102 protein-coding genes and 5 pseudogenes (2 of these 107 only partly in view) are annotated in these 114310 nt (G+C 63.5%); 56 read left to right on the top strand and 51 right to left on the bottom strand.

Translation table 11 applies throughout. The features are described from left to right. Positions 1-401: the 5' portion of a Fe2+-dependent dioxygenase gene (locus QFZ91_RS38425; protein WP_429570474.1), read on the bottom strand. Its footprint begins 283 nt before the window's first position; the window shows 401 of its 684 coding nt (coding positions 1-401); its start codon is at positions 399-401; its stop codon lies off the left edge, out of view. A gap of 79 nt (positions 402-480) precedes the next feature. Next, complete coding sequence (locus QFZ91_RS38420; RefSeq protein ID WP_429570473.1) at positions 481-2685, bottom strand: TonB-dependent receptor; 2205 nt, start codon at positions 2683-2685, stop codon at positions 481-483. Between the two features lie 478 nt (positions 2686-3163). Here QFZ91_RS38420 and QFZ91_RS38415 point away from each other — a divergent pair, with 478 nt between their 5' ends. Further along, the gene (locus tag QFZ91_RS38415; RefSeq protein WP_429570472.1) at positions 3164-4159 is read left to right on the top strand and encodes an aldo/keto reductase; all 996 of its coding nucleotides are present in this window, start codon (positions 3164-3166) and stop codon (positions 4157-4159) included. A 47-nt stretch (positions 4160-4206) separates the two neighbouring features. Here the strand turns inward: QFZ91_RS38415 and QFZ91_RS38410 are convergent, their stop codons facing one another. The 5 genes from QFZ91_RS38410 to QFZ91_RS38390 all read right to left on the bottom strand — a co-directional run bounded on the left by QFZ91_RS38410 (position 4207) and on the right by QFZ91_RS38390 (position 12274). Beyond that, the gene (locus tag QFZ91_RS38410) at positions 4207-4773 is read right to left on the bottom strand and encodes a YbhB/YbcL family Raf kinase inhibitor-like protein (RefSeq protein WP_429570471.1); all 567 of its coding nucleotides are present in this window, start codon (positions 4771-4773) and stop codon (positions 4207-4209) included. Positions 4774-4861: 88 nt separating this feature from the next. Continuing rightward, on the bottom strand, positions 4862-5686 hold the full coding sequence (locus QFZ91_RS38405; RefSeq protein ID WP_429570470.1) for an ROK family protein: 825 nt from the start codon (positions 5684-5686) through the stop codon (positions 4862-4864). A 63-nt stretch (positions 5687-5749) separates the two neighbouring features. Continuing rightward, on the bottom strand, positions 5750-7369 hold the full coding sequence (zwf, locus tag QFZ91_RS38400) for a glucose-6-phosphate dehydrogenase (protein ID WP_368715567.1): 1620 nt from the start codon (positions 7367-7369) through the stop codon (positions 5750-5752). Positions 7370-7479: 110 nt separating this feature from the next. Further along, on the bottom strand, positions 7480-10251 hold the full coding sequence (locus QFZ91_RS38395) for an MGH1-like glycoside hydrolase domain-containing protein (RefSeq protein ID WP_429570469.1): 2772 nt from the start codon (positions 10249-10251) through the stop codon (positions 7480-7482). Between the two features lie 52 nt (positions 10252-10303). Next, entirely contained in the window at positions 10304-12274 is a 1971-nt protein-coding gene (locus tag QFZ91_RS38390; protein WP_429570468.1) for an amylo-alpha-1,6-glucosidase, read from the bottom strand. 210 nt (positions 12275-12484) lie between these two features. On the opposite strand from QFZ91_RS38390, the gene QFZ91_RS38385 reads away from it, so the two are divergent. Then, on the top strand, positions 12485-14626 hold the full coding sequence (locus tag QFZ91_RS38385; RefSeq protein WP_368715564.1) for a phosphocholine-specific phospholipase C: 2142 nt from the start codon (positions 12485-12487) through the stop codon (positions 14624-14626). A gap of 70 nt (positions 14627-14696) precedes the next feature. Here QFZ91_RS38385 and QFZ91_RS38380 read toward each other — a convergent pair whose 3' ends face one another. From QFZ91_RS38380 to QFZ91_RS38370, 3 genes are all read right to left on the bottom strand, one after another. Continuing rightward, the gene (locus tag QFZ91_RS38380) at positions 14697-15614 is read right to left on the bottom strand and encodes a dihydrodipicolinate synthase family protein (RefSeq protein ID WP_429570467.1); all 918 of its coding nucleotides are present in this window, start codon (positions 15612-15614) and stop codon (positions 14697-14699) included. Positions 15615-15938: 324 nt separating this feature from the next. Beyond that, a complete protein-coding gene (locus tag QFZ91_RS38375) occupies positions 15939-17054 on the bottom strand; it encodes a succinylglutamate desuccinylase/aspartoacylase family protein (RefSeq protein WP_429570466.1) in 1116 nt (371 codons plus the stop codon). Positions 17055-17090: 36 nt separating this feature from the next. After that, on the bottom strand, positions 17091-17858 hold the full coding sequence (locus tag QFZ91_RS38370) for a transporter substrate-binding domain-containing protein (protein ID WP_368715561.1): 768 nt from the start codon (positions 17856-17858) through the stop codon (positions 17091-17093). Between the two features lie 113 nt (positions 17859-17971). Between QFZ91_RS38370 and QFZ91_RS38365 the strand changes: the two genes are divergently transcribed. Continuing rightward, positions 17972-18892 carry a LysR substrate-binding domain-containing protein gene (locus tag QFZ91_RS38365; RefSeq protein ID WP_429570465.1) on the top strand — a complete coding sequence of 307 codons (921 nt, stop codon included), beginning with the start codon at positions 17972-17974 and terminating at the stop codon, positions 18890-18892. Positions 18893-18902: 10 nt separating this feature from the next. Here the strand turns inward: QFZ91_RS38365 and lysA are convergent, their stop codons facing one another. Further along, entirely contained in the window at positions 18903-20159 is a 1257-nt protein-coding gene (gene lysA, locus QFZ91_RS38360) for a diaminopimelate decarboxylase (RefSeq protein ID WP_429570464.1), read from the bottom strand. Between the two features lie 119 nt (positions 20160-20278). Here lysA and QFZ91_RS38355 point away from each other — a divergent pair, with 119 nt between their 5' ends. Together QFZ91_RS38355 and QFZ91_RS38350 are read left to right on the top strand one after the other, a co-directional pair. Beyond that, entirely contained in the window at positions 20279-21217 is a 939-nt protein-coding gene (locus tag QFZ91_RS38355; protein ID WP_176378753.1) for a LysR family transcriptional regulator, read from the top strand. Positions 21218-21432: 215 nt separating this feature from the next. After that, on the top strand, positions 21433-22287 hold the full coding sequence (locus QFZ91_RS38350; RefSeq protein WP_429570463.1) for an oxidoreductase: 855 nt from the start codon (positions 21433-21435) through the stop codon (positions 22285-22287). 33 nt (positions 22288-22320) lie between these two features. On the opposite strand, the gene QFZ91_RS38345 is transcribed toward QFZ91_RS38350, so the two are convergent. The 6 genes from QFZ91_RS38345 to QFZ91_RS38320 all read right to left on the bottom strand — a co-directional run bounded on the left by QFZ91_RS38345 (position 22321) and on the right by QFZ91_RS38320 (position 27802). Beyond that, on the bottom strand, positions 22321-22755 hold the full coding sequence (locus tag QFZ91_RS38345; RefSeq protein WP_176378754.1) for a rubredoxin: 435 nt from the start codon (positions 22753-22755) through the stop codon (positions 22321-22323). Positions 22756-22826: 71 nt separating this feature from the next. Continuing rightward, positions 22827-22952 (bottom strand): hypothetical protein, encoded by a 126-nt coding sequence (locus QFZ91_RS38340; RefSeq protein ID WP_255208719.1) that lies wholly within the window; start codon positions 22950-22952, stop codon positions 22827-22829. Between the two features lie 222 nt (positions 22953-23174). Continuing rightward, positions 23175-24365 carry an aromatic ring-hydroxylating oxygenase subunit alpha gene (locus tag QFZ91_RS38335; RefSeq protein ID WP_176378755.1) on the bottom strand — a complete coding sequence of 397 codons (1191 nt, stop codon included), beginning with the start codon at positions 24363-24365 and terminating at the stop codon, positions 23175-23177. 224 nt (positions 24366-24589) lie between these two features. After that, positions 24590-26041, bottom strand: a complete 1452-nt coding sequence (locus QFZ91_RS38330) for a glycosyltransferase family 2 protein (RefSeq protein ID WP_429570462.1) — start codon at positions 26039-26041, stop codon at positions 24590-24592. Positions 26042-26104: 63 nt separating this feature from the next. Then, a complete protein-coding gene (locus QFZ91_RS38325) occupies positions 26105-26704 on the bottom strand; it encodes a cytochrome b (protein ID WP_429570461.1) in 600 nt (199 codons plus the stop codon). A 120-nt stretch (positions 26705-26824) separates the two neighbouring features. Then, positions 26825-27802, bottom strand: a complete 978-nt coding sequence (locus QFZ91_RS38320) for a LysR family transcriptional regulator (RefSeq protein ID WP_429570959.1) — start codon at positions 27800-27802, stop codon at positions 26825-26827. Between the two features lie 180 nt (positions 27803-27982). Here QFZ91_RS38320 and QFZ91_RS38315 point away from each other — a divergent pair, with 180 nt between their 5' ends. After that, entirely contained in the window at positions 27983-28966 is a 984-nt protein-coding gene (locus QFZ91_RS38315) for an aldo/keto reductase (protein WP_176378758.1), read from the top strand. Here the strand turns inward: QFZ91_RS38315 and QFZ91_RS38310 are convergent. Then, the gene (locus tag QFZ91_RS38310; protein ID WP_429570460.1) at positions 28956-29690 is read right to left on the bottom strand and encodes a TetR/AcrR family transcriptional regulator; all 735 of its coding nucleotides are present in this window, start codon (positions 29688-29690) and stop codon (positions 28956-28958) included. The genes QFZ91_RS38315 and QFZ91_RS38310 overlap by 11 nt on opposite strands. On the opposite strand from QFZ91_RS38310, the gene QFZ91_RS38305 reads away from it, so the two are divergent. Continuing rightward, on the top strand, positions 29685-30410 hold the full coding sequence (locus QFZ91_RS38305) for a glutathione S-transferase C-terminal domain-containing protein (RefSeq protein WP_429570459.1): 726 nt from the start codon (positions 29685-29687) through the stop codon (positions 30408-30410). The two genes, QFZ91_RS38310 and QFZ91_RS38305, sit on opposite strands and share 6 nt — an antisense overlap. Positions 30411-30419: 9 nt before the next feature. Here QFZ91_RS38305 and QFZ91_RS38300 read toward each other — a convergent pair. After that, positions 30420-30860 (bottom strand): annotated as a pseudogene (locus QFZ91_RS38300) (LysR family transcriptional regulator substrate-binding protein); the annotation flags it as partial. Positions 30861-31087: 227 nt separating this feature from the next. Between QFZ91_RS38300 and QFZ91_RS38295 the strand changes: the two are divergent. Together QFZ91_RS38295 and QFZ91_RS38290 are read left to right on the top strand one after the other, a co-directional pair. Further along, positions 31088-32350, top strand: a complete 1263-nt coding sequence (locus QFZ91_RS38295) for a multidrug effflux MFS transporter (RefSeq protein ID WP_429570458.1) — start codon at positions 31088-31090, stop codon at positions 32348-32350. A gap of 55 nt (positions 32351-32405) precedes the next feature. Continuing rightward, entirely contained in the window at positions 32406-33806 is a 1401-nt protein-coding gene (locus QFZ91_RS38290; RefSeq protein ID WP_429570457.1) for a DHA2 family efflux MFS transporter permease subunit, read from the top strand. A gap of 32 nt (positions 33807-33838) precedes the next feature. On the opposite strand, the gene QFZ91_RS38285 is transcribed toward QFZ91_RS38290, so the two are convergent. Continuing rightward, on the bottom strand, positions 33839-34558 hold the full coding sequence (locus tag QFZ91_RS38285; protein ID WP_176107030.1) for an SDR family oxidoreductase: 720 nt from the start codon (positions 34556-34558) through the stop codon (positions 33839-33841). 82 nt (positions 34559-34640) lie between these two features. On the opposite strand from QFZ91_RS38285, the gene QFZ91_RS38280 reads away from it, so the two are divergent. Together QFZ91_RS38280 and QFZ91_RS38275 are read left to right on the top strand one after the other, a co-directional pair. Continuing rightward, complete coding sequence (locus QFZ91_RS38280) at positions 34641-35591, top strand: LysR family transcriptional regulator (RefSeq protein ID WP_429570456.1); 951 nt, start codon at positions 34641-34643, stop codon at positions 35589-35591. Between the two features lie 64 nt (positions 35592-35655). Further along, positions 35656-36060, top strand: a complete 405-nt coding sequence (locus QFZ91_RS38275; protein ID WP_429570455.1) for a DUF3224 domain-containing protein — start codon at positions 35656-35658, stop codon at positions 36058-36060. A gap of 105 nt (positions 36061-36165) precedes the next feature. Here the strand turns inward: QFZ91_RS38275 and QFZ91_RS38270 are convergent, their stop codons facing one another. Further along, positions 36166-38433: a beta-glucosidase gene (locus QFZ91_RS38270; RefSeq protein WP_429570454.1), complete on the bottom strand. Its 2268-nt coding sequence runs from the start codon at positions 38431-38433 to the stop codon at positions 36166-36168. A 199-nt stretch (positions 38434-38632) separates the two neighbouring features. Here QFZ91_RS38270 and QFZ91_RS38265 point away from each other — a divergent pair, with 199 nt between their 5' ends. Further along, on the top strand, positions 38633-39652 hold the full coding sequence (locus QFZ91_RS38265; protein ID WP_429570453.1) for a helix-turn-helix domain-containing protein: 1020 nt from the start codon (positions 38633-38635) through the stop codon (positions 39650-39652). Between the two features lie 7 nt (positions 39653-39659). Continuing rightward, complete coding sequence (locus tag QFZ91_RS38260) at positions 39660-40271, top strand: hypothetical protein (protein ID WP_368715550.1); 612 nt, start codon at positions 39660-39662, stop codon at positions 40269-40271. Positions 40272-40282: 11 nt separating this feature from the next. On the opposite strand, the gene QFZ91_RS38255 is transcribed toward QFZ91_RS38260, so the two are convergent. Beyond that, positions 40283-41206 (bottom strand): LysR family transcriptional regulator, encoded by a 924-nt coding sequence (locus tag QFZ91_RS38255; protein WP_176120901.1) that lies wholly within the window; start codon positions 41204-41206, stop codon positions 40283-40285. A 369-nt stretch (positions 41207-41575) separates the two neighbouring features. Here QFZ91_RS38255 and QFZ91_RS38250 point away from each other — a divergent pair, with 369 nt between their 5' ends. Next, entirely contained in the window at positions 41576-41911 is a 336-nt protein-coding gene (locus QFZ91_RS38250; protein ID WP_429570452.1) for a DUF4148 domain-containing protein, read from the top strand. A 289-nt stretch (positions 41912-42200) separates the two neighbouring features. Here QFZ91_RS38250 and QFZ91_RS38245 read toward each other — a convergent pair whose 3' ends face one another. Next, entirely contained in the window at positions 42201-42500 is a 300-nt protein-coding gene (locus tag QFZ91_RS38245; RefSeq protein ID WP_429570451.1) for a hypothetical protein, read from the bottom strand. Between the two features lie 451 nt (positions 42501-42951). Here QFZ91_RS38245 and QFZ91_RS38240 point away from each other — a divergent pair, with 451 nt between their 5' ends. Continuing rightward, positions 42952-43563, top strand: a complete 612-nt coding sequence (locus QFZ91_RS38240) for a hypothetical protein (RefSeq protein ID WP_176378770.1) — start codon at positions 42952-42954, stop codon at positions 43561-43563. A gap of 82 nt (positions 43564-43645) precedes the next feature. Here QFZ91_RS38240 and QFZ91_RS38235 read toward each other — a convergent pair. Next, positions 43646-44957, bottom strand: a pseudogene (locus tag QFZ91_RS38235) (MFS transporter). A gap of 178 nt (positions 44958-45135) precedes the next feature. Beyond that, complete coding sequence (locus QFZ91_RS38230) at positions 45136-46230, bottom strand: tartrate dehydrogenase (RefSeq protein ID WP_429570450.1); 1095 nt, start codon at positions 46228-46230, stop codon at positions 45136-45138. Between the two features lie 124 nt (positions 46231-46354). Here QFZ91_RS38230 and QFZ91_RS38225 point away from each other — a divergent pair, with 124 nt between their 5' ends. The 19 genes from QFZ91_RS38225 (at position 46355) to QFZ91_RS38135 (ending at position 62886) form a co-directional block, all read left to right on the top strand. Further along, on the top strand, positions 46355-47281 hold the full coding sequence (locus QFZ91_RS38225; protein ID WP_429570449.1) for a LysR family transcriptional regulator: 927 nt from the start codon (positions 46355-46357) through the stop codon (positions 47279-47281). A gap of 365 nt (positions 47282-47646) precedes the next feature. Further along, positions 47647-48003 carry an STY0301 family protein gene (locus QFZ91_RS38220; protein WP_429570448.1) on the top strand — a complete coding sequence of 119 codons (357 nt, stop codon included), beginning with the start codon at positions 47647-47649 and terminating at the stop codon, positions 48001-48003. Positions 48004-48521: 518 nt separating this feature from the next. Continuing rightward, on the top strand, positions 48522-48953 hold the full coding sequence (locus QFZ91_RS38215) for a hypothetical protein (protein WP_429570447.1): 432 nt from the start codon (positions 48522-48524) through the stop codon (positions 48951-48953). 350 nt (positions 48954-49303) lie between these two features. Beyond that, positions 49304-50602 carry a TAXI family TRAP transporter solute-binding subunit gene (locus QFZ91_RS38210; protein WP_429570446.1) on the top strand — a complete coding sequence of 433 codons (1299 nt, stop codon included), beginning with the start codon at positions 49304-49306 and terminating at the stop codon, positions 50600-50602. 236 nt (positions 50603-50838) lie between these two features. Next, complete coding sequence (locus QFZ91_RS38205) at positions 50839-51042, top strand: DUF3562 domain-containing protein (RefSeq protein ID WP_176107043.1); 204 nt, start codon at positions 50839-50841, stop codon at positions 51040-51042. A 142-nt stretch (positions 51043-51184) separates the two neighbouring features. Further along, positions 51185-51646: an N-acetyltransferase family protein gene (locus QFZ91_RS38200; protein WP_429570445.1), complete on the top strand. Its 462-nt coding sequence runs from the start codon at positions 51185-51187 to the stop codon at positions 51644-51646. Between the two features lie 192 nt (positions 51647-51838). Continuing rightward, positions 51839-52135: a hypothetical protein gene (locus QFZ91_RS38195; protein ID WP_429570444.1), complete on the top strand. Its 297-nt coding sequence runs from the start codon at positions 51839-51841 to the stop codon at positions 52133-52135. 101 nt (positions 52136-52236) lie between these two features. Then, entirely contained in the window at positions 52237-53949 is a 1713-nt protein-coding gene (locus tag QFZ91_RS38190; protein ID WP_429570443.1) for an acid phosphatase, read from the top strand. A gap of 217 nt (positions 53950-54166) precedes the next feature. Continuing rightward, positions 54167-54526 (top strand): DUF3564 domain-containing protein, encoded by a 360-nt coding sequence (locus QFZ91_RS38185; protein ID WP_013092796.1) that lies wholly within the window; start codon positions 54167-54169, stop codon positions 54524-54526. Between the two features lie 319 nt (positions 54527-54845). After that, entirely contained in the window at positions 54846-55595 is a 750-nt protein-coding gene (locus tag QFZ91_RS38180) for a DNA/RNA non-specific endonuclease (protein ID WP_429570442.1), read from the top strand. Next, a complete protein-coding gene (locus QFZ91_RS38175; RefSeq protein WP_176107048.1) occupies positions 55588-55848 on the top strand; it encodes a hypothetical protein in 261 nt (86 codons plus the stop codon). Before QFZ91_RS38180 ends, QFZ91_RS38175 begins: the two co-directional genes overlap by 8 nt. A 310-nt stretch (positions 55849-56158) precedes the next feature. Further along, a complete protein-coding gene (locus tag QFZ91_RS38170) occupies positions 56159-57274 on the top strand; it encodes a SpoIIE family protein phosphatase (protein ID WP_429570441.1) in 1116 nt (371 codons plus the stop codon). A gap of 12 nt (positions 57275-57286) precedes the next feature. Then, complete coding sequence (locus QFZ91_RS38165) at positions 57287-57850, top strand: SiaB family protein kinase (protein WP_176107050.1); 564 nt, start codon at positions 57287-57289, stop codon at positions 57848-57850. Between the two features lie 19 nt (positions 57851-57869). Then, positions 57870-58265: a DUF1987 domain-containing protein gene (locus tag QFZ91_RS38160; RefSeq protein WP_176107051.1), complete on the top strand. Its 396-nt coding sequence runs from the start codon at positions 57870-57872 to the stop codon at positions 58263-58265. 1 nt (position 58266) lies between these two features. Further along, positions 58267-58992 (top strand): GGDEF domain-containing protein, encoded by a 726-nt coding sequence (locus QFZ91_RS38155; protein ID WP_368595638.1) that lies wholly within the window; start codon positions 58267-58269, stop codon positions 58990-58992. A 136-nt stretch (positions 58993-59128) separates the two neighbouring features. Beyond that, positions 59129-61123 carry a putative bifunctional diguanylate cyclase/phosphodiesterase gene (locus QFZ91_RS38150; protein WP_429570440.1) on the top strand — a complete coding sequence of 665 codons (1995 nt, stop codon included), beginning with the start codon at positions 59129-59131 and terminating at the stop codon, positions 61121-61123. A gap of 148 nt (positions 61124-61271) precedes the next feature. Next, positions 61272-61658, top strand: coding sequence for a hypothetical protein (locus tag QFZ91_RS38145; RefSeq protein ID WP_429570439.1), 387 nt, complete (start codon positions 61272-61274; stop codon positions 61656-61658). A 241-nt stretch (positions 61659-61899) separates the two neighbouring features. Beyond that, complete coding sequence (locus QFZ91_RS38140) at positions 61900-62217, top strand: hypothetical protein (RefSeq protein WP_429570438.1); 318 nt, start codon at positions 61900-61902, stop codon at positions 62215-62217. A gap of 129 nt (positions 62218-62346) precedes the next feature. After that, complete coding sequence (locus QFZ91_RS38135; protein ID WP_429570437.1) at positions 62347-62886, top strand: DUF962 domain-containing protein; 540 nt, start codon at positions 62347-62349, stop codon at positions 62884-62886. Between the two features lie 20 nt (positions 62887-62906). Here the strand turns inward: QFZ91_RS38135 and rarD are convergent, their stop codons facing one another. Beyond that, positions 62907-63797 (bottom strand): EamA family transporter RarD, encoded by an 891-nt coding sequence (gene rarD / locus QFZ91_RS38130; RefSeq protein WP_429570436.1) that lies wholly within the window; start codon positions 63795-63797, stop codon positions 62907-62909. A 557-nt stretch (positions 63798-64354) separates the two neighbouring features. Between rarD and egtD the strand changes: the two genes are divergently transcribed. Continuing rightward, positions 64355-65338, top strand: a complete 984-nt coding sequence (gene egtD, locus QFZ91_RS38125; protein ID WP_429570435.1) for an L-histidine N(alpha)-methyltransferase — start codon at positions 64355-64357, stop codon at positions 65336-65338. Positions 65339-65441: 103 nt separating this feature from the next. On the opposite strand, the gene QFZ91_RS38120 is transcribed toward egtD, so the two are convergent. Beyond that, entirely contained in the window at positions 65442-65735 is a 294-nt protein-coding gene (locus QFZ91_RS38120) for an acylphosphatase (RefSeq protein ID WP_013092809.1), read from the bottom strand. Between the two features lie 137 nt (positions 65736-65872). On the opposite strand from QFZ91_RS38120, the gene hpnA reads away from it, so the two are divergent. Further along, a complete protein-coding gene (gene hpnA / locus QFZ91_RS38115; protein ID WP_176107060.1) occupies positions 65873-66883 on the top strand; it encodes a hopanoid-associated sugar epimerase in 1011 nt (336 codons plus the stop codon). Positions 66884-66982: 99 nt separating this feature from the next. Continuing rightward, a complete protein-coding gene (locus QFZ91_RS38110; protein WP_429570434.1) occupies positions 66983-67522 on the top strand; it encodes a hypothetical protein in 540 nt (179 codons plus the stop codon). A 92-nt stretch (positions 67523-67614) separates the two neighbouring features. Here the strand turns inward: QFZ91_RS38110 and QFZ91_RS38105 are convergent, their stop codons facing one another. Next, positions 67615-68787 (bottom strand): glycosyltransferase, encoded by a 1173-nt coding sequence (locus QFZ91_RS38105; RefSeq protein WP_429570433.1) that lies wholly within the window; start codon positions 68785-68787, stop codon positions 67615-67617. Then, the gene (hpnC, locus tag QFZ91_RS38100) at positions 68787-69653 is read right to left on the bottom strand and encodes a squalene synthase HpnC (RefSeq protein ID WP_429570432.1); all 867 of its coding nucleotides are present in this window, start codon (positions 69651-69653) and stop codon (positions 68787-68789) included. The genes QFZ91_RS38105 and hpnC overlap by 1 nt, the downstream gene beginning before the upstream one ends. 377 nt (positions 69654-70030) lie before the next feature. Here hpnC and ispH point away from each other — a divergent pair, with 377 nt between their 5' ends. Continuing rightward, on the top strand, positions 70031-70975 hold the full coding sequence (gene ispH, locus QFZ91_RS38095) for a 4-hydroxy-3-methylbut-2-enyl diphosphate reductase (protein WP_429570431.1): 945 nt from the start codon (positions 70031-70033) through the stop codon (positions 70973-70975). A gap of 10 nt (positions 70976-70985) precedes the next feature. Next, positions 70986-72140, top strand: a complete 1155-nt coding sequence (gene hpnH / locus QFZ91_RS38090) for an adenosyl-hopene transferase HpnH (protein WP_429570430.1) — start codon at positions 70986-70988, stop codon at positions 72138-72140. A 115-nt stretch (positions 72141-72255) separates the two neighbouring features. Here hpnH and QFZ91_RS38085 read toward each other — a convergent pair whose 3' ends face one another. Next, on the bottom strand, positions 72256-72858 hold the full coding sequence (locus QFZ91_RS38085; protein WP_429570429.1) for an MlaC/ttg2D family ABC transporter substrate-binding protein: 603 nt from the start codon (positions 72856-72858) through the stop codon (positions 72256-72258). A 211-nt stretch (positions 72859-73069) separates the two neighbouring features. On the opposite strand from QFZ91_RS38085, the gene QFZ91_RS38080 reads away from it, so the two are divergent. Together QFZ91_RS38080 and QFZ91_RS38075 are read left to right on the top strand one after the other, a co-directional pair. Further along, positions 73070-75685 carry an MMPL family transporter gene (locus QFZ91_RS38080; RefSeq protein WP_429570428.1) on the top strand — a complete coding sequence of 872 codons (2616 nt, stop codon included), beginning with the start codon at positions 73070-73072 and terminating at the stop codon, positions 75683-75685. A 2-nt stretch (positions 75686-75687) separates the two neighbouring features. Then, a complete protein-coding gene (locus QFZ91_RS38075) occupies positions 75688-76707 on the top strand; it encodes an MlaA family lipoprotein (RefSeq protein WP_429570427.1) in 1020 nt (339 codons plus the stop codon). An 87-nt stretch (positions 76708-76794) separates the two neighbouring features. On the opposite strand, the gene QFZ91_RS38070 is transcribed toward QFZ91_RS38075, so the two are convergent. The 8 genes from QFZ91_RS38070 to QFZ91_RS38035 all read right to left on the bottom strand — a co-directional run bounded on the left by QFZ91_RS38070 (position 76795) and on the right by QFZ91_RS38035 (position 85261). Continuing rightward, complete coding sequence (locus QFZ91_RS38070) at positions 76795-77271, bottom strand: DUF3828 domain-containing protein (RefSeq protein ID WP_429570426.1); 477 nt, start codon at positions 77269-77271, stop codon at positions 76795-76797. 863 nt (positions 77272-78134) lie between these two features. Continuing rightward, the gene (locus QFZ91_RS38065; RefSeq protein ID WP_429570425.1) at positions 78135-78893 is read right to left on the bottom strand and encodes a phosphorylase; all 759 of its coding nucleotides are present in this window, start codon (positions 78891-78893) and stop codon (positions 78135-78137) included. Between the two features lie 3 nt (positions 78894-78896). Beyond that, positions 78897-80981, bottom strand: a complete 2085-nt coding sequence (shc, locus tag QFZ91_RS38060) for a squalene--hopene cyclase (protein WP_429570424.1) — start codon at positions 80979-80981, stop codon at positions 78897-78899. Beyond that, positions 80978-82246 carry a hydroxysqualene dehydroxylase HpnE gene (gene hpnE / locus QFZ91_RS38055; RefSeq protein ID WP_429570423.1) on the bottom strand — a complete coding sequence of 423 codons (1269 nt, stop codon included), beginning with the start codon at positions 82244-82246 and terminating at the stop codon, positions 80978-80980. The genes shc and hpnE overlap by 4 nt, the downstream gene beginning before the upstream one ends. Before the next feature lie 4 nt (positions 82247-82250). Beyond that, a complete protein-coding gene (hpnD, locus tag QFZ91_RS38050) occupies positions 82251-83099 on the bottom strand; it encodes a presqualene diphosphate synthase HpnD (protein ID WP_176366417.1) in 849 nt (282 codons plus the stop codon). Between the two features lie 233 nt (positions 83100-83332). Next, the gene (locus QFZ91_RS38045) at positions 83333-84283 is read right to left on the bottom strand and encodes a sensor domain-containing diguanylate cyclase (protein WP_429570422.1); all 951 of its coding nucleotides are present in this window, start codon (positions 84281-84283) and stop codon (positions 83333-83335) included. Next, a complete protein-coding gene (locus QFZ91_RS38040; RefSeq protein WP_176107078.1) occupies positions 84280-84903 on the bottom strand; it encodes a chemotaxis protein CheC in 624 nt (207 codons plus the stop codon). The genes QFZ91_RS38045 and QFZ91_RS38040 overlap by 4 nt, the downstream gene beginning before the upstream one ends. Then, a complete protein-coding gene (locus QFZ91_RS38035; RefSeq protein WP_176120865.1) occupies positions 84896-85261 on the bottom strand; it encodes a response regulator in 366 nt (121 codons plus the stop codon). The genes QFZ91_RS38040 and QFZ91_RS38035 overlap by 8 nt, the downstream gene beginning before the upstream one ends. 600 nt (positions 85262-85861) lie before the next feature. On the opposite strand from QFZ91_RS38035, the pseudogene QFZ91_RS38030 reads away from it, so the two are divergent. Together QFZ91_RS38030 and QFZ91_RS38025 are read left to right on the top strand one after the other, a co-directional pair. Beyond that, a pseudogene (locus QFZ91_RS38030) lies at positions 85862-88157 on the top strand (response regulator). Positions 88158-88393: 236 nt separating this feature from the next. After that, positions 88394-89578 (top strand): hypothetical protein, encoded by a 1185-nt coding sequence (locus QFZ91_RS38025; RefSeq protein ID WP_429570421.1) that lies wholly within the window; start codon positions 88394-88396, stop codon positions 89576-89578. A 104-nt stretch (positions 89579-89682) separates the two neighbouring features. Here QFZ91_RS38025 and QFZ91_RS38020 read toward each other — a convergent pair whose 3' ends face one another. Next, the gene (locus tag QFZ91_RS38020) at positions 89683-90240 is read right to left on the bottom strand and encodes an NADPH-dependent FMN reductase (RefSeq protein ID WP_176107083.1); all 558 of its coding nucleotides are present in this window, start codon (positions 90238-90240) and stop codon (positions 89683-89685) included. Positions 90241-90529: 289 nt separating this feature from the next. On the opposite strand from QFZ91_RS38020, the gene QFZ91_RS38015 reads away from it, so the two are divergent. Beyond that, on the top strand, positions 90530-90745 hold the full coding sequence (locus tag QFZ91_RS38015) for a hypothetical protein (RefSeq protein ID WP_176107084.1): 216 nt from the start codon (positions 90530-90532) through the stop codon (positions 90743-90745). 81 nt (positions 90746-90826) lie between these two features. Here QFZ91_RS38015 and QFZ91_RS38010 read toward each other — a convergent pair whose 3' ends face one another. Next, positions 90827-90961 carry a hypothetical protein gene (locus tag QFZ91_RS38010; protein WP_260331982.1) on the bottom strand — a complete coding sequence of 45 codons (135 nt, stop codon included), beginning with the start codon at positions 90959-90961 and terminating at the stop codon, positions 90827-90829. 453 nt (positions 90962-91414) lie between these two features. Here QFZ91_RS38010 and QFZ91_RS38005 point away from each other — a divergent pair, with 453 nt between their 5' ends. Both QFZ91_RS38005 and QFZ91_RS38000 read left to right on the top strand, forming a co-directional pair. Beyond that, positions 91415-92023: an RNA polymerase factor sigma-70 gene (locus tag QFZ91_RS38005; RefSeq protein ID WP_429495191.1), complete on the top strand. Its 609-nt coding sequence runs from the start codon at positions 91415-91417 to the stop codon at positions 92021-92023. Next, positions 92010-92216, top strand: coding sequence for a zf-HC2 domain-containing protein (locus QFZ91_RS38000; RefSeq protein ID WP_176120862.1), 207 nt, complete (start codon positions 92010-92012; stop codon positions 92214-92216). Before QFZ91_RS38005 ends, QFZ91_RS38000 begins: the two co-directional genes overlap by 14 nt. 27 nt (positions 92217-92243) lie before the next feature. Here QFZ91_RS38000 and QFZ91_RS37995 read toward each other — a convergent pair. Beyond that, a pseudogene (locus QFZ91_RS37995) lies at positions 92244-92528 on the bottom strand (DUF1272 domain-containing protein); the annotation flags it as partial. Between the two features lie 179 nt (positions 92529-92707). Here QFZ91_RS37995 and QFZ91_RS37990 point away from each other — a divergent pair. Continuing rightward, positions 92708-93691 (top strand): sulfonate ABC transporter substrate-binding protein, encoded by a 984-nt coding sequence (locus tag QFZ91_RS37990; protein WP_429570420.1) that lies wholly within the window; start codon positions 92708-92710, stop codon positions 93689-93691. A gap of 53 nt (positions 93692-93744) precedes the next feature. Here QFZ91_RS37990 and arsC read toward each other — a convergent pair whose 3' ends face one another. Next, complete coding sequence (gene arsC, locus QFZ91_RS37985) at positions 93745-94104, bottom strand: arsenate reductase (glutaredoxin) (RefSeq protein ID WP_429570419.1); 360 nt, start codon at positions 94102-94104, stop codon at positions 93745-93747. A gap of 724 nt (positions 94105-94828) precedes the next feature. On the opposite strand from arsC, the gene parA reads away from it, so the two are divergent. Further along, on the top strand, positions 94829-95491 hold the full coding sequence (gene parA, locus QFZ91_RS37980; RefSeq protein WP_013092840.1) for a ParA family partition ATPase: 663 nt from the start codon (positions 94829-94831) through the stop codon (positions 95489-95491). A 24-nt stretch (positions 95492-95515) separates the two neighbouring features. Beyond that, the gene (locus QFZ91_RS37975) at positions 95516-96571 is read left to right on the top strand and encodes a ParB/RepB/Spo0J family partition protein (RefSeq protein ID WP_429570418.1); all 1056 of its coding nucleotides are present in this window, start codon (positions 95516-95518) and stop codon (positions 96569-96571) included. A gap of 60 nt (positions 96572-96631) precedes the next feature. On the opposite strand, the gene QFZ91_RS37970 is transcribed toward QFZ91_RS37975, so the two are convergent. Further along, on the bottom strand, positions 96632-97981 hold the full coding sequence (locus QFZ91_RS37970) for a replication initiation protein (RefSeq protein ID WP_176107091.1): 1350 nt from the start codon (positions 97979-97981) through the stop codon (positions 96632-96634). 1965 nt (positions 97982-99946) lie between these two features. On the opposite strand from QFZ91_RS37970, the gene QFZ91_RS37965 reads away from it, so the two are divergent. Continuing rightward, positions 99947-101176, top strand: a complete 1230-nt coding sequence (locus QFZ91_RS37965; protein ID WP_429559047.1) for a DNA-binding protein — start codon at positions 99947-99949, stop codon at positions 101174-101176. A 70-nt stretch (positions 101177-101246) separates the two neighbouring features. Here the strand turns inward: QFZ91_RS37965 and QFZ91_RS37960 are convergent, their stop codons facing one another. The 3 genes from QFZ91_RS37960 to QFZ91_RS37950 all read right to left on the bottom strand — a co-directional run bounded on the left by QFZ91_RS37960 (position 101247) and on the right by QFZ91_RS37950 (position 103557). Further along, a complete protein-coding gene (locus tag QFZ91_RS37960; RefSeq protein ID WP_429570417.1) occupies positions 101247-102329 on the bottom strand; it encodes a tyrosine-type recombinase/integrase in 1083 nt (360 codons plus the stop codon). 114 nt (positions 102330-102443) lie between these two features. Further along, positions 102444-102842, bottom strand: coding sequence for a DUF2471 family protein (locus QFZ91_RS37955; protein WP_429570416.1), 399 nt, complete (start codon positions 102840-102842; stop codon positions 102444-102446). A 67-nt stretch (positions 102843-102909) separates the two neighbouring features. Then, positions 102910-103557, bottom strand: a complete 648-nt coding sequence (locus QFZ91_RS37950; RefSeq protein ID WP_429570415.1) for a helix-turn-helix domain-containing protein — start codon at positions 103555-103557, stop codon at positions 102910-102912. Positions 103558-103694: 137 nt separating this feature from the next. On the opposite strand from QFZ91_RS37950, the gene QFZ91_RS37945 reads away from it, so the two are divergent. Next, positions 103695-104900 carry a glycine C-acetyltransferase gene (locus tag QFZ91_RS37945; protein WP_429570414.1) on the top strand — a complete coding sequence of 402 codons (1206 nt, stop codon included), beginning with the start codon at positions 103695-103697 and terminating at the stop codon, positions 104898-104900. 28 nt (positions 104901-104928) lie between these two features. After that, entirely contained in the window at positions 104929-105960 is a 1032-nt protein-coding gene (gene tdh, locus QFZ91_RS37940) for an L-threonine 3-dehydrogenase (protein ID WP_429570413.1), read from the top strand. A 38-nt stretch (positions 105961-105998) separates the two neighbouring features. Here the strand turns inward: tdh and QFZ91_RS37935 are convergent, their stop codons facing one another. Then, positions 105999-106649: a YceI family protein gene (locus tag QFZ91_RS37935; protein WP_429570412.1), complete on the bottom strand. Its 651-nt coding sequence runs from the start codon at positions 106647-106649 to the stop codon at positions 105999-106001. Positions 106650-106772: 123 nt separating this feature from the next. Between QFZ91_RS37935 and QFZ91_RS37930 the strand changes: the two genes are divergently transcribed. The 4 genes and pseudogenes from QFZ91_RS37930 to QFZ91_RS37915 form a co-directional block, all read left to right on the top strand. Further along, a complete protein-coding gene (locus QFZ91_RS37930) occupies positions 106773-107444 on the top strand; it encodes a TetR/AcrR family transcriptional regulator (protein WP_429570411.1) in 672 nt (223 codons plus the stop codon). 9 nt (positions 107445-107453) lie between these two features. After that, positions 107454-107933, top strand: coding sequence for a DUF1348 family protein (locus QFZ91_RS37925; protein ID WP_176378817.1), 480 nt, complete (start codon positions 107454-107456; stop codon positions 107931-107933). A 249-nt stretch (positions 107934-108182) separates the two neighbouring features. Further along, entirely contained in the window at positions 108183-108698 is a 516-nt protein-coding gene (locus QFZ91_RS37920) for a hypothetical protein (protein WP_176107101.1), read from the top strand. Positions 108699-109724: 1026 nt separating this feature from the next. Beyond that, positions 109725-109982, top strand: a pseudogene (locus QFZ91_RS37915) (flavin reductase); the annotation flags it as partial. Positions 109983-110110: 128 nt separating this feature from the next. On the opposite strand, the gene QFZ91_RS37910 reads toward QFZ91_RS37915, so the two are convergent. From QFZ91_RS37910 to QFZ91_RS37895, 4 genes are all read right to left on the bottom strand, one after another. Continuing rightward, on the bottom strand, positions 110111-111760 hold the full coding sequence (locus QFZ91_RS37910; protein WP_429570410.1) for an NRAMP family divalent metal transporter: 1650 nt from the start codon (positions 111758-111760) through the stop codon (positions 110111-110113). Between the two features lie 46 nt (positions 111761-111806). Beyond that, positions 111807-111947: a hypothetical protein gene (locus tag QFZ91_RS37905; protein WP_176107116.1), complete on the bottom strand. Its 141-nt coding sequence runs from the start codon at positions 111945-111947 to the stop codon at positions 111807-111809. Between the two features lie 724 nt (positions 111948-112671). Beyond that, entirely contained in the window at positions 112672-113052 is a 381-nt protein-coding gene (locus QFZ91_RS37900; RefSeq protein ID WP_176120825.1) for a BON domain-containing protein, read from the bottom strand. 870 nt (positions 113053-113922) lie between these two features. Next, positions 113923-114310, bottom strand: partial view of an SDR family oxidoreductase gene (locus QFZ91_RS37895; RefSeq protein WP_429570409.1) — the 3' portion only. 371 nt of this gene lie beyond the right edge of the window; 388 of the gene's 759 nt are visible here — the last part of the coding sequence; its start codon lies off the right edge, out of view; its stop codon occupies positions 113923-113925.

The following is a 114310-nucleotide window of genomic DNA, read 5'->3' as shown; positions in this document are numbered from 1 at the left end:
ACGAGTTCGCCACCGTCGTATTCGTCGGGCGCGCTGAGAAACAGCGTCACCGACACGTCGGTGCGCAGCTTCACGCCGTTCGGCAGCACGCGCACCGCGCCGTCGACGTGGCTGCCGAACTGCATGCCGCCCTCGTAGCGGTTGAACAGCGGCGGATACACCTGGTTCGGCAGCACCGCGCTGATGAACAGCGGATTGCGCTCGATCGCCGCGACAATCACGTCGCCGAGTTCGCGCGCGATCGCAGAGTGCTCGGCGATCTGCTGATTGCGCTTGACCGGCGCGCCCTGATAGCCCGCGGTCTCGCGGCCATCGACCCACGCGTCGCCGGCTCGATCGAGCCGCTCGCGCACGAAGCGCAATTGCCCGGCGTCCAGTACCTTCGGAATGTGCAGCAGCATAGTGTGTCCTTCGAGTCGGCTTGCCATTTGCAAAGCGGCAAGCCTAACGGATGCGCTCAGTGCGTCGCAAAAGCGGCCATCAGAAGCGGTAATCGAACGTCGCGAGCAACGTGCGGCCGATGCCCGGCACCGAACGGCCGCCGTCCGACGGAATCAACGCGTCGTAGTAGTACTTGTTGGTCAGGTTCAGCAGGTTCAGGCGCACGTCGTACTTCTTCGCGTGATAGGCCGCGGTCGCGTCCCAACGCGTGTAGCCCGGCACCTTCACGAAGTTCGTATTCGATGCGTAACGCGACGACATATAGATCGGACCGCCGCCGATTTCCCAGTGCGGCGTGATCGCGTATGTGGTCCAGAACGTCAGCGTGTTGCGCGGCGTGTTCGCCGGCGTGTGGCCCTGCGTGCCGTCGGCCGCTTTCAGGATCTTCGCGTCCATGTACGTGTAGCCGCCGAAAATCTGCCACTTGTCGGTGATGTGCCCGGTCACGCTCGCCTGGAAGCCGTCGACGCGAATGTCGCCGGCCAGCTCGTATTCGGTCGGCGAGACCTGGGTGCGCGCGTTGTCCTTCTCTTCGCGGAACAATGCCGAGGTCAGCGAGATGTTGCCGCCGAACAGATCCCACTTGCCGCCGACTTCATACGACTTCGTCGATTCCGGTGCGAGGTTCTGCGTGAGGTTCGTGACCGTCAGGTTTTCGAGCGACGGGTTGAACGACGTGCCGTACGACACGTAGTACGACTGCCAGTCGGTCGGCTGATAGATGAGGCCCGTGCGCACGCTCGTGAAGTAGTTGGTCTGGCTCGCGAAAGCCGGCGCGCTGACGGTGTTGTGGATCTCGGCCGAGAAGCGATCCCAGCGCACACCGCCAATCAGCTTCCAGTGCGGCGTCAGCGTGATCGTGTCGTTCAGGTAGGCGGCGATTTCGTTCGCGCTCGAATCGGCGTAGTTGCCGACCGTCGTCGTCACGTTCGACGGCGTGCCGATGATCGGCGGATTGAGCATCGGCACGATCGGCAGGTTGTTGCGCGTATATGCCTGGTTCGTATAGCTGTCGTGGCCCACTTCGACACCGGCAATCACGTCGTGCCTGACCGGCCCGGTGTCGAATTTGTATTCGACCATCGTGTCGTTGTAGATCGCGTGATTCTGGATCACGCGGTCATGGCTCTGCAGCTTGATGAACAGGGCCGACGGCGGCAGCGTCGTGAAGTTGCCGTTGCTCAGCGCAGTGCTCGACGACAGCGGTCCGGTCAGCACCGCTTGCGGCGCGGTTTCGCGCGCGTCGGTCATCGAGTGCGAGATCTGCGTCTGGTTCGTCAGCGTCAGGTCGTCGGAGAACTTATGCTTGATCGCCCCGGTGAAGATCTGCACGTTCTGGATCGTGCGGTCGCTGGTCAAACCGTAGAACGTGTTTTTCGGCACCGGCGACGGGCGGCCGTTCAGCGCCTGGATGCCGTAGTCGGGCATGTCGTTGTTGCGCTGGATCAGCGCCGACAGCGTGATCTCGGTAGGCGTGCCGATACCGAAGCGCAGCTCCGGCGCGACGCCGAAGTCCCTGTTCTTCATTACGTCGCGCGTCGAGCCAAGGCTCTGGCCGAACGCGTTCAGGCGGATCGCCGAGGTGTCGGTGAACTTGTGGTTCACGTCGACGGTGGAGCGGTAGCGGTCGTTGGTGCCGATCATGCCGGAGACTTCCGCCGAGTCCGTCAGGTTCGCCTTCTTGCTGACCTGATTGATCACGCCGCCCGTCGAGCCGCGGCCGAACAGCATCGACGACGGACCATATAGCACCTCTAGCGCTTCGAGGTCGAACGTGTCGCGGTAGTACTGGTTGCGGTCGCGAAAGCCGTCCAGATAGATGTCGTTCTGCGCGGTGAAGCCGCGCAGGTTGATGTTGTTGCCGATCTGGCCGCCCTCGGCCGCGCCGATGGTCACACCGGGTGCGTTGCGCAGCGCGTCCGTAAACGACGTCGCGCCCTGCGAAGCGAGCAGGTCGCGATTGATCACGGTGACGGTCTGCGGAATGTCGCGCAGCGCGGTCGGGGTCTTCGCACCGACGGTCGCGCGCTCGGCCTGGAAGTCCTGCTGAACGGTCTGAGCCTGCACGCCGATGGTCGGCAGCGTCTGCGCGGCGGCAGGTGCGTTGTTCTGTGCGTTGGTTTGTGCGTTCTGCGGCGCGCTGGAGGCGGCCGGTTGCGACGCGCTTTGCGCGAGCGCAGGCGTCGCATAGGGAACGGCAAAAGCGAGCGCCAGCGCTGTCGCCAGCGGCGTGTGATTGAGCATGGAAATCCCGTCAGAAATGCGCTTTGTCGAATTGGCATCAATGACGTCGAATTCATGACAAAAGCGCAAATGGCTGGCTGCCGCTCTCCGTTGTGTGAGAGGGAGATGACGGGATGGCTGGCTGGGTTAAATGAGAATCGCTATCATTTCATACGCACAAGAAGACATCAATCGTGGCGTGCATTACTTGCGCAATGGATTTATTTCTGTTTTTTCTTTTCGAAAGCAATACGTAACCGTAAGGGCTCTACGTACGCAGATTCATTACTATTTGTAATTCTATTCTTGCAAAAGGCTTAACAGTGACGCACTCGAGAGCCAATTCGACCTTACACGGGTTCTTTCATTTAAATAACATTCTATCGCGGCGGTCGCGCACATCAAATCGCGATTCCGTTTATCCTTTTTACAACACCGCATACAACAATAAAGTCCCACCCTTCCGGCAAACGCTTTCGTCCCCTCTGGAGTCCACTCTATGCAATATCGCCAATTCGGCCGCACCGGCCTGACCGTTTCGCGCCTGTGTCTCGGCACCATGACTTTCGGCCTGCAAACCGAAGAAGCCGCATCGCACCGCATTCTCGACACGGCCGCGGACGCCGGCGTCAATTTCATCGATACCGCGAACGTCTACCCGCTCGGCGCCGGCGAAGACCTGTCCGGACGCACCGAGGAAATCGTCGGACGCTGGCTGAAGGGCAAGCGCGAGCGCTTCATCGTCGCGACCAAGGCGGTCGGCAAGATGGGGCCCGCCGCGTGGGATCAGGGCGCGTCGCGCAAACACCTGCTCGATGCGATCGATGCGTCCTTGCAGCGCCTCGGCACCGACTACGTCGACCTGTACCAGCTCCATTCCGACGACGCGAAAACCCCGCTCGACGAGACGCTCGAAGCACTCGATACGATCGTGCGCTCGGGCAAGGCGCGCTATATCGGCGTATCGAACTTTCTTGCGTACCGGCTCGCGCGAGCTTTGGGACGCGCGGACGTGCTGCGCGTCGCGCGCTTCGTGTCGGTCCAGCCGCGCTACAACCTGCTGTTTCGCCAGATCGAGCGCGAGCTGCTGCCGCTGGCCGCCGAGGAGCAGCTAGCCGTGATGCCGTATAACTCGCTCGCGGGCGGACTGCTGACGGGCAAGCATCGGCTCGATGCGACGCCCACCGAGGGGCGCTTCACTGAAAGCGTCGGCAAGGCTGGCGCGATGTATCAACAGCGCTACTGGCACGAGCGCGAATTCGATACGATCGAAAGACTGAAGGCGATCGCCGCGCCGACCGGCGAGTCGTTGGCGAAGGTATCGCTTGCGTGGGTGCTCGCGAATCCGCTGATCACGTCGGCGATCATTGGTGCGAGTCGCGCCGAGCAGTTGAGCGATACGCTCTCGGCGGCCGAGTTCACGCTCGACGACGCAATCAAGACTCAGCTCGATGACGCGAGCGTGCAGTATCGATGGGGGGATGCGGCGCGCTAAGCGCCCTTCTGCAGATCACGCGCGGCCCGGCGTTCGGCCGCGCGACTTCATCGTCCGTAGCGCAGCACGGTGCTCGTCGCGGCGAGCACGTGATCCTTGATCGCGGCGAGGAACGCATCGCGCGTCAAGCCGGCCGGCAATGCGCCGGGCGGCAGATCGAGCGCATAGACCTGCGCGACGTAGTGATGCGGCACATCGCCGACTGCCGGACACGGGCCGTAATAGCCGGGGCCGCCGGTGCGATTCGTGCCGGCGACGCTGCCCGCCGGCGCGGCTTCGCCCTCGGCGAGTCCGGTGGTACCCGGTGCGATGCCGTACACGATCCAGTGCACGATGCCGAGGCCTTTCGCGCCGTCGGGATCGAAGATCGTCACCGCGAAACTCTTTGTGCCGGCCGGCGCGTTATGCCATTGCAATGCGGGCGACACGTTGCCGCCGCCGCAGTTGTTCGCGCTCGCCGCGTGGCTCGCGTTGAGCGTGCCGCCATCGGCCAGTCCCGGTGACGACACTGCGAAGGACGGTGCCGCGTAGGCATGTGCGCTCGCGTAAGCGAGCAGCGCACACGCGACAGCGGAGAGGAGGTGCCGCGCGATGTTCAGTTGAATGCGGGTCATTGAGAGTCTCTGGGTTCGGGAAGGTTACTGAGGGCCTTGGAAGGAGCGTGGCAGCGCTGAGAAGCCCATCAAGCAGCAACCGCCCCCCTCACTTCGGCTTAAACCGCCCCGTCTTCTCCGTGGCCTCCGGAAACTGCCGCGTCTCGCGCACCGACAGCGGATGCCACAATTTCGCGCCGCCCTCGATCCCCGCGTCGTTCGAAACGGTCGCCACGTTCGCCGGCAGCTTGAATTTGATGCGCGCCGCGTTGCCACCGCCGATCCAAAGCTTGTCGTAATTGACCAGTGACTCGAGAATGCCGATCACCTTCTCGACACGCCGGCTCCAACGCTTGTTCCCGACCTGCTCGCGCGCGCCCTCGCCGATGTATTCGTCGTACGCGACACCCTTCTTGCTGACCGGATGATGCGCGAGCTCCAGATGCGGCATCAGCTCGCCATCGCGAAACATCGCGGTGCCGGCGCCGGTGCCGAGCGTCAGCACAAATTCGAGGCCGCGGCCTTCGATTGCCGCGAAGCCCTGCATCTCTGCGTCGTTGATCATCCGCACCGGCAGATCGCCCAGGCGCCGCGCGAGCGAATCCGCGAGCGCGATGTCGTGCCATCCTTCGATGCCGAAATGCGGCGCGGTCAGAATGCGGTTATTACGCACGACACCCGGAAAGCCGATCGAGATACAAGCGGGCTGCACCTGCTCGATGAGCGGAGCGACGAGTTGCGCGAGCGCGTCAACCAGTTGATCCGGCGTGCACGGATGCGGCGTCGCAACGCGCACGCGCTCGGTTTTCATCTGCCCGTTGGCGTCGATGATCGCGGCCTTCAGGCCGGTGCCGCCGACGTCGATCGCGAGGATGTGCTCGCTGTCGCTTTTCGGCGCATTCCGTTTCACTGCGTTCTTGTTGCGTGTCGCCACGATGTCTCCCGGTTGTGGTGAAGCGGTTGTGATGCGTATCTGCGGGTTGGTTCAAAGGTGCCGCTACGACTTGCCACCGGGCGCTTTCTGCTGCAACGGCCGCCACGCGTGGCCATCGCGCGCGAGCAGCGCGTCGGCTTCGGCCGGCCCGTCGCTGCCTGCCGCATAACCGTGCACGGGCAGAGCGCCGCCGCTCTTCGGATGCAGCACGTCGTCGACCGCACACCAGGCCGTCTCGATGCCATCGGCGCGCTGGAACAACGTCGCGTCGCCTAGCATGCAGTCGTATAGCAGCGTCTCGTATCCGACGTTCGCGCGCTCGTCGAAGAAGTCGCCATAGTTGAATGACGACTGCACCGCACCGACCTGCATCACCGGCCCCGGCGCCTTCACGTTGAAATCGAAACTCGAGCCGTGCTCGGGATCGATGCGCAACGTCAGCACGTTCGGCGTCAATGCGTTGACCGGCGTGTCGCGGAACAGGCGGAACGGCACCGGCTTCAACTGCACCGAAATTTCGGTGCGGCGCACTGAGAGCCGCTTGCCGGTACGCAGATAGAATGGCACTCCGGCCCAGCGCCAGTTCTCGACGAACACGCGCGCCGCCGCGTAGGTTTCGGTCGTGCTGCCGGGCGCGACGTCGGGCTCCTCGCGATAGCCCACACCGGTGGACCCTTTTTCGTACTGGCCGAATACGACGTCGTCGGGCTTGAGCGGCTGGATTGCGTCGAACAGCTCGACCTTCTTGTCGCGGACGGCTTCGGCGTCGAACGAATTCGGCGGCTCCATAGCCACGATGCCGAGCAGCTGGAACAGATGGTTCGGCACCATGTCGCGAAACGCGCCGGTCTGCTCGTAGAACCTGCCGCGCCCTTCGACGCCGATCGTTTCCGCCGCCGTGATCTGCACGCAGTCGATGTACTCGCGCCGCCAGACCGGCTCGAACATCGCATTCGCGAAGCGCACCGCGAGAATGCTCTGCACGGTGTCCTTGCCGAGAAAATGATCGATGCGGTACACCTGCGACTCCCGCGCATACGACAGGATGTGCGCGTTCAGATCGCGCGCCGATGCGAGATCGGTGCCGAACGGCTTCTCGATCACGAGACGCCGAAAGCCGCCGTTCGCGCCGTCGCCTTCCTTCAGCAGGCCGGCTTTGCCGAGCCGCTCGGCGATCGGTTTGAAAAAACGCGCGCCGACCGCGAGGTAAAAAATCACGTTGCCGACTTCCGACTGATCGAGCTTCTGTTTCAGCTTCGCGAACGTGTCGTCGGATTCGAACTCGCCCGCCATGTATTCGAGGCGCTGCGCGACCCAGCTCCACGCGTTGTCGTCGAGCTTGCCGGCGTGGAAGGTGCTGGCTTTGTCGGCGGCGAATTTCTGCAGCGACGTATGCAGTTCGTCGCACCATTCGCGCGTTTCGCGCTCACCGTGATTGACGCCGATGATCTTCATGCTGTCATCGAGCAGGCCATCGAGCGAGAGGTTGTACAGCGCCGGCATCAACAGACGTTTGGTCAGATCGCCCCCCGCGCCGAAGATCACGAGCGTGCACGGCGGCGCGGGCTTCTTGCCGGCCGGCGACGACAGCGTGTCGTATCGGTTCGAAATGAGCTTGCAGCTCGAGGCGGGCGTTGCGTTGGGTTGATCGGAAGAGGCGGAAGAGTTCGGTGTAGTCGACATGAGATTCACCTGGAACTTGGAAAGCCGAGAGAACGAACGTGGCAATACATGAAAGACCACGCGCGCTGCCGCACAGTTCAATCGCCTTCGCGCGCGAGCGCGCGGCGTGCTTACTTCGTCGTCGCGGCCGCGAGCGACGATACCGGTTCTTTCACCGGAATCGGCGCGGGCGCCGGCGCCGGTTCCCCCGCCAGCGGCACGTTGCCCGATGCCGCCATCGCGCGTGGCTGCAACAGCAACGCGACGAGCCCGGTCCAGCCGGTCTGATGCGAAGCCCCGACGCCACGACCGTTGTCGCCATGAAAATACTCGTGGAACAGGATCAGATCCTGCGAACGCGGGTCCGCCTGCAACAGCGGATACGCACCCATCACCGGCCGCTCGCCATTCTTGTCCTTCAGGAACAGCGTGGTCGCGCGGCGCGCGAGTTCGTCGCCGATTTCGCTCAACGAGAACTTCTGGCCCGACCCGGTCGGATACTCGACGCGGAAATCATCGCCGTAGTAACGATGAAACTCGTACAGCGATTCGATCAACAGATAGTTGACCGGCATCCACACCGGCCCGCGCCAGTTCGAATTGCCGCCGAACACACGGGTATCGGATTCGGCCGGCAGATACTTCACACAGAAGCTGGTGCCGTTGTGCTCGAACACGAACGGATGCTCGCGATGGTAACGCGACAACGCCCGCACGCCGTGATCGGAAAGAAATTCGCTTTCGTCGAGCGCGCGCCGCAGCAGCGCCTTCATCCGATGCCCGCGCAGCAGCGACAGCAGCAGCGCGTTGCCCTTGCCGGGCTCGTTCCAGCGCGACACCAGCTTCGCGAGATCGGGCCGATGCTCGAGAAACCATACGAGGCGCTCGCGCAAGCCCGGCAAGCCGCCATGCAAACGCTCTTCGAGCACGTGCACGGCGAACAGCGGTATCAATCCGACGATCGAGCGAACGCGCATCGGCATGTTGCTGCCGTCGGGCAAGCGCAGCTTGTCGTAGAAGAATTCGTCCGCGCTGTCCCACAGGCCCGTGTCGCAGCCGTCGTCGCAACTGACCGCTTCCGCGATGTACAGGAAGTGCTCGAAGAACTTCACGCCGATATCGACGAACACGTGATTCGCGTAGGCGAGTTCGAGCGCGATACGCATCAGGTCGAGCGCATACGCGGCCATCCACGCGGTGCCGTCGGCCTGGTCGATGTGGCCGCCGGTCGGCAGCGGCGATGAGCGGTCGAAGATGCCGACGTTGTCGAGACCGAGAAAACCGCCCTGAAAAATATTGTGGCCGTCGGCGTCCTTGCGGTTCACCCACCACGAGAAATTCAGCAGCAGCTTGTGAAACACGAGTTCCAGAAAATCACGGTCCGCCTTGCCGGTCAGCGCGCGATCGATCTCGTACACGCGCCATGCGGCCCACGCATGCACGGGCGGGTTCGCGTCGCTCAGCGCCCATTCGTAAGCGGGCAACTGACCGTTCGGGTGTTGATAGCGGTCCTTCACGAGCAGCAGCAACTGCTTCTTCGCGAACGCCGGATCGATCAGCGCGAACGCGGCCGCATGAAACGCGAGGTCCCACGACGCGTACCACGGGTACTCCCACTTGTCCGGCATCGACACGATGTCCGCATTGCACAGATGTCGCCAGTCCCTGTTGCGGCCCTGCTTGCGCGCGGCGGGCGGGCTCGGCTGCAGCGGGTCGCCGTCGAGCCAGCGTTGCACGTCGTACTGGTAGTACTGCTTCGACCACAGCATGCCGGCGAGCGCCTGACGTTGCACGAGGCGCGCATCGGGGTCCGTGATCTCGTGCTGCAATGCGCCATAGAATTCGTCGGCCTCGGCGAGGCGGCGCGCGATCAACGCGTCGGCATCGAATGGCGCTTCATCGCTCGCCGCTTGCGGGTGCCAGCGCAGATACACGACCGCGCGTCCATGCGGCCCGAGTTCCAGCGGTGCATGTGCGGCGGCCTTGGTGCCCGCGTCGCGACGGATCGCGTTCGCGTCGCCGTGCACGAGGTAATCGTTGAAGCCGTCCTTGAACGGACCCGCGCCGTCCATGCCGAACAGCCGCTTCACGTTGGTGTCGTTCTCGCAGAACAGCCACGCGAGTTGCGGTGCGTCCTTCGACCAGGCGGTCACGACGATCGGCTCATGCACATGATGATGGCCAAGCAGACTCACCGCGCCGTCGTGGTCGGTGCCGGCGACGAGCTTCGGCTTGTCCTTGTTCTCCTTCCACGACCACGAGTTGCGCGCCCAGATCTGCGGCAGCACATCGAGCGACGCCGCCTCGTCCGCGCGATTTTCGATCGTCACGCGCATCACGATGTCGTCGGGCGTGTGCTTCGCGTATTCGACCTGCACGTCGAAATAGCGCAGATCGTCGAACACGCCGGTATCGAGTACTTCGTACTCCGGCATGTCGCCGCCGCGGCGCGCGTTTTCGTCGATCAGGTTCTGGTACGGATAAGCCGCATGCGGGTACTTGTACAGCATGCGCATGTAGGAGTGCGTGGGCGTGCCGTCCAGATAGAAGTACAGCTCCTTCACGTCCTCGCCGTGATTGCCCTGCGCGTTGGTCAGGCCGAACAGGCGCTCCTTGATGATCGGGTCCTTGCGGTTCCACAGCGCGAGCGATACGCACCAGCTGAGCCGGTCGTCGCCGAACCCGGCGATGCCGTCTTCGCCCCAACGGTAGGCGCGGCTGCGCGCATGGTCGTGCGGAAACGAGTCCCAGGCGGTGCCGTTCGCGCTGTAGTCCTCGCGCACCGTGCCCCACTGGCGCTCGCTCAGATACGGCCCCCAGCGCTGCCAGTGGCCGCATTCGGGCGAATGCAGCCGGGAACCTTCGATCGTGGCAAGCAGATTGGCAGCGCGCAGCGGTGGCATGAGAACGTCCTTGCAACAAGCCTGGCGGTAGGACCCAACATCGTAGCGCGGTTTACGCGCCGTCGCGCTCGAATCGGGCAAGCAGACTTTCGACGCGCAGCATTTCACCGAGCGACCAGGCCTGGAACGGCGTGCCGGCGGGCGCGTACGGCGCGTCGCCGTCGGCGATCTCGGACAGGTGGTCGAGGCCCGCATGATCGAGATGCGCGTACAGTGGGGCGAGAAAACGCCTCCTCGCCTGTGTGAGATTCGTGGCGCTTGCGCCATTCACTCGCAGCCACGCTTCGACGAACGGGCCGATCAGCCACAACCACACGGTGCCCTGATGATAAGCGCCGTCGCGTTCGAGCGGCGCGCCGCCGTAGTGGCCACGATAGGCCGGATCGGAAGGCGCGAGCGAGCGCAGGCCGAGCGGCGTCAGCAATTGCGCTTCGACCTGCGCCACCACCGCGCGCGCCGCCGCGCCTTCGAGCAGCGGAAACGGCAGGCCACCGATCGCGAAGATCTGGTTCGGCCGGATCGAGCGGTCGACCGTGCCCGGCACATGATCGACGTCGACGTTATCGAACAGCGTCTGCGTGGCCGGATCGACGAAGCGCCGGCGAAATGCGAGCGCCGCGCGCTCGCCAGCCTGCCGCCACTGTGGGTTCCATGCCGACGCGATTCGCAGTGCGTTGATCCATAGCGCCTGCACTTCGACCGGCTTGCCGATGCGCGGCGTGACGATCCAGTCGCCGACTTTCGCGTCCATCCACGTCAGTTGCACGCCGGGGATGCCGGCGCGCAGCAGACCGTCGTCGGGACAGCAGCCGATGTTAAAGCGCGTGCCGTTCGTGTAGCCGGTCAGGATCGTTTCGGCGGCTTGCTGCAGATGCGCGCGCGTCCGCGCGCTTGCATGGGGCGTAGCCAGATAGTCGTGAACGGCGACGATGAACCATAGCGACGCATCGACCGAGTTGTATTCGGGCGCGTCGCCGTAGTCGGGGAAGCGGTTCGGCAGCATGCCGTCGGACAGCGTGCCCGACCATTCGAGCAGGATCGCTTCGGCGTCGTCGAGACGGTTCGATGCGATCAGCAGGCCACGCATCGCGATGAAGGTGTCGCGGCCCCAGTCGGTGAACCACGGAAAGCCTGCGAGGATCGTGCGGCCTTCGTTGCGGGTGACGACATAGGCGTCGGCCGAGCGTTGCAGGCGCGAGCCGAGTGCGGCCCGGCGCCGTTGTTCGGTGTCGGCGAGTTGGGAGGCGCGGGCGGTGGTCCGGGGATTGTCGTTGGTGCTCTGGGTGGCGGCCGTGCTCGCGGCACTCAGAATCATCACCGCTTCGCCCTCGGCGAGATCGAAGCTGAACACGCCGGGCGCCGCGAGGTCTTCGCTGCAATCGAGACCGCGCTCCTGCTCGCGCACGTAGCAGAAGTTGCGATACCAATCGGGCGCATGCGTATAGGTGCCGTTCGTCGCCGTCCGCACGACCGGCAGTCCGCCATAAGGCTGCCAGCTCGCGCACGATTGATCGGCGCTGACCTGCGCGCCGAAGTCGAAGGCCGGATTCTCGTGATGCAGCGCGTGATAATCGCGGCCCGACAACAGCGGTCTGACCTTCAGCACGGGCGCAGCGAGTTCGCCGCCTTCGAGCCGCCAGCGCAATACCGTTTCGCACGTCGCTTTGCTGACGAACACGTCGGCGATCATCGCAGTATGCGTATCGAGTTGAACGCGCCAAGTCGGCCAAGGCGCGGTATCGAAACCGAGCAGGTTGCCGCGCAGATCCGGATAGATCAGGTCAGGCCCATAGCGTTGCATGGTCAACGGGAAACGCTCGCCGCCCGCCTCGACCCACGCCTCGATGCCGTTGACGAGCACCATGCGCCCGCCCGGCGCGCGCGTCGCGGCTAGCAGCAGCGCATGGTAGCGGCGCGTGCGCAACATACCGACCGTGCCCGACGCAAAGCCGCCGAAGCCGTCGGCTTCGAGCCATTCGTCTTCGAGTCGCGAGATGTCGATGGGTGAATTGATGCGAGTCATTGAATCGTGCTCATACGCGAATCGTAATGCAGCAAACATAGCGCAGATGGCAGCGCCATGAACATTGATCTTCCCAATACTTTCCATTTTCTTTCGATCAGCCGACGACTGGCCCGCAACCGATCGGCAAGAGCAACGCGTTACCGACGGCGAAACACCCCAACGGCGCGTTCACCGGCTATTCTTCCTTTACGCAGAAAGTGATATTCGATGACATCAACTAGCCGTCGCCGTTTCCTGCAAACCGTGGCTTCATCCGCAGGCGCCGCCGCCGCGATGACCGCATTGCCCGAGTCGATCCGCAACGCGCTGGCAGTGCCCGCTTTTTCGCGCACGGGCACGATTCGCGATGTCGAGCACATCGTCGTGTTCATGCAGGAGAATCGCTCGTTCGACCACTACTTCGGTCATTTGCGCGGCGTGCGCGGCTACAACGACCGCTTTCCGATTCCGCTGCCAAGCGGTCTGCCGGTGTGGAATCAGCCGTCGCAGGAAGACCCGGCGAGGTCGGTGCTGCCGTTCCATCTGAACACCGCGACGACGAGCGCGCAGTGCGTCGGCGAACTCGATCACACGTGGTACAAGACCCAATCCGCGATCGACGGCGGCCGCCACGACCAGTGGCCCGCCAACAAGACCGACATGACGATGGGCTACCACCTGCGTAGCGACATCCCGTTCCACTACGCGCTCGCCGACGCGTTCACGATCTGCGATGCGTACTTCTGCTCGCTGCCGGGACCGACGCACCCTAACCGCGCGTATCTGATGACCGGCATGGTCGACCCGAGCGGCACGCTGGGCGGCCCGCTACTCGACAACAACGATTGGGCGGACGGCGATCGTCCGCCGAACTATCAGTTGCTGTCATGGACCACGTATCCGGAGCGTCTGCAGGCAGCGGGCATTTCATGGCAGATCTATCAACAGGGCACGACGGGCTTCGATCCGCTGTACGGCAACTACGGCACCAACATCCTGCAAAACTTCACGAACTTCATCAACGCGCGGCCGGGTTCGCCGCTCCACGAGCGCGCGCAAACCGTGCGCACGATCGACGACCTGAAGGCCGACGTGCTCGCGAACCGGCTGCCGCAGGTCTCGTGGCTGTGCCCGCCGGCCGCGTATTCGGAGCATCCGCGCTACACGCCTGCGTACGGCGCCGAATATACGTCGCAGATTCTCGACGCGCTGACGTCGAACCCCGAGATGTGGAGCAAGACCGTGCTCTTCATCATGTACGACGAGAACGACGGTTTCTTCGATCACCTCGTGCCGCCGCAACCGCCGACGAAGTCCGCGCAGGGCAAATCGACGGTGACGACCGACGGCGAGATCCACGACGTCGTCAATCCGCTGCGCGGCGGCAGCTACAGCGCCGACGGCTGTCCGTACGGCCTCGGCCCACGCGTGCCGATGACGATCGTGTCGCCGTGGACCAAGGGCGGCTTCGTATGCTCGCAAGTGTTCGATCACACGTCGGTGATCCGCTTCATCGAAACGCGCTTCGGCGTGCATGAGCCGAACATCACGGCATGGCGTCGCGCGGTGTGCGGCGACCTGAGCAGCGCGTTCGACTTCCGCACGCCGGATTCGAAGATGCCGACGCTGCCGGATGCCAAAAACTACCTGGACAAGGCCGACAACCAGTGCAGGACGCAACCGAAGCCGACCGTGCCGACGACGCCAACGCTGGTCGAAGCGCAGGAAGCGGGCATCCGCTTCGCGCGCGCGTTGCCGTACGAACTGCATGCGAACGGCGCGGCGAATGTGGGCAAGAACACGTTCGAAATCACGATCGGCAATACCGGCGAGCAGGGCGCTCACTTCTACGTGTACGCGACGAATCGCACCGACGGTCCGTGGCGCTACACGGTCGAAGCGGGCAAGTCGCTCAGCGATACGTTCGACCTGAGCGCGACGAACGGCGTATATGCGTTCGACGTGTTCGGCCCGAACGGCTTCGTGCGCAAGTTCGCGGGCAACACGCGGGCGAGTGCACAGAACGGACACGGCAACGACAAGCCGGCTCAGCCTGAAGTGACCGCGCGATACGACGTCGCGAATGGCAACTTGTTCCTGAAGTTCACCAACAGCAGTGGTGGCATCGCGCATCTGACGGTGATCGACAACGCATACGGCGCGCGGCCGCGCACCGTGGTCGTGCCGGCCAATGCGCGTATCGAAGAAGGTTGGGTGCTTGCGTCGAGCCATCACTGGTACGACCTGTCGGTGACGAGCAGCGACGACGCACGCTTCTCGCGCCGCTTTGCCGGTCACGTCGAGAACGGCCGGCCGAGTATCAGCGATCCGGCTGCGGTTGCGCCGGTGCTGACGGCGAACTCAGGCTAGCGCTCGCAGTTGGGTTCGGCATCCAGTTTCCCCTACCAGGCGGACAGGATGCCGCGTCTTTCAGGCGTTCTTAACGACCAACGTCCGGCAGCGGCGGACGCGTAGCGAGCGCCTTTGCGACGATTTCTTTGACTTCGGCGAGCGTATCGCCTTGCAGCGCGAGGCGCGGCGGACGCGTGACGGCGCTGCCGCGCCCGAGCAGTTCCTCGCATAGCTTGATGCATTGCACGAGGTCGGGGCGCGCGTCGAGGTGCAACAGCGGCATGAACCAGCTATACAGCGCCAACGCTTCATCGAAACGCTTTTGGGTGGCGAGGCGAAACAGCGTCTCGCCTTCCTTCGGGAACGCGTTCGACATGCCCGACACCCAGCCTTCCGCACCCACCGCGATGCTTTCGACCACTACGTCGTCGAGGCCGGCGAACAGTACGAAGCGGTCGCCCACCGCGTTGCGCAGATCGATGAAGCGCCGCGTATCGCCCGACGAATCCTTGAAGCAGACGATGTTCTCGCAGTCCTGCAGCGCGATCAGGACGTCCGGCGTCACGTCGTTCTTGTAGATCGGCGGGTTGTTGTAGATCATCACCGGCAGGTCGGTGCTGGTCGCGACCGAGCGGAAATGCGCGGCGGTTTCGTGCGGCTTCGCGGAATAGACGAGCGCCGGCATCACCATCACGCCGTCGACGCCGACACGCGCGGCTTCACGCACCGTCTGCCGTGCGAACTCGGTCGTGAACTCGGCGACGCCCGCGACGACCGGCACCTTGCCGCCGGACGCGTCACGCGCGGCCTCGATCACCTGAAGCTTTTCCGACGTGCTCAGCGAAGTGTTTTCGCCGACCGTGCCGCAGACCACCAGACCCGACACGCCGTCCTTGACGAGATTGCTGACCACGCGGTGCGTCGCGTCGATGTCGAGCGAGAAATCCGGCTTGAACTGGGTGCTGACGGCGGGAAACACCCCGCTCCATTGGATAGCCTCGCTCACTTTATCCGTCTCCTTCAAAAAGCCGGCCGCGCCGACACACGTTGAGTATGACGACGAGTATCTGCCTTTGTCCGGAAGCGGGCTTGGGCTTTTTCGCGGCTGAAAGAGATTAAATCCGCACAGTCGGCGAGACGCGGAATGGCCGCGTCGGGTCGCGCAATCCAACTTCACGGCAACGCGGCTGCGGCGCATGTGAGCGCTGTCGCGCAAGGCGTCGACGCGGTCCTCGATGCCGAGTCCGGCATAGCGGCACGCGATGCGTCGTGACTCGTGCCGCCAGCGCGTAGGCGGTGCGACGAGGAGCGCGGGCGCTCTGTCAATCGATCAGGCGCCCAGCAATACGCCCGTTCTGATCGGCCGCGTGCCGCTCACGCGACCGAGCGGCGCACCGGCCGTCACGAAACGGATCGCGCGTCGCATGTACAGCACCCCTTCGGTCTGGCTCGCGATGGTGGTCGTCTCGTCGGTCAGCGGATCGACGATATCGAACAGCGGCTGGCCGACTCGGATCGTGTCGCCGATCTTCGCGCGGTGCACGAGAATCCCGCTTACCGGCGCATAGAACTGCTCGCTGCCCGCGAGCGGCGTCGCCGGCGACAGAAGCGGCGGCAACGGCTTGGCCTCACCGCGAATCGCACCGCGCCACACCAGATAGTCGACGAGCGCGTCGGCATCCTGCTGCGCGATTTCGTACGACACGTCGCGCTGGCCGCGGCATTCGACCGTCACCGCGATCGACCCGGTCGGCACCGGCTTGCTCGCCGGCAACTGCTGCTGCAACGTCCACCACAGCAAGCTGTGCGTTTCGTCGAACGCGCCGCCGCCCGAATCCGTCGCGAGCAACGAGGCCTCGGCGCCGAGGTAGCGCGACAGCGGCTCGAACTCGGCCCACGCAGCCTCGCTCGTGTACACATGCATCGCCGCTTCGAGCGAGCAATGCAGATCGATCACGACGTCCGCGTCGCATGACAGCTTCAGCAGCGCCAGTTGCAGCGACTCGAATTCGGTCAGCGGCTTCTGTCGCGCGAGTTCGGCCGTGAGCAGTGCGCGCACGATGCGGCGGTTCGCGTTCGCGTCGGCTCCCAGCGCCTCCTTTGCATCCTCGACGAGCTTCGTGAACTGCACGAAATGCCGGTTGAAGTTCTTGCCGCTGCCGAGATCGAAGCGGCCGACGAACTGACCGAGCACGTATTGACTGAGCCCGACCGGATTCGACACCGGCACGAGCACGATTTCCGCATTCAGCGCGCCGGCCTGTTCGAGGTCCAGCAATCTCCGCTTCAGCAGCACCGTGGTCAGCATCGACGGCGTTTCGTCGGCATGCAGCGACGCCTGGATGTAGATCTTCTGCCCGCTATTGGCCGGGCCGAAATGAAACGACACCAGCTCGCGGTGCGTGCCGATAGCCGGCGACAGAAGCGGAATCGATTGCCTGTTCATGAAGGGAAAGCCGTGAAGAAAAGTTGGAAACCTGGATCAATTGCCGTACGGATCGAAGTCGAAGTACTTCTTCGCAATCTGCGCATACGTGCCGTCCTGGCGCATCGACGCGATCGCCGCGTTGATCGATGCCTGCACTTCGGTTTCATCCTTGCGCAAGCCGATGCCGACGCCGCGATCGCCCATTGAAAGCGGCTCGCCGACAAACGCGAAGCCCTTGCCCGCCGGCGTACGCAGGAAGCCGTAATCGGCTTCGACGGTGCCGAGCAACGCGCCGTCGAGCCTCCCGTTGCGCAGATCGGCGAACACCTCGTCCTGGCTCTTGTAGGCGACCACGCTCGCGCCGAGCGGCGTCCAGTTCTTCAGCGCGTAGCCCTCGAACTGCGTGCCCGACTGCACGCCGATCTGCTTGCCGGCAAGTCCGCTCGCCGTAGGCGCGAGCGATGAGCCTTGCCGCGCGATCAGCCGCGACTTGAACTGGAACAGCTTCGACGAGAACAGAATCTGCTGCTCGCGCTTTTCGGTGATCGCCATCGACGACAGCACCGCGTCGATCTTGCGTGCCTGCAGCGCCGGAATCATGCCCGAAAACTCGAGTTCGACCCACTGACAATGCGCGTGGATGCGCCGGCAAATCTCGTTGCCGAGATCGACGTCGAAGCCCTTCAGACTGCCGTCGGGGGCCTTCGAGTCCATCGGCGGATAGGTCGGGTCGATGCCGAGGCGCAACGTGTTGGCGTCAGCGGCGAACGCGCCGCTGCTGAAAGCCAGCGCGGCGCAAAGAGTCATCAGCGAAGTTTTCATGGACGGCGACGGGAGCGGATCAGGACAGCGCGATCGTAAGCTGCCGCCGTGCCTCAAAGAAGTCCCGTTCGGACTATCATGATCACTTTTCCCGATCACCAGACCCTGACGCCATGCCATTGACGATTTCGCAGTTGCGCGCGTTCACGGCGGTCGCCGAGCATGGCAGCATCCGCGCGGCGTCGCGCGCGCTCGGCATTGCGCAAAGCGGCATCACGCAGCAGTTGCAAAACCTCGAATCGATGCTCGGCGCGACGTTGTTCACGCGCACCAATCGCGGCATTGCGCTGACCGCGCTGGGCCAGCGGCTGCTCCAGCGGGCCGGCGCGATCCTCGGTGAATGCGAGCGGGCCGAGGAGGACGTGCGTCAGTTGCGCGGCGACTACGTGGGCGAGGTCACGTTCGGCATGACGACCGAGCCGCTCGTCGACGCGTTCGCGCCGGTGCTGATGGAGTTTCGTGCGCGCTTCGAGCGCGTCGCCGTGCATCTGCGCACGGGCACGTCGCGCATGATGATTTCGTGGATCCGCGAAGGCACGTTGGATTTCGCGGTCGCGCTCGTCTCGAAGCAGACCGATACCGCCGATCTGTCGGTCACGCCACTCTATCCGTCCGACCCGGTGATCGTGTGCCGGCGCGGTCATCCGAAGGCGGGTGCGAAGTCTCTCGCCGAGCTCGTCGATTGCACGTGGGTGACGACGCGCTCGCCGAATCTGACCGAGGAGCCGCACGTCAACCGCTTGAGCCATCTGTTCGACAGCCACGGTTTGCCGCCGCCGAAGATCGTCGCGACCGTCGAGGGCTTATACGAGACGTTGCATCTGGTAGGCGCGACGGATTGCCTGTCGCTCGAATCGTCGGTCATCACGAAGCGGGGACCGTTCGCGGACATGCTGACGACGATCCCGGTGCGCGAGCGCGCGTTGCAGCAAAACGTCTGTCTGCTGCAACGCGCGGCGATTCCGCTAACGCCAGCCGCGCAGGAGTTCGCGACGATGATCGCGTCGTACACGCGCACGGTGCGGGCGCGTTGAGCCTTGAACTTCAACCCGCCGTTTCTTCGAGCGCGATCAATTCTTCGATGCGTTGCCTGCGCCGGATCAGCCGCGCATTGCCGCGCTCGATCAGCACCTCGGGAGCAAGCGGCCGGCTGTTGTAGTTCGAAGACATCGACGCGCCGTACGCGCCCGCATCATGAAACACGAGCAGGTCGCCCACTTGAGGCGCGGGCATCGAGCGGCTCGTCACGACACCGCCTTCCGCCTGCGTAAACACGTCGCCGGCCTCGCACAACGGCCCCGCTACGCTGAACCAGCCGACCGGTGCATCGCTCGGCGTGCCGTCGCGCCGAAGCACGCTGATCTCGTGATGACTGCCGTAGAACGACGGCCGCACGAGGTCGTTGAAGCCCGCGTCGAGCAGCGCGAATTGTCGCGACGGCCTCCGGTTCAGCGCATGCACTTCGGCGACCAGCACACCTGCCTGCGCGACCAGAAAGCGCCCCGGTTCGATTTCGAGCCGCACACGATGCCCGACGCGCGCTTCGATGCGCCGCCGCGCGTCGTCCCACAGCCGGAAATAATGCGCGGTATCGACGCTCGGCTCGCCATCGCGATACGGAACCGACAAACCACCACCCGCGGAAATCGCCTCGATATCCTGATCGAGCTGCGACACAGCATCGACCATCGCGTCGCAGACTTTCGCGAGATGCGCGTAGTCGACACCGGAGCCGATATGCATGTGCAGCCCGACGAGCTTCAGCCGATAGCGCCGCACCAATTCGAGCGCGCGTGGCAGGTCGTCGCGCCAGATGCCGTGCTTGCTGTGCTCGCCGCCGGTGTTGGTCTTGCTGCTGTGGCCGTGACCGAAGCCGGGATTGATCCGCAGCCACACGCGATGGCCTTCGCTCGCATGTCGTCCGAACCGTTCGAGCATGTCGAGCGAGCCGGCGTTGACCGTGATCCGCTCGTCGAGCACGGTGGCTAGCGTCGCGTGGTCGAGCACGTCGGCGGTAAATACCACGCCTTCGGGTGCGTCGTGCGACATAGGTTGAGTCGCAAACCCCGCCGCAAAACTGCGCGCCAGTTCGCCTGAAGAGACTGCATCGACCATCACGCCTTCGTCGCGCATCAGCTTCAGGATGTGCACGTTCGAACAGGCCTTCTGCGCGTAGCGGATCGTGTCGAAGCTGCGCAACTGCGCGATGCGCTGGCGGATCGCGTCGGCGTCGTACAACCATAGCGGCGTGCCGTGCTGGTGCGCGAGGTCCGCGAGTTGATGGGGGTTGAATCGCGTCATGGTCGGTTGCATGTCGAAGCTTTGCGAAAGCGTTAGCCGACATGATGAGCCGCGGCGATCATTCAGTAAAATACCAATCCATCGCTCGCCTATTCACTTCTGATATACCCCGAACCACTATGGCGCTCACGCACCGGCACATCGAAATCTTCCGCGCGCTGATGACAGCCGGCAGCGTCACCAAGGCAGCCGAGATGCTGTTCACGTCGCAGCCCACTGTGAGCCGCGAACTGGCGCGCATGGAACAGAGCATCGGCTTCGCATTGTTCGAGCGCGCGCAGGGCCGGCTGCGTCCAACGCAATCCGCGCTGACGCTGTTCGACGAGATTCAGCGCGCGTATGTCGGGCTCGAGCGCGTCGCGTCGACGGCGGCCGTGCTGCGCGAATTCAAGGGCGGCCAGCTGTCCGTGATCGCGCTGCCGGTGTTTTCGCATTCGATCCTGCCGGGCGCCGTCAAACGCTTTCACGATGCGCAGCCGGGTGTCAGCGTATCGATCGCGACGCAGGAGTCGCCGTTTCTCGAAGAATGGCTGACCGCGCAGCGCTACGACCTCGGCCTCACCGAGCACGACGCGCCGCCGCCCGGCACGCGGCTCACGCCGCTGATCGCCGTCGATGAAGTGTGCGTGCTGCCCGACGCTCACCCGCTGCTCGCGAAACGCGTGATCGCGTTGAAAGACTTCGCCGATCAGGCGTTCATCAGCCTGTCCGCCAACGATCCGTACCGGCTGCAGATCGACGAAGCGTTCGCGCGGGCTGGCATCGCGCGCCGCCTGCTGATCGAAACGCCGACCGCGGTGTCGGTGTGCAGCTTCGTGCGGCAACGGCTCGGCATCGCGATCGTCAATCCGCTGACCGCGCTCGATTTCGCGGGCCGCAATCTGCATATCCGGCCGCTCGCGTTATCGCTGCCTTTTCGCGTCAGCGTGATCCGTCCCGAGCACCGGCCCGCGCATCCGCTCGCGGACGCGTTCGTCGGCGCGCTGCAAAGCGAAGCCGCCGCGCTGCGACTACAATTGAAACGTCACACCAGCCCCACGCGGTCCTCGCAGTCATAGCAGTCACGGCGGCGCCCGTCGTCATCACCCGCGAATCCGCGCAGCAGCACGCGCGCTCGCGCGGGGCCACCGCCCGAACCGTCCGCCGCGCGAACCGGGCACGCTTCAAGCTGACATCACCCGCATACCGATTACCGACGCGCCGCGCGTTCGCGCCGCATCGGCGCGCCGTTTTCGAGTCCTCACGTCATAGACCCTCACCAGGAGTGTTCCACATGATGAATCGAGACAATCCCGTCTGGCTGATCACAGGCTGTTCCACCGGCTTCGGCCGCGAGCTCGCGAAGCTCGTGCTCGAACGCGGCTGGCGCGCGGTCGTCACCGCGCGCGATGCATCGAAAGTGAAGGACATCGCCCAGGGGCACGGCGAGCGCGCGCTGGTGCTGCCGCTCGACGTGACCAATCGCGCGCAGATCGAAACCGTGGTCGCGCAGGCGAAGCGCCATTTCGGCCGCATCGACGCGCTCGTCAACAACGCGGGCTACGGTTATCTGGCCGCGATCGAGGAAGGCGACGACAGCGAAGTCCGCGCGATGTTCGAGACCAACGTGTTCGGTCTCATCGACATCACGAAGGCCGTGCTGCCGAGCATGCGCGAGCAGCGCAGCGGTTTGATCGTCAACGTGTCGTCGATCGGCGGCATTACGAGTTTCGCGGCGACCGGCTTTTATCATGCGACCAAGTATGCGGTCGAGGGGCTGTCGGAATCGCTCGCGCTGGAAGTGAAGCCGCTCGGCATCGGCGTGCTGATCGTCGAGCCGGGGCCGTTCCGCACCAACTGGGCGGGGCCGTCGATCAAGCAGTCGGCGACGCTGATCGACGACTACGCGTCGACCGCCGGCGAGCGCCGCAAGCAGACCGAAGCGCGCAGCGGCAAGCAGGCCGGCGATCCGGTGCGCGCCGCGCAGGCGATCATCGATGCGGCGTTGTCGGACACGCCGCCGCTGCGTCTGCTGCTCGGCAAGGCCGCGCTCGATCTCGCGTACAAGAAGCTCGATTTCATGCGCGGCGATTTCGACACATGGCGAGCGACGACCGAGGGCGCGGACTATCCGGAACGGACGGCGTAGAGCAGGTTTATCAGTCGAGCCTCGGCGCGCCCCTTAAAACTCCACCAGCGCAAAATCGTCCTTGCCCACATCGCACAGCGGGCAGCGCCAGTCGGCCGGCACATCGGCCCAGCGCGTGCCCGGCGCGATGCCCTCTTCCGGCACGCCGGCGGCTTCGTCGTAGACCCAGCCGCAGATCACGCAGACCCATTGCTTGAACTCCTCGGCCGTGGCGGCGTTCGCGGCCGACGGCGCATCGGGCGTAGCGGGTGCGGCGGCATCCGCCGCAGTCGTGCGCGCCGTCGGATCGAGGCTCACGACGAGCGGCGCGACCGTGCCGCTACCGGTTCCCGCGAGCCGCGCCTGCAAGCTGTCGAGCAAGCGCTGCGCTTCGTCGTGGGTCAGATCGATCCAGTACGGATCGCCGGCGCCATCGTTGAGCCGCTCGGGGGAAAACTGGATTTCTACGGCTACGCCCTTTTTGTACATGGCAATCGGAATCTCGAGAAAGCCGGCGACGCGCGCCGGCGTAAGGCTGCCCGCGCGACGCGGGCGCTGCTTCAGTGCGTCTGTACCAGCAGGTTCAGCGCGTACGACGCGATCAGGCCCGCGGCGCCGATCAGGCCAAGCAGTTGCAGCAGAGTGAGGGATTTACGCGAGGCGGCGGGGGTTTGTTGCGTGGTCACGAGTGAGTCTTGAAGTTTGGAAAAGCGCAATGGTACACGGGTGCGGACGCGACGAATGTCGATTGGCGCAAACTCGCGAGCAATAACAGTACCGTGCGACATTATCGCCGCTTGCACGCCGCGCATTGTCTACCGTGCGGAGATGGATTAATTCCCAGCGGGGGAGAAAGCCGTGGCGGGACGGGTTGCGCGGCGCCGGTGAACACACCCGCCGCGCTGCGTTCAGGTCTTCGCGAGCGGATTGCCGTGACGCGAATCCCAGAAGCGGATCACCGAGGTATCGCCAGTGCCCGCGCCGACCACCCGGTCCGGCGCGCCGCACTCGCGCAGCAGCGCGCGCAGGTCGTTGATGACCGGGAACACCTCGTGATTCCAGTCGGCTCCCTGCGAATCGTGGGCGCGCTGCTCAGCCTCGACGATCTCGCGATCCTCCTTGAAAATGCGCTCGGTGAACCACACCAGCAGCGGCCATGCGAGATTCATCACGCCCGGAATGCCGGGCTTGCGGATCGACAGCAGCCCGAAGGTTCGGTTGGTGCGCTGCTCGCGATCGAGCGGCACATAGACGATCCACAGGTCCATCACCAGCGTCTTGTCGTCGTTGCGGATCTGCAGGGTCTGGTATGGGTATTCGGTGCGGATCGTCATCACGTCTTTATGGTTGAAGCCACCGGTCTTGCGCCTCTCGCCGAACACCATCGCCTCGCCAATCGGCTGCTGACCCGCCATCCGCGCGAACGTATAGTCGATCTCGACCCAGCCCTCACCGCGCCGCCGCCCGAGCGAACGCGCGCGCATCTGCCCCATCTGGCGCCGATGCAGGAACTGGTGATTCATGTCCATCAGGTTCTCGTGCATGAACGAATAATGACACTTGACCGGACGGCCGAAGCGGCGCGTCTTGTACTTCGGGTCCGACACCGAGCAAAAGCCCGGCAGCGGCCGTTCCTCGGCGAGCGCGGCATCGCCGGGAAACACGAAGATCAGTCCCTCCACTTCCTGACACGGATACGAGCGCACGCCGTTCGGCAGACGCTCGCGGCCGAGGTAGGGCACATCGATGCAGGTGCCCGAGCAGTCGTAGGTCCAGCCGTGATAGCCGCAGCGAATCGATTCGCCGTCGACCACGCCCTGATGCAGCGGCACCTGCCGATGCGCACAGCGATCTTCGAGCGCGAACACCTTGCCGCTCTCGGTGCGCGCGAGCACGATCGGATCGCCGGCGAAGGTCACGCCGAGCGTCTTGCCGCGCTTCACTTCATGCGACCACGCGAGCGGGTACCAGTAATCGGGATGAATGGCGACGCGGCGCAGATCACGCACCGGCGCGTCGTGAGTGGCTTGAGCAGGCGCGGCGGCAAGCGCGGCGCCGGCGATTTCCTGTTCCTGTTCTAGCGGGGGAACTGCATGCATAGGTCAAGCCTCCGTGCACGAGCGGATAGAAGGTTGCCGCGCTGCATGGCAGTGCGGCATCTTTACCAGTCTACTTGATGCAGCCGCAGCATGGCACTGTGGCGGGACGCGCGATGCGTCGCAGCACACATTGCGCATCGGCCGCATCGGCGTGAAGGATCTACCTTTACCACACCCGCCCTACAGAAACATTGACCTGGGTTATGAGCTGTCCATCGACGTGCTCAATCGTCGTCGCCAGCGACGAGCCCGGTGCGCCGTTGCACGCCCCATGCACGGCCGCCGCGCAAAAAGTGCAGCCAGCCAAGCGCGGCGCCTAGATGACGCGCGAGCTGGAACGTGAACGGTTCGGCGACGGCCGCGAGCATCGCCATGCCGAGGCTGTTGCCGCTGCGCTCGCCGGTCCAGCGCCGGTACAAATGGATGCTCCACAGGTAAAACGCCAGATCGATCGCCGTTTTCAGACCGATCACGCTGAAGATCGACACGACGATCGCGCCATGTCCGCCGAATAGAAAACCGAGTAGCAACGCGAATGCCGTGAGGCCGTAGATCGGCTGCATCGTGTCGACCGCCTTGATCGGCAGCATCAGCATGCCGAGCGTGCCGTAGCGCGGATTGCCGGTCATGTCGCGGTTCCAGTACTGCGTCTGCAGGAAGCCCGCGAACCAGCGGCGACGCTGGCGCAGAAAGCTTGCGAGGGTGTCGGGCGCATCGGTGCGCGCATGCGCTTCGCCGACCACGCGCACGTCCCAGCCGAGCCCGTGATCGACCGAATAGCGGCGCAGCCGGTGAATCAGCTCGTAGTCCTCGACCAGACACTGCGGATCGAAGCCGCCGACCGCGACAAGCGCATCGCGGCGGAACGACGCGAATGCGCCCGAGATCAGCAGCAGGCTGTCCGCACGCATCCACGCGAAACGCGCGATGAAGTTGCGCATGTACTCGTAGGTCTGGAACCACTGGAACACGCGGCCCGACAGCGACTTGCCGCAGACCGGCACGAGAATGCCCGCCGCCGCGACGAGCGACGGTTCGCTCGCGAACGCGGCGCGCATCGCGTAGGTGGCGTCGTCGTCGAGCAGCGTGTCGGCGTCGACGGTCATCACGGAGTCGGTCGTCATCACGGTGATCGCGGCGTTCAGCGCGCGCGCCTTGCCGCCGTGCGGCACGCGCAGCCAGAACAGATTCGGATGCAGCGAACTCGGCGCGCTCAGCACGCCTTCGGCGGCGGGCGTGAGGCCGAAGCGTTGCGTGAGCAGGTCGGCAGTGGCGTCGGTGGAGCCGTCGTCGGCGATCACGATCTGCGCCGGGCCGTGCGTTTGCCTCAGCAGCGCTGCGAGCGTCACCGGCAACACGGTGGCCTCGTTATGCGACGCGACGATGACACCCATGCCCGGCAGTTCGCGCCGTTCGTAGTCGGCTTCGAGCGGCGCCGCGCGGCGCGTGAGCGGCAACGATTTCCACGTGACGAACGCGAGCAGCAACGTGTCATAGACGACATATGCAATCCCGGTTGACCACGCAAGCGCACCGCGCAGAAAGAACGCGCGCGCAAACAGCAGCGCCCACAGCACGACGACGCTGGAATGGATCAGCGTGCTCCAAAGCGTCGCGCGACGCGGCAGGATGCGTGGTGACGCGGCCGCGAGTGCCTGTTCGAGAGTCTTCTTCAAAGCGAATATTTCAGGTTGGGGCTGGTGGCGGTTGGTTGATGAAACCGTGTTCGTGCCGCGGCTTTACGGCTTCATGCGCTTCAACACCGATTTGCGGTCGAGCCATTCATGCTTGAGCGCGCCGCCGATATGCATCACCAGCAACGCATAAAGCGTATAGCCGAGCCACGTATGAAGCGCGCCGAAGCGATCGTGCAATGTCTCCTTCAGCGTCGGGTCGAGGTGCATCACGTAGCCGATACGCGGCCATTGGAACAGGCCGAACCACTGCATCGGATGCGTGGCCGCGCCCTTCCACGCGGAATCGTGCAGCCAGCCGGACAGCGGCAACGCAATCATCAGCAAATACAGCGCGAAGTGCGCGAGATGCGCGGCCATCTTTTCCCACGACGCAAACTCGCGCGGCAACGGCGGCGGTTTGTGCGACACGCGCCACAGAATGCGCAGCAGCGCGAGCCCGAGCACCGTGATGCCGATCGATTTGTGCGTGTCGATCACAGGACGCACCCAGTCGTCGGGCAGGGAATCAGCGGACAGAGCGAGCACGACGTTGACGATCATCAGCAACGCGATCAGCCAGTGCAATGTCATCGCGGTGCGCGTGTAACGCGGCGGGTAAGTCGCATCGGTCGAATCGGCCAGGGAGTTCGCTTGGGTGTTCATAGGGGTTCCGTTCACGAAGGCGATGAAAGGTGCGAAAGATGTTTGAAAATCGACGCTGCCGGTATCAGGCAAACGCCCAAGTTTGCCGTCTTATTCCGTAAAACGCTTAACGTGCATGTTTCAGTTTGTTTCGGGCTTTTGATTTCGCGCACCGACTCGTTTCACGGGATGACGCGGGTCCTTGTTCCGCTCATCGCTCAACTGCCGCTCGCCCCAAGCGCGCACTGCTTCGGCGAACAAACGCAGCGCGGTCGGCGGATGACGGTTGGCCGGGTAGTACAGGCACAAGCCCGCGAAGGTCGGGCTCCACTCCGGCAGCAACTGCACGAGCCGGCCGCTCGCGACGTATTCGGCCACATGATCGAGCGGCACCCAGGCGATGCCGATGCCGGCCAGCGCCGCTTCGACCATCAGGTTCACATTGCCGAGCGTCATCGGTCCATCGACGTCGATACTCGCGCTCTTGCCGCGATGCGTGAGGTCCCAGCGATACAGCGTGCCGCTTTCAAAGCGAAAGCGAATGCAACGGTGCCGCATCAGATCGTGCGGCGCCTTGGGCGCGGGATGACGCGCGAGATACTCGGGCGACGCGGTCGCCACCAGACGCATGTCGCGCCCGAAGCGGACCGCGATCATGTCGCGCGGCACGTCCTCGAGCACGCGGATGCCCGCATCGAATCCTTCGGCGACGATATCGACGAGCCTCGAATCGACCACGAACTCGACGTGAATCTCCGGATAGCGCGCGAAGAAATCGGGCAGCACATGCCGCACGAGCTGTTTCGCGGACGCCTCTGAAGCGCTGATGCGGATCGTGCCCGACGGCCGGTTGCGCGCGGCCGTGACTTCCCCGACCGCGTCGTCGAGATCCGCCAGCGCCGGACGCACGCGCCGTAGCAATTGCTCGCCAGCTTCCGTCAACGCGACCGAACGCGTAGTGCGATTGAAGAGCCGCACGTCGAGACGCGACTCCATGTTGCGCATTGCGTGGCTCAACGCCGACGGCGACAGCCCGAGCACGCGCGCGGCGGCGCTGAAGCTGCGCTGCTCGGCGATCGTGATGAAGGCGGTCAGTTCGGCAAGGCCCGCGCGCGGCAGTCGGGAATTCGCCATTTGTGAATTCAATTCAATACGTCATGCAAGTATAGAGATATTGTTGAGCCGCACACAGCAACCTAAACTCGCTTCCAGTGCCACGACACGCGTGGCTCGTGTCGCATTCAAAGCGTCGTGGTCGCGGCAGCAGCCGGGGCCCGGGCGCATCAACTGGAGCATCGTATGCAAACACGTCAACTCGGTAAAAGCGGCCTCGAAGTATCCGCGCTCGGCCTCGGCTGCATGGGCCTGAGCTTCGGCTACGGCCCTGCCACCGAAAAAGCGGCCGGCATCGAACTGATCCGCGCGGCCTTCGAGCAAGGCGTCACGTTCTTCGATACCGCCGAGGTCTATGGTCCGTTTGTGAACGAAGAGCTGGTCGGCGAAGCGGTCGCGCCGTTTCGCGATCAGGTGGTGATCGCGACCAAGTTCGGCTTTCAGGACGGCGACACCAAAAAGCCGCTCAACAGCCGGCCCGAAAACATTCGCGCTGTCGCCGAGGCTGCGTTGAAGCGTCTCAAAACCGACCGCATCGATCTGTTCTATCAGCATCGCGTCGATCCGAACGTGCCGATCGAGGACGTCGCCGGTGCGGTGAAAGATCTGATCGCCGCAGGCAAGGTCGGGCACTTCGGCCTGTCCGAAGCGGGCGTGGAGTCGATCCGCCGCGCACACGCGGTGCAGCCGGTCGCGGCGTTGCAAAGCGAGTATTCGCTGTGGTGGCGCGAGCCCGAAGCCAGCGTGCTGCCGACGCTCGAAGAACTCGGTATCGGCTTCGTGCCGTTCAGCCCGCTCGGCAAAGGCTTTCTGACCGGCGCGATCGACGAACGCACGACCTTCGACAAGAGCGATTTCCGCAATATCGCGCCGCGCTTCTCGGAAGAGAACCGCAAGGCGAATGCCGCGCTCGTCGACGTGCTCGGCCGGATCGCAGATGGCAAAGGCACGACGCGCGCGCAAATCGCGTTAGCGTGGCTGCTCGCGCAGAAGCCATGGATCGTGCCGATTCCGGGCACGACGAAGCTGCCTCGCCTCGCGGAGAACGTCGGCGCCGCCAGTGTCGTGCTGACGCCGGCGGATCTCGCCGACATCGAAGCGGCGCTCGAGCAGATCAAGGTGGTGGGCGAGCGCTATCCGGCGCAGCTTCAGCGGTTCATCAACCGCTAGGCGGTGCGCGGTCGCGGCGCTTCAGGTTTTTGGACCTGTGCCGCGGTTTGGCTGGCTTTTTGCCCGGCGTTTTGCTCGATGGCTTGCCTGGCTTTTTGCCCGGCGCCCCGCAGATCAGCGCGACGCCGGCCTGCGCCGTCGCAAGCAGCGACTCGCGCGAGTCGCCCGCGCGCGAGCGCAGCGCGAGAGTATGCAGAATCGCCGATGCGACTTTGGCGAGCAGCGCGGGACTCGCGGCGGCATCGAGTTCGCCTTGCGCTTGCGCGCGTTCGAACCGTCGCTCGAACTCCGCATCGAACGTAGCAAGACCGTGCGCGAGCTTGTCACGTACTTGCGCATCCGCTCTCGACTCCACCGCCGCCGTGCCGATCAGAAAGCACCCGCGCGCCACCTCGCCCGGAGGAAAGTAGAGCGCGAGCGAACCTTCGTACACGGCCAGCAGCGCCTCGGCGAGCGGCCGGTCACCATGCAGCGCAGCTTGCATCGCATCGCGGCCAAACGCGATGTAGCGATCGAGCGTGTCGAGATACAGCGCGTGCTTGTCGCCGAAAGCGCCGTACAGGCTCGGCCGGTTCATGCCGGTCGCCTCGCTCAACGCGTCGAGCGACGTGCCCGAGTAGCCGCCATGCCAGAACGCGTCGCGCGCATCGTTCAGGGCCTGTTGCGAATCGTAGCTACGCGGTCGTCCGCGCGAGCGTTTTTCCGTTTTTGTACCGGTATGCATAAAATTCTCTGGCGTCATCCATTTTTGTTCACTATAGTACAAAAACACCTTCACAGACGACCGGAGACATCAGCATGGAGCTTTATTTTTCGCCGCTCGCGTGTTCGCTCGCCACGCGCATTTCGCTTTACGAGGCCGGCGCCGATGCGCGCTTTGTCGAAGTCGACACGAAATCGAAGCGGCTGCGAGATGGCTCCGATTTCTATCCGATCAATCCGCTCGGCCAGGTCCCCGTGCTTCGCACCAACGACGGTTGGCTGCTGCGCGACAAACACCGCGATCCTGCCCTATGTCGCCGATGCCTTTCCGGCGGCCGCGCTCGCGCCGCTTGCCGGCACGGCGGAACGCGCGAAATTGCAGGAGTGGCTTGGCTTCATCAGCACGGAACTGCATAAGGGAGTATTCGTGCCGCTGCTCGATCCGGACGCGGCCGCCGACGTTCTTAGCTATACACACAAGAAGGTGGCGTTGCGATTGAATCTGCTGGAGCAGCATTTGCATGGACGCGAGTTTTTGCTGGAGCGGTTTTCCGTCGCGGATGCTTATTTGGTCACTGTGTTGAACTGGGCGCGCTACAGCGGTGTCGAGCTCGCGCAGTGGCCATCGGTGCAGCAGTACTACGAACGCACCGCGCGTAGGCCATCCGTTGCAAAAGCGATGGCGGAGGAGTACGTGCTTTATCGCGAGGAACAGGACAGACGCAAAGCCGCGGCCGCGTAGTTTTGCTCACTAGCTCAACCGCAAACTCCGCAATACGTCGAGCACATACTGAGTCGGACGCTCCACCGTACCCGCGCGAAAGGCGAGGCCCAGCTGCCGCCATAACGCCGGGCGCAGCGGACGTGTGACGATGCGAGTGTCGGCCGTTGAGCGGCCTGCTTCCTGCGGCAGCAGCGCGGCGCCGTATCCCGCCGCCACGAGACTCTTGATCGCATCCGAGTAGTTGAGCTGGATGCGCGGCGTGGCATGCTGCCCCGCCGCGCTGAACCATTCCGTCGTCAAACGGGAAAGCCGCGTGGTGGCGTCGTTCAGGATCAGCGGCTTCGCGGCGATCCATTGCGGCGTGATGCGCGCCGGACACGGCCACCCGGCCGGCATGAATGCGACCACCGGATCGCGGCGCCATTTTTCGATCGATAGCCCGCGTATCGGCGCTTGCGGCAGCGCCACGGAGCGTTGCTGCGGTCGCTCGAAGATTGCGCGAGATGAGCGTCGTTGCGGCGAAATAACGCGCCGGTCGGCCGCGCCATCCCACACCCTCGCCAGGGAATATCCCACTTCCCGCGATACCACGGGCACAATACCCGGCGATAATGCCGGGGGCACCCGCGTCTTTTCCGTTCGATATCCGAACGCGCCGATTGCCCGCGCCGCCAGTGTTCCCTTTCGATGCACCCATGAGCCACGCTACCGCCGACCAACCCGCCTCCGCCGACTCCGCTCCGAACTCGCCGCGCTTCCTGTTGTTCCTGATCTGCCTGTTCGCATCCGCCGGACAGCTCGCCATCGACATCTACGTGCCCGCGCTGCCCGCGATGGCGCACTACTTCGGCACCTCGCCGCAAGCGATCCAGACCAGCGTCACCGGCTACATGGCCGCCTACGCGTTCGGCCAGCTGATCTTCGGTCCGATCGCCGACGCGTATGGCCGCAAGCGCGTGCTCGCGTTCGGCCTGACCGTCTACACGGTCGGCTGTCTGCTGTCGCTCGCTGCGCCGAATCTCGAGACGTTCATCCTCGCCCGTGCGTTGCAGGGCTTCGGCATCGCGAGCACGAACCTGCTCGCGAAGGCGATCATCACCGATTCGTTCGCGGGTCAGGCGTTGCTGCATGCGTTCACGTACATGTCGATCGCATGGGGGCTCGCACCGATCGTCGCGCCGGTGATCGGCGCGCATCTGCAGACGGCGTTTGGCTGGCGCGCGTGCCTCGTGTTCCTGCTGATCTATTCGCTGGTGATGTGGGCGCTCTTGTGGCGTTATCGCGAGACCTTGCCGAAGCCCGTGCATCTCGAACCGCGCACGCTGACCGCGAACGCGCGTAAGGTGCTCGCGAGCCCCGTGTTCCAAAGCTGTTTCCTCGCGCAGGGCCTGTGCTACAGCATCCTGCTCGTGTTCAACATCGTCGGGCCGTTCATGGTGCAGACCACGCTGCACAAGCCGCCGACCTTCTTCGGCTATCTCGCGCTCGGCATCGGCATGATGTACTTCCTTGGCGGTCTGTCGAATCGGCTGCACGGTCCGCGTCTGCCGAGCGCCGAGCAGCGGTTGCGCATCGGCGCGCGGCTGATGGCGGCCGCGTCGGTTGCGATGCTGCTGCTCGCGCTGACGGCCGGCCTGCGCGTGTGGACGCTCGCGACGCCCGTGCTGGTGATGGGCTTCTGCGCCGGCGCGATGTATCCGACGCTGATGGCGAAGGGTAACTCGCTGTTCCCTCACATCGCGGGCCTGACGAGCGCGATTCTCGGCTGCGCGCTGCTGCTGGTGTCCTCGGCGATGATGGGGCTGGCCGGCTTCGTGTCGGTGCAGGTGCTCACGCCGCTCGCGCTGTTCTTCGTGGTCCTCGCGTTCGTCGTGGTGATGATGGTGACGAAGCTGCTGCGCCATCTCGAGCAGGTACAGCCCGCGGCCGCGGCGACCGCGAGCGGCAACGCAGCGTGAGCCGGTACATGAGCCTGATCGAGCGCCAGACCTTCATCCGTACACGCGCGGACCGATGAGCGGCATGCGCGAGCACATCTCCGCGTCCCCTTCCGAGCGGATCGATCCCACCGTCTGGAAGGTCGCGGCGGTCGTGTCGATCGGTTCGTTCATGTCGCAAATGGATTCGACGCTCGTCAACGTGTCGCTGTCGACGATCGGCCATACGCTCGATGCGTCGATCGCCACCGCGCAGTGGATCGTCAGCGGCTATCTGCTCGCGATGGCGTTGATGTTGCCGCTCAACGGCTGGCTGGTCGACCGCATCGGCGCGAAGCGGCTGTACCTGTTCTGCTTTTCGACGTTCACGATAGCGTCGATGCTGTGTGGCGCGGCGCAGACGATCGGCGAGCTGATCGGCGCGCGCATCTTCCAGGGCCTCGTTGCCGGTGTGCTCGTACCGATGGCGCAGATGATGATCGGACGAGTGGCCGGCAGGAACCTCGAGCGCGTGATGGGCTTCACCGCGCTGCCCATTCTGCTCGGTCCCATTCTCGGCCCGGTGCTGGGCGGGCTCGTCCTCGCGCACGCGAGTTGGCCGTGGCTGTTCTTCATCAATGCGCCGGTGGGCGCTGTCGGCATCGCGATGGCGGTGTTGCTGCTGCCGCGCGATGCCCCTGCGTCGCAGAAGCGGCCGTTCGATTTCACCGGCTTTGCGCTGATCTCCCCTGGGCTGGTCGCACTCGTCTATGGACTTCAGAACGCGTTGCGCGCGGTGGGCCTCGCGTGGCTGCTCGCGGGCGTCGTGTTTCTCGTCGGGTTCGCGCTGTACGCGTTGCGCAAAGGCGATGCCGCGCTGATCGACGTGCGCATGTTTGCAAGGCGTACGTTCTCGGTCGCGGCACTCGCGCAGTTCTCCGCGAACGGGATCATGTATGGACGACAGCTTGCAGTGCCGCTGTTTCTGATCGCGGGCTGCGGTTTGTCGGCCGCGCACGCGGGCGGCCTGCTCGCGGCGACCGGCGTCGGCATGATGTGCTCGTTCCCGCCGATCGGCTGGTTGACCGAGCGGCTCGGTTGCCGCGCGCTCGCGGCGGGCGGCGCATTGCTGGCGTTTCTGAGCACGCTCGTGTTTCTGTGGATGAGCATCGCTTCGTTCTCGGCCGGATGGGCCGCTGTCAGTCTGTTCGTTGCGGGCGTCGGTCAGGGGACGATCAGCGTGCCATCGATCTCGGCCGCGTATTCGTCGATCGCGAGAGAACGGCTCGCGGTCGCGAATACGGCGTTGAACATCGCGCAGAGAGTGGGCGGTCCGTTCGCCACGACGCTGCTTTCGATGGCGATCGCGTTGACGCTGCATGGTGCTTCGGATGTCCAGCCCAGCCGATTTCTGCCGATGTTCGTGCTGCTGGCCGCGCTGCATTTGCTGTGCTTCGCAGCGACGATGTGTCTGCCAGTTCGGGTTCGGAGGGCGTAGGATGCCTCAGCGCATATTCCCGCGCCCGTGCTTCACAGTAGTCGCAAGCCGCCGTCACACTCGATCACCGCCCCCGTCATGAACGTGTTCTCCAGCAGAAACTGCAGCGCGTGCGCGACATCGTCGGCCTGGCCGACGCGCCGCACCGGTAGCGTTTCGCTTTGCTGGCGAAACAGCTCGCTTTTCACGCTCGCCGGAAATCTGTCCCACCACGGCGTATCGATCACCCCCGGTGACACCGCGTTCACGCGCAGCGGCGCCAGCTCGCGCGCCAGCGTGCCGATCATGCTTTCGAGTGCGCCGTTGATCGCGCCCAGACCCGCCGTACCCGGATTCGCGATGCGCGCCGAAATCGCGGTCAGAAACGTGATGCTGCCGTCGCGACGCAGCGCGGGCAGCGCGGTCTGCGCCGCTTCGAGCTGCGGCCAGAACTTGGCCTCGAAGCCGCGCCGCAGCGCGGCCAGATCCAGCTCCGCAAACGGCCCCGCGCCTTCGCCGCCCGACAGCGTCATCACCAGATGATCGATCCGGCCGAGGCCGCCGAAAAACCGTTCGAGCGCCGCGCGATCGGTGCAATCGAGCGCGTCGCCCGTCACCTGTGCGCCGATGCCGCTCAGCGCATCGTCCAGCTTGGCGCGGTCGCGCCCCACCGCGACGACGCTCGCACCAGCCGCCGCGAGCCGCTTCACCGTCGCGAGCCCAACACCCGACGAACCACCCAGCACCACGACCTTCTGATTTTGCCAGTCCATTTCATTGCTCCTGAGAGTGAACGGAAGACCCCGTGGCAGTAGAATGCGCGGTGCACGCCCATCATTCAAATCGTTTAATGTCATGGCCAACATCATTGAAAATGATTTTCGGCGCTTCGACCTGAACCTGTTGCTGACCTTGCGCGCGCTGCTGGAAGAGCGCAGCGTCACGCGTGCCGCGCAGCGGCTGTTTCTTGGCCAACCGGCCGTCAGCGGCGCACTGAAACGCTTGCGCGAGACCTTCGGCGACGAGCTGTTCGTGCGCACGCCGCAAGGGATGACGCCGACGCCGCGCGCGCTCGAACTCGCGCGGCAGATCGAGCCATTCCTGCAATCGCTGCATCAGGCGCTCACGCAGCCGTCCGTGTTCGATCCGGCCCGCGCGCAGCGGGTGTTCCGCATCGGCCTCAGCGATTCGCTCGAACTGCTGCTGATGCCGGAGATCATGGCGCGCCTCGCCGTCGCAGCGCCCGGCGTGAAGCTGATCGCACGCTCCACCGATTCGACGCGCGCCGCCGCGATGCTCGACGATGCCGCGATCGAACTCGCAGTCGGCGTGTTCCGCGAGTGCGTGCCGTGGCAGCGACTCATGCCGCTGTTTTCATGGCGCTTCGTGAGCGTCTACAACCCGCAACTCGTCAAGTCGCGTCGCAAGCATCTGTCGATGGACGAATTTCTGCGCCACCGCCACGTGCTGACTTCGTTCAGCGCCGAGCTGCGCGGCTTCATCGATGAACGACTGGAGCTGCAGGGACTGAAGCGCGAGGTCGTGTTTTCGAGTTCGAACTTCGCGACCAGTCCGTTCATCGTGCAACGCACGGCGGCGATCGCGACCGTGCCGGAGTTCATCGGCCGCGTCTGGCGCGATACGCTCGGTCTCGCGCTCAGCCCGTTGCCATTCGAAGTGCCGGGCTACGAGGTTTCGTTGATGTGGGCCGCGGCGCACGATCAGGACCCAGCGTTGGCGTGGTTGAAGCGCGAGTTCGCGGATGCGTTCGGCACGGCTGACAGCACGGCGCGTGCGGCTGATTGACAGCGACGTGTGCTACGTTTCGGAAACGTCACGTTTCGCCCGTTCAAGCCAGGAGGAAATCCCGATGACTCAGCACATCGCAAAAGGCACCTTCATCGTCTCCCTTCAACCGATGCCGTTCGAAAACGCGGAGGCCGAATCGAAGCTAGGCCGCATGTCGATCGACAAGCAGATCTCCGGCGATCTCGCTGCAACCACGCAAGGGCAAATGCTGAGCGCGATGACGAACGTCAAAGGGTCGGCCGGCTATGTCGCGCTCGAACTTGTCACGGGCACGCTGGCGGGCAAGCAGGGCACGTTCGTGCTGCAGCATATCGGCGTGATGAATCGCGGTGCTGCGTCGCTGGCGGTGACGGTCGTGCCCGATTCGGGCACGGGCGAGCTGAGCGGCATTGAAGGCGAGTTCAAGATCGACATCGTCGATGGCGCGCATTCGTACGAGTTCGCTTATCGGCTGCCCGGCGGTTGACGTGCCGAACCCGGAACGGCCACGACACGAGCAAGCCGGGCAGGCAGGACACGGAGTGAGACTCCGTACCCTGCTGCCCGGCTTTCTGGTTCAACACCTCGGCGCTCAATGCCCCGCGATCGTCAGCGATGCCGTCAACGCATTCGGATCGCGCGAAGAAGCCCCCGCGATCATTTGATAGACGCCGCCGTTCAGCTTCCACACGTGATTGGTCGCGTCCCACGTCGACAGCAGCTTCGGCGCAATCGTTACGCTGATCTGCTGCGACTGCCCCGCCTGCAACGCGACCTTTTGCCAGCCGACCAGGCGCTTCGGGGGTTCGCCCAGACCGCTCGGCAACGCGGCATAAACTTCGGCGATTTCCGCGCCCGCGCGCGAGCCCGTATTCTTGACGGCAAAGGTCACAGTCACATTGCCACTGGCATCCACTTGCGCGTTGAGGCCCGAGTAGCTGTAGCTGGTATAGGACAGCCCATAACCGAACGGGAACAGCGGCGCGATCTGCTTGCCGTCATACCAGCGGTACCCCATGAAGAGCCCTTCGCTGTAGTTGACGGTCGTGTCGGTGGCCGAGATCGTCGGCTGCGGCAGATCCGCGTCCTGCATCGGGAACGTGATCGGCAATTTGCCGGATGGATTCACGGCGCCGAACAGCAGATCGGCAATCGCCTGGCCGCCCTGCACGCCCGGATACCAGGCTTCGAGCACGCCATGCACGTTGCCGAGCCACGGCATCAGGACCGGGCTGCCGTTTTCGAGCACGACGATCACGCGCTTCGCTTGCGCCGCGACCGCGGTGATCAACGCGTTCTGATCGTAACTCTGGTTATAACTGTCGGTCGCATTGCTCGGCAGGCTCAAACTTGGCAGATCCGCGCCTTCGCTTTCCCATTGCGTCGCGAACACGATCGCCACGTCCGCCTTCGCGGCCGCGGTGGCCGCCGCCGCCGCGTTCGTGCCGTCGACGAAGGTCACGCTCGCGTTCGGCGCCTTCGCCTGAATCGCGGCTAGCGGTGCCGACTTGTACCACGTCGCGCAGGTGCTCAACAGCGGCGACGGCGACACGCAGCCGGATACCGCGTTGCCCGCGGCCGCCGGCACGGCGCCCGAGCCGCCGCCCGACAGCACGCCCGCATCCGCGTGACCGCCGATCACCACGATCGACGACAATCCCGCCGCATTCAGCGGCAGCACCGGCTGCGAATCACCGCTCGCCACCGCGTTTTTCAACAACACCGACGACTGCTGCGCGACCTGCAACGCAAGCGCGTTGCCCGCGGCTTGATCGACGCTGCCGCCGGTGGTCGGCGGCGAATCGAAGACGCCATAGCGGATCATCGTGCGAAGCTTGCGCTGAACCATGTCGTTGAGTCGCGACATGGGCACGCTGCCGGCATTGACCGCGCTCGTCAGCGCGGTGTTGAAATACGACGTCAGCGTGAAGCCTGGAATCGACGCTCCGCCGCCGAGATCGCCGGGCTCTTCTTCATCGAGGCCGGCCAGCGCCGACGCGACGGTACTGTGCGTGGCGGTCCAGTCCGATTGCACGACGCCCTTGAAGCCCCACTCGTTCTTCAGCACGGTGGTAAGCAGATACGGGTTTTCGCATGCATACACGCCGTTCACCAGGTTGTACGAACACATCACGTTGCCGGGCGTGCCCTGCGTGACGCCGAGTTCGAAGGCGAGCAGCTCGGTCTCGCGCATCGTGCGTTCGTCGACGACCGAGTTGCTCGTCATGCGGTTCGTTTCCTGATCGTTCATCGCGTAGTGCTTGATCGTCGCGATGACGTTCTGCGCCTGCGTGCCGATCGTGCGCGCGGCGCTCAGCGTGCCGGTCAGTACCGGGTCCTCGCCCATGTACTCGAAGGTGCGGCCATTGCGTGGTTCGCGCGCCAGATTGACGCCGCCGCCGAGACCTTCGCCATAACCGAGCACGCGCAGCTCCGTCGCGATACGCGCGCCGTACTCGTTCGCGAGCGCCGGGTCCCAGCTTGCCGCGAGCGCCACCGGCGCGGGCAGCGCCGTCGCATTCGACTTGACGACATTGACGCCGCCCGCCGAATCGGCCATTGCAAGGCCCGGAATGCCAAGCCGCGCGATGCCCGGAATGTAGCCTGCTCCGTTGACGCCGGCCGGATACGGACCGCCGAGTCCCGCGTTGGGGATGCCGACACCGTGCACGAGCTGGATCTTTTCGGCGGTCGTCATTTGCTGGACCAGCGCGGCGGCACGCGCATCGGCGCGTGCATCGGGATCGCTCGGCAACGGCGGGTCACTGAGGCTGCTGCCATTGCCGCAGGCGGCGAGTACCACCGCGACACCGCAGGCGATGGCGCTTGCGGCAAAAGGTATCGTCAGCTTGCTTCTCATCGTCTCGCTCCGGGTTGTCGTTGTCGGTCATGTGATTTGCATTGCATAACGTTGTCGTCCTGTTACGCTTAGCGCTCGCGGTAATGCGCCGAAAGAAATTCTAGGGATGCGCTCAAAGCGCGCTTGACCGATGGGTGCAGCACTTGACCGATGAAGAGTCAGGAAAACCCGCAGACAGGTTTCGACCGGAGGAGGCACAGTGGATTTGCGTCAGAAGTCCGTATCAGCGCGCATCTATCGAGGATTGCTCGACGCGGCGGAGCGTGAGGGTCTCGATCGCACCAAAGTGGCTCACGATATCGGCATCGCGGAGGCCGACCTCGCCGCGGCGGATGCGCGAGTCCCGGGCGACAAGCATGTCGCAATGCTCCAGCTCGCGGAACGCTGCCTGATGCGCGGCGCGCCCGAGGGCGACGTGCTCGATGGTCTGCTGTATTTCCCGGAGCTCGCGGGCGTGCTCTGCAATAGTCCGACGCTGCGCGATGCATTGCGTAATTACGTCGCGTACCGCGACCTTATCGGTAATGTCGACTGGCTCATCATGCAGGAGGATGGCGACGAAGTCGCATTCGAATACGTGACGGAAGGCGAAGGGCGCAACGCCTCGAGCGCGCTCGGCAACTTCACGCTGATCGCGCGCGTGGCCAGGCTCTACGACGCGCGCCTGCGCGTGCGCGACGCGGGCATCACCGATGCGCGGCTCGGTGCGCTCGGGGCGCTGTGCGGGACGTTGGGCGTGCGCGTTCAACTCGATCAGGCGTGCAATCGGATGGTGTTGCAGTCGTCGGCGCTGGATCGCGCGTTCGAGGTCTACAACGCGCCGCTTTCGAAAATTCATATGCATGCCGCGCATGGCATCTTGCAGCGGATTCGCGAGCAGGGCCGCTTTTCTCCGACGGTCGAGCGATGTCTGCGTGACGTGCTGCGCGAGCAGGCGGATGCGATCGATCCCAAGAGCCTGCAGACGATCGTCTGCGAGCGGCTGTCGCTGACGCGCTGGACCTTGCAACGCAAGCTCGCCGCGGAGCGCAAAACCTTCACCGAGGTGCTGACGCAAACGCGCATCGACGAAGCGCGTGCGCTGCTCGCGCATACGCCGATGCCGATCAGCGAGATCAGCGAGCGGGTCGGCTTTGCATCGACGACAGCGTTTACGCGGTTCTTTACGCGCGCATGTGGAGCACCGCCGGCACGATATCGAGGACAGTGCCGGGTGTGATCCTCCTATGATGCGCATCTTTCAGGACATGACCCGACTGTTCGGCGTCATGGGGGCGATCGTTTCGCTGATCGCGTTTCTGCCTTATGGATTTGCGATCTGGCGCGGCACCGTACGTCCGCATCTGTTCACGTGGCTGGTCTGGTCGGTCGTCACGGCGATTGCGGCGGTCGGGCAATTCGTCGCCGGTGCGGGCCCTTCGGCGTGGTCTACGGCGGCGATCGCGGCCACCTGCTTCTTTGTTCTCGTCGCGAGCGTCTTTCGGGGTGAGCGGCGGCGGACCGCTTTCGATTGGCTTTGCCTCGTCGCTGCGTTGTCGGCTATTCCGCTCTGGATACTCACCAATGATCCGACTTGGTCGATCTGTCTTGTCACGCTGATCGAACTCGTCGGCCTCGGGCCGACGGTGCGCAAGACCATTCTTGATCCGTGGAGTGAGAGTCTTTTGTACTTTGCGCTATGCGTTCTTAAATACGCGCTCGCGATTCTTGCGCTGCCGAAATGGAGTGTGGCCGTGGCGTTTTATCCGGTCGTGAATATCGTGGCGTCCATCGGGGTCTGTTCGTTGATGGTGGTGCGCAGGCGGCAGGTGGGGGCCTATTGCGCGCGGTCGCAGTGAATCAACCCGATTCATCTTTGCGCGCCGCCCCCAAACATCGTCATGCGCTGCAAGATCCACGCGAGCAGTTCGTGCGCGGCCGCGACGAGCGGCCGCCCGGATTTCACCAGCACGCGCGCCTTCGTGCCTAAAAACAGCGCGTGGTCGATCGGCACGGTCACCAGCTCGCCAGCCTGAATCTCGCGCGAGGCCGCGAACTCTCCGATCAGCGTCGCAAAGTTTTCATCGGCGACAAACCGCTTGAGTGCCGTTAGCGAATTGGTGGTGAGCGTCGCGCGGATCTCAACGTGTTCGACGAACGCGAGCATCGTTGCGAGGTGGCCGATGCCGAAGGTGCTCGGCATCAACGCCAGCGGCCACGCGAGCAGATCGTCGATCGTGGCGGGCTTGCCGCGCCGCGCGAGAGGATGGTCGCGGCGCACCAGCAACACCACGGGCTGCGCGGAACTCGCGCGATATTCGACGCGCGGATGCGGCGGCGGATTGAACGCGAGCCCGATATGGGCGCGGCTTTCCGCAACTGCGTCGAGCACGTCGTCGACCGGCAGCACGGTGAGGCCGATATCGACCTTCGGGTATTGCACACAGAACGGCGTGATGACCTCGGCAATCAGCGCATCCACGTAACCCTCGCTGACGGCCAGATCGACGCGGCCTTGCTGCAAGCCGCGCAACGCGTGCAGCTGATCCTCGAACTTCTCCTGCTGCGCGCGATAGCCGCGCCAGAACTCCAGCAGATGCGCGGCGGCTTCGGTGGGCCGGACGCCGCGCGCCTGGCGCTCGAACAGTTGCACGCCCAGTTCGTCTTCGAGCAGCTTGATCTGCCGCGTGATCACCGAGGGCGAGGTGTTGAGGCTGTCCGCGGCGCCGCGGATCGTGCCGTGCCCGAGCACCTCATGGAAATAGCGCAGCCGCTGCTGATTGATTTCGCGCATCACATCCTCGTTAGCCTTTGGCTCCGTTGCTCCGTGAGGAACGATATGTGAACTTTGTTGCTCCTGCTAGCAAGGATTGCCCTGGTCAGGATGGTCTTGAGCACGCGCTTCCTCGACCCGCCGAACTCGCGGCCAGTAACGGTGCGCGGTGATTTCGACGAGTTTCGTATCGTTATGTATCCACCGGGCTGACCGACAAACACCGTTGCAAAAGTCGGGGTTCGCGGAAACAGGCGGGATACATGAGGGGGTTCAAATACGTCCATGCCAGTCGGCGGTGCCGCAAAGCAAAGCGGACGTCGACGCGACTGGATGCACGGGCCACGCAACCGTGGTCTGAACCAACTCAATTGCTCTCAGGTGGATACCATGAAACTCGTCAAGTCGCTGATCGTTGCCGCTGCTGTCGCTGTCCCCCTCGTTTCGTTCGCGCAGTCCAACGCGCCGGTTACGCGTGCCCAGGTTCGCGCGGAACTGGTCCAACTCGAAAAGGCGGGTTACAACCCGGCTGCGGATTACAACACCTATCCGCAGGATATCCAGGCCGCCGAGGCACGCGTGAGCGCGCTGAACGGCGCGGCGGCGTCGGCATATGGCGGGACGGCGAACGGGTCGTCGGCGGCCGGAGCTGGCGCGGTTAAGGTCCCGGCTCTGTCGCAGCAACAGGACGTTGCCGGCCTCGCCTCGGTCTACGCGCATCATTGATGTTTGGCGAGCGCTGACCATGTGGGCAGCGGCAATGGAAGACGGCCCGCTTCGAGCGGGCCGTTGCGCATGCACCATCTAGTCGCTTCGACGATGTTCACCCCGCCGCAAACCTCTCTATCCTTTTCACCTGCCTCGGCAAAACGATATACATCCCCCACGCCACGACAAGAATCGCGCGCAGCGCATCCGCGGCATGCGTTTCGGCTTCTGGCGCGCGGTGTCGCTCGGGCTCACGACGTATCTCTGGTCGGTGCCTGCAAGCCTCGCGATTGCCGATGTCGGAATTTCATTGCCCGGTCAGCCCCTGACGCCACGCGCACGACCACCACACATACAGACGCCGCCCGAAACTGATCGCGCGCCCGACGCTGAGCATCGCGCCTCGATCCCTCAGCGCCGCAAAGCACACCAGCACGACGAACAGCACCGCAGCGAAAACCAGCGCATGAGGACTCCAGATGAACGCGCCCACACTGTGTTGCACCGAGGCCGCAGCTGAAGCCGACGACGACGTCGAAAAGTTCTGCAGGTGGTGGGCGATATAGTCCGCGGGATCGAGCGCCCGCGACGAATCGTGCGTTGCCATCTCGTCTCCGTATGTCGCGAATCACGGTGCAACTCATCACGTGCTTCATAGGCGGCACGCGGCGTCACCGCGATTCGCAGCGCGCGATCTGATTGTGCCTTCCTTTTGTCCGATATTCATCAGGTCGCCGCAAATAGCGTGGATTACACTGGTTTTCGCTATGCGACTTTGAAGCGTGGCCGACCCACGAAGTCACCATTGCGCGGCCTTTCGTGCATCCCTTCCGCACGTATCCGCCGACACCGGGCGAAACACGACTGCTTGGTGAAAGCCTTTCGCAATTCAACACCTTGGCCCACGCCTGGTCCTTCAAACGACAGCGACCAGGCATCGCTTCGGCCATTTCATATCGACTATTTTCGTTTGATTGATCCAGGCCCCGATCCCGGCAGCCGAAGGACTGTTGCACGCCGCGATTTCATGCGCCTGATTTGCTAACAAGGAGATGAAGATGAAGACCCAGCATATAAGCGTTTGGTCGGCGGTAGCCGTTGCAATTCTGTCGCTGAGCGGCACCGCGCAGGCCGGCGGCAGGGGTGATGGTGACGGTGATGGCGACGGTGGTGGTCGCGGGGGCCTTTGCTCCAAGGCAACGCTAAAGGGACCCTATGGGTTCATCGGTCACGGAGAGATTCTTGGATTGCTCGATTCGACGAACACGCTGCATCCGTTCACGAGCCCGTTGATTTACGATGACGTCGCGCTGGTGACGTTCGACGGCAGCGGTGGTTTCACACGCACTGACGTTGGGAACATCAACGGCGTGCCGAAAGCCGGCTCGACTACCTTCAATCCTCACCAGACCGGCACCTATACGGTGAACTCCGATTGCACCGGAACGATGTCGGTCCGCTACATTACCGGAGGACCTGTGGCGGCTGGCGTCGAGACTGACCTGAACATCGTGATCACTTCGGACGGGACGCAGATCGAATCCGTGGTCTATCGGGCGAGTGTCCCGACAGCCTCGTCGACTCCCGACTACAGCTGTCCGATGAATTGCGTGCAAGGTGTGCAGGAACACTTTGAAGGGAAGAAGGTTCTGGTCTACGGGTTCCGGTAGTCGAGCGCTAACGCATCGGATGGAGTTCACGTTCGCCGCCGGCCTTTCAGCCGGCGTCGCTCCCGTATCATCGATGTTTCGCTCAGTGACCTTGCCGCTCGCCCACCGCGACCGGCGCATGCCTGGTCTGGCGGCTCAGCATCAGCGTCACGACCGCCGACACCGCCAACGTCGCGCCGACCACATAAAGCCCCGCCGTATAGCCACCCGTCACGTTCTTGAGCCAGCCGATCGCAAACGGCCCGACGAAGCCGCCGAGGTTGCCGATCGAGTTGATCATCGCAATTCCCGCGGCCGCCCCGGCGCCCGACAGGAACATGCTCGGCATCGCCCACAGCGGCGCCTTCGCGGCGCTGATGCCGACGTTCACGACGACGAGCGCAAGCACGATCATCAACGCGGTACTCGCATTGCCGGCGAACACGAAGCCGACGCACGCAAGCGCGCACGGAATCACGACGTGCCATGTACGTTCGTCGGTACGATCCGAGTGCTTCGCCCATAGCACCATCGCGATCACCGCGAGCACGCTCGGCACACCGGCAAGCAGCCCGGTTTCGAACGTGCCGAAACCATATTGACGGATGATCAGCGGCGCCCACAAGCCGAGCGTATAAAGTCCCGCCGAGGTGCCGAAGTAGATCAGCGCGAGCGCGAGCACGCGCGGATCGCGCAACGCGCTGAGTGCGCCGGCCGTGTGGCCCGCATGCGCGTGCCGCGCGTCGGCTTCGAGCTTCAGCTTCGCGATCAGCCAGTCGCGCTCCTCGGGCTGCAGCCACTCGGCTTGCGCGGGCTTGTCAGTTAGATACTTGAGCACGCAGAAGCCGAGGATGATCGCCGGCAAGGCTTCGAGTATGTAGAGCATCTGCCAGTCGGCGAGTCCGGCGATCGGCGGCAGTTTCATGATGGCGCCGGAAATCGGCGAGCCGATCGCGGTCGAAATCGGCGCGGCGGCCATGAACCACGCCGCCGCGACCGCGCGTTGCCGGGTCGGAAACCACAGGCTCAGATACAGGATGATGCCGGGAAAGAAGCCCGCTTCCGCGACGCCGAGAATGAAGCGCAGCGCGTAGAAGCTGTTCGGCCCGACGACGAACGCGGACGCGAGCGACACGATCCCCCACGACACCATCACGCGAGCAATCCAGCGGCGCGCGCCGACCTTGTGCAGGATCAGGTTCGACGGCACTTCGAACAGAAAGTAGCCGATAAAGAAGAGCCCGCCGCCGAGGCCGAACGCGGTCGGCGAAAAGACCGATCGCCTTGTTCATCGACAACGCGGCGAAGCCCACATTCACGCGATCGAGAAAGCTCACGAAGTACAACAGCATGACGAATGGGATGATCCGCAGCATCAGCTTGCGGGACACCCGGCTTTCGAGTTCCGAAGTCATTGTCTCCTCCTCTTGCGCGCGGCAGTGGACCGCGCGCGAGCCTCGCGCCGGCCGACGTTGGGCCGAGCTAGTCGAGTCAAGGTTGGGTGCCGGCCACGTGGTGGCCGGGGCGTAGACCGTGCGCCTGGGTGGCGCGCGGTTCCCGCTTGGTGCCGCTCAATTCAAGCGAAGCCGGCGTTCAAGCCGCGTTCTCCGCGGGCGTCGCCGCCTGCTCGATGAACGCGCATACGGCCGCCGTCACCTGCGCGGTCGTGGCCGTGCCGCCGAGGTCGCGGGTATGCAGCGACTTGTTCGCGGTGACCGCTTCGACGGCCTGCATCACACGCCTGGCCGCGTCGAATTCGCCGAGGTGTTCGAGCAGCATCACGACCGACCAGAACGTGCCGACCGGATTCGCGAGCCCCTTGCCCATGATGTCGAACGCCGAGCCGTGGATCGGCTCGAACATCGACGGATAGCGGCGCTCCGGATCGATGTTGCCGGTCGGCGCGATGCCGAGGCTGCCCGCGAGCGCGGCTGCGAGGTCGCTGAGAATATCGGCGTGCAGATTGGTAGCGACGATCGTGTCGAGCGTGGCGGGACGGTTGACCATGCGCGCGGTCGCCGCGTCGACGAGTTCCTTGTCCCACGTGACGTCCGGAAACTCCCTGGAGATTTCGAGCGCGATTTCGTCCCACATCACCATCGCGTGACGCTGCGCGTTGCTCTTCGTGATCACGGTCAACAGCTTGCGCGGACGCGACTGCGCGAGCCGGAACGCGAAGCGCATGATGCGCTCGACGCCGGCGCGCGTCATGATCGACACGTCGGTCGCGGCTTCGATCGGATGGCCCTGATGCACGCGGCCACCAACACCCGAGTATTCCCCCTCCGAGTTTTCGCGAACGATGACCCAGTTCAGGTCCTCGGGCTTGCAGTACTTCAGCGGCGCGTCGATGCCGGGCAAGATGCGTGTCGGGCGCACGTTCGCGTATTGATCGAAGCCCTGGCAGATCTTCAGACGCAGACCCCACAGCGTGACGTGGTCGGGAATGTCCTTGTCGCCCGCCGAGCCGAACAGGATCGCATCCTTGTTGCGGATCGCATCTAGCCCGTTGGCCGGCATCATCAGGCCGTGCTGGCGATAGTAGTCGCCGCCCCAATCGAAGTTCTCGAACTCGAACGCGAAGGCGCGCGTGGTCTTCGCGAGCGCTTCGAGCACCTGCGCGCCGGCCGGCACGACCTCCTTGCCGATGCCGTCGCCGGGAATGGTTGCGATGCGATAGGTCTTCATGTCTGCGTCCTGTGCTTGGTGAATGGCGTGAGTGGACTCTAGCGCGATCGCCTGGATAAAAACCGGTGCTAAACTCAAAGCATCTTTAACTTGCATTCACAAATGCGAAGGCGTGGAAAAGACGATGCGCGACACCGTGCAGCCAGCGGATCTGAGCTTTTTCTCGACGCTCGCCGCGAACGGCAGTCTCAGCGCGGCCGCCCGCGAACTGGGGCTGACCGCGGCCGCCGTCAGCAAGCGCCTCACGCAGATGGAACAGCGCGCGGGCGTCGCGCTCGTGAACCGCACGACGCGCCGCATGATGCTGACGCCCGAAGGCGAGCTATACCTCGAACGCGCGCGGCGGATTCTCGACGAGATCGACGAGCTGGCCGAACTGCTCGGCTCGGCGAAGAAGACACCGAAGGGTTTGCTGCGCGTAAACGCGACGCTCGGCTTCGGGCGCAGCCATATCGGACCGGCGATTTCGCGCTTCGTCGCGCGGTATCCGCAGGTGTCGGTTCAACTGCAGTTGTCGGTCACGCCCCCGCCGCTCACCGACGACAGCTTCGACGTCTGCATCCGCTTCGGCGAGCCGCCCGATACGCGCGTAGTCGCACGCCGGCTTGCGCCGAACCGGCGTCTGCTGTGCGCGGCGCCGTCATATCTCGCGGCGCACGGCACGCCGCTCACGGCGCACGATCTGACGCGCCACAACTGCATCGGCATTCGGCAGGGAGACGAAGCGTATGGCGTGTGGCGGCTGACGTCGGGACGCGGCGCCGCGCGCAAGACCGAGGCGGTGCACATCAAGGGAACGCTGACCACCAACGACGGCGAGATCGCCGTCAAATGGGCGCTCGAAGGACACGGCATCCTGATGCGCGCGGAATGGGACATCCGGCAGTATCTGGCGGAGGGGTCGCTGGTTCAGTTGCTGCCTGATCACGACACGCCGAATGCGGACATCTTCGCGGTGTATTCGCCGCGGCATCAGATGTCGAATCGGATTCGGGCGTTTGTCGAGTTTATTGCGCGGGAGTTGGGGGGTGAGGTGGGGGTGGTTGGGTAGTGCTGCGGAGCGGGTGATTCGGGGTAGAGCTACTCGACACATTGCGACACATTGATCGGGAGGCTGTTTCTTCCTCGCTAGATGTTGAATCACAATCTGGACGGCATTCTCAGCGAATCGCCATTATCTGAAAATCGAGTATTGCTTGTTTTTGCGCGATTGCCTCGATAGTGTGTGCGTTAAGTCCGGTCCCATCTACTGACAGAGGAAGCACTGTGGATATCACGCGAACAGAACGAGCCGCGCGGCAATTTATTGGCAATTACTGGATCGAACCGCTGTGATCGACCAGTGGAACGGACATAGCAAACAGACCTTCCATCGGCGTACCATCCATTTCCGTCGCGGCGTCGGCACGGCTGTTAATGGTGGTAGCCGATACCATGTTGTCGAATAAGGCGCTTTTCCTGGCAGCTTGCCTCGCGGCAACAAGTGCTGCGTGTGCATTGCCAGTGCGGCTCCAGTGCCCGAGCGTGCTTTCTACAGCAGGGCAACACCATGTCCTGGATAACGCATCTCTGTTTGATGGCCCTCCAGAGCAGAAGGCGGACCTTATTCCCGTGGCCGGCAAAACATCGGATCATTGGGATTTAACGGGCGTCGATCCCTATCTGGTCTGCCGCTACCATCGCACTGAAAGCACCCTCGAGATTCATGCTGTTGGAAGTCAGACCTGCGAAGCCACGAGCAGCCCCTTCACTGTTCACTGCACCTCACGTTAGGTGGAATGGTAGTGGAATTTGTCTAGTTTTCTCAAAGCCCACAAAATAAGGAATGCGCTAAATGTCGAAGTTGATATTCAATGGGTCCAGCCATCAAATCTCACTTGTTGACTCAACTGGCAACACAGTTGGGACGTGGCCGGCGTATAACAACGTTGATAGGCACGCCACGATTCGACACCTCAGGAACAGGATTTACAGCGTTCAAGCCCAGGTCACCCCACATCCACATGCGGCATCGGTGAATGGGCCGTACGGGATGCACGGCATCATTCGCTTCAACGTGCCCGGCCATCCTGGGATTGGCGTACATTCGGGGCGAGCTAACGCCCGACATTTACCAGGTTCCCAGCACCCAACGATGGGCTGCATCCGTACATCGGACGATGCGATGAGTACCATCAGCAACCTAATGCGCCGAGACGCTTTGACAACGGTCGAGGTAACCAACAATAACTTGGCTATGGCTCATGCTGCATCTCACCGAAACCGCGGCATAAATCTGCAGGGACGCCCTCATGGATAACCGCAAAATGGCGGCGCTGCTTGTAGCTGCTGCTATTGCTGCTTGGATGCCGTTGGCGTACGGCAAAATTTGCACGGAAAAAGATTCTGTTGCCGCGGACGCGATGGTGGATCACCTCGATAGCTGGGCTCAGGTAAATAGCGCATTCAGCAAGTATGGACAATGCGACGATGGCGGGATTGCTGAAGGCTATTCTGAGGCAATCGCGCGATTGCTGATTGACCACTGGAAAGCGTTATCAGAACTTGATAAACAAATTAAGCTCAATCCGCCGCTAGAATCGTTCGTGCGACGTCACATTAACTCAACACTTGATACTGACGACCTTGCAAAAATCATTACGCTTTCTACGAGATCTTGTCCCAAAGGCATAAGTCCACTGTGTAAAGCATTGGCCAATGCCGCGTCGCAGGCCGAACAGTAACCGCTGCGACGGCTACGCGTGCGTGCATACGTGCTGCGCCTTGCTAATGGGATCGAAGGTGCCTCCAACACCGCAACTCCCTCTGACTGAATGAACGACGCGCTTGTTCGCACGCCGGAGCGGCCCGTACGACTGGAATCTGTAGCACGAAAATCGTGATCCCCACAGTCTGTAACAGACCCGCATCTTTTCACTGCACATCACTGGCTATCGAATAAAACTCCCCGATATCGTAAAGTTGAGGAACCAAACCCCGATCCCACTCCTTTACTCACCAAGGCCGGACCTGACCAAACCGGGTAACGATGCCGAGACCAGACCCCGCGCCGTACCGCAGCCCGAGAACCCCGATGACACGGCGGCGCCGGCGTCTTCTGATCATCGGCGCGATCGTGCTGGTCGCCGCGTTCGGCTGGATGCTCGCGCTGATTCTCGAGCCCGCGTTCCAGCGCACGATCGTCATCACCTCCGGCGCAGACGGCGGCATTTACCGCGGCTTTGCCGATCGCTACGCGCCGCTGCTCAAGCGCGAAGGCATCAAGCTCGACATCCGCAGCTCGTCGGGCTCGGTCGAAAACTACCAGCGCCTCGCTGACCCGGACAGCGCCTATCAGGTCGGCTTCATCCAGTCGGGCACGACCAGTCCGAAAGACACGGACAATCTGCAAACCATCGCCGCCGTGTCGTACGAGCCGATCTGGGTGTTCTATCGCGGCGACGCGACGATTGACCGGCTGTCGCAACTGCGCGGCAAGCGCATTTCGATAGGCGTGCCGGGCAGCGGGCTGCTCAACGTCTCCCAGGTGCTGCTCGGCTACAGCGGCGTCACGAGCCAGAACTCGACGCTGCTGCAGATGGACGCGAACGCCGCATACGAAGGGCTCGAAAGCGGTCAGATCGACGCGGCGTTCTTCATCGGCCGGCCCGACGCCGACATGCAGCACGCGCTGCTGACCAGCAACCTGAAGCTGATGAGCTTCGCGCAGGCTGATGCACTGGCGCAAAAATTCCCGTCGCTGTCGAAGATCGTATTGCCGCGTGCCTCGACGAGCGTCGCCGACGATCTGCCGCGCAGCGACGTCACGCTGCTCGCGGCGACGGCGCTGCTGGTGTCGAAGGACACGCTGCATCCGGCGCTCGTCTATCTGCTGCTCGACGCCGCGCGCACGGTGCACGGCGGCGAGGACTACTTCACGCCGCTCGGCACGTTCCCGAACCTGAACACTGAAGAATTCCCGATCTCCGACGAAAGCGTGCGCTACTTCAAATCGGGCCGGCCGTTTCTGTATCGCTACCTGCCGTTCTGGCTCGCGAGTCTGATCGAGCGACGGCTGCTGATTCTGGTGCCGTTCCTTGCGCTGCTGATCGGCCTCGCCCAGGCGCTGCCGAGCATGCTCGAAGCGCGTATGAAGAAACGCCTGTTCGTGTGGTACCGCGCGATCAAGGCGCTCGAGGACGAAGTATGGAAGAATGCCGAGCCGACTCGCGCGCAAATCGCGCAATGGAGTGACGAGATTGAAAACATCGACGCGAACGCTAGCCAGATCCGGATTCCGTACCGCTACTTTCAGGACGTTTACGCGCTGAAGCAGGCGATCGGCGTCGTGCGCGACCGGATCGCGCACGTAGCGCAGAAGATGGAGAAGTAGAGACGCCGCTGCTTACCCCTGCGCGTTTCCCGGGTATTCACCACCGCCGTACCGGTTGATTTTCCGCGCGCCCTCGCCGCAGGGTCGCTTGCCGCAGCGCAAGAAGAAAATCTCTGTGAAATCGGTCGGACGATAGGCCGATTTAATTGGCGTGCTCGCGAATCGCATCCTGTAATGGACTCCTGCCGTGCGCGTACCGTCCATCCAGTCCGCCGCACACTAACCGGAGACCGTCCATGTCGCAGCCCGAGCCGAATGTAGACGAAATAGTCCGCAGCATCGCCGAAGAAACCGACACGCCGACCGAAACGGTGTCCCGCATGTACGCCGATACGCTCGCCGAATTCCGGAGCGAGGCGCGCGTGTTCGACTACGTGCCGCTGTTCGCCGCGAAGAAGGTCCGCAACGAGCTTCGCCAGAAGCATCCTCGCAAGCACTGACTCGCTGCAGGCGGTGATGCATCGGCTCACCGCACTGCCGCAAGCGTCGTGGCTCCAGATTTGTCGTTCATGGTGGAGCTAACAATCACGTCGCAAATTTTCTATGCTGGCGGTTCCACAGCTTTCCACAGGAGCCGCCCACATGTCCGCCCCGCTGCAGATTCGCGCCGTCACCCGCGACGATTTCGATGCATGGCTGCCGCTATGGGACGCCTACAACGCGTTTTATGGCCGCTCGGGCGAGACCGCGTTGCCGCGCGAGATCACGAAAATCACCTGGAATCGCTTTTTCGATGGCTACGAGCCGATGCATGCGTTCGTCGCCGAACGCGCCGGGCAATTGCAGGGCATCGTGCATTTTCTGTATCACCGCCATACGACGATGGCGGGACCGATCTGCTATCTGCAGGATCTATACACGCTCGATAGCGAGCGCGGCAAGGGTGTCGGCTGTGCGCTGATCGAGGCCGTCTATGCGCGGGCAAAAGCCGACGGCGCGCAACGCGTCTACTGGCAGACGCACGAGACGAACCACACCGCGATGCAGCTCTATGACAAGGTCGCGGACAAGTCCGGCTTCGTGGTTTATCGGAAAACGCTTTGACGCCTGATCGCGGCTCAGCGGATGCGTGCCGAGCCCGGTCGCGTCGCGCTATGCGGTTCATCCGATTCAATTCAGGACGATAGCGCGAAGCATGCGGCGATTCGGCCACGCGGTGCTATGCTTTGATCCGGTCCGGCGGCGCGGTGTGTCCCAGCCGCGCGCTCGCGCCGCCCAAGCGTAGGAGGCCACGTCATGCCCAACGCGATCCAGATTCAGGTTGCCGACTCGCATCTTTATCCGGGCTGCGCGGTGCGCATCGCCGAACTTCCCGAACCGGCCGGCGCGCCGAACTTCGCCGAGGCGCGCGTCGAGTTCGCGGATGGCTCCGGCGCGCACGCCACCTATCATCGGCGCGCGCATGACGAACTCGAATTGACCGTCGACCGGTACGCGACGCAAAAGCGTCATCCGATCGACGCACGGCACTGGCTACTATTGGCTGTCGATGCCACGCATCACAGCTGGCGCGTGAAGCGTCGGCTGCCGTAAAGCCGCGAGGCCTGCCGGCCTCGGCGGACCCATAACCGGTGTCGCGCGCGCCGCCTCCAGCGGCGCCGAAGCGACCGTCACGTCTCCTTCGGAACTCACCGATGACCGACCACGATCCTCACCTGCCGCCGAAACTGGACAACCCCGATTCAATCGACAACACCAACGACGCCCCCGACGATCCCGAACGTCGGCGCGTCCTGACCGGTCTCGCGGCAGTCGGCCTCGGCCTCGCGCTGCCCGGCTGCAAAACGGGCGAGGCACTCGCGGGCAACGGCCCGCCGCGCGGCGCCGCCGACTTGCGGCTCGACGCTGCGCTGCACGATCAGGTGAAGAACATCGTGGTGATTTACGCGGAGAACCGCAGCTTCGCGAACCTGTACGGCAACTACCCGGGTGTCCAGCATCCGCTCGACGCGGTCACCGCCGAGCAGTACGTCCAACTCGACCGCGATGGCAAGACGCCGCTGCCGCGGCTGCCGGCGATCTGGGGCGGGCTCGTGCCGCAGGCGCAGGAAGTGGACGGCAAGCGCTACATGATTGGCGAAAAGGATCTCGATCATCTGCGCAACCGGCCGTTTCAGATCGTCGATGCGCACGGCGCGCCGCTGCCGACCGGCGTGATCACCCGCGATCTGATCCATCGCTTCTATCAGAACCAGATGCAAATCAACGCGGGGCGCAACAACCAGTTCGCCGCGTGGGGCGATTCGGGCGGCCTTGTGATGGGGCACTACCGCAATTCCGCTGACTCACTGCGTCTCTGGAATCTGGCGCAGCAGTACACGCTGTGCGACAACTTCTTCATGGCCGCTTTCGGCGGTTCGTGGCTGAATCACATCTTCCTGATCTCGGCGCAGGCGCCGTACTACCCGGACATCCACAACAGCCCGGCGAGGAAGATGGTGTCGGTCGTGGAAGGCGACGATCCGACCGGCACCCGTTTGAAGCTCGCGCCCAATTCGCCCGCGTCGGCGCTCGACGGTCCGCCAAAGTTCGTCAATGACGGCGCTTTCACCGCCGACGGCTACGCAGTCAACACGATGGCTCCGCCGTATCAGCCGAGCAGCGTGCGTCCGGCCGAAGGCGGCGACCCGGCATTTGCTGATCCGTCGGACCCGCGCGTGATGCCGCCGCAGAATTACGCGACGATCGGCGACCGGCTGACCGCAAAGGGCATCGACTGGGCGTGGTACAGCGGCGCATGGCAATTCGCGCTCGATCATCGCGATACGGGATCGATGCCCGACTTTCAGTATCACCATCAGCCGTTTAACTACTTCGCCAATTACGCGCCGGGCACGGCCGCGCGCCGCCGCTATCTGCGCGACGGCGGGATGGGCAACGACGCGTCCACCAATCGCCTGATCGCCGACATCGACGCGGGACGTTTGCCGACCGTCACGTTCTACAAACCGCAGGGCGACCTGAACATGCACGCGGGCTATGCCGACGTCGCCTCGGGCGACCGTCACATCGCGACGCTGATCGAGCATATTCAGCGCGGGCCACAATGGCAGAACACTGTCGTGATCGTCACCGTCGACGAGAACGGCGGGTGGTGGGACCACGTCGCGCCGCCGATCGGGGATCGCTGGGGGCCGGGTTCGCGCGTTCCCGCGCTGGTGATCTCGCCGCTCGCGAAGAAGGGTTACGTCGATCACACGGTGTACGACACGAACTCAATTCTGCGTTTCATTAGTCGTGTGCATGGACTCGCTCCGCTCGATGGCGTGGTCGCGCGCGACAAGGCATTCGCCAGCAACGGACTCGCGCCGCTCGGCGATCTGACCGCTTCGCTCGATCTAGCTTGAACGCCTGTCTGCTGCGTTGATTTGCCGCGGCGCGCGATGTGCATGTGGTCGTTACAGCATGCATATCGCGTACGCCGCGCGGCGTTGAGCATGCACCATACCTTCCCCCACGGTTTGGCGAATTATTTTTCCATTCGCAAATCATGCCTTTGTCTTGCATAAAGCGCCGCGCCGCCTAGACTGGTAAAGCCCTTCGCAAATTATGAACGGAACTGCTATGCGACTGACCATCCTGATCAACGGTTCCGATCCCACCGTAAGCCATGATTACGCTGTGCTCTGGCTCGATACTGATGAACATCGGTGGTCGAGAGAAGCGCATCAAGGGATCGACTTGCCCCCCTGGGGTGAACTGCGCGACGAGAACGGCGTGACTACGCTGTGCGCACCGAGCGCCGACGCGCCGCTCTGTACGTTGCGCGGTCTGCACGTCGATCGCAAGGAACGAGTGAGCGCCGCGCAAGGCGCCGCAGCATGGACCGCGCTGCGAACCCGCAAGGCGACTAGCGGCTTCTGGCGTTTGCAGGCGGTGGATCGTCAAAAAACTCGCGCTGAAAACAGCGTGTTCGGTAATTAATCTCCGGCGCGCTTCGCCGCGCTCTCTTTTCCGGTCGAAACTTCCGGCTCGTTGTGCGAGCACTGCTCGGGCGCGTAGATCTGTTCGTGCGCAAACGAACATAACGTACCGCGAGAACGCAGATCTTAAGACCTTCTTAAGATTGCGTGAGTAGAGTCGGAAGTCCACGCATTCGGGTCGCTGCAAAGCGGCCCACTTTTTTGTGCGGCGCACGCCGCCTCTTCTGTTTCCCATCCCCTTTCTTTGATTCGCTTGGTGCGGTCGCTCGATGCGGGCCGCGACGCTATACTTGCGTCCCCTTTCATCGAACCACCGACACATGAAGAAGTGGCTTGCCTGTCTGTTCCTCGCCGTCGCCGCTCATGCGGGCGCGGCGCCCTCCTGCACCAGTTTCACGCCGAATGCGCAATGGCCCATCCTCACCAATCAGAAGATGGCGCCCAAAACGCGCATGCTTTGTTATAGCGATTTCGCGGTGCTGCATTCGGGTATCACGCACGGTCCGCTGTGGTCGGCCGAGCATCTGACACGCGAGCACATCGAAGAAGCGAAGGACATGGTGCGTACCAACAAGTTCTTCGAAGACTCGCGTCTGCCCGAAGGCGAAGGCGCGACCCTCGCCGACTACAAACGCAGCGGCTTCGATCGCGGCCATATGAGTCCGGCGGGCAATCGCTGGAACAATGAGGCGATGGCGCAATCGTTCTCGCTCGCGAACATCGTGCCGCAAGACCGTCAGAACAACCAACGATTGTGGGCACGCATCGAAACCGCGGTGCGTAAGATCGCACTAGCCTACGACGACACATACGTCGTCACCGGACCGCTGTTCACGGGACAGCAATTGCAGACGATCGGACCGACGCGCGTGTTCGTGCCGACCCAGTTGTACAAGGTCGTCTATGTGCCGTCGCGTCAACTGGCATTCGCAGTCGTGGTTGATAATGTAGCGACCAACCGCTACGACATGCGCACGATTCACGAGCTCGAAGCAATGTCGGGCATCCGCTTTCCGGGCATTCCGGATAACCTGAAGGACCAGCGGCCAGGAGGACTAAAAGGTGTTTAAGCCCTATTCGAACGATGACGACGTGCTCAACATTCAGGGCGATGCGCTCACGCTCAGCAACGGCACGACGCGTGTCGTGCTGAACGGCACGCTCGAATTGACGCGCGATCAACGCGGCCTGAAGGCGGCGCTTGCGCTGAAGGAAGCGCTCGATGCAATCGTCGCGAGTCTTCAGGCGCAGAAGGATTTGCCGGCGAAGGTGCAGGACGAGCCGGATGCCAAGCCGGGTGTCGTGCAGAATCCGTTTGAATAACCGGACCCGTTGGCGTTGCATTTGCGCAACCTCGCAGCCCGCAAGTTTTACTGATGTCGGTCACGCAAACCTTTGCGTGACCACTCGTTTTCTAATCTCGCGCCAATCGAGAGGATCGCCTCCGCTCTGTCACATAAAGTACATGGAGAAACCTTAGCGTGCGAGGTTTCCTCATACATCGACTGGCGTCGCCATGCATCCAGCGTTCTCGAGATTTCGCCGTTCTTCCGCACAGGGGAATCCGCGCACAGCCGGAGACTTGTGCCACGAAGTTCCATCCGTAGACGTTGAAGACCCCAACTCCGTGGTCATGGAGATCTTCTCCGCGCGTCGCGACATGCAGAGCCTCGCTGTCATCAATGACCACCGTCCCATCGGCCTGATCAACCGCGATATCTTCATGTCGCAGATGAGCAAGCCGTTCCATCGCGAGCTTTACGACAAGAAGAGTTGCATCGCGTTCATGGACAAGGACCCGCTCATCGTCGATGCCGACGTGAGCATCGAAGCGCTGACGTTCAGGACCGTCGAGGCCGGAGAAAAAGCACTGGTCGATGGTTTCATCGTGACGCGCGACGGACTCTTCTCAGGTCTCGGCAGTGGTCTGCAACTGATCAGCGCGGTCGCGGAAATGCAGGCGGAGAAGAACCGCCAGATCATGCAGAGTATCGAGTACGCCAGCGTGATCCAGCGCGCCATGTTGCGCGCTTCCAGCGAGACGCTGTCCATGAAGCTGCGCGACGCGGCGATGGTCTGGGAACCTCGCGACGTAGTCGGCGGCGACTTCTATCATTTCGCGGCCTTTCCGACCGGCTGGTTCGGCGCTGTTGCCGATTGCACCGGACATGGCGTTCCCGGCGCGTTCATGACCTTGCTTGCTTCGGCGTCGTTGTCGAAGGCGCTCGAACAGATCGGGCCGCGCGACCCCGCCGCGCTGCTGGCGGCCGTCAATCGCAACGTCAAGGCCTTGCTGGGGCAAGTGAACTGTGCCGACGAAGGAACCCAATCCAACGACGGCCTGGACACGGCACTCTTCTGGTTCGATGCGACGGAGAGCATGCTGCGTTTTGCCGGCGCGAGGATCGCGCTGCACATCCTGTCACCCGATGCCGCGGAGTTCGAAACGATCAGCGCCGACCGCATGGGCGTCGGTTACGTGGACAGTCGCGCCGACTATGCGTGGAGCTTGCGCTCGATTCCGGTCACGGCGGGTAGCCTGCTGTTCATCTATACCGACGGCCTCGCCGATCAGATCGGCGGTCCGCGCAATATTTCTTTCGGCCGGCGCCGCGCGCTCGACCTGATCCTCGAAAACCGCGCCGAAACCCCAGCGACGATTTGCGAGCGCGTCCGGCTCGCGCTCGCGGAATGGCAAGGCAATCAACCGCGCCGTGACGACGTCACGCTTTTCTGTGCCCGCATTTAGTGAATTCCCAGAATGTCTCAACTACTAGAACAAGACAGCGCCTTTTTCGAACTCGCGCAGCGGCGCAATGTACTCTTCTATCACAAGGGCTACTTCTCCCATAACATCGTCGCGTCGATGGGCGAAGTCGTGAAACTGCAACTCGAAGTCGCCGGCGTCAGCGGTCCGACCCGCCGCAAACTCTTCTCGTCTTTTATCGAGCTGGCACAGAACATCGTTCATTACTCGTCGAACGCGCTGGAGCCAGGCGGCGAAGGGACGGGCGCGATTCGCGAGGGCGCGGTGTGCATCTCCAGGCACGGCGAGCATCACGTGATGTTGTGCGTCAATCCCATCGCGACCGCCGAGGTCGAGGGCCTGCGCAACAGGCTGGAGCCTCTGCGCAGCATGTCGCTCGAAGAAATCAAGCAGGCGTACAAGGTGACATTGCGCGCCGACGCGCCGAAGGACAGCAAGGGCGCCGGCCTTGGCTTCCTGACGATGGCGCGCGATGCGAGCGCGCCGCTTGAATTCGCTTTTCATCCGCGTGCCGACGAACCCGGCACCACGCTGTTTTGCCTCATGGCCATCATCTGAGCAGGAAGGCACAAGAACAATGGAAAACCTACACATCCCCGCGACGACGACGTCGCCCGAAGTCGACTTTCGCTTCGACCAACACGCGTTGTCGATCAAGGGTGAGTCCTACCCGGAAAACGCAGCCGCTTTTTACGCGCCGATCATCGAGCAGATGCGCAAGTACCTCGCAGCGAACACCGGGGCCGAAATCACCATCGACGTCGCGTTGACGTACTTCAACAGCTCGAGCACCAAGATGCTGTTCAGCATCTTCGACGCGCTCGATCAGGCGGCGGAATCGGGAAGCCGCGTGTCGATGAACTGGTATCGCGACGAGGAAGACGAGACCATTGCCGAATTCGGGGAAGAACTGAAGGCCGATTTCCGCGCGATCGAGTTCACCGATCGCCCCATCGCGCAGCAAGGAAAATAAGGTGCGTTCGACCTCTTCCCGTGACGTGTCCTCGGGCGGCGCACCCGATCTGTTCCAGAACGAGAGCACGGCGCTGGCAAAGGCCCGCGCGATGCACTCGATCATCGATGCGGATGCCGCGGAGTATCGCCAGTCGCTGGGCGAACTGATCGAGCACTTCCAGCGCCTGATGCGCGAAACCCGGCGCCTGATCGGCCGCAGCGACCGGGCAGAACGCGAGATGCAGGTGCTGGCTCAGCAGTTGGCGTATCGCGCCTCGCACGACGCGTTGACGGGCGTACTGAACCGCAGCGCCGTGATCGAGCGGACCACCAAGGTCTTGCGCACCAACAGCGCGGTGATGATCATCCTCGACATCGACGAATTCAAGCGGATCAACGACGACTACGGCCACCCCACTGGAGACGCGGTCATTTCGGGGGTCGTCGATTGTCTGCGCGGAATCGTCGGGGAACAAGGCTTCATCGGGCGAGTGGGCGGTGAGGAGTTCACGGTGCTGCTGCCCGGTCATGAACCAGCCAGTGGCGCCATTCTTGCCGAGCGCATGCGAGAAGCCATCAGTGACTCGCTGGTCGTTCCGCCGGTCGAGCGCCGCATCACGGCCAGCTTTGGCGTCAGCATCAACGCAGTCGGAACCTGTTTCGACACCGCATACGGTCTCGCCGATGCGGCTCTGTACCGCGCCAAGCGAAGCGGTCGCAACCGCGTGGAATTTGCCGATCGATAGGCGGATAAGCAGAGCCATAGCGCGCCATTACCGGGTAGATCCCCAGCGCCCTAAGGCAAGTCATGCAGCCACCTGAACATTCACTATCCGGGCGGGCCGGTTTTCGCCCGCGCCGGGTTGACGGAAAGGAAGCGCCTTGGGACAGGAAGCAACGCGCAAAGCCGGTACTGTCATAGCCGTGCTTGCCATTCTCGCTGTCATTGCGACGAGTACCTTCCTCGCAATCCGCCAGAGCAGCGAGCAGGACAGTTCGCTTCGGACGATCCAGGCTTCCGGTCGCTTGCGCCACGACCTCGACCAGGTTCAGCATGTCATGCTCGATGAGCATGCGACGCTCTACACCTCCATAGCCACGGTGCCGCTATACAACCGCGCGGCCTATAGCTTTCCGATGCTGGAACTGCTCGCGTTGACGCGCGACGCGCGCGAGAGCTGCAGCGAGAATCAGGAATGCATATCGCGGCTGTCGGACCTGGACGACATGATCGGCAGACTCAGCGAGCAGAGCTTCGGTCTTGCGCGCATGATCGCGGAGCATCCCGGCAGCGTGGCAGTGGGCGACCCCAGACTCGAGGAAATCGACGCCTATTTCTACAGCGTCCTCGAACGGGTAGTCGACGTACGACTCGCGGCCGATGCCAAGGTCGCTTCAGTCGTCAGCAAATCCTCGCTGGACGTGAAGTGGTTTACGCGCATGCTGTTGGGCTGCGGCGTCGCTTCGGCCTTGTTGCTGCTTTCGCTGATTCACTGGAACGGCCGCATTGGAGCGCATCTTCGCCGCTCGCTCAAAAGACTCGAGCATCAAGCCAGATACGATGCCCTGACCGAGCTGCCGAACCGGGTGCTGCTCGGCGAACATCTTTCGGCGTCGCTGGCGCGCGCGGCAGCGACAGGTCAGAACGTTTCCGTCCTGTTCCTCGATCTCGACCGGTTTAAGGACGTCAACGATTCGCTCGGACACCGCATCGGCGATTTGCTGCTGCAAGCCGTGGCGCGAAGGCTTCAGCGCCTGCTGCGCGCGACGGATTTCGTCGCGCGCTACGGGGGCGATGAATTCGTCATCGTCGCGGAACGAGCCGACGCGACGCAACTCACCGAAATGCTGGACTCGCTGATTCATGAGATGAGCGAGCCGTATGGCATCGGCGAGCACGAGCTTTATCTCGAAGCAAGCATCGGCGTCAGTACGTTTCCACAAGACGGCGCGAAGCCGGAATTGCTCACGCGCAATGCCGATGCCGCGCTGTACGTGGCGAAATCGCGCGGGCGAAACGGCTATCAATTCTACGAGCCGGAGTTGAGCCGGGCGGCCGCCGAGAAGTTGCGGCTCACGACGCGACTGCGACGCGCGGCGAAAGCCCATGAGTTGTATCTGGCGTATCAGCCGCAGATCGACATGAAAACCGGATGCATCGTCGGTGCGGAGGCGCTGTTGCGGTGGCACGACGACGAACTCGGTGAGGTGTCGCCGGCCGTCTTCATCCCGCTTGCCGAAGAAACCGGTCTGATTCAGAGCATCGGCACCTGGGTATTGCGGCAGGCGTGCCTGCAGGCGAGCGCGTGGGTGCACTCGGGGCTTCCCCCGGTGCGCATCTCGGTCAATGTTTCGCCACTTCAACTCGAACGGGCGGATCTCCCCGGCGTGGTGCGCTCGGCACTCGAGGACGCCAACTGGCCCGCCGAACTGTTGGAACTCGAGGTCACCGAGGGCACGCTGATGCGCAACGCGGAAGAAGCGCAACGGGCTTTTCGCGAGCTGCGCGAACTCGGTGTTTCCATCGCTATCGACGACTTCGGCACTGGTTATTCGAGCCTCAGCTATCTGAAACGCTTTAGCGTCGATCGCATCAAGATCGATCGCGCCTTCGTTTGCGAAATCGGCAGAGACAAGGAGCTCGAAGCGCTGTCGCTTGCGATCATCGCGATTGCTGAAACGCTGAGCTTCGATGTGGTCGCGGAAGGGGTCGAGCTCGAGGTCCAGCGCGAGTTTCTGGTCCGCCACGGATGCACGGTGGCCCAGGGTTTCCTGTTTAGCCCGGCGGTCTCGCCGGAGGCTTTAGCGCAGTTGCTCGGCAAGACCGCGGTCGCGTCTTCATTGAGCGTGGCGACTTTCCGTGGATTCGCTTTGTGAGCCGCAAGATGTATCCGCGCTGACGCACTACTTACGTTTTGTCACCAGCGCAGCGTCAACTCCTGTATTCCGCCCTACGTTAAACCGGCAGCGCTGAAATAATTCAGCCGCGACAAACGAATCCACCGATTCAACCAGGAGTCACATCATGAAGACGCTTTTCGCCGCTGTTGCTTCCGCACTGCTCGTGTCGACCGCATTTGCTCAAACGGCCGCACCGTCCGCCGCACAAACTGCGCAACCCGCGCAAGCCACGCAGCTGCCGACTGCCGGCCAAGCGAGTCTGAAAGCAAGCACCGCGGTACAAGCCGGTGCGACGGACGACAGCGCGGCCGCAGCGAAAGCGCCCGCCGAAGCCGCCACGCAAAAGCACGTGAAAAAGACTTCCGCCCATACGAAGAAGGCCCACAAGTCCACGGGCAAACATGCCGTCGAAACGAGCGCCGCGAAGACTAAAACGGAGAGTGCGAAAGAGGCCAGCACTGCCCCGGCGAAAGCCGACGGCGCACAAGCCGACACGACCAAAACGCAATAACACGTGATCGGTTTCGGCGCTGACCGGCCATCCAGGTGCTGTTCAAATAGAAGCTGATGGAAGCCGGGCCGTGCCGTTCAGGGAGGGCGAGTCTTATGACTCGCCTTTTTTTACGCCGTGTGCCATGCCGTGTCGTATCTTTTTGTCGACAGAGCCGCGAATTTTTGCACCGTCTTTACCCGCGGGCGATTACGCTCGAATTGTTCCAATTCACCATCGCGTTACACGAACGCCGCATCACATGGTTCTCACGCAATCGCTCGACACGCTCTCTGCGCAACCTGCCAGCAAGCAGGTTCGACACAGCAACGTCATTCCGTTTCCGTCGGCGCGCTCGCTTCTACTCGTGACGCTGCCGCGCCCTCACCTGCGCGCACTGCTTCATTCGCCGCTCGGCGTCTATGTCATCAACACGGAAACCGTGCGCGGAGAAGTCCGCGTGCAACTCGACATCGCGCGCGAAGACCTCGACTTCACGTTGCACACGCTGCTCACCACGTTGCCCGCCGCGACGATCGGCGCATTGAAACGTCGCGTCGGTCACCCGAGTGCGCGTTAAACGCGCTCGACGAGGACAGTACAAACATTGGACAGCATCCGCGGGCGATCGTCGCTGGTCGCCGGCTACCCGATGGTTTGAAAATCCGCTGCGCGCGATTATGCTGACGTTGGCACAGGAGCGGCACTGATGAGAACACTGACGCAGCAACTCACCCAATACGCGGCCTACCACCGCGACCGGCGCAATATCGCCACGCACTTCGTCGGCATCCCGATGATCGTGCTCGCGCTCGCGGTGTTGCTGAGCCGCCCGTCGTTCGGTGCCGGGATGTTCCCGATCACGTTGTCGCCAGCGTGGCTGTTGTTCGTGGCGGCGACCGTCTATTACCTCGCGCTCGACGTGCCGCTCGGCTTGCTGATGGCCTGCATCTCGGCGCTTTGTGTCGGATTCGGCGAGTGGATCGCCGCGCAAACGACGCTCGTGTGGCTCGCGACCGGCATTGGCCTCTTCGTGATCGGCTGGGGGTTCCAGTTCGTCGGTCACGTCGCGTACGAACATCGCAAGCCGGCCTTCGTCGACGACGTGATCGGCCTGTTGATCGGCCCGCTATTCGTGCTCGCCGAAGCGCTGTTCGGTGTCGGCTGGCGTCCCGAACTGCGCGACGCGATCGAGGCGCAGGTAGGCCCGACGCGCATCAATCCACAGCGGACCGAAGCGCATCGCTGAGCGGGCGTCGCCGTTCAGCTCTACGCAAACCGCACGAAGCGCACGCTGTGCAGCGCGGTCAGCGCAACGGCGATCCAGATCGGCACATAGGTCGCGAGTTGCGCGACGCTCAGCGTTTCGCGCAGCAGCGTGATCGATACGAAGACGAGCAGCACCGGCTCGACGTAGCCGAGGATGCCGAACAACGCGACCGGCAGCAGGCGGCTCGCCTTCAGATACGAAGCGAGCGCGAGCGTGCTCAACGCGCCGAGGCCCGGCAATAGCAGAAACCACATTTCCGCGCGTCCGGCGATCGCTTGCAGCGAACCGCCGACGAGAATGAACACGATCGCCACCGGCAGCAGCAAGGCCATTTCGACGGTGAACATCGCGAGCGAATCGTGATTGATCTGACGGCGCAGCATGAAATAAGGCGGATAGCCGAGCGCAACGACGAGCGTCGGCCACGAAAACGCGCCGGTCACCCACAGCTCGTGTGCGACGCCAACCGCAGCGCAGGCGACCGCGAGCCACTGCAACGCGTCGAGCCGCTCGTGATAGTGGAAGCGCCCGACCAGCACCATCACGAGCGGCAGCAGGAAATAACCGAGCGACACTTCGAGCATGCGCCCATGCAGCGGCGCCCACAGAAACAGCCAGAGCTGCGCGCCGAGCAAGCCCGCGGCCACGCTGATCGCGATGCCGAGCTTCGGCTGCTTCATCATTCGGACAACGAGCGCGCGCAGAATCGGCAGACGCTTGCGCAGCGCGACGAGCAGCAGCGCGCCGGGCACGGTCCACACGATGCGCCATGCGAAGATGTCGAGGCCCGAAAGCGGTTTCAGCAGCGTCGCGTAAGCGGACAGCAATGCGAACATCGCCGACGCACCGACCGACAATGCGATCCCGCGCCTGAAGTCGTTGTGAGTCATTACGCGGTCCGGAATCGGTGTGACGCTTGGGCTTGTGGCGCGCGACCCAGGCTCGCGGCGTTCGTTGTCGTCATGAATATGATGTCTCGTGAGCAGGCAGGCATGCGGGCAAAGCGGCCGACGCTGCATTGTTGTTCTGAAGCGGCTCTGCAAAAAAACCGGAAATCGGGCATTCTAGACGGGTTAGTCGCCGATGGGCCTGCGCTTTTTCGTCAATCGGCTGCAATTAGTCGTGCGCATTGCGCGTCAATGCACTAGAACATAATTTCATGCGCGCGGCCGACGAACCCATTTACGTTCGTCAGCGCCGTGCGCGAATCTTGCTACCACGTTTTGCACGCTGTGGCCGCATCCCCCGCGACAACGACGGCCACAGCGGCACGAAACCAGCAGCACCCACGAGCCGGGTCGGCGAATGCAACTCCGAGCGTAGTCTTGGAGGGCGCCATGAACCGACGTCCGCGCATCTCGCCCACGGCACGCGTCAACCGCGTTTCACCGCGCATGCCACCACCCGGCAGCAATCCCGCTCATCGAATGTGACTACTGGAGCCAGCATGACCCAGCCAGCCCTATCGCTCAGCAACTCGCCTTCCGAACTGCGCCGCGCCTTCGCCGCCGCCGTATACGCAGGCCTCACCCACACGCCGCAAAAAGAGCTGCCGTCGAAGTATCTGTACGACGAAGTCGGCTCCGCACTTTTTGAAGTGATTACCGTATTGCCCGAATACGGCGTCACGCGCGCCGAAGAACGGCTGCTCACGAAGCACGCGGCCGACATCGTCGAGCATTTGCCGCATGACGTGACGGTCGCCGAACTCGGCAGCGGCAGCGGCCGCAAAACGCGGCGCATTCTCGAGGCGCTGTGTAAAAAGCGCCCCACTTCTTACTGCCCGATTGAAATTTCGCGCAGTGCCTTGCAGTTGTGCCGGCGCGAACTCGGCGACATCGAGCGGATTTCGATCGTCGGCTATGAGCGTGACTATCTGGCCGGTCTCGCCGAGGTGAGCCGGCAGCGCGCGCCCGGCGACCGCTTGCTGGTGCTGTTTCTCGGCAGCACGATCGGCAACTTCGGCCGGCTCGCGGCCACGCGTTTTCTGCGCGACATCCGCAACATGCTCGCGCCCGGCGACGCGCTGCTGCTCGGCACCGATCTGATCAAACCGACCCCCGTGCTGATCGCCGCGTACGACGACGCGGTCGGCGTGACCGCGTCGTTCAATCTGAACCTGCTCGCGCGCATCAACCGCGAACTCGACGGCGACTTTCCGCTCGATGAGTTCGAGCACGTCGCGCGCTTCAATCCGGATGCTCGCAGCATCGAGATGCATCTGCGCGCGAAGCGCGATATCACCGCTCACGTGCGCGCGGCAAAGCTGACGGTGTCGCTGAAGGAAGGCGAGACGATCTGGACCGAAAGCAGCCACAAGTATCGCGCGGACGAATTGCCCGCGATCGCCGATGACGCCGGCTTCGTGTGCAGCCATCAATGGATCGAGGATGAGTGGGGATTCGCGGAGAGTTTGCTGGTGGCGCGCTAAGCGCTGAGCACGCGGTGAACCGCGGCCGATCAAGGCATCAACGAAAAAGCGGCGCGCCCTCCTCTGGACGGCGCGCCGCTTTTTTAACCCGCTTTGCTCGAACTCAATGCTGCTCGAAGCGCTCGTACCGCTTGTCGGTCGCGCGCTCCTCGCCGCTCACCTCGGTCACACGCGCCGCCGGCGGTCCGTGACGCAGCCACGACAGCATCCGGTCGATCTGATTGGCCGGTCCCTGCAACATCGCTTCGACCGAACCGTCGTCGAGGTTCGCGACCCATCCCTTGATGCCAAGGGCGTGCGCCTGCCGCACCGTCGCCAGGCGAAAGCCAACGCCCTGCACGGTGCCGCGCACCCGCGCGTAATACGTTTCGATCCGCTCATCCAGATCCGGGGCCATGCCGCTACCTCCTTTTAATGCCTGACAGTCTTTCAAGCCGGCATTCTAGTCGTGTCGCGGCGAGCGTGCTCGACAACACCATCCCTCGCGTGCGCCACGTACAATCCGTCGACCGTCACGCAGGAAATGGAAACACAATGACCGAACAGAATCGCGATCTCGTGCTCGTGACCGGCGCGTCCGGCTTCGTCGGCTCGTCGGTGGCGCGCATTGCGCAGAGCAAAGGCTTTCGTGTGCGCGTGCTGGTGCGCGCGACGAGTCCGCGCAAGAACGTCGAATCGCTCGATGCGGAAATCGTCGTCGGCGACATGCGCGACGAAGCATCGATGCGCAACGCGCTGCGCGGCGTGCGCTATCTGCTGCACGTGGCCGCCGATTATCGGCTGTGGGCGCCGGACCCCGGCGAGATCGAGCGCGCGAACCTCGAAGGCACCGAGGCGACGATGCGCGCGGCGTTGAAGGAAGGCGTGGAACGCATCGTGTACACGAGCAGCGTTGCGACGCTGAAGGTGACGAGCTCCGGCCAGTCCGCCGACGAAACCTCGCCGCTTCGCGCCGACCAGGCGATCGGCGTCTACAAGCGCAGCAAGGTGCTCGCCGAGCGCGCGGTCGAGCGCATGATCGCCGAGGACGGCCTGCCCGCGGTAATCGTCAATCCGTCGACGCCGATCGGCCCGCGCGACGTGAAGCCGACGCCGACCGGCCGCATCATCTTGGAGGCAGCGCTCGGCAAGATTCCCGCATTCGTCGATACCGGGCTGAACCTCGTGCACGTCGACGATGTCGCCGCCGGCCACTTCCTCGCGCTCGAACGCGGCAAGATCGGCGAGCGCTATATCCTCGGCGGCGAAAATCTGCCGCTGCAGCAGATGCTAGCCGACATCGCGGCGTTGACGGGCCGCAAGGCACCGACACTGAGCCTGCCGCGCTGGCCTTTGTATCCGCTCGCGATGGGCGCGGAAGCGGTCGCCAAGTTCACGAAGCGCGAACCGTTCGTCACCGTCGACGGACTGAAGATGTCGAAGAACAAGATGTATTTCACGTCGGCGAAGGCGGAACGCGAGCTGGGGTATCGCGCGCGGCCTTATCGCGAGGGTCTCGGCGATGCGCTCGAATGGTTCCGGCAGGCGGGCTATCTGAAGCGGTAAGCGACAGCGGTAAGCAATTTGTTACAAGTCCCGCGCCGGCGACGGGTCCAAGCCCGCGTGCAGCGGGTAAAATCGCGGGTCCTACCTGAGAAACCTCGCATGAATCTTCACGAACAGCTCGGCGCGCTGGAAATGGGCGTCGATCAGCTCATTCAGGCTGTCGTGGCCACGCAGGCCGAGAACACTCCCGAGACAAACGCTGACGCGGCGGCGGAGCATGCCGCGCACGACACAGCGGCGCAAGCGGCAGCGGAACAGCCCGCGAGCCCCGCAGCAAACGCCGCAGCGATCGATAAGCCGGCCGCCCCGCAATTGCAGCCGACGCTCGAAATCAACCGCCCGGCGCGTGACGAAATCACGATGACGATCGGCAACCACACCGTCGCGCTGCGCCCCGAGCAGATCAGCCGGTTGATCGAGGAACTGTCGAACGCGCGCGCGTCGATGACGCCGGAGCAGCCGCAGGGCATCCCGCCGGGCTGGCAATTCGTGTCGACGAAGAACCCGATGATGGCCGTGCAGAAGCAGTCGAGCGGCGACCGTTTGCTCGTGATGCGCCACACCGGCCACGGCTGGGTGCCGTTCACGTTCTCGCCGGACGTCGTGATCCAGATGTACATGATGCTGACGAACGCGTGATGCGAAGCGCGTGACGTAAAAAAAGCGGCCAGGAGCCGCTTTTTTTACATCTGCATTCTGCCGCGAGCATCATTGGCCTGCGCCAAACGAATTCACCGCTCCTGCATCGGCGCCTGCACGCGCGCCTTCCACTGTCCACCCTTGCCACGCCAGTAACGCACCGCCGACGCGAACGTTGCGCCGACATAGAACAGTGCCACGAGCGGCAGAAACGGCGCCCACAGCGGCGAGCGCCGGTAGTAGACCAGCATCGGCGCATACGCGCAGCACATCGCCGCCCACGCGATCCAGGCCGGCCAGCCGAGCGGCCCGAGAATCAACGCCGCGACCGGCGGCAACAGATAGATGATCGCCATTCCCACCAGCGTGCCCGCGAGCAGCAGCGGCGAGTAGCGCAACTGCGTGAACGCGGTGCGGGCGATCATGTTCCAGATGTCGCGCCAGCTATCGTACGGACGCAGCGACACGCTCTTCGCCGCCACGTCGAGGCGGATCGGATGACGCCCGGTGCCGCGATGCTTGATGCGCGCGGCGAGACTGCAATCGTCGATCAGTTCGCCACGGATCGACTCGATGCCGCCCGCCTCCTCGAGCGCCGTGCGGCGCACCAGCATGCAGCCGCCCGCCGCGGCCGCCGTACGGTTGCGCGGATTGTTGACCCACGCGAACGGATACAGCTTCGCGAAGAAGAACACGAAGGCCGGAATCAGCGCTTTTTCCCAGAACGAATCGCAGCGCAGCCTGACCATCAGCGAGACGAGGTCGCGCTTTTCGGCATTCGCGCGCGCGACGAGCTGCGTCAACGCCTCGGCGGGGTGGCCGATGTCGGCATCGGTCAGCAACAGGAACTCGGCCGGCAGATCGAGCGTGCGCGCCGCCTCGATGCCCTGTGACTGCGCCCACACCTTCCCGGACCAGCCCGGCGGCAACGGCTTAGCGCTCAGCACGGTGAGGCGCTCCGGACATTGCAGCTGCAGCGCGGCGGCACGCGCGGCGTCGGCGGTGCCGTCGGTGCTGTGATCGTCGACGACGATCACGTGGAACGCGCCCGGATAGTCCTGCTTGAGCAGTGACGTCACCGCCTCGGCGATCACGTCGACTTCATTGCGCGCCGGTACGACGGCCGCGACGGCCGGCCATGCTTCGCGCGCCGCGATGGTCAGCGGCGCGGCGGGGCGCGCGCGCCAGAAGCCGCCGCGCGCGAACAGCAGCACGCACCAGATCAGCAGGGAAACACACGAAAGAATGAACAGGACCGCCGCCATTAAGCATTACCCTCGATTGAGCGCGCCGCCATGCCGACGCGCCTGGATAGTTGCATTGTCAGGGTGCGTGCCGCCACCACGCACCAGTCGAACAGATTGAGCACCGGGCGCTTGCGGAACACATCGTAGCCCGCGCGCTCCATGCGCTCGAGATACCGCAGTCCGGCATGCACCGCGCCGCTAAGCTCGATGCCGAGCCGCCCCGGCATGCGCAGCGCGAGCGGCGCGCCGCTGATCAGCGTGGCGCGCACGAACGCGATTTCGTGGGCCATCAGCGCGCGCCACGCGTCATCGACGACACCCTCGGCAATCTGCGCCTCGGTCACGCCGAAGCGCCGCAGATCGGCTTGCGGCAGGTACACGTGCTGTCGTTGCCAGTCGGCGGCTACGTCGAGCCAGAAGCTGATCAGCTGCGACGCCGTGCAGATCGCGTCGGCGTCGGCGAGATTGTCCGGCGTCGCCGCGCCGACCAGATGCAGCAGCAGATGCCCGACCGGATGCGCCGAACGACGGCAATAGTCGACGAGCGCGGCGCGATCCACGTAGCGATTCGTATCGATGTCCTGCGCGCAGCCGTCGAGCAGATCGTAGAACGGTTCGAGCGGCAGCTCGTATTGCGCGATCACGCCAGCGAGCTTGCCGAACAGCAGCGCATGCACGGGCGCGGCGCGCCGTTGCGCGATCGCGTCGAGCCCGGCGCGGAAATCGGCCAGACGGGCGTGCCGCTCGGCGGCGTTCCACTGACCTTCGGCAGAGATATCAGCCGCGGTGCGCACGACCTGATAGATAATACCGACAGGCGCGCGTAGCGCCTTCGGCAGCAACACGCTCGCGATCGGAAAGTTTTCGTGTTGATCGATGTCCATCCAGCGAGCCTCGAAACCATTCTGTAATACAGCGCGATGTCCGCGCAGCAAGGATCGGTAGTTTAAGGGTTCCGCGGTGACGGTGCAGTGTGCGGTCGTGGCCGGGCGCATAACGGGGCGATCTGGCGCTGGCTCCTTACATCGTTGTAACGCTCCGTAGCCCCGCTCCTCCGCAAGTCCCAGCGGATGCGGCAAGCGCCCAACACGCGGGCCGCACCGGAAAGCAAAGCGGCCCCGATAGCGTTAGAATGCGCGTTTGGTTTTGCTGTACCGGCCGGTCGCCGGGGCTCAAGACGTCAACTAATCATGATGAGCGCGGCGATAAAGTCAGCTTCACGACTTCTTCGAAACCCGCGTTAGTCGGAGTTCGCCAACTTATGCGAGTCATCCTTGCCCAGCCGCGCGGCTTTTGTGCGGGCGTTGTCCGCGCAATTGAAATCGTCGATCGTGCGTTACAGCAACACGGCGCTCCCGTGTATGTCCGCCACGAGATTGTCCATAACCGTCATGTGGTCGACAATCTGCGTCAGAAGGGCGCGCGTTTCGTCGAGGAGCTCGATGAAGTGCCGCAAGGTGCCGTCGCGATATTCAGCGCGCATGGGGTTGCGCAAACCGTCGAACGTGATGCCGAAGCGCGCGGCCTCGACGTGCTCGACGCCACCTGCCCGCTCGTGACCAAGGTGCATGTGCAGGGTCGCCAGTACGTAGCCGCCGGCCGCACGCTGATCCTGATCGGCCACGCCGGCCATCCCGAAGTGGAAGGCACGATCGGCCAGATCCCCGGCACGGTGCTGCTGGTGCAGAGCGAGGCAGAAGTCGCGAAACTCGAGTTGGCGGTCGATACGCCGCTCGCCTACGTGACGCAAACCACGCTGTCGGTCGACGACACGCGCGGCATCATCGACGCGCTGCTGCGCCGCTTTACCGACATCGTCGGTCCCGACACGCGCGACATCTGTTATGCAACGCAGAACCGCCAGGCGGCGGTGCGCGAACTGAGCAAGGAGGTCGATGTGCTGCTGGTGGTCGGCGCAACCAATAGCTCGAACTCGAACCGGCTGCGCGAAATCGGCAGTGAGAGCGGCGTGGCGAGCTACCTCGTCGCCGACGGCTCCGAAGTGAAGCCGGAATGGTTCGCCAACGTGCACACGGTCGGCATCACGGCCGGCGCGTCGGCACCCGAAGAAATGGTCGAAAACGTAATCGATGCGCTGCGCGCATTGGGACCCGTCGATGTCACGACGATGGCGGGCCGTGAAGAAAAAGTCGAATTCAAGTTGCCATCGAAGCTGATGCAACCTCTCGCTGCACGCGAAGTTTAAGGAGGACGCCTTGTCTATTCCGCTGCTACAGAAAGTCCGCGTCGGCGCATACATCATGCGCCAGCATCTCTCCGGCAACAAACGCTATCCGCTCGCCCTGATGCTGGAGCCGCTGTTTCGCTGCAATCTCGCCTGCAATGGCTGCGGCAAGATCGACTATCCGGATCCGATCCTGAACCAGCGTCTGTCGCTCGAAGAATGCCTTCAGGCAGTCGACGAATGCGGCGCGCCGGTCGTCTCGATCGCAGGTGGCGAGCCGCTGCTGCACAAGGAAATGCCGCAGATCGTCAAGGGCATCATGGCGCGCAAGAAGTTCGTGTACCTGTGCACGAACGCGCTGCTGATGGAAAAGAAGATGGACGACTACGAGCCGAATCCGTACTTCGTGTGGTCCGTTCACCTCGACGGCGACAAGGAAGCGCACGATCACTCGGTGTCGCAGGAAGGGGTGTACGAGAAGGCCGTCGCCGCGATCCGCGAAGCGAAGCGCCGCGGCTTCCGCGTGAACATCAACTGCACGCTGTTCAACGACGCAGAGCCGGAGCGTGTGGCGAAGTTCTTCGACACGCTGGGCCCGATGGGCGTCGACGGCATCACGGTGTCGCCGGGTTATGCGTATGAGCGCGCGCCCGATCAGCAGCACTTCCTGAATCGCGACAGGACCAAGCAGCTGTTCCGCGAGATCTTCAAGCGCGGCAACAACGGCAAGAACTGGTCGTTCAGCCAGTCGGCGATGTTCCTCGATTTCCTCGCGGGCAACCAGACCTACGAATGCACGCCGTGGGGCAACCCGGCGCGTACCGTGTTCGGCTGGCAAAAGCCGTGCTATCTGGTCGGCGAAGGCTACGTGAAGACCTTCAAGGAACTGATGGAAACCACGGACTGGGACAAGTACGGCACCGGCAACTACGAGAAGTGCGCCGACTGTATGGTCCACTGCGGCTTCGAAGCGACGGCCGTGATGGACACGGTCGCGCATCCGCTGAAGGCGCTGAAGGTCAGCATGCGCGGTCCGAAGACCACGGGCGCGTTCGCGCAGGACATCCCGCTGGATAAGCAGCGTCCCGCCGAGTACGTGTTCTCGCGTCACGTCGAGATCAAGCTCGAAGAAATCACGCGCGCCGGCAAGGGCAAGAAGGTGGAGACCGCGACGGCCACGCACTGACGCGTTGCACAGGAGGCGCCCGGGCGCCTCCTATCAAGCATGAAAAAAGCGCAGTGGCCAATCAAGGCCACCGCGCTTTTCTTTTACCGGTTAACGCTTCTGCCGACCGACCCGCTTATGCGCCGCGCGCATTATGCTCGGTCAGGAATTTGATCAGCCCGTCGATGCCGCCTTTGGCGATCTGATCGGCGAACTGCGTCTGATACACCTGGATCAGCCACGCGCCCATCATGTTGATGTCGTAGATCTTCCAGCCCGACGGCCCCTTGGTGAGCCGGTAGTCGATTGCATCGTCGCCGCCGGTGCTGATCACGTGTGATTGCACGACGATGTCGGTCGCGCCGGCGGGCGCGCTGGCCGGCGCAAACTGGAACTTCACTTCCTGGTCGCGCAATTGCGATAGCGACGCGGCGTAGGTACGCGTCAGCAGCAGCGTAAACTGCTCGTACAGTTGCTTCTGCTGTTCCGGCGTCGCGGTCGCCCACGGCTTGCCGACCGCGATACGCGTGGTGCGCTGGAAGTCGGTGGCGGGCAGGAAGTGCGTCTGGACGACCTGGGTGATCTTCGCCATGTCGCCGCCGCGCGCCTGCGGGTCAGCCTTCATTGCAGTCACCGTGCCCTGGACTGCACTTTTTACCACCGCGTCGGGTGCGCTCTGCGCAAACGCCGCCGTGGATACCACGGCCGCAGCCACAAAAGCAGTCAGATGTCGTTTCATACGCTTGTCATGACTCGAAAGAAGTAGCGCCGGCGGGCCGCAGCCCCCGCGGCTAAAGAGAGTAGACCAGTATAGCGGGGATTACGTTCCCATCCTGGCGAAGCTGTCGGGAGTCGTACTTGCTACCGAAGTCGGGCTTGCTTGCCCGGGCTCTGTATACTTATGCACCTTCGTCAAAAACAACACCCGTGATAAGGCCACGTCCGCCTACATGCTGAAGCCATACATCGTCCGTCTCGTCGCGTACTCGGTGCGTCATCCGCTCAGGATCATCGCGCTGTCGATCGTGCTCGCTGTCCTGAGCGGCATATACGTCGCGCATAACTTCAGGATCAACACGGACATCAGCCGTCTCGTCGAGACCAACAAGCAATGGGCGGCAGCCCAGAATGCGATCGACGCAGCCTTCCCCGACCGCGGCAACACCATGCTGGTGGTGGTCAAGGCGCGCGCGCCCGAATTCGCCGACGCCGCCGCCAACGCGCTGACCGCCGCGCTCAGGGCCGATCCGAAAGAGTTCACGTCGGTCTCGCAGCCTTCCGGGGGCCCATTCTTCGAACACAACGGCCTGCTGTTTCCGTCCACCGACGAGGTCATGTCCACCACCTCGCAACTCGTGCAGTCGCGCCCGCTCGTCAATCAGCTTGCGCATGATCCGAGCCTGACCGGTCTCGCCGGCACGCTGACCACGAGCTTGCTGCTGCCGCTGCAACTCGGCCAGGTCAAACTCTCCGACATGAGCCGGCTGCTTGCGCAAAGCGCGAACACGCTCGATCGCGTGCTGGCCGGCCAGCCCGCTGCGTTCTCATGGCGCGCGCTCGTCGATAAGAGCGCCGCCACTGATCCGGCGCGTTCGTTCGTGGTCGTGCAGCCGGTCGTCAACTACGACGCGCTGGAGCCGGGCGCAAGCGCATCGAGGGCAATTCGCGCGACCGCGGTGTCGCTGCATCTGCAGGAGCGCTACGGCGCGACGATCCGCCTGACCGGCGAACAGCCGCTCGCCGACGAGGAGTTCGCGTCGGTGCAGGACGGCGCCGTGCTGAACGGCATCGGCACTTTCATCGTCGTGCTGATCATTCTGTGGCTCGCGCTGCGCTCGGGCCGCATGATCGCGGCCGTGTTCATCACGCTGTTCGTCGGCCTCGCGATCACGGCCGCGCTCGGCCTGTTGATGGTCGGCGCGCTGAACATGATTTCGGTCGCGTTCATGGTGCTGTTCGTCGGGCTCGGCGTCGATTTCGGCGTGCAGTTCGGCGTCAAGTATCGCGAGGAGCGCAACCGCGACGACCGGCTATCGGCCGCGCTGATGCACACCGCGCACAGCATCGGCGTGCCGCTCACGCTCGCGGCCGTGGCAGTCGCGCTGAGCTTCTTCTCGTTCCTGCCGACCGCGTATCGCGGCGTGTCGGAGCTTGGGCAGATTGCGGGCGTCGGCATGTTCGTCGCGTACTTCACCAACATGACGCTGCTGCCGGCGCTGCTGAAGCTCTTCAATCCGCCGGGTGAAGTCGCCTCGCCGGGTTTCAAGCAGCTCGAACCCGTCGACGACTTCCTCGATCGCAATCGCAAGCCCGTGCTGATCGGCACGCTGCTCGTCGTGATCGGCGCGGCGCCGCTGCTTGCGCACCTGCGTTTCGACTTCAATCCGCTGCATCTGAAGGACCCGCATACGGAGTCGATGGCGACGTTGCTGTCTTTGAAGGATTCGCCCGAAGCCGCGGTCAACAACGTGCAGGCGCTGGCGCCGTCGCTTGCCGACGCCGATGCGATGGCCGAGCGACTGCGCAAGCTGCCGGAAGTGGGCCGCGTCAACACGCTGAGCACGTTCGTGCCGGCCGAGCAGCAGCAGAAGATGATGCTGATTGCGAGCGCAGCGCAGCAGCTGCTGCCGGCGCTGCAACAGCAGCCCGCGCCGCAGGCCACCGACGCGGTGCGCGTCGCCGCCTTGAAGCGCGCGGCGAATCAGTTGTCGCTTGCCGCCGAGGACCATCCGGGAGCGGGCGCGGCGGAGGCGCAGCATCTATCGGCGACCTTGCAAAAGCTCGCGGCCGCCGACGCCGCCACGCGCGAGCGCGCCGAGGTCGCGATGTCCGACACGCTGCGCATCGCGTTGAAGCAGCTGGAGAACCTTCTGCAGCCGACCGAAATCACTCAGGAGACGCTGCCTCCCGGCATCACCGCGATGTGGATCGGCAAGGGCGGCCACGCGCTCGTCGATATCGCGCCGAAGGTGCTGCCCGGCGTCGATCCGAACGACGACCAGATGCTCGCGCGCTTCGCGCGCGCGGTGAAGCAGGCCGAGCCGGGCGCGATCGGCGGACCGATCTCGATCATCCATTCGGCCAACACGATCATCAAGGCGTTCCTGCAGGCGGCCGTCTATGCGCTGCTGTCGATCGCGGTGCTGCTGTGGATCGCGCTGCGCCGGATCGGCGACGTGCTGCGCACGCTGGTGCCGCTGCTGGTCTCCGCGTTGGTCACGCTCGAGCTGTGCGTGGTATTCGGGATGCCGCTGAACTTCGCGAACATCATCGCGCTGCCGCTGATGCTCGGCGTCGGTGTCGCGTTCAAGATCTACTTCGTGATGGCGTGGCGCCACGGCCAGACCGGCCTGTTGCAGTCGAGCCTCACGCATGCGGTGCTGTTCAGCGCTGCCACAACGGCCACCGCGTTTGGTAGCCTGTGGCTGTCGCACCATCCGGGCACGTCCAGCATGGGGAGGCTGCTCGCGCTTTCGTTGTTCTGCACGCTGATCGGCGCGGTGGTTTTCCAGCCGGTGCTGATGGGCAAGCCGCGTCAACGTCGCGGGAAGCAAAAAGGAATATAAGCATGAAGCTGCGTAACGCCGCGCTGGCGCTCACCGCCGCGGGTCTCATTTCGGGCTGCGCGACCGCCCCGGACCGCAAGCCGGGCGATCCGTTCGAGCCAGTGAACCGGGCGATCTTCACTTTCAACGACGGAGTCGATCGCTATATCGCCGTGCCGGTCGCGAAGGGCTATCAGAAGGTGACGCCGCAGCCGCTGCGCACCGCCGTCAGCAATTTCTTCTCGAACCTCGGCGATCTCACCAACGCAGCGAACGCGCTGCTGCAACTGAAGATCACCGACGCGACCGAAGACATCATGCGCTTCGCGTTCAACTCGGTGTTTGGGATCGGCGGCCTGCTCGACTGGGCGACGCCGGCCGGCCTGCCCAAGCATCATCAGGACTTCGGTCTGACGCTCGGGCATTGGGGCATTCCGTCAGGTCCGTATCTGGTGCTGCCGCTGTTCGGGCCAAGCACGGTGCGCGACAGCATGGGGCTCGTCGTCGATGTGAAGTTCAATCCGCTGAACTATGTCGAACCGGCGACCCGCAATCCGCTGTACGTGCTGCAGTTCGTCAGCACGCGGTCGGATCTGCTCGGCGCGACCAGCCTTCTGGAGCAGGCTGCGCTCGACAAATACTCGTTCGTGCGTGATGCCTATGTGCAGCAGCGCCTTGCGCGTCTGCGCGGCACGAGCAATAACCCCGCGCCGCTGCCGGAATACGACGATCACGGCGATACCGGCCCCGCTGCTGCCCCCGCGGCAGGCGCGCCGGCGGGCGGCGTGCCGAATTACTCCGATCCGGGCGATGTGGGCGAAACGCCGAATGGGGCTTCGGGAGCGGGTGGCGCGGCCAAGGGCGCGCCCGGCGCGCTGCCGAATTACAACGATCCGGGTGAGTCCGCACCGGCGCCCAATGGGGCTTCTGGCGGCGCGACCAAAGCGCCTGGCGGGGATCTGCCGAACTACGCCGCTCCGGGGGACAGTGGCGCGGGTGCAATGCCGGCTGCGCCTGCTGTGCCGGCGTCGTCCCCGCAATAGCGCTGCTAAGCACAACGGGGCGCCGTAGATGGGCGCCCCGCGTGGAAGCCCGCTCGACCGCGGGCGTGTAGGTTGAAAGGGTATTCCCTAATCCATCGGGTCATACTGGTGGAATCCTTGGTAGCCGGTTGTGTCCTCTACCTTGGTTATCCGCCAGTGTCCGTTTTCCTTTGCGACGAATACGACCAGATTCTGTTTTTCCCCTAACCCGAAGGTCAACGGAATTACCACCGTTCCGCCGAGCGCGATAGCGGGATGCAAAGTCATCGTTTTGAGCCATATTTGTGGATCGATGTCTTGTACTCGCGTGAAATAGTCCGCACCGCCCGGCAAGCGCTTATGGCGATAGTCGTCCCGCAGATTATCGACGGTTGGTTTCGCCACATAGTTGTAAATGTGGCTATCGGTCAACTGATAAACGCTGCCCTCCTGCTGTAAATACCAGGTGTAAAACGCCTTCACAGCGGTTTCTGGTGTATCCGGAGTCGCTGCGGTGGCTACACCCGGCTCGAATGCCAACGCAACAGCCAGTGAGGCAAAAACGCGCAAAATAAATTTAATCATCGTCAGTCGTGCCGGAATATTTTGTATGCAGGCTTGATGGTTCGATAGGCCTGACCCGGATAAAAGCCATGCAGTTGTCGAAAGTCCGATATCCACGTCTGACCGTCAAACATCGCCATGTGGCCGTATGGATGACCCGCAATGGCTTGTATAACTACCACGTCCGCGCGCTGCGGAGTACCGTGTACCTCGCGAAACCCCGCTCTGATGAGCGACGAGCCGTAATCTTTCGCGTGCGCCGTGTGTGCAATCCGCAGTCCTCCCGCTTCAATCGCGCGCCTCGTGTACTCCGCACATCGGCTCTGGCTCGATGGCCTAGCGTTATCTTGCAGGTATTGTACGGCGTCGGCTTTGTTCCATGCCATTTTAATCTGACTCCTAAATATTGGCGAGCCTCATATTTACCGTCAATCGATGGGCAAGTCGATTATTAATATAGAATTTGACCAGAATTTACAATTAGATTCGCCGTTTTTATTGCTGAGGATGCAATCTTAAAATAAAAAGTGTGCATTCATCGGCTAGAATCTTCTCGCTTTTTAACGGGAGTACGCCTCCCTGGCGCTCCACCGAACTGAACTGTTATGAATTGGATCGTCGACAAAGCGGCACTTCTGCTCGCCGCTATCGCCTGTGCGGCGCTCGCATGGGCTCTGATTCACTACAGCGGCCAGTGGTTTGCGGTTGCTGCTGTTCATACTGGCAATTGCGGGCTTTTCGCGGACAACCAGCGGCTGCGCAACCTCCTAAGAGACTTAGGCGAAGACCCGAGTCGCCGCTCCGGGGGTGGCTCACGCACACGCTAGCGACTTGCTGCCTGCCCCGGACGCGATCCGGGATGACTAACCACCCTCCCCCGTCGCTCAATCAGCGACACCCGTGATCCGCAGCACGCCGCCCTTCCCCAACGCCTCCCGCGTCTGGACCAGCGTAGTCCGCGCGGCGCGCGCATCGCCGGCGAGTCGCAGCAGCGCACCCAGTTGCGATGGCTGCCGCAGCAATTCGCGCAAAATCGGCCCGAGCGCGGTGGTGCCGTCGTCGCGCAGGCCCGCCGTCGCGGCCGGCGGCAGCGTGCGCCAGGCCGGATCGACGACCGCTCGACACACGGCGAACGGCAGACCGCGAGCGGCAGCGGTCGCCCCCGCGATGTGCGATTCCATGTCCACCGCTAGCGCGCCGGTCGATTCGTGCAGCGCGCGTTTGTCTTCCGCGGTGATCAGCGGCGCGGCGACCGCCGCCGTCGCGCCACGGCGCACACGTCCCGCGAGCCGTTCGGCCGTCCTGACGTCAGTTACCGCGGCGGCAATCCGCTCCGACCACTGCCCATCCGTGTCGATGCGTCCAAACGGTCCATGCACCGCATCCGCGACGATCAGCGTCCCCGGTTCCAGATCCGGCGCGAGTCCGCCCGCCGTGCCGAAACTGACGATCCCCGCCGCGCCGCGAGCGACCGCCGCGCTTAGCGCGCGCTCGAGCAGATCGGCCCGTGCCGCGTACACGACCTCGACGCGCTCGCTGCCGTCGCCGCGTGCGATGCGCGCCTCGAACGCCATGCCCGTCACGACGATCACCGGCAAACGGCTATCGCCCGTCCCGACGGACGGCGTCATCGACACGGACATCCGTCACATCCCGACCGTGACGCGCGTGAGCCCATTGCGCTTCAGATGACGGAAGCGCGCGAGCGCCCACAGCGGGAAGAACTTCCGATAGCCGTGGTAACGCAGATAGAACACGCGCGGAAAGCCCGTCGCGGTAAAGCGCGTTTCGTCCCACAGCCCATGCTCGCGCTGCTCACGCTGCAGATAGTCGATCCCACGCGCCACCGCGTCGTGATCGACCTCGCCCGCCGCCATCAGCCCGAGCAGCGCCCACGCGGTCTGCGACGCGGTGCTCGGCGCGCGCTCGTAGCCGCGATAGTCGAGCTTGTAGCTCTCGCCGCCCTCGCCCCAACCGCCGTCCTCGTTCTGGATCGACACGAGCCATTTCACCGCGCGCCGCATGCGCGGGTCGTCGTGCGCCATGCCGGCCGCGTTCAGCGAGCACAGCGCGGTCCATGTGCCGTAGATGTAGTTCAGACCCCAGCGGCCATACCAGCTGCCGTCCGACTCCTGCTCCTGCAGCATGTAGTCGAACGCGCGCTGCGCCGGCTCGCTGTTTTGCGGCAACTCTCCGATCTGCGCGAACATCGACAGACAGCGGCCCGACACGTCCGCGGTCGGCGGATCGAGCAGCGCGGCGTGGTCCGAGAACGGGATGTTGTTCAGGTAGTACTGGGTGTTTTCCGGCTCGAATGCGCCCCAACCGCCTTCGCTGCTTTGCATGCCGACTACCCATTCGCGCGCGCGGGCAATCGCTTCGTGATCGACATCGGACTTCGTGAGCGCAGCCGAACGATGCATCGCCATCACGACCACCGCGGTATCGTCGACGTCCGGGTAATGCGCGTTGTTGTACTGGAACGCCCAGCCGCCCGGCCGCACGTTCGGGCGGCGCGAAATCCAGTCGCCGCGCACGTCGATAATCTGCAGCGGACGCAGCCACGCGAGCCCGCGTTCGGCCGCCTGTTCGGCACGTGCCTCGCCGGTTTCGAGCAAAGCGTGCGCGGCGAGCGACGTATCCCACACCGGCGACAAACACGGCTGGCAATACGCTTCGTCATCCTTGATGACGAGCAGCTTGTCGAGCGACTTGCGAGCGATCGCGCGGTTCGGATGATCGGCCGGATAGCCGAGCACGTCGTACATCATCACCGAGTTGGCCATCGCCGGGAAGATCGCGCCGAGGCCGTCCTCGCCGTTCAGTCGTTCGTCGACGAACGCGACAGCCGCGCGGATCGCGCGTTCGCGGCTCGCCTTCGGCAACAGGCCATCGACCGCGCGCAGCACTGTATCGACACAGCGGAAAAAGCCGAACCAGCCCGCGTGCTGATGCGGTGCGCGCTCACTCATGCCGGTGTTCACGGGCGCGCCGCGGAACAGCTCGTCGATGCGCACCTTGCGCGGGTTGCGCGCGAGCGGCCGCTTCGCATTGAGCACGAGCAGCGGCACGATCACCGTGCGCGCCCAGTACGACACCTTTGACAGGTGGAACGGGAACCACATCGGCAGCAGCATGATCTCGACCGGCATCATCGGCACCGCGCGCCACGACACCACGCCGAAGAGGGCGAGCAGAATTCGCGTGAACACGTTCGCGTGTTCCGCGCCGCCGTGCGCGAGGATCGCGTCGCGCGCGCGCACCATGTGCTCGGCGTCGACCGGGTCGCCGATCATCTTCAGCGCGAAGTACGCCTTCACGCTCGCGCTGATGTCGAGCGCGCCATCGGTGAAGAGCGGCCAGCCGCCATTCGGCAACTGGATGCGGCGCAGATAACGCGCGATCTTCTGTTCGAGTTCGAGGTTCGGCGTCTCGCCGAGATAGTGAACCAGCAGCACGTATTCGGCCGGAATCGTCGCGTCGGCTTCCAGTTCGTAGATCCAATGGCCGTCCGGCTGCTGCGCGGCCAGGATCGCATCGGTCGCGCGCGTGATCGACGCGTCGAGCGGGCTCGCGCCGGCAGTTTGCATGGCCGACGGCGTTGCGGTTGCCAATGCGTCCGCCCTGGCGGGCGCGTTGGCAACCACGGCAGCTTCGGCCAGGTTCGGCGCCGCATCGGCGGCTTCGGGCAGCACCGCGTCGAGCGGCTGGGTTTGAGATAAGTCGTTCATCGGCGTTCCATCTGTTGATTCAGCAGCGTATCCGCGGCCTTCTGGCCGGAGCGGATGGCACCTTCGAGCATCGCGGGCAGGCCGGTGGACGTCCAGTCGCCTGCGAGCAGCAAATTGTTCCAGCGAGTGCGCGTGCCCGGTCGCAGCGTCTCCTGCTCGGGCAGCGCGGCAAACATCGCGCGCGGTTCCATCACGACCTGCCAGCGCGGTAGCGGCGCGAGCGGCAGGTTCACCGCCGCTGCGACCTCGGCCCAGACGGTCGCCGCGAGCGCGTCGTGCGACATGTCGAAGAGCCGCTCGTCACCGTTGAGCGTCACCGACAGGCGGTCGTCGAACGCAAACAGCCATTCGGCCGTTCCGTTCAGCAGTGCGGTGATCTGCGGCAGACCGAACGGCGGCTCGACCGCGAAATGCACGTTCAGCGCAGCCGCGAAACGCGTCGGCGCACGCAGTCCCGGCACCAGCGCCGCTGCGGCTTCGGGCGGCAGCGCCAGAATCACCGCCTCGTTGGCGCCGAGCGCGATGCTCTCATCGGCGAAATGCAGCGCCTGCACACGCGCCGGGTCGGCCGCGAGCGCGATGTCGCGCAGACGCGAACCGAGCCGGATCGTCGCGCCGCCGTGCTGCAGGAGCCGCAGCGCCGGATCGACGAACGCACTGCCAAGACCATTACGCGCAACGAGCGGCCGGCAAGCGAGCCCGCCCGCGAGCAGCGTTTCGCGCACGAGCGCGCCGGTCAGCTCCGCCGACGCGTCGCGCGGCTCCAGATTCAGCAGCACATGCAGCAGCGGCCGCAGCAGCCGGTCCCATAGCGGACCGTCACAGCGCATCGTCTGCGCGACGCTGCGGCCCGGCTTCGCGAACAGCAGCGGCACGAGCGACAGGTAATCGGTCGGTACCGTGTTCGGCACGCGCGCATGCGCATCGAAAATCCACCACGGCAAACGCCCCGGCGACAGACGCACGCTCCAGCGCGAACGCGTGGCCAGATCGACGAACGGATACTCGGGCTGCGCGGGGCCGACCAGTTCGTCGGCGGCGCCGATCGCACGCACGTAGTTCAGCGTCGCGGCATTGGCCGACAGCACGATGTGATTGCCGCTGTCGAGCGTCGCACCGAGCCTCGCGTCGTAGTACGAACGGCAGCGGCCGCCCGCGTAATCCTGCGCTTCGTGCAGCACGACCCGCGCGCCACGCCGCTGCAACTGCACAGCGGCGGCGAGCCCGGCCACGCCCGCGCCGACCACGTGGACGAGCTTCGGCATCAGCTCAGAAAAGCGCGTAACGCGCGACGATCCACAGCAGGCGCAGCTTCGGCTTGCTGACCTTCGTGCGCGGAACGTCGAAGCCGCGCTCCAGCGTACGCTCGAGCAGCACGCGATAGACGCCCGACATGATGCGCGGCGCACGCACTTGAGCGCGCGGCTCGCGATCCATGATCGCATCGGATTCGGCGAAGTGCTGCTTCGCGCGCTCGGCGAGCGTCGCGCAAACGCGCGGCAGCGTCGGGTCTTCGGCGATCTGCCGCGGGTTCGTGGCCGCGATGCCTTCGCGCGCGAGCAGCTCGCGCGGCAGATAGCAGCGGTTGATGTCGGCGTCTTCGTCGATATCGCGCAGGATGTTGGTGAGCTGCAGCGCGCGGCCGAGATGGTGCGCGAGCAGCCGGCCCGGCTCCTCACGCATCCCGAATATCCTCACCGACAGACGGCCGGCCGCGCTCGCGACGCGGTCGCAATACAGGTCGAGCGTGGCGTCGTCGGGCGCGCAGATGTCGGCGGCGGCGTCCATCGCCATGCCGTCGATCATCGCGTGAAAATCCTCGCGTTGCAGATGAAACGTGTGAATGTGCCGCGTCAGCGCGCGCAGCGACGCGCGCGGCTGGCCGGCGTAGCACGCGTCGATGTCCGCGCGCCATTGCTCGAGCCCGGCCGCACGCTCGGCTCGCGGCAGGCTGCTGTCGGCGATGTCGTCGACGGCGCGGCAGAACGCGTAGACCTGATACATCGCATCGCGCTGCGCCGCCGGCAAGATGCGCATCGCGAGATAAAACGAGCTGCCGGACGTGGCGGCAGCCGCGTCGATTTCAGTATCGTCCACGACGAGATTGGAAACAGCCAAGACGATCTCCGCTGGAGGCGCCCGCTGAAAGGCGTTCAAAGAGGTTTTTATGCCGACCCACAAGGCAGTGTGCCCGCGCGCGCGGACACGCGCGAAACATCCGGCTGGGCGGCCGGAAACGGCGAAAAGTATAGCAATCTTTGCCGGTGACCGCAGATTTGGCGGCCAATGAGGGACGCAAAGAAAGGCCGCCGGGCGCGGCGAGCTGGAACCGCGCCGCCCTCGCCAGCGAATCAGGCCCCCGCGAGCCGGAACGCGACCGCGCAGTTGCGGCCCTGGCGCTTTGCTCTGTAGAGCGCCGCGTCGGCCTCGTTGATCAGGACGTCGTACGCGGGGACGCCCTCGCGCGCCGACGCGCCACCGAGGCTCGCGGTGACCGGCACGCTGGTGCCGATCAGCTCGACCGGCGTTTCCTCGATCACGCGACGGATCTTCTCCGCCACCAGCATCGCGTCGTCGAGCGGCGTGCACGGCAGCAGCAGCGCGAACTCCTCGCCGCCGAAGCGCCCGAACGTGTCCTGCGCGCGCACCACACCCGCGACACGCTGCGCCATCACGCGCAGCACCGTATCGCCGACGCCGTGACCGAACTGGTCGTTGATCTGCTTGAAGTGATCGAGATCGAACAGCAGCATCGACATGTCGCCGCCGTACCGCTGCCAGCGCGTGAACTCGTCGCGCAGCCGCGCTTCGAAAAAGCGCCGGTTCGCGATGCCGGTCAGCCCGTCGCGATTCGCATACTCCTGCAGCTTCGCAACCGCCTCCTCGCGCTCGCGCTGCACGATGCTCACATGCGTCACGTCGGAGATCGTCACGCACACGGCCACCACTTCGCGGCCGCGCATCAGCGGCATGAACGTGCAGTCCTGCTGCATGAAGTCGACCCCGCCGGTGATCGGCCGGTCGTGATCGAACTTGAACAGATAGGGGCGCTGCTCCCACGAGCTGAACGCGAAGCTGCCGAGCTGGAATACGCTCTCGATCTTGCGCGACAGCCACACGCGCGGCAGCTCCGGAAAGCTCTGGTAGATCGAGCGGCCGACCACCTGCTCCGCCGACAGGCCGCTATGGTCCTGCATGAAGCGATTCCACATCAGCACGTTCAGTTCGCGATTGAGCACGAAGATGCCAAAACCGACCCGCTCGACCACGAGGTCGCTCAACGATTCCACTGGGACATTCATAGACTGGACAGCAGCGCATCGAGCGCTTCGTTCATGTGACGGATTGAGTCTTCGGCCATCAGCATCACGAGATGCGCGCGAAAACTCTGATGTTCGAGCGCGAAGTTCACTTCGACGAGCAGCGCCACCTGCCATTGCAGCACGCCGGGCTGGAACACTTCGTCGAGCGTCAGCGTGTCGCCGAGCACGCCCGGCGCGGAAAACACCGGCGTGCGGCCGAGCTGGTCGAGTATCGACGACACGCACGCGCCCGATAGCAGGTTCGCGACGTCGAGCATCAGTTCGCGCTCGCCGATCGCCTCGTAGCTCGAACGCGCGTACGGATCGCTGACCAGCGAACACAGCTGCGCGATGCTGTCGCTGCGACAGATCACCAGCACCTCGCCCTTGATGTCCGAGCGAAACCCCTGACGCACCGCGCTGACCGTGTCGTCGATGTGGGTCATCTCGCGCAGCGTGCGCGCCGCATCGCTCACCGCGACCATCTTCACGCGCGGCACCGACAGTTCGATAAACGAATCGAGCAGTCCCGCGAGCCGCGTCGCGGCCCGGCCCATCGCAAGGTTGGCGATTTCCTGTAGCGCGTCGCGCTGGTCTTCGGTGAAGGCGGGCTCAGACATACAAGCCGTACTCCTTGAGGATGGGCAGGACCGCCTCCGGCGTCACCGGCTTGGCGATGAACGCGATCGCGCCGAGCTCGCGCACGCGCTCCTGGGCGAGCGGCTGCACGTCGGCGGAAACGACGATCACGAAGGTATTGAGGTCCTCGTGCTGCAACGCCTCGAGGACCTGATAGCCGGTCATGTCCGGCATCGTCAGATCGAGGAACATCACCGAGGCCTTGCCGTCGCGATACAGCGCGAGCGCCTCGCGCCCGTTCGTCGCGTAGGACACGTCGACAGCCCAGTCGGGCGGCAGTGCCTTCGTGAGCAACTTGCGGGCGAGCAGCGAATCGTCGGCGATCACAATGGGCAGCATGGCAACGGAGGGTCGGGCGGTTTTTTAGGCGGGCGGAGGAATCGGCTCGTTCGTTTGCGCGCTTTCCGCGCCTGGTCGTTTGCGTTTTGTTCGTCCCGACAGCGGAGGACAGCACGCCTTCACGTGATGCCGACCGATGCGCGACCAGGTACAGTGGCGCCTGTCGAATTGCAATTGCCTATGGCGAGAGGGGTGCTAATGCAGCAGGACGCGTTTTGGCGGACCTCGACGATCCGGCGCACAGAGGTGGCAACGGCCTTTTATCGTGGCGAGGATTGTCGAAGCAAAGACGCGCAAAAGCAACTCGCCGAAAACGCCGACGGTAACGATCTGTTTCCAGACTAGGCGAATTTGAGAAATAGTTCTATCGTCAGGACCGGCAATCTTTTAACTTTATCCTTTTGTGTACGTTTGCGCTTCCCGATTCGTCGCTGTTTTAAAGCCGCTCTTAAAGAACGCCCGGTACGGTAGACGCGCGTCCCCGACGCTTTGCGGCAAGTTTTTCCGCGCTCCGTCTATGCTTGTTCTGAAGGCGGCATGGTGCCGGCAATGGCCCGATACGGGGCTGCCACATTCGAACGACTTTTCGCGTCAACGACAATGACATCAGACCAGGTCGACTCCGTGCGAGCGGGCCGCCTTTCGGGTCGTCCTCCCCGCGAGCAGGACGACGCGTCGTTTCCCGCCGTACCGGAACAGAACTTCCAGGTACGTCGCATCACACTGATCGCGCTGCTGGTCGCGGCGATCGTGCTGCCGTTCGTCTACGTCGCGGCGATGGCATTCAGCGATCTGCGCTCGCGCGAGGCCGATGCGACCGAGCTGGCGCTGCGTACGGTGCGGGTCGCCGAAGAACACGCATTGAAGGTGTTCGACATGAACGAGACGCTGAACTCGCGCATCGTCGATCTGACCGAGGGCCTCGACGACGACGGCATCCGCGCGCGCGAACACACGATTCACGACAAGTTGCGCACGATGGGCGGCGGCTATCCGCAGGTGGCTTCTGTGTCGATCTACGGCGAACAGGGCGCGCTGCTGGTGAGCAGCCGCCTGTATCCGGCGCCGGAAATTTCGGTCGGCCAGCGCGACGATTTCGTCGGCATCCGCGACGGCAGCGTGATCGAACGCGTGTCGAAAGTGATGACAGGGCACGTCAGCGGCGAGCAGGTGTTCAACATGGGCGTCGCGCGCCAGCAACTCAACGGTTCGTTCGCGGGAACGGTGTCGATCGCGCTGCGGCCCAGCTATTTCGATGCGTTCTATCGCGAGTTGCTCGGCAACAGCGACGACACGCCGATCATCATGAGTCTCGTGCGCACCGACGGCGCGGTCCTCGCGCATTACCCGCGCGGCCCCCGCGAGCCGACCGCGCTCGCACCGGATTCGCCGTTCGCCGAAGCGGTTTCGCACGGGCAGCGCTCCGGCGTCGTGCGGATGCACTCGAGCTTCGCCGACGGCAACCTGATCGTCGCATTCCGGCACGTCGGCTCGTATCCGGTCTACGTGCTGTGCGGCTATCGCACGTCGGCGATCTGGGCCGCCTGGTACAGACACCTGAGCGTGCTGATCCTGTCGATGTTCACGCCGTCGATCGCCCTGTGGTGCGTGATCTGGCTGTCGCTGCGCCGCCTCGGCGCCGAAGAGGAAGCGTGGCAGCGCTGGCAGGCCGAGGCATCGATGCGCCGCTCGATCGAATCCGCGTACCGCCAGTCGCGCAAGATGGAAGCGCTCGGCACGCTGGTCGGCAGCGTCGCGCACGACTTCAACAACCTGCTGATGATCCTGTCGGCCAACGTGCAGATCGTGCGACGGCGCGGCGTCGGCGGACTGGAGCGCGAACTGTCGGCGATGGAGCGCGCGTTGAAGAGCGGCCAGTCGCTGACGCGGCAGCTGCTCGGCGTCGCGCGCAAGCAGCCGCTGCGCACCGAGACGCTGTCGCTCCAACGCTGGCTGCCGTCGTGCCGCGAGCTGCTGCGGGCGTCGCTCGGCGCGAAGGTGTCGCTCGTGATCGATAGCGGCGTCGACACCTGGCCGGTGCGTGTGGATGTTGCCGAGCTCGAGCTCGCGCTGATCAACGTCGCCGTCAATGCGCGCGACGCGATGGCCAACGGCGGGCGCTTCACCGCGCGCGCGAGCAACGTCGTGTTCCGCCACGAGGACGGCTTTCCGCTGACCGGCGAGTTCGTGCAGCTGTCGCTCGAGGACACCGGCGCCGGCATGGCGCCCGACGTGCTCGCGCACGCGTTCGAGCCGCTTTACACGACCAAGTCCAAAGGCATGGGCACAGGGCTCGGGTTGCCGCAGGTCTTTGCATTCTGCGAGGGCTCGGGCGGGCTCGCGGCAATCGACAGTGCGATCGGCGCGGGGACCGCGGTGCGGCTCTATCTGCCGCGCGCGTCGACCGAGCCGCAGACGGCTGGACCCGCCGAAGCGCTCGCGCCCGCAAGCGACGCGCCGCACGGTCTGCGCGTGCTGCTCGTCGAGGACAACGAAGAAGTCGCCGCCGGCACCGAGGCGCTGTTGCAGATGATGGGCCACCAGGTGAGCTGCATGTTCAACGCCGACACGGCGCTGCGCGTGCTCGACGACGCCCGCGCGAAGCGCGCGGATACCGGCGAGCCGCTGCCGTTCGATCTGGTGCTGTCGGACATTCACATGCCGGGCAAGATGAACGGCATCGATCTGGCCGAAGCCGGTGCTCGGATTCGACCCGCCGCTGCCGGTCATTCTCGTCACCGGCTACGCGGAAGAGCTCGACCGCGCGCGGCGCGTGAACGTGCGCGTGCTGTCCAAACCATTCGATATCGGACTGCTCGAACAGCTGCTCGAAACGATCCAGCACGACACCGTGCAGACGAGCGCCGATACCGCCACGGATCCGGCCGACACCTGACGTCCGCGTCGTCCCGGCGTCATTTACCAGACCTTGTAAAAAGCGCGGCGCTCGCACGCCGCGCCTTTTTCGTCGCGAGCCCGCGTGATGCGTAGCGCGGGGGGCATCGCGGGCGCGCACGGGATGCAGCGCCGCCGCGCGTCGGTGCGGGGGCATGATCGTTGCATGCCCGAAGACGGCAAGGGGACGGCGCCTCGGGCGCCGCCCGTTCCAGCAGAACATGTCGGGAGACAACCATGCAACATCTCGTGATTGGTTTATTCGACACTTACGTGCAGGCCGAAACCGCCCGCGACACGCTCGTGCAAACCGGTTTTGCGCGCGAGAAGATCGAGTTGCAGGCGAACGCCGAACCATCGGTTGGCTCGGCCACCGGCGAAGTCGCCAACGCGGGCGTGCTCGCGAATATCGAGCGCTTTCTCGCCAGCCTGTTCTCGACCGGGCCGCGTCCGTCGGACACCGCCCGTTATGCCGAGGCGATGCGGCGTGGAGCGGTGCTCGTGTGCGTTCATGCCGCGAGCCAGTCGCATGCGGAACTGGCGCGCAACACGCTCGTGCGGCTCGGCGCGACCGATATCGGCGACCGCCTGCCCGAGGCGGACACCCCGGTCGCCTCCAACCGCGACCACTCGGTGCTCGATGAGCTGGGCATCGGCGCGGTGATGCCGGGTACGCCGCGTACGTCGAGCGTGACGACCGAGGCGGGGGCGACGCCGGGCATGCGGGACAGCACGGCAACACCGGGGGCGGGGGCGGGGGCGGGTGCGAGTTCGAGCAGTGGCGCAACGGGTGCGGCGGGCGTCAGCGAATCGACCGGAATCGCCGGCGCGACGGGCGCCACTTCGGCAACAGGGACGACCGCGCCCGACACCATGCCTCCTCCTGCGACTCCGCGCCCCGATCCGCTGACCGCCATGCCGCCGGCGGACATCGGCGCGGCCGCCGAGCCGTTCGCGCCGCCGCCGATCAGCGATCGGCCGATGAGCGATCCGGTCAACGAACCCATCGCCGATCCTCTCACCGGCGATGTGGGACGCAGCGCCATCGCCGCCGGCTCCGTGCCGGGTTCGGGCGCGGTGATGCAGCCCCAGCCGTCCGACGTCGTCCCGGAAGGCGGACAGCCGGGCACCGGTCCCGGCGCGCAGATGCCGAACGAATATCTGGAGTACGAAGAAGACTTCCGCACCCACTATGACGAGCAGTACGCAGCCGCGAACGCGCGCTACGAAGACTACGTGCCGGCCTATCGCTACGGCGCGGAGATTGGTCGCGACGCGCGCTTTCGCGATCGTCCGTGGGAAGAGATCGAGCCCGAAGCACGCCGCCATTGGGAAACCACGTCGCCGGAGAGCACGTGGGAGCGCTTCAAGCTCGCGGTGCGTCATGGGTGGGAGCGGGTGACCGGGCATCACCACGTGTAGGTGATGCAGCGGGCGAAACGGGCGCGGCCGCCTCGCGCGGCGCGCGCCGTGTCCTCGTTGCTTCGGTGGACGGTTAGGGCGCGGTCGGCGCCGCTAAGTCTCGATTACGCCACCGCCCCATGCCGCTTGATCCACGTGACGTAGCGGTCCATGAACGATTGCAGGAATTTGCGCGTGCCGTCGTTGACGATTTCGCCTTTTTCGTTGATCACCGACGGATCGTGCTTGATGAATACTTCGGGCTGCCCCATCGTCGCGACGTCGAGATAGGCGAGCACGTTGCGCAGATGCTGTTGCGCGAGCGCCGTACCGGTGGCGCCGACCGAGGTGCCGATCACCGCGCCCGGCTTGTTGCCCCACGAATTCGTGCCCCACGGCCGCGAGCCCCAGTCGAGCGCGTTTTTCAGCACGCCCGGCATCGAGCGGTTGTATTCGGGCGTCACGAACAGCAGACCGTCCGCGGCTTGCACGCGCTCCTTGAGCTTCTTGCCGGCTTCCGGATAGTCGGCGTCGTAGTCCTGCGAGTACAGCGGCAGGGAGCCGATATCGATGTATTCGAAGGTGAAATCGGCTGGAGCGAGAGAAATCACCGCCTGAGCCAATTGGCGATTGAACGAATCCCGCCGCAGGCTGCCGACGACCACTGCAATGTGATAGGCCATGTTCGCTTCCTCAGTTAGTGCGCTCGACGCGCAAAGAGTAGGACTGTTCATGATAGGCAAAAGCCGCGTGAAACGCCTGGGCACTGGCGGATTTGGCTAGGCGATAGCGGATCGGGAAGGGTTCTTGCGACACCTTTCGGTGGATAACCTCGCCACTCGAAAAGTTATCCACAGAATCGCTGAATAACCTTGTGGATAAGTTGAACTTTTACCTTGTCAATCAAGCATGCCTTCGGGCCAGGGCGATCTGAGGCAAATGGACACCATCGACCTTCTGGAGGACCGGATCATGAGTCTCGACTACGCAGGAAAATCCCACGACGAAGCGGTTGCCGCGCGCAAGAAAGCGCGGCAGCGCGCGCAGGAGCCGGCGGGCGGCAAGATGGCCGTCGACGGCGTCGAAGCCGACGCCACGCATAGCTGCGGTGAGCTGTCGGAGCAAGGCAAACAGGTGTGGCGTACGGGCGCCGGACTCGATGGGGGAGGCAAGGCACCGAGCCGCTAGGGCCGAGCGCTGAACGCAAAAAGGGCGCCGTTGCCGGCGCCCTTTTCTTTTGCTTGCTTGCTGCGTATGACGACGTGCCGATCAGTTGCCGAAAAATACGTTGCAGTACGACTTCGGGCCGTTGCAGGCCGAAGCCGGAGCGTCGGCGTGAGCGATGCCCGAAGCAGCTGCGAACAGTGCGGCCGAAGCGATCAGGGCGGAGAAAATGCGTTTCATGGTCCGGTCCTCGTTTTGCGTATGGTTGCGCGATCTCATGCGATCGATGGCGTGAAGAATAGCGAGCGGGTCCGCGTCCACAAACAGCGAAGATGAAAAGACATTTTTTTATAAATTGAAATAATCGTTATTGCCTGAGCGCACGGAAACTGGTGGGTGACCGCGACGCGTTGATTGACCGATGTGGCGACTCAAAAGCCTTCTCGCGGGCAGGCCGAAATATCATTTCTTGCAACAATTAATTTCCGGTGTCATAAGTCGCCGCGCCGCGCGACCAATTTCCTCGGGCCATCGATTGCCAAGGGATATATGTTGAATACCGATTCGTTAGGGCAGGAACGTGGGAGAGAATGGCGCACACATCCGCAAATCGCGCGAGGACGACCATCCGCTCATGAATCACGACGTTTCAGCGCAACACGCGCAGCCGACAGTACAGCGACGGAGTACGCCGTGACGCAGCCAGGCGGCCCGACGCTCGACGATCCCATCTATCTCGCGCAATTGCGGCGCGACCTCGTGCGCTTCGCCCGTCTGCAATTGCGCGATGCCGCGGCCGCCGAGGACGCCGTGCAGGAAGCGCTGACTGCCGCGTGGACTCAGGCAGCGCGTTTTTCCGCGCAGTCGGAGCACAAGACCTGGGTATTCGGCATCTTGCGCCACAAGCTCGTCGACACGCTGCGTGCGCGCCAGCGCACGGTCAATCTGTCGTCGCTCGAAGCCGAACTCGACGGCGAGGCGTTACTCGATCGCGAGCTTTTCAAGGACAACGGCCACTGGTCGCGCGAGACCAAACCGCGTCCCTGGCCGACACCCGAAACCGCACTGCGCCAGCAGCAGTTCTGGACGCTGTTCGAAATGTGCCTCGAGCATTTGCCCGAGCACATCGGACGCGTGTTCATGATGCGCGAGTTTCTCGACCTCGACATCGCGGCGATCTGTGCCGAACTGCAGATCAACGCGAATCATTGCAGCGTGCTGATCTATCGCGCGCGGCTGCGGCTGCGCACGTGCCTGAGCGAAAAGGGCCTATCCAGCGAGGACGCGAATGGGGAAGTGTAAGGACATCACGCGGCTGCTATCCGACGCGCTCGACCGCTCGCTGTCGACTGGCGAATGGCTCGCGATCCGCCTGCATCTGCCGACCTGCAGCGGGTGCCGGAACTATCGCAAACAGATCCGCCTGCTGCGGGTCGCCGCGCATGTGGCGAGCGGAGTCGCGAGCGCCGATGGAGCGGTGAGCGGCGACGAGTGATTTGCCGCTTTGCCGCTTCGCGGTTCGGCGCTCACCGGGCGGCGCGTCGCAATAGCGTTCGAAAAAGCGGGCATGCGTCGCTTCATCGATTCCGACGGTATGCGCATCGGCACGCGCGGGATGTTTCGCGAGTTGCGCGCGAGTGCGAATCGGGCGATGCGCGAAATTACCGCCGCAATTCGGACACACGTTGCACAGCCTCGTCAGCGGGCAGACCTCACAGAACCTGCATTCGTAGGTGCAAATCATCGCGTCGGGGGCGTTCGGCGGAAGTGACTTGCCGCGCGAGTCGCTGGCCGACGCCGCTGTAATGCCGGTCGATTGTAGCGGGAGGGGTGGGTCGGGCCTTCGGCGTTACGCAATGCTTCGCTAGTGCCGAATGATTTGCTTATGCGAATTTATCGGTTCGTCCAGGCGGGCGGACGAATTATCGTCGGAGCCAATCGGACCAGCCTTGGTGTCCATTAAATTCTCTTTCGACGAGTATTCTCATGTCCCGTGATCCGCTGCTGACGCGCCGTACGTTTCTCGCCGGCGTAGGCGCAACGCTGGCCGCCGCCGCGTTGCCGGTCTTCTCCACCACCGCATTTGCCGCCGATGAACATGCAAAAGAACTTCGCATCGGATATCAGAAAGCCGCGAGCACCCTGGTATTGCTGAAGGCGCACGGCACGCTCGAAAAGCGCCTTGCGCCACTCGGCATCACGGTCAAATGGACCGAGTTTCCGGCTGGGCCGCAACTGCTGGAAGGGCTGAACGTCGGCGCGATCGACTTCGGCTATGTGGGCGAAGCGCCGCCCGTGTTCGCGCAAGCCGCAGGCGCCAATTTCGTTTATACCGCGTATGAAATTCCGACCCCGCACGCCGAAGGCATCCTCGTGCATCCGGATGCGCCGATCAGAAGCTTGGCCGATCTGAGGGGAAAGAAGATTGCGCTGAACAAGGGCTCGGATGTGCACTGGTTTCTCGTCGCCGCGTTGCAAAAAAACGGCGTGAAGTTCAGCGAGATCCAACCCGTGTATTTGCCGCCTGCCGATGCACGCGCGGCCTTCGAGCGCGGTGCGGTCGATGCGTGGGCTATCTGGGATCCGTTTCTCGAAGCCGCCAAAAGGCAGACGAACGCGCGACTGCTTGCCGATGCGGAAGGTATCGTCAGTCACCACCAGTTCTTTCTGAGCGCGCGACCCTTCGCGCAACATAACGGCGACGTTCTTGCGATCGTGATCGATGAAGTCGGCAAGGAAGGCGAGTGGGTGCGCGGCCACTACAGCGAGGCCGCCGCACAACTCGCGCCGATTCAAGGGCTCGACGCTAGCGTGATCGAATCAGGCTTGCGCCATTACGCGCATATCTATAAGCCCGTCGACGCGAACGTGCTTGCGGAACAACAACGCATTGCGGACACGTTCACCGAACTGCGCCTGATCCCGACGAAGATCGTGACCAAGGATGCCACGCTGTCGGGCAAAGCCTAGCGCAGCGGTTCGAGGTCGCATTGCGCACATGGGTTGACTTCGACGTCGCGCGATCAGTCGAAAAGCGCGGCGACATTTTCGGGCGGGCGGCCGATGACGCCACGCCCGTTTCTCACGACGATCGGTCGTTGCAAAAGAATCGGATGCTTCGCCAATGCTTCATAGAGCTGGGCGTCCGTCAGCGACGGGTCGGCGAGATTGAATTCTTTATATTCGGCCTCGGTGTCGCGGATCATTTCGCGGACCGGACAGCCAAGTTGAGCATTGAGATTCTTGAGCTCCGCGACGGTCAGCGGCGTCTTCAGATATTCGACGATTTCCGTCGGTTCGTTTGCGGGGTTGTAGGTGTTCGCGACGAGTTCGCAGGCAGCGCGCGATTTGGAGCAGCGCGGGTTGTGGTAGATGGTGATCATGGCTGGGTTGAGGGCTTGCGCCGTTGAAGGTTGCTGGGACGGTTAGAAGGGTTCGGGAATTTTAGCGGGTGACTTGATGGCGTGGCGCGGGATGATTGGCCGGCATGCGCGTTGTTTGAACGATCGATAGGGTGGGTCGGTTTATGCGCATAAACCGATGCTGCCTTCCGCGGTTAGCCGGTATCGTTTAATGCTCGCAGCCTCAGTTCTCATCGAGCCTGCGATTCGCTTGTGCGGGCGCAATACCCTCTACAACCTATATTCACTCGCTGATGAAGCGCCGCCCCCACGTTTGCCGCTTGCTGCCGCGACGGAAGGAGCCGCCTCGGACGACTCGATGGCGAATGCTCCACCGGGTCAATTGCCGCGCGAACTTTATGCGCATAAAGTCTGGCCTGCCTTGGGTCGCTCAGATGCGGGCACTCCTTTTCTCCCCGAGATCAGCTCGCGAATCGCGACTAGTTGCCGACGACTGGGTACGCAGCACGCGAGCACTCATTCCTCTCGTCCCGTCCCCTCGGGGAGATAGCGATCAGCAACGCTTAAGCCTCAGTCCATCCCTGCCCTGACACCCCACAAGATCCCGGGGCACACTGCTAATGCCTCTTTATGCGCATAAACCCTTTGCCAAATGGCCTATTTCCGAATTTCCCTTACTCAAATGATTTGAAATAGCAATTCAACCAGGTAAAATCCATTTGCGTCTAAAAAGAGGAGGTGAAATTTGGCGGCAGAAATCATCGCGGTAACACAGCAGAAGGGCGGGGTCGGGAAGAGCACCATCGCGATGCATCTCGGCGCTGCATTTCACGAGAAAGGCAAACGCGTTCTCGTCGTCGACGCGGATGGCCAAAACACTCTGATCCACTGGGCCAGCGCTGCCTCCGACGGCGACATTGGTATTCCATTCGCCGTCGTCAACCTGTCCGAAGCAGGCAGCCAGATCCATCGCGAGATCAAGAAGTTCGTGGCGGACTACGACATCATCGTCGTCGACTGCCCGCCCTCCATCACCGAAAAAGTCTCCGGCGTCGTCCTGCTTGCAGCGAGCGTCGCGGTGATCCCAACTTCGTCGTCCCCCGCCGATTACTGGTCGAGTATCGGCCTCGTCAAGCTCGTTCAGCAGGCGCAGGTCATGAACGAAGACCTGCGTGCCGTGTTCCTGCTCAACAAAACAGAAGAGAAACGGATGCTGACGCGCGAGCTGAAGCGCGCGCTCGAAGAACTCGGCTTCCCTCTCCTCAAGACCCAGATTCCCACGCGCGAAGCCTACAAGCAGGCAATGGCGTTGGGGCAAACGGTGCTTCAGATGAACGACCGCGGCGCGAAGCTCGCCGCGCTCGAAGTACGGGCGTGCGCCAACGAGATCGCCGCCTTGCTCCCGTGAATTTATGCGCATAAAGGACCCTGAATGAAACCGTCCCAATTCGCCAAAGGCTTTCAACCACGTCCTGACACGACTAGCAGTGAAAAACGCACCGCACTCGACCGTCTGAATGCGATCGACGGCCTGGTTAAAAATGACGCGAAAAACTCCGCGATCGCCGGGCGTCCGATTCCGGCCGTCGTGCCGTCGCGTCTGCAGGACGCCGAGATCCCTGATCCGGACAACGAATCGGCGGCCTACCGCGCGTGGCGGCTCGAGCACGGCTATCGTCCCGGCCAGATCATCGAACTGGCGCTCAAGACCATCAAGCCAAGCCCGTTCAATCCACGGTACTTCTATGTGAAGTCGTCGATTGCGGAGCTTGCCGTCAATCTGGCGAAGCAGGGGCAGCAGCAGGCGATTCACGTCATTCCCGACTACGACAACCCAGGCACCTACTTCGTCAGTGACGGCGGCCGACGCGTGCGCGCGCTGAAAGAAGCGAACAAGGAGTCGGTGAAAGCGATCGTCATCGATCTGCCAATCGGCATCCAAAGCTACAAGCTCGGCTACGACCTCAACGTGCAGCGCGACTCGCAGACCGTGTTCGACAACGCGATCGTGTGGCGACGCTTTCTCGACGAGCGGCATTTCCAGAGCCAGAAGGAACTGGCCGAACATCTCGGGCTCGACGAATCGACGGTCGCAGTCGCGCTGTCCATCGCCAAGCTGCCGGAAACCGTGATGCAGGAGATGGTCGCGCGCCCTGACCGCTTCGGCTCGAACATGGCATACCAGGTCGGCCGCTATCACACGGCTCGCGGCGCGGAGGCGACGCTGCGACTGATCAACCGGATCCTTTCCGACGATCTGAGCACACGCCAGGTCGCCGATATCGTCAAAGGGCGCACGACCGCGCAGGAAAGCGCCAAACCGGCGGGCCGGCAGCGCTATGCGCAACGTCTGGAAATCAAGCTTGGTGGTGTGTCGGTCGGCGATCTGAAATCATATGGGGACGACCGACTCGAGTTGCGCCTGAAAGGCCTCACGCGTGAAAAGCGTGACGACATCCTGCGGCAGATTGAGAAGATGCTGAAGTAAGACATGAGGGGGCGGTGCGTGTGCACCGCCCCTTGTCTTTCAAAGCCCGTTATCGACCCATCAGGCCGCGCGCGACTGGTTAAGGGTGAAGGCGAGCAGATCGCCGTCGGTAGGTTCGCCCCAGGTCCTGCGCGCGAGCCAGTCGAAGAACGCCGTTTCCACGATCTTCGAATCGAGCCCGCGACGCCGCCAGTCGTCGCGCATGTGCGTGCCGAGCCCCGGCAATTCTTCTTCCTCGAACGATTGCCGTGCGATATCGCGCTCCGACTCCCCCTGTTCGTTGTACAACTCGTAGGCCTGCTTGCGACGGTAAGCCGAGTATTCGCCGAGCAGACGCGCCTTCAGATCGTCGGCCGGCGATGCCATGGCCTTGCTGGTGCCGCCACCTGCCGGCAGCGCCTCGACCGGCGGCGCATAGCCCTTCTTCAACGCATCCTTGAACAGCGCCGGCGCGCTACGCACCGGCGGCAGCGACGTGCTGCGCATCCGCTGCTCGGTCATCTGCAACGCGGCGCGGATCCGGTTCTCTTCGCTGTCCGCGTAAAGCGTCTGCGCTTCCTTCAGCGGAATGCCGATCTTCACCATCCGGTCGACCAGCGTGCTGTCGAACACGTTCGGATGTTCGTCGAGCGCGAGCATCGGCTGCTTGCGCTCGGTCACGCGGAACTGTATTTCGGCGACGCGCCGACCCTCGCGATGCTCGATCAGTTCGACGAAAATGTTCGTGACCGCGTTGACCTCGGCGATGGCCGGGCGCAGGTAGTCGCGCTTGAAATACTTGTACTCGCGCTTCGCCTCGTCGCCGGCTTCGGTATCGGGCGTGCCCGACAGAATCGGCCGCCACCATTCCCAGGTCTCGCGCATCGTCAGATGGCTCGGGTTGGTCAGGTAGCGCACGCAGATCTCGTAGAGCGCGAGACCCGCGCTGCTGCGCAGCTGGCTTTGGAACTGCAGACTCAGCCGTGCATACTGAACCGGATCGAGCAGCTTCTTCTTGATCTTCGGCGCAAACGAAAACTCGACCCAGACACGACGCGTGGTCGGATCTTCGAGAATTTCCGCGTCCGCGATCAGCGTCGAAATACCCCATTTGCGGCCGGGCTTCTGACTCGAGGTGCCGGTGCTCCACTCGACCTGCACCGACACCATGCGCCGCAGGTGCTCCTTGACGAGCGCGGTGTCATTGGAATCGAACGCGGAATTAGCGACGATGTCGGACAGCAGCGCCCGATAGGTGTCGCCCGATTCATCCGCTTGCTGGGCCACCGCGAGCAGAACGTTAAAGAGCTTGCGCGTGAGCAACGTGATCTTGCCGCTCTTGGGCTGGATCGCAATTGCCTCGACGGCTTTGCGCAGCTCAGCCGAGCTCGGGCTGACAACATCGGTCTTTTTCGCGCGCTTCGTGGCCATGCGTCGAGGTGAGGGAGGGGATTTCGCGAGAGCATACCGGCTGTGGTGATACGCGTCTATAGCGCCCATCTCACCATTGCCGGTGAAGCGAGTTTACGAAGCGCACCTCACCTCGAGCAAGTCCCGAAAACCCTCACCTCGCCCGCGTGCCACGAGGATCGGGCTCTCCTTGCCGGTCGCGGCGTTTGCGAATCCGGCCCGTTTCGCTGCGTACCGGAACGGGGAGCACCTGATCCCGAATCTTCTCACCTCAAAAATTTTCGCGGATTTTTCGGGACGTCGTGTAAACGTACGGCGTCTGGAGCCGGTGGGACTTCGTCGTGCGGCCTCGCGACGGTTTCGTCGATTCTCGCGTGCTGCCGGGCTACGCAAACTCCGCATCAATAAATGGAATTCACGCACGGTATTGGACCCGCGGCGCGACGCGGGCGAGCAACGTTCGACTGCGCGGCGCCTCTCCTGACGACTCGACCGTCACCGCCGAGAAACCTGCTCCCGTTAACCATCTTTTGCGACTTCGAGCTTCGACCGAACTGCCATAGCAGGGGAGACGAGCTGTAGGCAAATCCTCATCACTCCGGTGCTCCCGAAAACTCTCACCGCAGCACCGCCGAACGGGACAACACGACACGCGTTTGTGTCACGCCAGTACCGCATTTCCCAAATGTGATCTCCTGAAAAGCCTCACCTTTGAGGCTGCTGGAGGTCCAAACGTCCCTGTCCTGAGAACTCCTGAAAACCCTCACCTTTGCCATCGGAAAGGAAAAATTTCCATAACTTCAATAGCTTGCGCCAGTTCCACCCAATGTTCGAACCGGCGGTGTCCCCGTAAAATCTCACCTTAAGCCGGCTTTTTCGCACCGCAGCACTTTTCATCGCCTTCCACGAAGCTCCCGAAAAGCCTCACCTTTGCGATCAGAGAGCAGGTATCCCTACTCCCGCCAATTGCCATCAGCCGGGCATCTCCGGCCCGCAGCCTCCATTTCGATCCCGAATTTCCTCACCTTAATGCTCAGAACCAAAGCCAGAGTGTCCCGAAAAGCCTCACCTTGGGCGAAATCGCCGGCTAACCCAGCTCGCGGATCCGCCTCATCAGCCGGCGCCCCGAATCCCCTCACCTTTCCAATCGCGAGCGTTCCGGCCAGGCGGTCTTTTGGGTCGTCGACGCGTGACAATTCATCTTCGCTCCCGTAAAACCTCACCTCAGCGGTCTGGATGCTCAAAAAGAAAGCAAAATTGGCCCCCGGGCCCCGAAAAATCTCACCTTCGTTTCCTGTTCTCTCCCGCCAGCGCTCACCAAAGGGGTTAACCACCCTAAAAAAGCCCCGAAAAACCGCGCTCGCGAGCGTCCCGAAAACCCTCACCTTGGTAGCCCTCAAACCGAATGGGTACTTTTGAGGGCTGTCGGGCGCTTCGCGGTCATGAAGTCCCGCAAAACCTCACCTTTGCCCGAACCCGACGTATACGGCGTTTCCTGAACCCGCTCACGTTCCATCCCGGAACCGCTCACCAAGTTCCCCGAACCTCATCACTCGAGTTTCCCGCAGACCCTCACCAAGTCTCCCGCAAAGCTTCACCTTGCCGGGCTCAAAGCCCCGCCAGGCAAGGGTTTGCCGAGGCGTTAACGTTTTTAACAAGGGTTCAAAGGTGTTTACTTTTATTACTCTCAAGCCTTGAACCCCGCGAGTCCCGTGAAACACGGGTCCTACAACCCACAGCCACCGGTGATCAATCGTGAAACAGTGCGCGATCCCCGGAGAATCTAACAAAGCGCTTCTAATACAATGGCTTATTGGCTATTCTTCGTTTTGTTTCACGATAAAAAACGGCATGGACGTGTTTGCTATCGCGATTTGCCTGCAAAACTCCGCCTGTATACGGCAATCCGTTCGCCACGGATAAATCAGTAGCAAACACTACGTAAATTGTTATGATCCATCCAATTCAAGCCACATCGAGGTAAACATGAATCTGGATCAAGAGCGGCAAGCCATTCGCAATGAGCTTGAATCGATGCGTGCGCAGGGCGTGCGCCGCCAGGATCTGTCACTGCATGCATGCAAACGGCTCTTTTTCGATCTCGGCATCCGGCCATCGATGGCGGCCGTGCGCGATCTCACGCAAACCGGCAGCGCGAGCGACATCCCGAAAGACATTGATCATTTCTGGGAGCGCATCCGCAACGTTTCGCGGGTCAAAGTTGGAGCAGGCGCGATACCGAAGGCACTTGAAGATCGCGCCGGCGAACTGCTGGGCGCGCTATTCGAAGAAGCGGTCGTGCAAGCCAAAGCGTCGCTCGATGCCGAACGTGAGGAGATCCGCGCGCAGATCAGCGCCGCCGAGCTTCGCGTACGCGACGCCGAAATTCGTCGGGATGCGGCCGACGACTCTATCAGGCGCAGCGAAGCGCGCGCCGAAGCCGCGTGGGAGCGGGTTCGCGCGCTCGAGGCTCAGTTATCGAGCGCGACTACGCACGGCAGCGTTCACCTCGAAGGTATGCAGGCAACCACGCGCAGGCTCGACCAGGAAAACGAGGCGCTGCGGCAACGGCTCGAAAACGAACAAGCCACCAATGCGGCGTTGCGCGACCGGATCGACGCATTGCACGTCGAATTGCGGCAAAGCACCGAGCACTATGCGCAGCAGATCAAGGATGCGGTCGCCGAAGCGGAGCGGCGGGTCAAGCCGATGCTGGTCGAACTCGATTCGCTGCGCAGCATGGCCGCGACGTATCAGTCCGGCGTGCGTGACGCGAGCCGCAAGGAATTCGAGTTCATTCAGCAGATTGCCGCCGCCAAGGCGCGCGGCGACCGGCTCGACGCGCAGTTGCGCGAGCAGTCGGACGAAGTCGATGCGCTGACCAAAGAAGTCGCCGCCCTGCGTGGCCAGCAGGGCATCGATCCGGCCATCGCCGTGCTGCTTTGCTCGCTGGTCACCGAGGGGCGGCTCACGAGCAAAGAGTTGAGCATGATCGGCACCGCGGCCGACGGCCACGTGACGCTGCCCGCGCGATGCCCGAAATGCGAGGAAGGTGAGCCGGAGCTGTCGCAGGTCGATCACCGTTTTGAATTGTTGTGCCCGGAATGCGAGCACTCGTCCGGTCTCGGCGAATCGCGGCTCGCGGCGGTGAACCAGTTTCTGTCGAACGATGCGTCCACCGCGCCGTCGTCCCGCTCCGTGCACACGATCCGTTAACCAGAAACGGCCAATCCAACGGAAAAAAAGTCAAAGGTGAGGAAATTCGGGAGCGTAAAGGTGAGGTTTTTCAGGGCTCACCGGCTCCCGTTTGCCTCGTCAAACGCCCGTCACGCCGGGGCTCGGCCAACGGCGCCGCCGCTGGATCGGGCTCCTCTGTCGCGGGCGAATCCTGCTGATCCATCCAAGTTTGCCACGCGCGATACAGCCGGTTCGCGGACACCGCCTGCACGAAGCCGAGCCATTGACCGACCTGTTCGGCCTCCACTCCGCTTTCGAAAAGGTCTGCCGCAAACGTGTTGCGCAAGGTCTGCGGACTCGCGCGCGATTGGCGCGATGCGGCAATTCCCGCTGCGTCGACGACTGCATCCACCGCGCGCAGCATCGTGGCCTTGTGCATCGGCCTGCCGGAAGGCGACGCGGGAAACACGAGGTTGCCGGCCAACTCCGTTAGCCGACGTTCGGCGAGCCAGGCGTCGAGAATCGCCGTTGCGAACGGCGCGAGCCGTGTGCGCCGCGTCAGCACCGGATTCGGCGACTCGATCGTGACCCACGGCGAGCCCTCTCTCACGCAACTAACCGTAAGCGCTCCCGCTTCGCCTGTCTTGAGTCCTCCACCCAGAAACACGGCGATCAGGGCGCGATCGCGTCGCTCTCTCCAGCGCTGTGCGGTCGACAACGCCGGCAACGGCGCGAACAATCGCGCGATCAACGCAGTGCGTTCCGCATGCGTGAGAAACCCGGTCGGCTCGTTGTCGCGAGCATTGCGCCACGCGGCTTGCCCATCCTGAGCAATGAAACGCGCCGGGTTGGTCGACGCCGATTCGATCTCGCGCACGTGATCGAGCACCCGCTCGATAAGCCGTAAATAGCGGACCCGTTGCGTTTTGCGAATCTCGAGGCCGGCGACGAATTCCGCGATCGCGGGCGTGTCGACCGTCGCGAGGCTTTGTTGCCGCGCGCCGAGCCAATCGAGAAACTGCCCCCACTGCGCCTGATACACCAACGCCGAAGAGCGACGGAAATGCTGCTTCGCAAGCCACGCATCGAACGCGACCTGCGGGTCGCGACGCCAGTCTTCGCGTTGCTGATCGAATAGATCGGTGGAGGGCGCGGGACGGGGAACGGGGTCGGACAGATGGGGAGGTGACATGGGCATCCTTCTGTTAGTTGCTCCGTTCGGTCCGCGTATTGTAGGCGCTCACCGCAGCACGGCCGACTTCGAGGAACGGATGACAATCCGAGCCATCCCGACATGGCGCCGCCATCAGCCGCCCCACGCCCGGGCGCGCTTCATAGGCGCATCGACCGGTCGCGGCAGCGCCGCGCGGCGCGCGGCTTCCTCGTACGCATTGACGGCAAACGCAAAAACGGCGGGCAATGCATTGGACGTGCCGAAATCTGCGCCGTCATCGGTTTCGGGATAAGGCAGATCGGACGGGCGCTGGAACAGCCCGAGCATCAGCGCGTCGTGCCGGCTGGCAAAACCGAGATCGGCCAGCGCCTCGGCTTCGATGGCATGGAGCAGACGCCACGTGAGCGGCACCTGCTTGACGATGTAGCGCGCGGCGATGCTGCGCACGATATGTTCGAGATCGCGCGCGGCGGTCTGGTAGCGCAGCGCGGCGAGCGTTTGATCGGTAGGGTCGGTTTTCAGGTTGTTCATTCTCGGCTCCAATCGTCACCTGATACTGTACAAACATACAGTATCAGGCGCAACCTGGCCGAACGGCCTAGCCGTGAATCACCACTAGCAGCGCCTTCGCCTCGCTCCTGCCGACGTTGCGAATCGCGTGGGGTTCATCCGCGACGTAGCGCGCAGTGTCCGCGACCTTGAGCCGCTTCGTCGCGCCGGCCGCCTCGATTTCGATCGAACCGTGCAGCACGGTCAAATGCTCGCGCGTGCCAGGCTCGTGCGCGTTCGACACCAGCGCCCCGCCAGGCTGCAGCGTCAGCTCGTACCACTCGAACTTGCCGGCCAGCTCGATGGGTCCCCACACACGCAACTGGTATTTCGCCTCATGACCGCTTAGCGTAGGAATATCGTGCGGTCCCGAAACGGCGATCGCCTCGGGCGACTTCGGCGGCGCAAACAACGAATCGAGGCTCACGCCGAGCGCGTTGGTCAGCCGCCAGGCAACCGCGATCGTCGGATTGGCCTTGTCGCGCTCGATTTCCGACAGCATCGATTTCGACACGCCGGCCGCTCGTGACAGATCGTCGAGCGTCATGCGCCGCTCGGCGCGCAGCCGCTGAATCTGCTCGCCGACGCGCGGCGGCGCCGCAATCGCCGCATTCGGCGGCAATGCCGCGCTAGCGGAGGTGGGCGCCGCAGTGGCTGCGGCGCGGCGTGTACCCGAACTTGCCATTTCCTGACCCATCGTTTAGAGTTGTTCGATATATCGTATTTTAGTTCGGAAAAACGAAAAAATCCGATAAAGCTGACAACCGACTATAACAGGCCGCCCTTCCCGTGCCCAAGCGAACGCGGGCGCCGTCACCCTCAGGAGTCCCGTTCATGCGTGACCAATACCTTGCCCATCTGCGCGGCACCCTCGACCAGATCCGCGCCGACGGCTTCTACAAGAGCGAGCGCGTGATCGCGAGCCCGCAGTCGGCCGACGTGCGTCTCGCCGACGGCAGCGATGTGCTGAACTTCTGCGCGAACAACTATCTTGGTCTCGCCGACGACCCCCGGCTGATCGAAGCCGCCAAGCAGGGCCTCGATAACGACGGCTTCGGCATGGCGTCGGTGCGCTTCATCTGCGGCACGCAAACCGTGCACAAGCAACTCGAGGCGGCGCTCGCCGCGTTCCTGCAAACCGACGACTGCATTCTCTATTCGAGCTGCTTCGACGCGAACGGCGGCCTGTTCGAAACGCTGCTCGACGAAAACGACGCGATCATCAGCGACGAGCTGAATCACGCGAGCATCATCGACGGCGTGCGGCTGTCGAAGGCGAAGCGCTTTCGCTACAGAAACAACGACCTCGCCGATCTCGAAGCGCGTCTGCAGGAGGCCGATGCGGCGGGCGCGCGCTTCAAGCTGATCGCGACCGACGGCGTGTTCTCGATGGACGGCATCATCGCTAACCTCGCTGGCATCTGCGACCTGGCCGACCGCTACGGCGCGCTGGTGATGGTCGACGATTCGCACGCGGTCGGCTTCATCGGCGAACACGGCCGCGGCACGCCCGAGCATTGCGGGGTACTGGCGCGCATCGACATCATTACCGGCACGCTCGGCAAGGCGCTCGGCGGCGCATCGGGCGGCTATGTCGCGGCGCGCAAGGAGATCGTCGAGTTGCTGCGGCAGCGCTCGCGCCCGTACCTGTTTTCGAACACGCTGACGCCGAGCATCGCGGCTGCGTCGCTCAAGGTACTCGAATTGCTCGCCAGTGATGAAGGCGCGCAACTGCGCGCACGGGTCCGCGAGAACGGCGCGCATTTCCGCCGCGCGATGAGCGCGCTCGGCTTCACGCTCGTGCCGGGCGAACATCCGATCATTCCGGTGATGCTCGGCGACGCGCAACTCGCCGGAAAAATGGCCGATGCGCTGCTCAAGCAAGGCGTCTACGTGATCGGTTTTTCGTTTCCGGTGGTGCCGCGTGGCCGCGCGCGCATCCGCACGCAGATGAGCGCCGCGCATACGCCGAAGCAGATCGATCGCGCCGTCGACGCGTTCGCGCGCGTCGGCCGCGAGCTTGGCGTGATCCAGGCCTAGTCGCCGCGTGATTGGAACGGAGAAGCAGATGAAAGCATTGGCAAAACTCGAACGGGGGCCGGGCCTCACGCTGACCGACGTGAAGAAGCCCGAAGTCGGGCACAACGACGTGATGATCCGCATCACGCGCACCGCGATTTGCGGCACCGACATTCATATCTGGAAGTGGGACGACTGGGCGCAAAAGACGATTCCGGTGCCGATGCACGTCGGCCATGAATACGTCGGCGAAATCGTCGAGATGGGGCAGGAAGTGCGCGGCTTTGCGATCGGCGATCGCGTGTCGGGCGAAGGACACATCACCTGCGGTTTCTGCCGCAACTGTCGGGCGGGCCGCCGTCATTTGTGTCGTAACACGATCGGCGTCGGTGTCAATCGCGAGGGCGCGTTCGCGGAATACCTGGTGATTCCGGCCTTCAACGCGTTCAAGATTCCGCCCGAAATCTCCGACGATCTGGCCGCGATCTTCGATCCGTTCGGCAACGCGACGCATACGGCGCTGTCGTTCAACCTCGTCGGCGAGGACGTGCTGATTACCGGCGCGGGGCCGATCGGCATCATCGCGGTCGCGATCGCGAAGCATGTCGGCGCGCGCAACGTCGTGATCACCGACGTCAACGACTATCGCCTCGACCTCGCGCGCAAGATGGGCGCGACGCGCGCGGTGAACGTGTCGCGCGAATCGTTGCGCGACGTGATGCACGATCTGCACATGGCCGAGGGCTTCGACGTCGGCCTCGAAATGTCGGGCGTGCCGAGCGCGTTTACGGACATGCTCGAAGCGATGAACCACGGCGGCAAGATTGCGCTGCTCGGCATTCCGCCCGCGCAAACCGCGATCGACTGGACTCAGGTGATCTTCAAAGGCCTCGAAATCAAGGGCATTTATGGGCGCGAGATGTTTGAGACCTGGTACAAGATGGTCGCGATGCTGCAAAGCGGCCTCGATCTGTCGCCGATCCTCACGCACCATTTCAAGGTCGATGACTATCAGGAAGCCTTCGCGACGATGCTTTCCGGCGAAAGCGGCAAGGTGATTCTCGACTGGACCGCTGCCTGAGCCGGCTTCACGGTTGAACGCCAACGCCCGCAGCGCGCTCACGCGCCTGCGGGCGTTCTCACGAACTCGGCCTGGATGCGCACGTGAATATCGTCGCCGACGGCCGGATACCAGGTCGTCAGACCGAACTTCGCGCGGCTGAAATGACCGTCGGCGGAAAAGCCGAGTGTGTCTTTCTTCGTCAGCGGATCGGGCGCGAAGCCGTTGAACGTGACGTCGAGCGTGACCGGCTGCGTGACGCCGCGGATCGTCAGGTCGCCGCTCAGCGTGCCGCGCGCTTCGCCGGTGCGCTCGAAACGCGTGCTCGCGAAGCGGATCTGCGGATACCGCGCGACATCGAGCATGCTGTCGCTTTTCACCATCTTGTCGAGCAGCGGCACGTTCGTGTCGATGCTCGCGGCGTCGATCGCGACCGACGCCGTACTGCGGTCGAGGCCGCCGTCGTTCCAGTCGAGTTCTCCCTGCTTGCGATTGAAACGCATCGTAAAGCGCGTGTATTTGAAGTGATCGATATCGAACGTGATGCTCGTATGGTCCTGATCGATGTCGTAGCGTCCGGGCGGCACGCGCGCCTCGTTCTGACTGACCGAATGCGTGAGCACCTGGATCGGCGTGCAGGCCATCGCGCCCAGCAGCGTTGCGCCGAGCAGCGCGCGTAGCCATGCGGTGCGAACGGAGGATGGTTTCATCGAAGCGATTCCGGTTGAGCGGTGGTCAAGCGATCTCCATCAAGATAGCAGCAAGCGTACCCATCGCGCGGAAGCTCGAAGAAAAACTTGACGAGAGAGAATGATCGTTCTACCTTTTTGTCGATGACACACGATACGAATCCGACTGCCCAAAACGACGCGGCCCAGCCCGGCACCGCGCGCGAACGCCTGCTCGATGCCGCGGAGGCGCTCATTTACGCCGGCGGCATCCATGCGACCGGCGTCGATGCGATCGTGCGGCAGTCCAGCACCGCGCGCAAAAGCTTCTACACGCATTTCGAATCGAAAGACGCGCTGATCGCGGCCGCGCTGGAACGGCGCGACGAGCGCTGGATGAACTGGTTTATCGCCAGCACGCAACGGTACGGTAAGAATGCGCGCAAACGCCTGCTCGGCATGTTCGACGTGCTGCGCGAGTGGTTCGCATCGGCTGATTTTCATGGCTGCGCGTTTCTGAACGCGGCCGGCGAAATCGAATCGGCCGACGATCCGATCCGCGTCGTCGCGCGCAAACACAAGGCACGTCTGCTCGATTTCGTGCGCGCCGAATGCGACGCGTTCGCGGCGCAAGCGCACATCGATGCGCGTCGCGCGGCGCCGCTCGCGCGGCAATGGCTCGTGCTGCTCGACGGCGCGATCGCGGTGGCGCTCGTCAGCGGCGAAGCTGCTGCGGCGCTCGACGCGCAGACGGTCGGCAAGACCTTGCTCGACGCGGCAGCGAAACCCGCTGCCATCAAACGGCCGCCATCCCGGCGCACCGCACGACCTGACTGAGGAACCATCATGGCCGATACGATCGAAACCCGTCCGCCGCTGCCGCCGTTCACGCGCGACACCGCGATCCAGAAAGTGCGCGCCGCGGAAGACGCGTGGAACACGCGCGAACCCGAGCGCGTGTCGCTCGCGTACACGACGGATAGCATGTGGCGCAACCGCGCCGAATTCGTGCATGGCCGCGCGGAGATCGTCGGATTTCTGCGCCGCAAGTGGGCGAAGGAGCTCGACTATCGGCTGATCAAGGAGCTGTGGTCGTTCACCGACAACCGCATCGCGGTGCGCTTCGCGTACGAATGGCACGACGATTCGAACAACTGGTTCCGCTCGTACGGCAACGAGAACTGGGAGTTCAACGAGCACGGTCTGATGGCGCGTCGTCACGCAAGCATCAATGACCTGCCGATCCGCGAAGCCGACCGCTTGTATCGCTGGCCGCTCGGCCGCCGGCCCGACGATCACCCCGGCCTGTCCGATCTCGGTCTGTAGACGTTCCCACCACGTTCATCGCCGACGGCGCGCCCGCTGCGCGCCGCGAACTTCTTCACCGCGTGTTCATCAGGACGCCATCGGTTGTCCTTTATCCTGGCGGTTCCGGCTGCGGGGCACGTCGCATGCCCGGCCGGGCCGAGCGAGTCCTCAACATCGAGCGCGCGGCTTCAGGTACAGTGCGCGTCGGGCGGCACGCGGATCGCCAGAACACGATGACACCGGCGCTCGACCGGTGACGGAGAAGAAATGCACTTCAGGCAGATGAACAAGAATATCCGGCGCGCCGCGGTGGCGCTTTTCGCAAGCTTCGCGGCGGTCTCCACGGCACACGCGAGCTGGTGTGACGGCGGTGTATGGGTCGATGCGATGCTCGGCTCGTATCACATCAATCCCGATCCCGATACGCACTTCGAGCAATTCAACCCCGGGCTAGGCGTCGAATGCTGGCTGAACAACCAGTGGGCGCTGACGGCCGGCGGCTTTCGCAACTCGCTGCGTCGGCCGTCCTACTATGGCGGCGCCGTGTGGGCGCCCGAGTTCGCGCACTGGGGCATCGTGCGGATCGCGGCGATCGGCGGGATCATCTCCGGCTATAACTACGGCAACTGGGGTCTCGGCAGCAATCATACGATCGGCCCGGTGGTCGCGCCGATCGTGATGCTCGAATACAAGCGCGTCGGCGCGAACTTCATCGTCATTCCGCCGATCCCTTCGGATAATCTGCCCTTTACGATTGGTTTTCAGGTGAAGGTGAAGTTCTGACGGAGTGGTGCGTTGTCAAAAGAGTTGCGACTTTTGGCAAATCACCTAAATCGGACAACAAAGTTGCGACCTTCTGTCTCATACTACGAAAATCTGCTCGCTCTGTCTTACGGGGCGCTGCGCGGTTGGAGCGCTGGCACCCAATCGCACACATCGATATCGATTCTCGCTGAAGTGACGGCGGCGAAGAACAGCGTGTTGCTATCGGCAATCCTCAGGGTCGAGCGTGGGAAGACGGAAAAAGAACTCACGAATGACACAGCATAAATGCGGGGCATCATCACATGGTTGGATGATGCCTGACTTCCCGGTGTACAGCCACGAGGCGTCCGAGCGCAGCTTCCCTGCATGATTTCACGCAGTTGGGAAAGGTCGGTCTGGGAATGGGCAGCCGCTGTCGCCACGGACAGGTCGCATCTTTTTCGTGCTGCGATAGGAGTCGGAAGCAATGAGGGCGATGCCCCTACGGTGAGGTTTTTCGGGAGCAAAAGGCTCCCGCTTCACCCGGATCGAGCAATTGCCGCGAGCATGAAGCCTCGAATGCGGGGTTGATCTCCTGGAATTCCTCACCTTTGCGAACCCGTGTCGTTCTCCTGACTCCTGGAAATCCTCACGACCCCTGGAAGATCCCACCTTAGCAGGCTCGCTTCGACTTTTAGCCCTGCATTCCAGCGTACTTTTCTCGCACTGAACACCGACACGCTCCGCGCTGGCTGCTCCGAAACGCCGTTATTCACCACAATGCTGAAGCCAGCGAAGCACGTTTTGCGCGCTTTGACACGTCTCCTCTCCATCGCCATTCCGACGCACACGGCGCGAGCCGTCGCGCATCCCGCCAGCCGCTCCCGTAAATCCTCACCGTAGCGCCACCTCCTGGAACTCCTCACCGTTCGCGAGTCGCCCGATGCGGCCGTGGCCCATGCACGCCGTTCATATCGACCATTTTTGGCCCGAATATGCCCGCGTTTATCGCCGCTCATATCGTGCAGCCATGTCGTCCGTATGTGATTCCGGGCACGCCGGGCACATTTTGCGGGCATGACCGGTCTTTCGATGGAGGATCGCTTCAAGCTGCCCGTATGGGATCAGGGCGAAAACGATGTGCCGGTGCTGCACGGCGCACTAGCGAGCTTGCAGGGGAAGATCGTCGAAGCGAAGGAAGTCGGCTCGCACTCGGTCATGTTCGTGGAGACCACGCAGATTCGCGTGCGCGCCGATGGTGACAGTCTGATTTACTTCGACCGGGATTTTCACCGGGTGCCGCGCGAGTGGAAGGGGCAATGAGTTCAATGAGTTGTTCGAAGCGCTGCCGGCCGGCTCAGGCTCCGGCAGCGCTTGCGTTGTCGCTCCGGACGTGGCTCCCGTAAAACCTCACCATTGCCCGGACCTCCTGGAACTCCTCACCTTTCGCACTACTTCGGCAGCGCCATTTGCACGACCTTGACGATCACGAGCGCGATCGCGACCAGCAGATAGCCGCGCAGCACGCCCATCCATACGCGTTTGGCGAGCGTCAGGCGCGGCGGCGGCAGTTCGTCGAGCGGCGGCATGCGCCATGTGTTGCGCGCTTCTTTCGTATAGACCGAAGCCGGCTCGGCTGCGGCGGATTCGCCGCGCAGGTTGCGAAGCCCAATGCTCGCCGCATACCCGACGACCGCGAGCAACGTGCCGCCCGCCAGTACTTCGATGATCGTTTCCGCCGCGATGTCCGGATAGATCACCGACGCGGTCAGGATGATCGACAGCATCACGAGCACCCAGATCACTGAGCCGGTAAACAGATTGAGCTTCTTCGAGTTGGCCCACGGACCGAGCACCGCGCGGTCGTTGCACAGCAACAGCAGGAACACGGTCGCGCTCGGCAGCAGCACGCCGGCGAGCGTTTGCACCGCTTCGGTCAGCAGACCGAGCGGGCTGCCCGGAATCAGCACCAATACCGCGGCGGCTGCGACGATCGCGAAGTACACGACGTAGAAGCCCTTCGCGTCCGACACGCTTCGGTGCAACGAATGGCGGATCTTGAACACGTCGCCGATCGCATAGGCGGTCGATAGCGACACGGCCGCCGCGCCGATCACGCAGGCGTCGAACAGCGCGATCGCGAACAGCACCGCCGAGGTCCGTCCCGCGTATCTCTCCAGACCGGCGATCACACCGCCCGCGTCCGTGAAGTTGCCGAAGCCGGGCCGGCCGTCGAACAGCGCCGCGCTGAACGAGATCATCGCGACTGCGCCGATCAGCACGAACACGATGCCGATCCACAGGTCGGCTTTTTCATAGTTCATGAAGCGCGGCGTGATGCGCTTGTCGACCACATAGCTTTGCTGGAAGAACAGCTGCCAAGGAGCGACCGTCGTACCGACGATGCCGATCACGAGCAGCATCACGTCGGACAGCTTCGAATGCGCGGGCCAGTTCGGAATGAAGAAGTCGCGCGCGATCTGGCCGACCGGCGGATGAATCGATACGAGCACCGGCACGAGCAGCAGGCTCAACACGCACAGCGCGACCGCGAAGCGCTCGAAGCGGCGGAAGTCGCCGGTGCTGACGGCGGCCATCGTCAGCGCCGCGGCGATGCACACGCCCGCGATCTTCGATACCCCGAAGAAGTCGAGCACGAACGTGATGCCGATGAATTCCGTCACGATGGTCAGCGCGTTCAGCAGGAACAGATCGACGACGCTGAACGCGCCCCAGAACTTGCCGAAGCGCTCGAAAATAAGCCGCGCGTGGCCCACGCCCGTGACCGCGCCGAGCCGCAACACCATCTCCTGATTGACGAACAGCACCGGCACCAGCAACAGCATGGTCCACAGCAACGTGGTGCCGTAGTTCTGGCCGGCCTGCGTGTAGGTGCCGAATGCGCCCGCGTCGTTGTCGCCGACCATCACGATCAGACCGGGGCCGAGGATCGCGAGCAGCGTGCGCACGCGCGCCCACCAGCTGGTGCGCGGTGCGATGTCATGGTGAGCGATCGTGCCGAGCGCGCCCTTGATATCGCCTACGTGTGCCGAATCGAGCACGGCGCTGCGCGCGGAGGAAATGTTCGTCGGAGTAGACATGTCGTTCTCTCCTGGTTGTAGTTGTCGGAGGTCGGGTCGCGAAACGCTATGCCACGCGCGACATCACGCGACGGCAGAAGGCGATGAACGGACGCGATTCGCGCGGGTGCAGCACGAGCAGAGCGTCGTAAAACGCGCGCGATTCCTGTACGCGCGGGAACTTCGAAAGAAGGAGGCCGAATTGCATTGGGTATCTCCGTGCGCCGGTTTCGACGCGCTGGTGGAAAGCCAGCAGACACGGAGGCCGCGTATGTCCGGGCGCGGCGGTGGAGGTCTACTCGCTTTCCTCAGTTAATAGAACAGGGAAGCGGCATAAGGGATAACTGTCACTGCCAGGCATGGCGGCTCCTTGTTGGCGTGTAGCGTGTATGAGCGATTGATACGTTCGCTACGCACGTTCGCTAAGCAGGTTGCTACACACGTGTTTATCCACGCGTTCGCGCGCATTGCGTTGAACTGACTGCGTTGACTGACAACGCGCGCGCAAACGCGACCGCAAGCACGAGGCTCGCGATGCGACGCCGTATCAGCGCAGGGACGCGTTTGAACGCGGCGTTCCTGTCATGCGGAGACGACGTTACGTTAGGTGCACGGGAAAAAACTGTGGCGCGCACCGTCTGCCTGCTGGCAAGACGGCGGCTGATGAAGAGAGCGCGGACGTCCTGCCGGTCAGGCAGCGAAACTGTTCGAAAGTCGGCTACTGCAGGTGTCCAAGGCGTGAGCCCCATTGGTGATGATTCTTGAATTCTAGGGTTCGGTTTCCGCCGAGGTCAACCTGTTTCTCAAGCAGAGCGGAGAAAATGTGCGGCGCGCAACGCCGCGCACTGTGAACGACGTGCGGATCGACGCCGATAGAGTGGGAAGGTCGAACAGGCGGCATCGATCCATCCGGCCGATGCCGCCACACAGGCTTACTGATTGGCGCGCCGTCGCACGGTCAGCCGGTTATGCACGCTTCTGACGCCGCGAACCGATCGCGCCGCGTTGCCGGCCCGCTCGATTTGCGATTGCCGCGGAACCGTGCCGCTCAGCGTGACGATGGCGTGGCGCGATTCGACATGGATGTTCGCCGAATTGAGGTTCGTGGTGCGCGTGAAAGCGCGGCGGACGTCGCGGACGATCGCGCTGTCGGACCGGTTAGCGTGCCGGTTCGAAGCCGCTGGGGCCGGCTGGCTTTGCATCGACGCATCGTTCGGCATCTCGCGCGTCTGTGCGTTCGCATAGGTCGCGCAAGTCGCGATGGCCATCGCGACCATTGCGCCGAGGATTCTTCTCGCGCCGTTTGTTTTCATTCTTCCTCCTTTGCCGGTTTGCCAGGAACTGCCGTTCGAGCCGCGTGTTGCCAGCGTGGAAGAGGCGACGCAACGCACTGCCGCCTCGCGACGAGTAATCGACCGCCGGCTCCGATTATATTCTGCGGCGCAGGCGTCGATATCGATAGGTGAGAAGATTCGGGAGCAGCCGAGGTGAGAATATGCGCACCTGTACGCGCACTTCAAAACTAAAGGTGAGGGTATTCGGGAGTCGCCTCGACGGTGCGATAAGTTGCGAATGGCTTCTTGGGAAGCATGGTTCCGGTCAGAAGCGCAATGCGGTGAGGCCGTCTCGCAGGAAGCCGGCGAGGGCTCAGGTCGGTTACTGGTTGTGCCTGATCGAATGATCGTGGCGGGTGCGGCAGGCGAAAGGTGAGAACTTTCGGGAGTCGCGCGGCGGCGGCTCTTTTGCAACTAACCGGCCGTGCCAGAAGCGAAATAAGCCGTGCGGCAAGCGGCGTGCGGCACTGCACGCATTTTGCCTATCAGCCATAGGTGAGGAGATTCGGGACTCAAAACGCGTCTCATGCAGTCGCCAATCATTGCATCCATCGTGTTGGCCGCTCGGCGGCTGTGTAACGTAAGTCGTTGAATGTCCAGGCGATCTGCCGCTTACGCGACCCTCATCGGCGACGCGAACCGACCGCGTTCGATCAATGGTGAGGATTTTCGGGAGCAGTGTGTAAGAGCCACGCCGCGCGCGCTGAAATGCCCCCTCGAGCCCTCATTTCACCGCAAAGGTGAGGCTTTTCGGGAGCACTGACGACGCTACCAGACGCCGATTCACCGCCACTCCGTGCCAAAGGTGAGGCTTTTCGGGAGCGGCAGCACTCGCCCGCGATCACCCGTTCAGGCCGGTTTCGCGATCTCGCGAATGTCCGCGACCGGCGTTTGCCCGAAAGCATCGCTAAGCGCGTAGTCGATCAATCGCTCCGCGGATTGCTCGGGCGTCGACAGTTGGCCGTTGCGCTTCAGGTCTTCGAAGCGCTGGCGCATCGGGAATTGCTCTTCGCCGCTACCGCGAATTTGCGCCTGCATGTCCGTATCGATCACACCCGGCGCGAGGCTGCAGATGCGCAGCGCGCAAGTCGCATCGAGCGCGACGGCGCGCGCGTGATGATCGAGCGCGGCCTTGGTCGCGCAGTAGATGCTCCAGCCCGGATACGCGTTGCGCGCCGCGCCGCTCGAAATGTGCACGATGCGCCGGTCGGTTGCGTCGACGGCCGCGGCGGCGAGC

This window comes from Paraburkholderia sp. JPY419, assembly GCF_050435705.1.
In the GTDB taxonomy this organism is placed as follows: domain Bacteria; phylum Pseudomonadota; class Gammaproteobacteria; order Burkholderiales; family Burkholderiaceae; genus Paraburkholderia; species Paraburkholderia youngii.
The sequence above is the reverse complement of the archived record's forward strand: the minus strand, read 5'-3'. Positions and strand labels throughout refer to the sequence as shown.

Bases quoted from the DNA above. Each gene is read 5' to 3' on its own strand.
- QFZ91_RS38420 (WP_429570473.1), bottom strand. From the start codon at position 2,685: ATGCTCAATCACACGCCGCTGGCGACAGCGCTGGCGCTCGCTTTTGCC.
- QFZ91_RS38415 (WP_429570472.1), top strand. From the start codon at position 3,164: ATGCAATATCGCCAATTCGGCCGCACCGGCCTGACCGTTTCGCGCCTG.
- QFZ91_RS38410 (WP_429570471.1), bottom strand. From the start codon at position 4,773: ATGACCCGCATTCAACTGAACATCGCGCGGCACCTCCTCTCCGCTGTC.
- zwf (WP_368715567.1), bottom strand. From the start codon at position 7,369: ATGTCGACTACACCGAACTCTTCCGCCTCTTCCGATCAACCCAACGCA.
- QFZ91_RS38395 (WP_429570469.1), bottom strand. From the start codon at position 10,251: ATGCCACCGCTGCGCGCTGCCAATCTGCTTGCCACGATCGAAGGTTCC.
- QFZ91_RS38390 (WP_429570468.1), bottom strand. From the start codon at position 12,274: ATGACTCGCATCAATTCACCCATCGACATCTCGCGACTCGAAGACGAA.
- QFZ91_RS38385 (WP_368715564.1), top strand. From the start codon at position 12,485: ATGACATCAACTAGCCGTCGCCGTTTCCTGCAAACCGTGGCTTCATCC.
- QFZ91_RS38375 (WP_429570466.1), bottom strand. From the start codon at position 17,054: ATGAACAGGCAATCGATTCCGCTTCTGTCGCCGGCTATCGGCACGCAC.
- QFZ91_RS38370 (WP_368715561.1), bottom strand. From the start codon at position 17,858: ATGAAAACTTCGCTGATGACTCTTTGCGCCGCGCTGGCTTTCAGCAGC.
- QFZ91_RS38365 (WP_429570465.1), top strand. From the start codon at position 17,972: ATGCCATTGACGATTTCGCAGTTGCGCGCGTTCACGGCGGTCGCCGAG.
- lysA (WP_429570464.1), bottom strand. From the start codon at position 20,159: ATGACGCGATTCAACCCCCATCAACTCGCGGACCTCGCGCACCAGCAC.
- QFZ91_RS38355 (WP_176378753.1), top strand. From the start codon at position 20,279: ATGGCGCTCACGCACCGGCACATCGAAATCTTCCGCGCGCTGATGACA.
- QFZ91_RS38350 (WP_429570463.1), top strand. From the start codon at position 21,433: ATGATGAATCGAGACAATCCCGTCTGGCTGATCACAGGCTGTTCCACC.
- QFZ91_RS38345 (WP_176378754.1), bottom strand. From the start codon at position 22,755: ATGTACAAAAAGGGCGTAGCCGTAGAAATCCAGTTTTCCCCCGAGCGG.
- QFZ91_RS38335 (WP_176378755.1), bottom strand. From the start codon at position 24,365: ATGCATGCAGTTCCCCCGCTAGAACAGGAACAGGAAATCGCCGGCGCC.
- QFZ91_RS38325 (WP_429570461.1), bottom strand. From the start codon at position 26,704: ATGAACACCCAAGCGAACTCCCTGGCCGATTCGACCGATGCGACTTAC.
- QFZ91_RS38315 (WP_176378758.1), top strand. From the start codon at position 27,983: ATGCAAACACGTCAACTCGGTAAAAGCGGCCTCGAAGTATCCGCGCTC.
- QFZ91_RS38305 (WP_429570459.1), top strand. From the start codon at position 29,685: ATGCATAAAATTCTCTGGCGTCATCCATTTTTGTTCACTATAGTACAA.
- QFZ91_RS38310 (WP_429570460.1), bottom strand. From the start codon at position 29,690: ATGCATACCGGTACAAAAACGGAAAAACGCTCGCGCGGACGACCGCGT.
- QFZ91_RS38295 (WP_429570458.1), top strand. From the start codon at position 31,088: ATGAGCCACGCTACCGCCGACCAACCCGCCTCCGCCGACTCCGCTCCG.
- QFZ91_RS38290 (WP_429570457.1), top strand. From the start codon at position 32,406: ATGAGCGGCATGCGCGAGCACATCTCCGCGTCCCCTTCCGAGCGGATC.
- QFZ91_RS38285 (WP_176107030.1), bottom strand. From the start codon at position 34,558: ATGGACTGGCAAAATCAGAAGGTCGTGGTGCTGGGTGGTTCGTCGGGT.
- QFZ91_RS38280 (WP_429570456.1), top strand. From the start codon at position 34,641: ATGGCCAACATCATTGAAAATGATTTTCGGCGCTTCGACCTGAACCTG.
- QFZ91_RS38275 (WP_429570455.1), top strand. From the start codon at position 35,656: ATGACTCAGCACATCGCAAAAGGCACCTTCATCGTCTCCCTTCAACCG.
- QFZ91_RS38270 (WP_429570454.1), bottom strand. From the start codon at position 38,433: ATGAGAAGCAAGCTGACGATACCTTTTGCCGCAAGCGCCATCGCCTGC.
- QFZ91_RS38260 (WP_368715550.1), top strand. From the start codon at position 39,660: ATGATGCGCATCTTTCAGGACATGACCCGACTGTTCGGCGTCATGGGG.
- QFZ91_RS38255 (WP_176120901.1), bottom strand. From the start codon at position 41,206: ATGCGCGAAATCAATCAGCAGCGGCTGCGCTATTTCCATGAGGTGCTC.
- QFZ91_RS38250 (WP_429570452.1), top strand. From the start codon at position 41,576: ATGAAACTCGTCAAGTCGCTGATCGTTGCCGCTGCTGTCGCTGTCCCC.
- QFZ91_RS38245 (WP_429570451.1), bottom strand. From the start codon at position 42,500: ATGGCAACGCACGATTCGTCGCGGGCGCTCGATCCCGCGGACTATATC.
- QFZ91_RS38240 (WP_176378770.1), top strand. From the start codon at position 42,952: ATGAAGACCCAGCATATAAGCGTTTGGTCGGCGGTAGCCGTTGCAATT.
- QFZ91_RS38230 (WP_429570450.1), bottom strand. From the start codon at position 46,230: ATGAAGACCTATCGCATCGCAACCATTCCCGGCGACGGCATCGGCAAG.
- QFZ91_RS38225 (WP_429570449.1), top strand. From the start codon at position 46,355: ATGCGCGACACCGTGCAGCCAGCGGATCTGAGCTTTTTCTCGACGCTC.
- QFZ91_RS38220 (WP_429570448.1), top strand. From the start codon at position 47,647: ATGGTGGTAGCCGATACCATGTTGTCGAATAAGGCGCTTTTCCTGGCA.
- QFZ91_RS38215 (WP_429570447.1), top strand. From the start codon at position 48,522: ATGGATAACCGCAAAATGGCGGCGCTGCTTGTAGCTGCTGCTATTGCT.
- QFZ91_RS38210 (WP_429570446.1), top strand. From the start codon at position 49,304: ATGACACGGCGGCGCCGGCGTCTTCTGATCATCGGCGCGATCGTGCTG.
- QFZ91_RS38205 (WP_176107043.1), top strand. From the start codon at position 50,839: ATGTCGCAGCCCGAGCCGAATGTAGACGAAATAGTCCGCAGCATCGCC.
- QFZ91_RS38200 (WP_429570445.1), top strand. From the start codon at position 51,185: ATGTCCGCCCCGCTGCAGATTCGCGCCGTCACCCGCGACGATTTCGAT.
- QFZ91_RS38195 (WP_429570444.1), top strand. From the start codon at position 51,839: ATGCCCAACGCGATCCAGATTCAGGTTGCCGACTCGCATCTTTATCCG.
- QFZ91_RS38190 (WP_429570443.1), top strand. From the start codon at position 52,237: ATGACCGACCACGATCCTCACCTGCCGCCGAAACTGGACAACCCCGAT.
- QFZ91_RS38185 (WP_013092796.1), top strand. From the start codon at position 54,167: ATGCGACTGACCATCCTGATCAACGGTTCCGATCCCACCGTAAGCCAT.
- QFZ91_RS38180 (WP_429570442.1), top strand. From the start codon at position 54,846: ATGAAGAAGTGGCTTGCCTGTCTGTTCCTCGCCGTCGCCGCTCATGCG.
- QFZ91_RS38170 (WP_429570441.1), top strand. From the start codon at position 56,159: ATGGAGATCTTCTCCGCGCGTCGCGACATGCAGAGCCTCGCTGTCATC.
- QFZ91_RS38165 (WP_176107050.1), top strand. From the start codon at position 57,287: ATGTCTCAACTACTAGAACAAGACAGCGCCTTTTTCGAACTCGCGCAG.
- QFZ91_RS38160 (WP_176107051.1), top strand. From the start codon at position 57,870: ATGGAAAACCTACACATCCCCGCGACGACGACGTCGCCCGAAGTCGAC.
- QFZ91_RS38145 (WP_429570439.1), top strand. From the start codon at position 61,272: ATGAAGACGCTTTTCGCCGCTGTTGCTTCCGCACTGCTCGTGTCGACC.
- QFZ91_RS38140 (WP_429570438.1), top strand. From the start codon at position 61,900: ATGGTTCTCACGCAATCGCTCGACACGCTCTCTGCGCAACCTGCCAGC.
- QFZ91_RS38135 (WP_429570437.1), top strand. From the start codon at position 62,347: ATGAGAACACTGACGCAGCAACTCACCCAATACGCGGCCTACCACCGC.
- rarD (WP_429570436.1), bottom strand. From the start codon at position 63,797: ATGACTCACAACGACTTCAGGCGCGGGATCGCATTGTCGGTCGGTGCG.
- egtD (WP_429570435.1), top strand. From the start codon at position 64,355: ATGACCCAGCCAGCCCTATCGCTCAGCAACTCGCCTTCCGAACTGCGC.
- QFZ91_RS38120 (WP_013092809.1), bottom strand. From the start codon at position 65,735: ATGGCCCCGGATCTGGATGAGCGGATCGAAACGTATTACGCGCGGGTG.
- hpnA (WP_176107060.1), top strand. From the start codon at position 65,873: ATGACCGAACAGAATCGCGATCTCGTGCTCGTGACCGGCGCGTCCGGC.
- QFZ91_RS38110 (WP_429570434.1), top strand. From the start codon at position 66,983: ATGAATCTTCACGAACAGCTCGGCGCGCTGGAAATGGGCGTCGATCAG.
- QFZ91_RS38105 (WP_429570433.1), bottom strand. From the start codon at position 68,787: ATGGCGGCGGTCCTGTTCATTCTTTCGTGTGTTTCCCTGCTGATCTGG.
- hpnC (WP_429570432.1), bottom strand. From the start codon at position 69,653: ATGGACATCGATCAACACGAAAACTTTCCGATCGCGAGCGTGTTGCTG.
- ispH (WP_429570431.1), top strand. From the start codon at position 70,031: ATGCGAGTCATCCTTGCCCAGCCGCGCGGCTTTTGTGCGGGCGTTGTC.
- QFZ91_RS38085 (WP_429570429.1), bottom strand. From the start codon at position 72,858: ATGAAACGACATCTGACTGCTTTTGTGGCTGCGGCCGTGGTATCCACG.
- QFZ91_RS38080 (WP_429570428.1), top strand. From the start codon at position 73,070: ATGCTGAAGCCATACATCGTCCGTCTCGTCGCGTACTCGGTGCGTCAT.
- QFZ91_RS38075 (WP_429570427.1), top strand. From the start codon at position 75,688: ATGAAGCTGCGTAACGCCGCGCTGGCGCTCACCGCCGCGGGTCTCATT.
- QFZ91_RS38070 (WP_429570426.1), bottom strand. From the start codon at position 77,271: ATGATTAAATTTATTTTGCGCGTTTTTGCCTCACTGGCTGTTGCGTTG.
- QFZ91_RS38065 (WP_429570425.1), bottom strand. From the start codon at position 78,893: ATGTCCGTGTCGATGACGCCGTCCGTCGGGACGGGCGATAGCCGTTTG.
- shc (WP_429570424.1), bottom strand. From the start codon at position 80,981: ATGAACGACTTATCTCAAACCCAGCCGCTCGACGCGGTGCTGCCCGAA.
- hpnE (WP_429570423.1), bottom strand. From the start codon at position 82,246: ATGCCGAAGCTCGTCCACGTGGTCGGCGCGGGCGTGGCCGGGCTCGCC.
- QFZ91_RS38045 (WP_429570422.1), bottom strand. From the start codon at position 84,283: ATGAATGTCCCAGTGGAATCGTTGAGCGACCTCGTGGTCGAGCGGGTC.
- QFZ91_RS38040 (WP_176107078.1), bottom strand. From the start codon at position 84,903: ATGTCTGAGCCCGCCTTCACCGAAGACCAGCGCGACGCGCTACAGGAA.
- QFZ91_RS38035 (WP_176120865.1), bottom strand. From the start codon at position 85,261: ATGCTGCCCATTGTGATCGCCGACGATTCGCTGCTCGCCCGCAAGTTG.
- QFZ91_RS38025 (WP_429570421.1), top strand. From the start codon at position 88,394: ATGCAACATCTCGTGATTGGTTTATTCGACACTTACGTGCAGGCCGAA.
- QFZ91_RS38020 (WP_176107083.1), bottom strand. From the start codon at position 90,240: ATGGCCTATCACATTGCAGTGGTCGTCGGCAGCCTGCGGCGGGATTCG.
- QFZ91_RS38015 (WP_176107084.1), top strand. From the start codon at position 90,530: ATGAGTCTCGACTACGCAGGAAAATCCCACGACGAAGCGGTTGCCGCG.
- QFZ91_RS38010 (WP_260331982.1), bottom strand. From the start codon at position 90,961: ATGAAACGCATTTTCTCCGCCCTGATCGCTTCGGCCGCACTGTTCGCA.
- QFZ91_RS38000 (WP_176120862.1), top strand. From the start codon at position 92,010: ATGGGGAAGTGTAAGGACATCACGCGGCTGCTATCCGACGCGCTCGAC.
- QFZ91_RS37990 (WP_429570420.1), top strand. From the start codon at position 92,708: ATGTCCCGTGATCCGCTGCTGACGCGCCGTACGTTTCTCGCCGGCGTA.
- arsC (WP_429570419.1), bottom strand. From the start codon at position 94,104: ATGATCACCATCTACCACAACCCGCGCTGCTCCAAATCGCGCGCTGCC.
- QFZ91_RS37975 (WP_429570418.1), top strand. From the start codon at position 95,516: ATGAAACCGTCCCAATTCGCCAAAGGCTTTCAACCACGTCCTGACACG.
- QFZ91_RS37970 (WP_176107091.1), bottom strand. From the start codon at position 97,981: ATGGCCACGAAGCGCGCGAAAAAGACCGATGTTGTCAGCCCGAGCTCG.
- QFZ91_RS37965 (WP_429559047.1), top strand. From the start codon at position 99,947: ATGAATCTGGATCAAGAGCGGCAAGCCATTCGCAATGAGCTTGAATCG.
- QFZ91_RS37960 (WP_429570417.1), bottom strand. From the start codon at position 102,329: ATGTCACCTCCCCATCTGTCCGACCCCGTTCCCCGTCCCGCGCCCTCC.
- QFZ91_RS37955 (WP_429570416.1), bottom strand. From the start codon at position 102,842: ATGAACAACCTGAAAACCGACCCTACCGATCAAACGCTCGCCGCGCTG.
- QFZ91_RS37950 (WP_429570415.1), bottom strand. From the start codon at position 103,557: ATGGGTCAGGAAATGGCAAGTTCGGGTACACGCCGCGCCGCAGCCACT.
- QFZ91_RS37945 (WP_429570414.1), top strand. From the start codon at position 103,695: ATGCGTGACCAATACCTTGCCCATCTGCGCGGCACCCTCGACCAGATC.
- tdh (WP_429570413.1), top strand. From the start codon at position 104,929: ATGAAAGCATTGGCAAAACTCGAACGGGGGCCGGGCCTCACGCTGACC.
- QFZ91_RS37935 (WP_429570412.1), bottom strand. From the start codon at position 106,649: ATGAAACCATCCTCCGTTCGCACCGCATGGCTACGCGCGCTGCTCGGC.
- QFZ91_RS37930 (WP_429570411.1), top strand. From the start codon at position 106,773: ATGACACACGATACGAATCCGACTGCCCAAAACGACGCGGCCCAGCCC.
- QFZ91_RS37925 (WP_176378817.1), top strand. From the start codon at position 107,454: ATGGCCGATACGATCGAAACCCGTCCGCCGCTGCCGCCGTTCACGCGC.
- QFZ91_RS37920 (WP_176107101.1), top strand. From the start codon at position 108,183: ATGCACTTCAGGCAGATGAACAAGAATATCCGGCGCGCCGCGGTGGCG.
- QFZ91_RS37910 (WP_429570410.1), bottom strand. From the start codon at position 111,760: ATGTCTACTCCGACGAACATTTCCTCCGCGCGCAGCGCCGTGCTCGAT.
- QFZ91_RS37905 (WP_176107116.1), bottom strand. From the start codon at position 111,947: ATGCAATTCGGCCTCCTTCTTTCGAAGTTCCCGCGCGTACAGGAATCG.
- QFZ91_RS37900 (WP_176120825.1), bottom strand. From the start codon at position 113,052: ATGAAAACAAACGGCGCGAGAAGAATCCTCGGCGCAATGGTCGCGATG.